Below are 88,362 nucleotides of genomic sequence, written 5' to 3'. Positions count from 1 at the left end.
ACGGCCCACGCCGCAGAGCAGGATCGGCCGGACGTGAAGGCCGCCCGGGAAGCGTGGTTCGAGAGCCAGCCCGATCTCGACCCGGACCGGCTGGTGTTCCTCGACGAGACGTGGACCGCCACCAACATGGCCCGCACCCGCGGGCGCTGTCCCCGCGGCCAGCGGCTGCGCTCCCCCGTCCCGCACGGTCATTGGAAGACCACGACCCTGGTGGCGGGCCTGCGCCTGTCCGGGATCGCCGCGCCGTTCGTGCTCGACGGGCCGATCAACCGCGACGCCTTCCAAGTCTACGTCGATCAGGTCCTGGTGCCCGAACTCGCACCCGGGGACATCGTGATCATGGACAATCTCGGCAGCCACAAAGGCCCGGCCGTGCGCGCGGCGATCGAGGCGGCGGGCGCGCGGCTCCTGTTCCTCCCGCCCTACTCGCCGGACTTCAATCCGATCGAGATGGCGTTCTCGAAGTTGAAGGCGGGGCTGCGCAAGGCCGCGGCGCGCACGCGCGAAGGGCTCTGGACCACAATCGGGCGGCTCGTCGATGCCGTTACGCCCGACGAGGCCGCAAACTTCTTCGTCGCGGCAGGATACGACCCCGATTAAACCGAAACCGCTCTAGCGCACCCATGATGGCCTGCTTCGGCCTGCCCCGACGGATATTCAACCGGCATTGGACCGGCCGAGGCGAATGGTGCTCCCCACCATGAGTTTTTGATTCATCGCAAGGCGCGAGGGCATCGCGCCGCCAACCTGCCATCCGTCCTGTGGAACCGGGGGGCGCACATGTCCAACACCGATGGGGATACGCGTTCGAAGCCGGGCCAAGCGGCGGCACCGGACAGAGGTGATGCCGCGCAATCGACTCCAGCCTCGACGCGCCCACCGACAGTCTTGCGAGACCCGCAATCGCGCAACGGTAAGACGGCAAGCGAACGTGCCCGCGCGTCAGGCGTGGATTGGACCTTGAGCCTCAGGCGCAGGCTGGACCGGTGCGGTGTCTCGGCCCCGGAGATCGACGCCCTCGCCGCGTCCGTATCCCGGGTCGCAACAATCGAGGCCGACCGGGAGATATTACGCGAGGACGACGTTACGGCTCAATGTCGGATTCTTCTGGATGGCTGGACTTGTAAGTACATCCCCCTTGAGACCTTCAGGCCGCAGATCCTGAGCCTACAAATCCCGGGCGACTTCCTTGACCTGCAGGGCCTTTTTCGACGGCGGATGGATCACGTGGTCGCTTCGCTCACGCCATGTCGCATCGGCGTCATCCCGCATGATGCCTTCAAACGCCTCATGGAGCGGCATCCGCGCATCGGCCGCATGGTGCAGCTCGAAGCAGTCGTCGAGTTGGCCACGGCCCGTCGCTGGCTCCTGAACGCCGGCCATCGCCAAGCGTACGAGGGGATGGCGCACCTGATCTGCGAGCTCTTCACGCGTGCGGCAGCCGCCGGCTTGGCCGAGGCGTCCCGATTCCCCATGCCGTTGACGCAGACGGAACTGGGCAGCGCCCTCGGACTGACGTCGGTCCATGCCAACCGTATCGTGAGAAGGCTTGCCTCGGCCAAGCTCGTGTCGTGGCGAGGCCGGTGGATCACCATAGAAGACTGGGATGGGTTGACGGAGCTCGCCGAGTTCGACCCCGCCTACCTCAAGCCGGAGCACGCGGCGCCCTGATCGAAGAGGTCGGGGTCCACCGGCGATGCGTCGGCGAGAGGCGCGCTCACAGCGGCTCGAGCGCATCGGTCACCGACAGGGCGATCTCGCGCTCCTCGTTCGCGGGCGCGATGCGAACCGAGACCGCCGAGCCGGACGCCTCGATCATCGCCTCGCCGCCGGCATTGGCTTCTTTGTCGAGGGCGACGCCAGCGAAGGACAGCCCGCGGCAGATGGCGGCGCGAACCTGCACGGCGTGCTCGCCGATGCCGCCCGTGAAGACCAGGGTGTCGACGCCGCCGAGGGTGGCGATGAGCGAGCCTGCCTCCCGCACGATCCGGTAGGTGAACAGATCCAGGGCCTCGCGCGCGGCCGAAGCGTCGCTCGCCTCCAAGACCCGCACATCGTCGCTTATGCCGGAGACGCCGAGGAGGCCCGACCGCTCGTTCAGGAGATCGGCCACCGCGTCGGCTGACAGGCCGCGCTCCCGGATCAGGTACAGAACGAGGCCCGGGTCGACCGCCCCGCTGCGGGTGCTCATCATCAGCCCGTCGAGCGTGGTGAAGCCCATCGTCGTGGCGACGCTTCGCCCGTCCCGGATCGCGCACAGGCTCGCCCCGTGCCCGAGATGGGCGGCCAGGATCCGCCCGTGCGGAAGCGTTCGGGCGAGATTGGCGTAGGACAGTCCGTGGAAGCCGAAGCGCACGAGCCCCTCGTCGATAAAGGCGCGCGGCAGCGGGTAGAGTTGGGCCAACCGGTCCTGCGTCCGATGGAAGGCGGTGTCGAAGCAGGCGACCTGCGGCAGATCCGGCCAGACCTCCCCGACCGCGCGGATGCAGGCGAGCGCCTGCGGCTGGTGCGCGGGCGCGAGCGGAATAAGCCCTTCAAGCGCCGCGAGGATCTCCGCGTCGAGCCGCACCGGCGCTGCGAGATGCAAGCCGCCATGGACGACGCGGTGTCCCACCGCGGTCGGTGCCGCGGGAAGTCGCACGAACAGCCAGCGGGCGACGGCGGCATGGTCGCCCGCCGGTGGGCGCTCACCCCCGACGGCGGCGCCGTCGACGGAGAAGTCTTGGATCATGCCCGATCTCTGCGACGTGCGCTCGCCACGCCGGCTCGTCGGCGCCCGGCCGGAAAAGGGCGCAGCGCAGGCTGGAGGAACCGGCGTTGAGCACGAGGATCATCGCCCGGCCTCAGGTCACGACCGTCCACCCGTCCACCGTCCCCGCCTGCCCAGGCTTGGCCGTGTCGGTCGGGCCGCACTGCATGATGTCGCCCTCGATCCGGCGGTCGTGATCCTCGGGGGCGTGCCGTTCCGGCCAGACCCAATCCCGCACCTCAGGCAGGTCGTCGCCGGTTCGGCGAACATGCTCGCGATGGGTGGCCAGCGCCTCGCGAAGCGCCTCCTCGGCGTGCTCGGCCCGGGCGCCCAGTCGCGGGACGGCCCGGATCGCGGCCTGGGCGAGATGATAGCGGTCGAGCCGGTTCAACACGCACATGTCGAAGGGCGTCGTGGTCGTGCCCTCCTCAATGAAGCCATGGACGTGGAAGTTGCCGTGGTTCGTCCGCTTGTAGGTCAGCCGGTGAATGAGCCACGGATAGCCGTGGTAGGCGAACACCACCGGCCGGTCGCGCGTGAACAGGCTGTCGAAGGTCGGGTCGTCGAGACCGTGCGGATGCGTCTCGGGCGCCGGCAGCGTCATCAGGTCGACCACGTTTACGACCCGGACCCTGAGTTCCGGGACGTGCCGGCGCAGCCAATCCACCGCGGCGAGCGTTTCCATCGTCGGCACGTCGCCCGCGCAGGCCATCACAACGTCGGGCTCCGTGTCTCCCTCGTTCGAGGCCCAGTCCCAAATGTCGATGCCGGCCGCGCAGTGCGTGACGGCTTCGTCCAGGGTCAGCCACTGCAGCGCCGGCTGCTTGCCGGCCACGACGACGTTGATGCGGTCATAGGTTCGCAGGCAGTGATCCGTGACGCACAGCAGGGTGTTCGCGTCCGGCGGCAGGTAGATCCGCGCCGTATCCCCGCGCTTGTTCGCCACGAAGTCGATGAAGCCCGGATCCTGGTGGCTGAAGCCGTTGTGGTCCTGCCGCCAGACGTGGGACGAGAGCAAGATGTTCAGGGATGGCACCGGTCGTCGCCAGGGCAGGTCGCGCGAGGACTTGAGCCACTTGGCGTGCTGGTTCACCATCGAATCGACGACGTGGGCGAAGGCCTCGTAGGTCGCGAACAGGCCGTGCCGGCCCGTGAGCAGGTAGCCTTCGAGCCAGCCCTCGCAGAGGTGCTCGCTCAGCACCTCCATGACCCGGCCGTCGCGCTGAAGGTGGTCGTCGCCCGGCAGTGTCGCCTCCTGCCAGACGCGCCCCGTCACGTCGAACACCGCGTCAAGCCGGTTCGAGGTGGTCTCATCGGGACCCATGATCCGGAAGTTGCGGGCGTGCTTGTTCAGGGACAGGACCTCCCGCAGGTAGCCGCCGAGCGTGCGGGTGGCCTCGGCTCGGGAGCGGCCAGGTCCCGGCACGGGGACGGCGAAGTCCATGATGTCCGGCAGCCGCAAGGGCGCGCTCTTATGCGCGTTGGCGTGCGGGTTGGCCGAGATGCGCCGCGGCCCCTTGGGCGCCAGGGTGGCGAGTTCCGGAACGAGCGAGCCGTCCTCGTCGAACAGCTCCTCCGGTCGGTAGGAGCGCATCCAGGCTTCGAGGATCGCGCGGTGCTCCGGGTTCTCCCGCGTGGCCGCGACGGGAACCTGATGCGAGCGCCAAGTTCCCTCGACCGGCTTGCCGTCAACGGCCTTCGGTCCCGTCCAACCCTTGGGGCTGCGCAGCACGATCATCGGCCAGCGCGGTCGCCGGGCCTCGCCGCAGCGCGCGGAGTGCCGGATCGCTGCGATCTCGTCGAGGACCGCGTCGAGCGCCGTCGCCATGGCTTGGTGCAAGCCGGCCGGCTCGTCGCCCTCGACGAAGGTCGGCTCGTAGCCGTACCCGACGAGGAGGCTGCGAAGCTCATCCGCGGGCATCCGGGCGAGGAGCGTCGGGTTGGCGATCTTATAGCCGTTGAGGTGCAGGATCGGCAGTACGGCTCCGTCGGTGGTCGGATTCAGGAACTTGTTGGAATGCCACGACGCGGCGAGCGGCCCCGTCTCCGCCTCGCCGTCGCCGACCACGCAGGCGACGATCAGGCCGGGGTTGTCCAGGGCAGCGCCGAACGCATGAGCCAGGGAATAGCCGAGCTCGCCGCCCTCGTGGATGGAGCCGGGCAGCTCCGGCGAGGCGTGGCTCGGTATGCCCCCGGGAAACGAGAACTGCCTGAACAGGCGCTCCATCCCCTCCGCGTCCCGCGCAACGTCGGGGTAGATCTCGCTGTAGGTGCCCTCCAGGTAGGCGTTGGCGACGAGCCCCGGCGCGCCGTGACCCGGCCCCCACACCGCGATCATGTCGAGGTCGCGCTGCCGGATGACCCGGTTCAGGTGGACGTAGATGAAGTTGAGGCCCGGTGTCGTGCCCCAGTGGCCGAGAAGCCTTGGCTTGACGTGCTCGGGCCTGAGCGGTTCGCGCAGGAGCGGGTTGGCCATGAGGTAGATCTGGCCGACCGACAGGTAGTTCGCAGCCCGCCAGTAGCTGTCGATCCGCCTGAGGCTGTCGGGCCCGAGCGGCCCCGGCACGAAGGCCAGGTCGTGACCGCCGTCCGCACGGCCGCCGTCGCGGCGTTCCTCGTGGGTCTTCGTCGGCTCGCGCCTCGCGTCCATGTCGGCCTCCCGGTTGCGGATCCCGGACGACCGTGCAGGCAGCCGAGGCTAGCGGCGTTGAGTTGGATCAAGGCGGCTCCCCGGAAGGCCGGCAGGATGCCTTCCGTCAGCAGGACGGGAGCGAACGATGGCCTTGGTGCTTCGAACCACCTTCATCACGACGGTACGCCGCGCGCGGGTGCCGGTCATGCTGGCACCGACGAACGACGCCGAACCCCGGGTCGTCACGGACGCGGCGCGCTACCGGTCCATCGGCAGCCTGCAGGCGCTGGCGCTCGCCATCGCGGCCTCGGTGGTGACGCCCGCGCTGCTTTGGCTGGCTCTCTGAAAGAAATCCCGGCGAATCGAGGAGACCCGCGATGGACGACATCACCGTACGCCGTCACGTGCTCGACGAATTGGAATACGCCCCCATGGTCGACGCGGCGCAGATCGGCGTCGCGGTCGACGACGGCGTCGTGACGCTGACCGGCCACGTCCGGAACTACGCCGAGAAGAGCATCGCCGAGCGCGTCACGCTTCGGGTGCGCGGCGTCCGGGCCGTGATCGAGCGGATCGAGGTGCGGTACCCGGAAAATCCGCGCGTCGGCGACGAGGCCCTGGCCGAGCGGTGCGCCCGGGTTCTGGAGTGGGACGTGCAGATCCCGGAGCGGTCGGTCTCGCTCAAGGTCGAGAAGGGCTGCGTCACGCTCGAAGGATGCGTGCCGCACTACCACCAGAAGGCGGCGGTCGATAAGGCGCTGCGGCGGCTCGCCGGCGTCATCGACATCGTCAACCTCATCGCGGTGAAGCCGCCTGTCCGACCCACCGAGGTCAAGGACAGGATCCTCGCCGCCCTGAGGCGCAGCGCCCGGGATCCCGACACCATCCGCGTCCACGTGGACGGGGACAAGGTGATCCTGGACGGATGCGTCGACGTCTGGAGCGAGCGCAAGCTCGCCGAGCGTGCCGCGTGGTCGGCGCCCGGCGTCCGCGCCGTCGAGGACCGCCTGACGCTCGCATGACGGGGAGTTGCCGATGCTGGCGATGGTCCTGCAGGAGATCGGCGGTCCCCTCGTGCCGGAGGAGAGGCCCGACCCACTTCCCGGCCCCGGCGAGGTCCGCATCCGGGTTGAGGCCTGCGTGGTCTGCCGGACCGACCTCCACGTCATCGACGGCGAGCTTCCGCAGGCCGTCTACCCCATCGTGCCCGGCCACGAGGTCGTCGGCATCGTCGAGGCCGTCGGCGAAGGCGTGACCGATCCGGCCCCGGGTCAACGCGTCGGGGTGCCCTGGCTCGGGCACGCCTGCGGCCACTGCCGCTACTGTAAAACCGACCGGGAGAACCTGTGCAATGCCCCCGGCTTCACCGGCTGCACCCGCGACGGCGGGTTCGCCACCCATCTCTTGGCCGAGGCCGCCTTCACCATCCCGCTCGACACGAGCCTGGACCCGGTCGCGACAGCGCCGCTCCTCTGCGCAGGGCTGATCGGTTGGCGCACGCTGCGGATGGCGGAGGACGCCGACACTGTGGGGCTCTACGGCTTCGGGGCGGCCGCGCACATCGTCGCCCAGGTCTGCCGGTGGCAGGGCCGCCGCGTGTTCGCGCTCACCCGACCCGGCGACTGGAAAGCCCAGGACTTCGCCCGCTCCCTTGGGGCTGAATGGGCGGGCGGGTCGGACGAGGCGCCGCCCGAGCCGCTGGACGCGGCCTTGATCTTCGCACCCGACGGCCGGCTGGTGCCGACCGCACTCGCGGAGTTGCGCAGGGGCGGATGCGTGGTCTGTGGCGGTATCCACATGAGCGACATCCCGCGCTTCCCCTACGAACTGCTCTGGGAGGAGCGGTCGGTGCGCTCGGTGGCGAACCTCACCCGCGCGGATGCGCGCGGCTTCTTCGAGGTCGTGCCGCGGGCCGGCATCGTCACCCGCACGCGCACGTTCCCGCTCGTCCAGGCCAACGCGGCGATCGCCGCCCACCGGTCCGGCGCCCTTCAGGGCGCCGCCGTTCTCGTGCCCTGAACCGGTCTCGTCCGCTGCATTTGGACTGCCCATCGAGTGCCCTTGCGATGGATCAAGGTCGTCCCCGCGAACCGGGGCCAGAGTACCTCCATCGCGCCGGCAGCCCGGCCAAGGGAGGTGGTCATGAAGATCTCCAACATCATGGTCTCGGTCGACCTCGGGCCCGCGGCGGCGGACCGAGTCCAATTGGCGGCCGGCCTCGCCCAACAGTTCGGGTCCAAGCTGACCGGCGTCGCCGCACGTCCGGTCCTCGGACCCATGCCGGTCGGCGACATGCTGGAGGTCGAGCGTGTCTGGGCCCTTGAGGAGCGCCTGACCGACGAGCAGCTCGCGGAGGCCAAGGCCCTTTTCGAGCGCGAGGCCGGGCAGGCGCCTAAGACGAGCTGGCGCTCCGCACCGACCGATCCGTTGGCTTTCCTCGGTGCGCAGGCGCGCACCGCCGACCTCGTGGTCGTCGGCCGGCAGGGACCTGCGGACGGTGATGCCGGTCCGATGGCGGTCTCCACCGGGGGGCTGCTGATGGAGGTGGGGCGTCCGGTGCTGGTGGTCCCGCCGGGCATCGAGCACCTCGCGGTCAAGCGGGTCGTGGTGGCTTGGAAGGATACGCCCGAGGCCCGTCGAGCCCTTCACGACGCTTTACCGTTCTTGAGACAGACCGAGCAGGTTTGCGTGGTGGCCGTGGGACCGGACGCGCAGCACGTGGGCGCCGAGGGCGCGGCCGAGTACCTGTCCGGGCACGGAATCAAGGCCACGACCCACCTGCTGCGCAAGCCGGAGATCGGCCCCGCCGACGAGATCCTTCGGTTCGCCGGTCGGGAGGACGCGGACCTCATCGTGATGGGCGCCTACGGGCATAGCCGGCTGCGCGAGTGGGCCTTCGGCGGCGCCACCCGCGAAGTCCTGCAATCGACCCCCGTCTGCTGCCTGATGAGCCACTGATGCCCTCGGCGACCACCATCCACGCGGGCGCTCTGGTGCTGCTGTCCATCCTTATCGGCACCGGCTCCGCCCAGGCCTGGGACCGGCAGGTCAAGCAGGGCGAGTCCCTCGCCAAGACCAACTGTGCCCGCTGCCACGCCGTCGGGCGTGTCGGGGCGAGCCTGCTGCGCGCCGCGCCTCCCTTCCGCGAACTGCACAAGCGCTACCCGGTCGAGGATCTCGGCGAGGCGCTCACGGAAGGCATCCGCACCGGTCATCCGAGCATGCCCGAGTTCCGGTTCGACCCTGACCAGGCGCAGGAGCTGATCGCCTACATGAAGTCGCTCGAACGCTGAGGAAGAGCCTCGATGTACCTCCGCTGTCTTCTCGTCCCCACAGCCCCAGGCATCGATGTCACCCACCGCCTGGACGCAGCCCTTCGCCTTGGGCGGCGCCTGCACGCGCACATTGGGGTCGCCTTCATGGCGCCGGACCCGGGTTATGTCATGGCCAGCATGGCCGGCATGGTCGGCATCGCCAGTTTGGCCAGCGTCATGCCGATGGACTGCGCGACCATCGAGGCCATCGACCGGGGCGTGCGCGAGGCCGCGGCCGAAGGCAAGGCGGCCCTGGAAGCCTGGTGCGGACGCGAGGGCGTTCCGCTGGTCGCCAAGACCGAGCGCCTGGACGCCACTTTCGCGACATGGACGGAGCTGTCGGGCGAGGTCGAGCCGCTCCTGACGCTGGCCGGGCGAGTGAACGACTTGATCATCGTCGACCGACCCGATCCGGCGCGCTCGTTCACCGGGAGGGCGCTCGACACGGCCCTGTTCTCGGTCGGACGACCGACGCTGATGGTTGGCGAGGTAGTCCCGTACGACCTCCTCGACCACGTCGTGATCGCCTGGAACGGCAGTCTCGAAGCGGCACGCCTGATCGGGCAAGCCATCACGCTGCTGCACGAGGCCGCCCACGTCACGGTCGTGCATGCGAGGACGGAACGCTTCGAGGAAACGCGGGCCGCGGACCTGTGCGCCTACCTGCGCTGGCACGGCATCGTGGCCGAGGCCGTCACCCTGCCGGTCGGGGATGGGATCTCGGTCGGCGCGGCCATCCTGGACGAGGCCGAGCGCCGGAACGCCTCCTTGCTGGCGATAGGTGCCTACACCCACAGCCGCGTGCGCGAGTTCCTGCTCGGTGGCGTCACCCGGCATGTGGTCGAGCACGCGCGCATCCCGGTACTCATGGCCCACTGACGTATCGCGCTTGCAGGACGGCCTTTCCGGGGTTGGCCCGTCGCCAGACCTCGGCGGCCCCGCTCTCAACGCCTCGGGTCGTGGCAGTGCATGCGAGGAGGCGCCGTGCCGCAATCCAGGCTGCAAGTCTGGTGGGGCTTGCAGAACCACTGCAGGGCCCCGCTTCTCAGGCAGGACCCTGCGCAATGCCGATGGGGCGCGTTTGCAGGCTCGACGAACGTCCCTTTCGCATCAGGCGGGCCGGCCGTCGGTCGCGCCTGAGTTGGCGACGCGCTTACCACGATCGCGGCGAGAACCAGGAGGGCTGCACATGACGTGGTGCTCCGCATGATGCCGGGCATCAATGGCTCATCAGGCAGCAGAGGGGGGCATAGGCCAGCAACTCCCGAGTGACGCCGCCGAACGCCCACTCGCGGAGGCGCCCGTGACCGTAGGCGCCCGCGACGATCAGGTCGGCCCCGTGCTCGGTGGCCGCTTCGACGAGTGCCTCGGAGGTCGAGGCACCCAGGGCATCGTGTCTGACGCGGATGGCTGAGACGCCGTGCGCCTGGAGGAGACGAAGGGTGTCCTGACCCTCGGAGCCGGCGCCATCGTCGACGGAGACGACGAGCACCTCGGACGCCCGCTTCAGGAACGGCAGCGCGTCCAGCACCGCGCGGCGCGCCTCGCGGGTGTTCTTCCAGCCGACCACGACGCGCTTGGCGTCGAGATGGTCGACGCCCGGCGGCACCACCAACACCGGGCGTCCAAGATGCATGACCGCGTCGGCCGGATCGACCGCTAACAGCGCGGGCCCGGGGTCCGTCCCTCGGCCGACCACCACGAGGTCGGCGGCCGCCGCTTGGGCGACCAGGAACGCCAGCGGGAAATCGAGGTTGGAGCGCCACTCGACGCGGCTGCGTCCGCCGGCGGCTTCCTCGAAGGCCTCGTGGGCCACCCGGAGGTCGTTCAGGACCGCCTCCTGGATCGAGGGGATGCCGAACGACCCTCCCGGCGTCGGGCCGGCCGGAGCCCAGCTATAATCCGGCATCTCCGCCGCGACGCCGGTCAAACGGGCGTGGAAGTCGTCGGCAAGGTGCGCGGCCAGGCGCACGCGGCTTCGCGCCCCGTCCGTCAGGTCCACGGCGACCATGATGCTCGCGTAGGTCATGGAACGTCTCCGGATCGGCAGGCGATGGAACGGGTGCGGGCGGCCCTTGCGGCCTCGCCCACTCCGATGGTTTCAGCCAAGCGTGAGGTGGTCCTCGACGGCGCGCACGCCCGGAGCCGACCACGCGGCGGTCTCGGCGAGACGTCGCTCGTGCCAAGCGTTGACCCTGCCCTCCAGGACGACCCTGGCGTCCTTGACCGTCACCTTGATGGCGTCGGCCTCCAGTTCGGCGTTCCGCTTGAGCGCCGCCAAGATCTTCGCGCGAACGTCGGGCGCGCTCGCCTTCGGCGCCACCTCGATGTTGTTGATGATGCCGGTCACGCCGGCGAGCCGCTTGATCGACCGGTAGGCCTCTTCCTTCTGGTACTGCCAGTCGACCTTTCCGGAGAGCGTCACCCAGCCGGTCTGGACCTTCACCTGCACGGCATCCTTGGGCACCGTCGCGGACCAATCGAGCATCTGCACCGCGCGTTGCGCCAGGTCCTCGTCGCGCGGCGGGGTCTCGCCGGCGAAGCGCACCGTGATCTTCTCGACGACGCCGCGGACGCCGCGCACCTTCTGCGCGGCCTTCTCTGCGGTCACACGTTCCGCATAGTTGGCGACGTGACCGGTGAGGGTGACGATGCCCTTCTCTACGGCGACACCGATGTGGGCGGCGTCGATGCTGGGGTCGAAGTCGAGCTCGTCGATGACGTTCTGGCGGATCAGCTTGTCGCCCATCGTAAGTCTCCTCGATGAGGTCCAGGTCGCGCCTGGCCGAGCCCGAGGCTATGCGCGGCAGGCGGTCGGACATTGATCCAGCGCAAGCTCTTGCCCGGCCGTGATACGACCCAGCATCGGGCATGCCCGGGGGCAGCCCGGGACGGCGCAGCCGGCGGTCACGGCAGAGACCATGTCCCGGGCATCGAATAACCGGCCGAGCAGCGGCACGTCCGCGAAGGCCTTCGGGACCCGGGCGTTCCCGGCAATCAGGGCGAAGGGGATGCCCCTCCGGCGCAGGGCGCAGGCCAGCGGGAAGCACGGCCCCTCGTTCAGGTCGACGCTGACCACGGCGAAGTCCGGACGTTTCGTGTCGAGGCTTCCGATGGCATCGCCGCCGGTTCCGTAGGGGCCGCTCACCGCACAGCCGGCGTCCGCGAGGGAGTCCTCCAGCCACATGCCCGGCAGCGCCTGCGGCTCGGCGACCAGCACGACCGGCCGCCCCTCCGTTCCGTTCTCCATCGCCCGATTCCCATTTCCGGTTGCGATGGGGCGAGGATGGATCGGTCGGATCCGTCCGCTTTGCGCTGGGTCAAAGCAGCGTGACCGTGCCGAACATGGCCAGGACAGCGAGCAGCATGCAGGCAGTCGCGATCCATCCGAGCAGCCGCAGCGGCCCACGCACCGCGAAGGCGCCCATGATGTCGGAGCGGGACGCGGCCAGCATCATCACGGCCATGACAGGCACCGCGATGATGCCGTTGACCACCGCGCTCCAGTAGAGCGCCCGGATCGGATCGACCGCGCCCAGGCTGATGACCATGCCCACCAGGGTGGCGAGCGCCACCGTCCCGTAGAAGGCGCGCGCCTCAAGGATGCGTCGGCCGAAGCCCACCGGCCAGCGCCGCGCCTCGCCGACGGCGTAGGCCGCCGAACCCGCAAGCACCGGAACCGCGAGAAGTCCGGTCCCCACGATGCCGAGCGCGAAGACCGTCGCGGACAACGGGCCGGCCAGCGGGCGGAGCGCCTCCGCGGCCTGGGCCGAGGTCTGAATGTCGATGATGCCGCGCGGGTGCAGCACGGCGGCGGTGGTGACCATGATGGCGAGCGCCACGAGGTTCGAGAAGGCCATGCCGACGAGCGTGTCGACCCCGATGCGGCGGAGCGCGGCGCCACCCTGCTCGGGTGCGTGCAGGAGGTCGCGCCGGCGCGGGAAGGCGTTCAGGTCCTCGGCTTCCTCCGCGGCCTGCCAGAAGAACAGGTATGGGCTGATCGTGGTCCCGAACAGGGCCACGAGAGTAGTCAGGCCGGTGCCGCTGAAGTCGACCCTTGGTACCGCCAGGGCCAAGCCGAGATCCCACCAAGAGACGTGGGCAAAGATCACCACGCCGAGATAGGCGAACAGGCTGAGCGTCAGCCATTTCAGGACGGCGACGTAGCGCGTGTACTGCAGGACGAGTTGCATGAAGGCGCAGACGGCGGCGAAGAGCACGACGTAGAGCCAGCGTGGCCCCGGGAGGAGCAGGTCGAGCGCGTCCGCCATCGCGCCGAGATCGGCCCCCAGATTCAGGACGTTGGCGGTGAGCAGGAGGAACACCACGGCCTGGAGCAGGCTGTCCGGGTAGTGCTCGCGCAGCACGCCGGCGATGCCATGGCCGGTGGTCCGCCCGATCCGGGCGGAGACCATCTGCACCGCCGCCATCAACGGCAGGGTGTAGATCATGGTCCAGCACAGGCCGTAGCCGAGCTGCGCCCCGGCCTGGCCGTAGGTGGCGATACCGCTGGGATCGTCGTCGGAGGCGCCGGTGATCAGGCCGGGCCCGAGCACCCGCAGTAGGCGCGGCTTCGAGGGACCGATGGCGGTGCTCGCCACCTCCGGATCATCGACCTCCCTGGCCGCGGCACGTGACGAGTTGCTCATGCCGCCGGCTTCACGCCGGCTTCTTCGCCCCGCAGGGCGCGCGCGACCCTCAGGGCCGCGTCCAGGTCGTTGCGATCCGTCCCGTAGCGCCGCCATAAACCGTCCAACCATTCCGGCCGTCCGGCCTCGGCGTCCGGGATCTCGGAGAACGAGACGTGGTACATGCCGTCGAGCGCCTCGATGCCGTAGCCGGTGACGGCCCATTGGCGGCCCTGCCAGTGCACGGGTTCGGTGAGTCCGTGGCTCATCCTTGCCTCCTCAGGCTGCCTGTCCATCGAGTTCCGCGACCTCGCAGATGTCGGCCCGCATGCGCCAATCGACGATGCCGGCGGTCTGGCAGAACAGCGCCTGGGCCGCGCAGGCGGCGGCAGCCTCCGAGTGGGCGGAGACGACGGTCTGCCGCTGGATGGCGGTGTGTTCGTGGCCGATGTCGTCCGGCACGACCTTGTGGAAGGTGACCAGGTACTTGTGCATGGCGCGCCTCGTATTGCGATATTGCGGAGACGGTGGGCGCCCGCGGGAGCGGCGGCCTTGATCCAGCGCAAGGCTCGACAAGCGATCAGGCCCCTGGTGCCGGCGGGAAGAGGCGTTCCCGACCCAGTTCGGGCCCGTTGTCGTGGCCTGTCCGCGCGGTTCGATGCGCGTGCGCCTTGCCGTGCAGTGGCCAGTATCGCTCCATCGCCAGGTAGGTGAACGACGCGGACCAGCCGATCAGGAGCAGGCCGTTGAGCGCCTCGACGCCGGCGAGCAGCCGGGTATGGGAGGTCGGGAAGTGGTCGCCGAAGCCGAGCGAGGTGTAGGCGACCACGGAGAAGTACAGGCAATCCTCGAAGGAGGTGACCGGCGCGCCCGCGAAGGCGCCGACGCCGAGGCGGAGCACGAGAAGCCAGTAGGCGCCGGCGTAGATCCAGACCGCGACGGTGTGACCGACGAAAGTCATCAGCACCACGGCGAGAATCCGGGCGCGGGGCGGGACCGGCAGCTCGGACAGGTGCTCCGAGGTCAGCCGCAATGTCTCGTAGAGCACCAGGATCGTGGTCGTGACGAGGACGACGCTGGCCGTCATGGCGAGGAGCATGCGCGGCCCCGGGTGAGCGTGGCGGCCCGAGCCTGCCTGATAAGGCGAGCGCGTCCTTGGCCTAGCGCTAGTGTGCAGGCGTTGAGGCGCCTTTGACCGAGATCAACGCCGTCCCTCACGGAACGGCATTTCCTCACCGGAGCGCCGCGAACCAGGCGCCGGGATCTCGGAGGTGACCATGGCCGACGTGCATGTTGCCGAGGAGCTCTGGTCAACGGGGATGCAGCCCGAAGGCATTCTGGAGCGGTGGTTCGTGGCGGACGGGGCGCTTGTGCGGGCCGGAGAGGCCGTGGCGACCGTGCGCATCGGCGAGGCCTTGCACGACATCGCCTCGCCGACCAGCGGCCGCCTCACGGTCCTGGCGCCCGTCAACGAGGTCATCGACCCCGGCTGCATTATCGCCGAGGTCCACGCGTGACATCCGGGAGGCAGACCATGTCTCAACTCGACGCGGCCACGTCATCACCGACTTGGCGGACGCAAGAGATCCTGATCGGCGGCCTTCAGCACGCCGCCGGCGTCACGCTGGTGCTGACGGCGTGGGTGCTGGTCTTCACCGATCATGCCCGCGCGGCCGGGTCCGCGCTCGTGCCGGGCTTGCTCATCGTCACGCTCTACGGCGCCAATCAGATCCGCTTCCGGGCGGTGCTCGAAAGGGCTGTGCTGATCGTCGGGGCCTGGACGCTCGTCGCGCCCTGGGCGCTCGGGTTCGTGGCGAACGACGGCGCGACCTGGGCGCACGTCGCGCTCGGTGGCGTGGCCATCGCGACCGCCGTTGCACTGCTCCGCACCGCGAGGCGGCCATGACGATTCAGCCGGCCGCCACCCGCGCGGCCGTTCTGGCCGCCCTCCTGGCGGCTTGCATCGGCGCTTCGGTCGCCGGTCCCGAGGAAGACCATCGCGTCCGTGGGCGGGCCATCGCCGCGCAGCTCTGCAGCGAGTGCCACGTCATCGGCCGCGCCTCGCAGCCCGGCGCGTTCGCTGGCCCGGCCTTTCTACGGGTCGCCAACATGCCGTCGACGACCGGTCCGGCGCTCGCGGTATTCCTGCAGAGCCATCACCAGCGGAAGCCGAGCCTGAGACTCGACCGGGACGAGATGGACGCGGTCATCGACTACATCCTCAGCCTCAAGGCCCGAACGGCCGCGACGCCTCCGGGCATCACCTCGGAGGATTGAGGGTGACGCTGCCGCATCCCGTGCTGCTGGCCGATATCGGCGGCACCTACGCCCGCTTCTCAATCCTTCCGGAGCCAGGAGGACGTCCAGGCCCGATCCGGAAGGTGCCGACGGCCGGCTTCCCCGGCCCGGTCGACGCCATTCGGGCCCATGTCGACCGACAGGACGCGGTCCGGCCGCGCTCGGCCTTCCTCGCCGTCGCGGGGCGGATTACCCCCGGCATCACGCGTCTGACCAACGCGCCGTGGCAATTCGACCCTGGCGGGATCGGCGAGGTGTTCGGCTTGGAAGCGGTGCGGCTGGTCAACGACTACGTGCCGCTCGCCGCCGCCGTCACCGTCCTCGACCCGGACGACCCGGCCGAATTGGCGCGGATCGGGCCGGCTGTCGAAGGGGTCGGGCCGCGGCTCGTCCTGGGGCCGGGCACGGGCCTGGGCGCGGCCGTCCTGATCCCGGCGGGCGACCGCTTCCTGATCCAGACGACCGAGGCCGGGCACATCGGGTTCGGCCCCTGCGAGCCCGACGACAAGATGCCCTGGTCGGCCCTGATGGCCGCCGAGGGCAGGCTCACGGCCGAGACCCTGCTGTCGGGTCCGGGTCTCGTCAGGCTGGTGCGGGCCCTCGCGGCGACGCGCGGTGCCGCCGTCGGCTGGAGCTCGCCGCCCGAGGTCCTCGAAGGCGCGAGGTCGGACCCGGTCGCTAGGGAAGCGGTCCATCAGTTCGCCCGCCTCCTCGGCAGGTTCGCGGGCGACATGGCGCTGGTGTTCTCGGCCACGGGCGGCGTCTTCCTCGCCGGCGGGATCGCGCCACGCATCGTCGACGTCCTGCGGGGCGAATCGTTCAGTCAGGCCTTCGAGGACAAGGCCCCGTTCCGCGAGGCGATGCTGGCGCTCCCGCGCGCCGTGATCCTGCATCCGGAGCCGGCCCTCGACGGTCTCGCGGCGCTCTTGGCCGACGAGGACCGCTTCCTGTTCCCGGCCCAGGACTGGCGGGCTTGAGCCAGGTCAAGGCCGGTCAGTCCATGCCCCCTCACGGTGACGGTAGGAGATTCGATCCGAGGAGACCACCATGTCCTATGCCAGCATCATGGTCGCGGCCGATGACGGGCGTCACGCGCCGGCGCGGGTGCGTCTCGCCGCGGAACTGGCGCATCGTCTCGGCGCGCGTCTCGTCGGCGCCGCCGCCTGCCTACCGGACTATCCTCGGGGCTATGGCGAGACCGCCGTGCCCATGGGCATGGTCATCGAGGAGATCCGCCAGGCAGCGTTGGGTCGGCTCGCGGGCGTCGAGCAGGTTTTTCGCCATGCCTCCTGCCTGAACGACCGCGTCGAGTGGCGCTCGGACCTTGGCTCATCGGCCTCGTTCCTCGAAAGCCAGTCGCGGGCGGCGGACCTCGTCGTGGTCGGGCGCTACGCGGATGACGAGGGTGTGACGGTCGGCATGGCCGTCGACGCCGGCGACGTCCTGATGCGGTTGGGGAAGCCAGTCCTGGTAGTCCCGGCCGGCGTCGAGCACCTGGAGGCCAGGCGCGTGCTCGTCGGCTGGAAGAACACCCCGCAAACGCGACGGGCCGTGTCTGACGCCCTGCCCATGCTCAGGCGTGCGGAGGCGGTGCAGGTGTTCCGCGTCTCGGACGGCGACGACCGGGCCGAGGTCGAGGACGTAGCCCGCTACTTGGCGCTGCACGACGTAAACGCGACCGCGCATCTGGCCAAGCCATCGGGCTGGACCGTCGCCGACGACGTCCGGAAGGCGACGCGCGATTTCGACGCCGACCTGATCGTGACAGGCGCCTACGGCTACAGCCGCCTGCGCGAGTGGTTCTTCGGCGGGGTCACGCGGGACCTGCTGGCGCAGGCGTCCGTCTGCTGCCTGCTGTCCCACTGATCGGGGGGCGTTTCGATGGCCAACCCAGGCAATCCTGACCGAGGCGAACCGGGCTTCTCGCCGCCTTCGCCCACGCGTTCCCCGGACCAGGGTCAAGACCCCCTACCCGACCCGGTCGGGGTGCCCATGCTCGGACAGGACGACATGCCGCCGATGAACGAGCCCCCGGGGCGGCCGGGAGGCATGCCGCCGAAGCTCGTACCTTCCGGCGCGAGGTGAGGGAGGCGCTTGGAGCTCCCAGCGAGACAATTTGCGTTGAAGTTGCCTTTGGGCGCCCCGGGGTGAAGGTAGTTTGAAGCTAAGAATGTCATGGCCGCAGGCTTCACCGATGTCCGCTTTGACTGTCTGCCGTCAGCGCTCGTGAGACAGATTGAGGCCGTTCACGAACGGAGGATGTCTGGTTCATCGTAGCCTCAGGAGCGAAGATGAAGCCGACATCCGGGCCGGCCCGGAAGCCGGCAGAGACCGTTCGGAGGCGAGCGTCTACCGCCTGCTCAAGGCTCACGACCTGATCACCAGCCCGGCCGACATCGTGATCAAAGCCGCCGACGAGTTCCGGGACAAGACCACCGCGTCCAATCAACTCCGGCAGACAGACTTCACCTATCTGAAGGTGATCGGCTGGGGCTGGTACGACCTCTCGACCGTGCTGGATGACTTCTCGCGCTTCATCGTGGCGTGGAAGCTGTGCGCGACGATGCAGGTCGGCGACGTCACCGCCACGCTCGACCTCGCGCTGGCGGCGGCCGGGCTCGATCATGTGCAGGTGGCGCATCGGCCGCGGCTGCTCTCCGACAATGGATCAAGCTACGTCGCGGGTGATCTGGCCGACTGGCTCGGCAGTCGGGGCATGACCCATATCCGCGGCGCGCCCCGCCATCCTCAAACGCAGGGCAAGATCGAGCGCTGGCACCAGACGCTCAAGAACCGCATCCTGCTCGAACACGCCTACCTGCCCGGCGAACTGGAGGCGCGGGTTGCCGCCTTCGTCGAGCATTACAACCACGCTCGGGCTCACGAGAGCCTGGGCAACCTCACTCCCGCCGACGTCTACTTCGGCCGCGGCGAGGCCATCCTGCGGGAGCGGGCGCGGATCAAGCGCCAGACCCTTATGGACCGCCGCTTGCGCCACCACGCGCAGGCTGCCTGACCTCTCAACCCAGGTGGACCAGAGCCTCCGGTCCTGAGCGTCCCAAATCGTCTCAAATCATCTGACGACGGACAAGCTCGGCAATCGAGCCCTCGGCGATCAGCCTCGCGTCGACGAGTTCATGCAGCCCTTCGTTGGACAGATGACGACGTCGACCTCGGCACCGTGGTCAAGCTGGTAGCGGATCGTCTTCGGGTCACGTCCTTGCGACGCGCCCGACCGGGTCTCGATCTTGATGCCTGTTTCCTGCTCGAAGCTCGGGATCGCCATGCGATAGGCGAGCTCGAAGTCTCCGAAGTTCAGAACGGTGATCGTCGGTCCGCTATCACGTGTCGATGTCATGGCTCGCGCGTCGTGAAGCGCGAGGCGGTACGGCCGCCATCTGCATCCTCCGTAGCGGTCAACGGATCAGCTCGCCACCCCGACCAGAACCGATGCGCAGCCGGTGCAGGGCCAGTCTCGATGACGGGGACACGCGGTCTGCGCGTCCCGGTTCGAGTCGCGAGCCGCGCGGCGCTCCGGCGGAAAGGCGACCCGGGCCGACGTTCGCGAGGCCGGCTACTCCGACAGTCGAGCGGACAGATTACGAGACCGCTCGCCGCCGCGCGCTCCGTCCGGACGAGTCTCGCGCCTGTGGCGTGCGCGAAGGCGCGGAAATCGACGTCCGGGAGGCCTGTGACCCACCGGCGGCGCCCGCGGCTCATCCGACTCCGCGTCTTGACATAAAACCATTTGGTTTTTCATAATACCGCATGGTTGACTTACCCGACGCGACGCTGGACGCCCTGTTCCACGCCCTCGCCGATCCGACGCGTCGGGCGATCGTGCGGATGCTGGCCGACAAACCGCTCAAGCTCGCCGAGCTCGCGCCGGCCTTTCCGATGTCGAGCGTCGCGGTCTCGAAGCACGTGAGGACCCTGGAGGCCGCCGGGCTCGTGACGCGGCAGGTGCGCGGGCGCTCGCATCTCTGCCGCCTCGAGCCGATGGCCCTGATGGAGGCTCACCGGTGGCTCCAGGCCTACGAAGTCTTCTGGACCGCGCGCCTCGATGCCCTGGAGGACCTGCTGGCGGAGATGAAGCGGGAGGCGGGACCGCCCTGAGCCCGCATCCCGCCCGCCGACGACCCGAAGACATGGGGAGGACCATCATGGCTCAGGACATCGCCGTCCCTCGTCCCTCCGCGCGCGCCGGACAGGCGCCCCGCGCGATCGCGCCGGGGCGCGTCCCGGAGGAGCGGACCCGCATCCGGCGGGTGATCCTGGCCTCATCCCTCGGTGCGGTGTTCGAGGCCTACGACCTCGTCCTGTTCGGGCCGATGGCCGCCATCATCGCCCGGCAGTTCTTCTCGGGCCTCGACGAGGCCTACGCCTATATCTTCACCCTGCTCTCCGCGGCCGTGACCTTCCTCGCCCGGCCCTTCGGCGGATTGATCTTCGGCCCCTTGGGGGACCGCGTCGGGCGAAAATACACCTTCCTCCTGACCATCGTGATCATGGGCGGCGCGACTGTGGCCATCGGCCTGCTGCCGACCTACGCGGCCATCGGCGTCGCCTCGCCGGCGCTGCTCGTGAGCCTGCGCATCGTGCAGGGCCTCGCCTTCGGGGGCGAGTTCGGCGGTGCCGTGACCTACATCGCCGAGCACGCCTCCGCGGACCGGCGCGGCTTGGCGACGAGCGCGGTGGGCATCACCATGGCCTGCGGCCTCGTTCTTGCGATCCTCGTCGTGATCGCCTGCGAATCCGTGCTGGGCAAGGCCGCCTTCGAGGCTTGGGGCTGGCGGATCCCCTTCCTGCTCTCGGCCGTGCTGATGCTGGTCTCGGTCTACATGCGGCTGAAACTGCAGGAATCCCCGGTCTTCCTGCGGATGCGCCGGGGCGGGGGCGGATCGCGCCGGCCGGTCCGCGAGGCCCTCGGGCGATGGGCGAACCTGCGGATCGTGCTCCTCGTCCTGTTCGGTCTCGTCGCCGGGCAATCGGTGGCCAGCGCGACGGGGTCCTACCCGATCTACCTGCTGATGCTGAACCTGAAGATCGATCCGTTCTTGCTGCACTACACGATCCTCGGCTCCAGCCTCGCCCTCGTCGCCTGCATGGTCGCGGCGGGCTGGCTCTCGGACCGGATCGGCCGCAAGCCGGTCATGCTCGCGGGCTTCCTCGGTGTGGCGCTGCTGGCATGGCCGGTCTACGCCGGCGTGACGCGCTTCGCCCATCCCGACCTCGCGGCGGCCGTCGCGGCCAAGCCCGTCGTGGTCGCCGCCGATCCGGCCGGGTGCAGCCGCCAGTTCGACCCGTTCGGCATCGCCCGGTTCGAGAGCCCCTGCGACCTCGCCCGGCGGGCGGTGGCCAAGCTCGGCATCCCCTATGCGACGCGCGATCTGCCGGTCGGCAGCCCGGTGCGGATCGAGATCGGCGAGGCGAGTCTCGCCTCCTTCGACGGGACCGGGCTCGACAAGGCGACGCTCGGGGCACGGACAGCCGAGTTCGGCAAGGCGCTGTCGACCGCCGTCGCGGCCGCGGGCTACCCGGCCAGGGCCGATCCGGCCAAGACGAACCTGCCGGCGCTGATCGCGCTCCTCAGCCTCCTCAACGTGTTCGTGGCCCTGGCCTCGGCCCCGCTCGCGGCCTGGATGATCGAGCTGTTTCCGACGCGCATCCGAACCACGGCGCTGTCCGTGCCCTACGCCGTCGGCGGCTGGTTCGGAGGCTTCCTGCCGGCCATCGCCTTCTCGGCCTTCACGGCGACGGGGAACATCTATGCCGGCCTCTGGTACGCGATGACCGTCCTCGCCGTCGCCTTCCTCGTCGCGGCGCTGTGCCTGCACGAGACGCGGGGCCGTGCCCTCGACGCCATCGCCTGACGGATCGCCCACGCCATGTCCGACACCGCGCCCGACACCGCGCCCGACACCGCGTCCGGCCCCCCGCGGATCGCCATCGCCCTGGTCCGGCAGCTCGATGCCGCCGCGGCCCTGGTGTTCGAGGCCTGCACCGACCCGCGCCGCCTCGCCCGCTGGCTCACGCCGGGGGCCGGCGAAGTCCGCGACGCGAGCTGCGACCTGCGGGTCGGCGGCCGCTTCAGCCTCGACGGCTGCAATCCGGACGGGCGCGCCTACGCGGTGTCCGGCGAGTACCTGGAGATCGTGCCGCCGCGGCGCCTCGCGATGACGTGGCACTTCGCCGGCGACGGACCACTCGCCGGACCGCCGTCGCGCGTCGAGATCGACCTGCGCCCCCTCGGGGTCGACGTGACCGAGCTGACGCTCTCTCATACGCGGCTCGACCGGCAGGACACCGCCGACCGGTACAGGGCGGCCTGGGCGATCTGCCTCGAACGCCTGCGCTGGAGCACCGCGCCGAAACCCGATGCGGCCGTGTTCGCGCCGCCTCTGGGCGCGATCAGCTACCTCTACGGTCCCCGTCACCGGGTCTTCCAAGAGGCGTTCGAGACGGGTGACCTCGCGAACCGGCTGCGAAGCCTGTCGGTCACGAGCGAACTCACCGCGACCCAGCAGGCCTTCATCGCGCGGCAGGATCTGGTCTTCATCACCTCCGTCGACCATCGGGGATTTCCGACCTGTTCTTACAAAGGCGGTGCGCGGGGCTTCGTGCGCGTGGCGGGCCCGCGCGTCATCGAGCTGCCGAGCTACGACGGCAACGGCATGTACCTCACGGCCGGGAATCTCGCGGCCAACCCGAAGCTCGGCCTGCTGTTCATCGACTTCGAGACGCCGCACCGCCTGCGCCTCCACGGCACGGCGCGGATCGCCCGCGACGCGAGGGACCTGGAACGTCATCCTGGCGCCGAGCTGGTGCTCAAGATCGATATCGCCGAGGTGTTCGTGAACTGCCCGCGCTACATCCACCGGTACCGTCGGGAGGCTACGTCAGGCTTCGTGCCGGGGCGGGCACGAGCGGGCGAGCTCCCGGCCTGGAAGAGGATCGATCTGTTCGCGGATGTCCTGCCCGACCGAGATCGGCGAACGATCGACCCGCGCGGCACCGGGACAATGACCCTGGCCGATTACCGCCTGCTGTTGGAGCGTGGGGAAACCTGACCCTGCACGGCCGCGGCTGGCTGTCAGGCCGGAACGTCTCGACCGTCTGCGACGGGTCGCCAACCCATCCTCTCGATCGGTCCCGTCCGGAGCCCGCTCATCAGCCCTGACCCATCGATCCGCAGGATGCGCGATCTGCTGGATCAGCCTCCGACAAGGCGTGAGGCGCCCACGGCCTTACCAAGTTTCCGGTTCGCGCCCTCGTCACTGGCGGCGCTCCGAGAGAGAGCCACCGCCGGTCACGCCACGACCCGGGTCTCAACTGCACGGCAGCGGCGACGGGCGAAAGATCCGAGCCTCACCACGCCTGCTCGAGGACGGAGCGTCCGTGATCCTGCTCGCGCCGGGATGGCTCCTGATCGTTCCGACGATCATCGATGCTGACGATCACGGTCCCCCGGCCATCTTTGCCAATCCAGAGCTTCCCCGAGGGGCCTCGGAAGCCCGCATAACCGTTCGCACAAGAGACGGTCCCTGCGCTCTCAGTACACAGCTGGGCTACGGCAGCCGGTCCCGCCGCGAACAGCGCGGGGGCGAAGGCGACGGCGGACCCCGCAGAGAGCAACACGGAGACGAGGCCAATGGCGGATGTGACGCGCATTGCCGCAGATTATGCAGCCTGTGGTTGAGTCTCAAGACAACTACGCAACCTGACCCCGGAGCTTCCCAGGACATCGAACGGCTTGGTAAATATCGGTCGGCTGTCGAGTCGATCGAGGGACCGGCACCCGGCGGCCGCGATCGCTGTACCACGCCGGATTTCCCGAGACAGTTTGGTTCAGGTTGCGAGCCGCGACACGGCTCCGTGCGGCCTGGACGTCGGCCCGATCGAGCCGGGCAGATGGCGACCGCGGCCATCCCCGAGATTACGGAAGATGGGGGCGCCTGCGGAACGAAGTCGTCCGCTCTGATGCCCCTGCAGCTCGGAAACGGAACGGCAGAGATTCACCCGTCGGAGACGCTCGCGCAGGCGGTCTGCGGCGGCCGATGCTGGCGGAAGCCGTGATCGGCTCGGAAGGCCGGCTGCCGGAAGAGAGGACGGACGCCTCGCGATCCAGCCCAGCCATTCCGGCCTGTTCAGCGGCATCCCCGAACCGGACATTCGGATGCAAGCAGCCGTGTCACCGTCTCATTTGCCCAGTCCGGCGCACGACGAGAAATGCGGACTTGATCGCGGTGGAGACGGATCGTCGCCGGGCACACACGATCGGGCAGACAATTCGTCGCGAACTTCAAATGTTACAATTCAGACCGATCGTTGAATGGGTAATTGTCATGGCAGGCCACTGCGAATGATCAGACCTCTATCACTCCGCACTAGAATCGGCGATTGCATCGATCAAGACGGATCGCTGTCGATGAACCACCCGGAGAAAGACGGCATCGTCCTCTAAGGCTCGCGCCAGCACGATCGCACCCTGTATCCCCGAAACCGCCTCCTCAGCGAGTTGCGAGGCTTGCGGTTCGTGAACGCCGCCGGCTCTCAGGCACCGGGCCAGAGCCGATATCCAGCGCGCGAAGTAGCTCCTTATCCGCTCCGCGAAAACGGCTCCGGAGGCATTCAGGCCAATGCAGCCGACGAGACAGACTCTCCTGCCGGATCGGAAGTATTCCGTCACATCCTCGATCATGGACGTGACGGCCGCTGTCGGATCGCGCGCATGCTCCAACGTCGAGAAGATGACCTTCTCGAACCAAGCGTCTATGTCGGCGAGAACCGCCTCCATCATCTCTTCCTTCCCGCCGGGAAAGAAGTTGTAGAGGCTGCCCTTGCCGAGGCCGGTCGCCTTCGACAGCACCGACAGGCTCGCGCCCTCGAACCCGTGCTCGCGGAACGCTTCCGCGAGTGCCGGCACGGCACCGGCCCGTTCGGTGAGGACGCGCTTCGTGCTCAAAGGCCCAGGTCACTCAGCGAGGGGTGATCGTCGGGTCTGCGCCCGAGCGGCCACCGGAACTTCCGTTCCGCCTCGGTGATCGGCATCTCGTTGATGCTGGCATGACGGTGCGCCATCAATCCGTCTTCGGCGAACTCCCAGTTCTCATTGCCGTAGGCGCGGAACCAGTGCCCGCCGTCGTCGCGATACTCGTAGGCATAGCGCACCGCGATACGGTTGCCGGTGAAGGCCCACAACTGCTTGATCAGTCTGTATTCGTGCTCCTTGTTCCACTTCCGAGTTAGGAAAGCTTGCGCCTCTTCGCGATTGGTCGCGAACTCGACGCGGTTCCGCCAGCGCGTGTCGGGCGTATAGGCCTGCGCGACCTTGGCCGCATCGCGCGTGTTCCAGCCATCCTCGGCAAGACGCACCTTCTGGATCGCGGATTCCTCGGTGAACGGGGGAAGCGGGGGTCGGGACATTGGGATCACCTCTCAGAACCATGTTGTACCGTTCGGTACAACATGGGCGCCGATAGATCAAGTGCCCTGAGAGCCCTCCGGCTCTCGGTCGGGAAATCTGCAAGCGGCGAAGGGCATCTTTTCCGGAGTGCCGTTCCCGAAGCGGACCCGCGGAAGCCCACCCGACCCTGTCGGTCACCTGCGGCTGCGCGGCTCGCGTCAGCGGAGGGATGTCCCGCCGCGCCCCTGGCAAGGACGAGCACCCTCAAGGCACCGGGATGCCGCGCCGGACGGGACCGGCCTCCGGCTGGCCGGCCGCCGCGGAACCGAAGACCCGCGCGATGAGGACGTAGAAGAGCGGCGTGACGAAGACGGCGAGCACCGTCGCGGTGACCATGCCGCCGAGAACGCCCGTGCCGATGGCCCGCTGGCTGTTCATGCTGGCCCCCGTCGCGACGGCGAGCGGCACGACGCCGAGGATGAAGGCGAACGAGGTCATGACGATGGGCCGGAAGCGCAGCTCGCACGCCTCCAGCGCCGCCTCCCGGACGGGCACGCCCCTGGCCACGAAGTCCTTGGCCACCTCGATGATCAGGATGGCGTTCTTCGCGGTCAGGCCGATCACCGTGATCAGGCCGACCTTGAAGTAGACGTCGTTCGGCATGTCCCGCATCAGCATCGCGAAGACCGCGCCGACCACGCCGGTCGGCACCACGAGCAGCACGGCGAGCGGGATCGACCAGCTCTCGTAGAGCGCGGCGAGGCAGAGGAAGACGCAGAACAGCGCCAGCGCCAGCAGATAGACCGCCTGGGAGCCCGACAGCTTCTCCTGCAGCGATTGCCCGGTCCAGGCGAAGTCGAAGCCCGGCGGCAACTGCCCCGCCAGCCGCTCCATCTCGGCCATGGCGTCGCCGCTGGCGTAGCCGGGGGCGGCGCTGCCGGAGATCTTGATGCTCGGGTAGCCGTTGAAGCCCACGACCTGCGACGGTCCCATCGTCCATTGCACCCGGGCGAAGGACTGGAACGGCACCATCTGCCCCTTGGCGTTGCGGACGTTGAGGTCGAGCAGATCCTCCGCCTTCATGCGCCGGGCCGCCTCGGCCTGGACGATCACCCGCTGCATCCGCGCGTGGTTCGGGAAGTCGTTGACGTAGGCCGAGCCCAGGCTCGTGGAGAGGGCGTCGTTGATGTCGGCGAAGGTGACACCCAGCGCGCTGGCCTTCTGCCGGTCGAGGACGAGCTCGATCTGCGGCGCGGTCGGCAGTCCCTCGACGTAGACGCCCTGCAGGATCGGGCTCTGGGACGCCGCCTTGACGAGATGGTCGCGCGCGGCCGCCAGCGCCGCGTGGCCCTGCTGCGCCTTGTCCTGGAGGCGGAAGGCGAAGCCGCTCGAATTGCCGAGCGAGTCGATGGCCGGCGGCGAGAGCGACATGGCGATGGCGTCGGGCAGGCCGCCGAGGGCGGCGTTGGCGCGGGTCGTGATGGCGTCGGCGCTGTCCTGCGGCCCGCGCTCGCCCCAGGGCTTCAGCCCGACGAAGTTGATGGCCGCGTTCTGCCCCTGGCCCGAGAAGCCGAACCCGAGGAGCAGCGTCTGGCTGTCGATGCCGGGCTCCTTGGCGAAGTGCTCCTCGATGCGCTTGGCCACGTCGAGCGTGCGGCCGGTGGCGGATTCCGGCGGGGTCTGCGCGTCGACGATGACGTAGCCCTGGTCCTCGATGGGCAGGAAGCTCGACGGCATGCGCCAGTAGCCCCAGCCGAGCGCGGCCACGAGGAGGCCGTACACCAGGAGCGCCCGAACGGGCCGGCGCAGCAGGCCCGCCACGCCGGACCGGTAGGCCCGCGTGCCGGCGTGGAAGCGGCGGTTGAACCAGCCGAAGAAGCCGCCCTTGGCATGATGGTGGCCCTTCTCGACCGGCTTCAGCAGCGTGGCGCAGAGCGCGGGCGTCAGCGAGAGGGCCAGGAAGGCCGAGAAGGCGATCGAGGTCGCCATGCTGACGGCGAACTGCCGGTAGATCACCCCGACCGAGCCGGGGAAGAAGGCGAGCGGCACGAACACCGCGACCAGCACCGAGGTGATGCCGACGATGGCGCCGGTGATCTGGCCCATCGCCTTGGCGGTGGCCTCCCTCGGCGGGAGCCCCTCCTCGCCCATGATGCGCTCGACGTTCTCGACCACCACGATGGCGTCGTCGACGAGGATGCCGATGGCCAGCACCATGCCGAACATGGTCAGCACGTTGATCGAGAAGCCGGCGAGCAGCAGCGCGCCGCAGGTGCCGAGCAGCGCCACCGGCACCACGATGGTCGGGATGAGGGTGTAGCGGACGTTCTGCAGGAACAGGAACATCACCGCGAAGACGAGGGCCATCGCCTCGGCGAGCGTCATCAGCACCTTCCGGATCGACACCTCGACGAAGGGCGTGGTGTCGTAGGGCACCGTCACCCGGATGTTGGCGGGCAGCGTGCGCTGGAGCTGGGCGAGCTTCGCCTTGACGCCGCCGGCGGCCGCGAGCGCGTTCGCGCCCGGGGCGAGCTGGATGCCAATGCCGGCGGCCGGGCGCCCGTCGAGGCGGGTCTGCATCGTGTAGGACTGGCCGCCGAGCTCGACCTCGGCCACGTCGCGCAGGCGCACGAGCGACCCGTCCGGGTTGGCGCGCAGCACGATCTCGGCGAACTCGGCGGGCGTGGTCAGCTGCCCCTTCACCAGCACGTTCGCGGCGATGCGCTGGCCCTCGGCCGCGGGCTGCGCGCCGACGGTCCCTGACGCGACCTGCGCGTTCTGCGCACCCACCGCGGCCGTGACGTCGCCCGGCGTCATCCCGAACCCGACGAGCTTGACCGGGTCGATCCAGATGCGCAGCGCCTTCTCGGACGAGAACAGGGTGGCCCGGCCGACGCCCGGCACCCGCCGCAACTCGCCGAGGAGACGGCGGGCGGCGATGTCGCCGAGGTCGGTCTCGCTCAAGGAGCCGTCCTTCGAGGAGACGGTGACGAACTGCAGGAAGCTGGTGCTGGCCTCCTCGACGATGACGCCCTGCTGCGTGACCGCCCGGGGCAGGCGCGCCTCGATGCGCTTGATCCGGTTCTGCACCGCCACCGTCGCCTTCGACGGGTCCGAGCCCGGCGCGAAGGACGCCATGATCTGCGCCATGCCGGACGTGTCGCTGGTGCTCTCGAAGTACATCAGCCCGGGGATGCCGTTCAGCTCCTCCTCGATGATGCGCGTGACCCCGTCGTAGAGCCGCTCGGGCGGAGAACCGGGATAGGTCGCGCTCACCTGGATCGTGACGGGCGCCACGTCCGGGTATTGCGACACCGGCAGGAACGCGAGGGAGATCGCCCCCACCAGCACGATGAAGATGGAGATCGCCCAGGCGAAGATCGGGCGCGCGATGAAGAAGCGGGTCATGGTGCGGTCCCGGCGCGGTCAGGGCTTCGCGGAGGCGGAGGACGTCCGGGGGCCCTGCCAGGGCGCCGGGTTCACCGCCATGCCGGGCTGTATCCGCTGGAAACCCTCGACCACGACGGTCTCGCCGGCCTTGAGCCCGTCCTCGACGATCCAGCCCGCATCCGTCAGCGCCCCCGCCCGCACGGGGCGCAGCGCTGCAATCCTGTCCTCCCCGACCACGAAGACCTGCGCGACGCCGGCGCTCGACCGCTGGATGGCCTGGGCCGGGACGACGACCGCGCCCGGCACCGTCCCCTGCGCGAGGCGGATTCGGACATAGGTGCCCGGCAGCAGGACGACCTTCGGGTTCGGGAACGTGGCCCTGAGCGACACCTGCCCGGTGCCGGGGTCGACGCTCACATCCGTGAACAGCAGACGCCCGGCATCGGCGTGGAGCGCGCCGTCGGGCAGGACGAGGCGGACCGCCGTCTCCTCCTTACCCGTGGCCCGCTCCGCCAGCCGCCCCGGATCGGCCGCGGGGGCATTGAAATCGGCGAAGATCGGATCGACCTGCTGGATCAGCGCGAGCTTGGTCGCCTCGCCCTGGCCCACGAGGGCGCCCTCCGTGACGAGGGCCCGGCCGATGCGGCCGGCGATGGGCGCGCGCACGGTCGCGTAGTCGAGGTCGATCCGGGCGCGGGCGAGCTGCGCCTTCGCGCTCGCGACGTCGGCCTCGGCTTGGCGCAGGGCGGCGATCGTGAGGTCGTGCTGGGCGGTGCTGGCTGCCTGACGCTCCAGAAGGGTCTCGGTGCGCTCGGATTGCTTCAGCGCCTGCACCCGCGTGGCCTCGGCCCGGTCGAGGGCCGCGGACTTGGCATCGACCTCGGCCCGGTAGACGGCGGGGTCGATGCGGAAGAGGACATCGCCCTTCCGGACGAGGCTGCCTTCCTCGAAAGCGCGCTCCTGGATGATGCCGGCGACCTGGGCCCGGACCTCGGCGACCCGCGTGGAGGTGAGGCGACCCGGCAGGTCGAGGGTTCGGGGCACCGTCCCGGGCTCGGCCCGAGCGGTCGAGACGTCGGGCGGCGAACCCGCCGATCCGGGACCGCCCGGTGCCTGACCGTCCGCCCCGGGCTTGCAGCCCTGCAGGGCGAGCGCCGCGACGAGGCCGAGGGCGGCGAGGGTCGGCGACCGCCGGGCCGGTGCGTGTGAAGGCATGGAGATCCGTCCTGGAATCGTGGCCGTCAGGCCGCCTTGCGCACGAGGCGCGCGTAGGCGCCTCCGCGGGCGAGCAGGGCTTCGTGCGTGCCGCATTCGACCACGCGCCCCCGATCGAGCACGACGATCTGGTCGGCCCGGCGGACGGTCGAGAGGCGGTGGGCGACGGTGATGGTCGTGCGGGGCTTGCCTGGACGGGCAAGGGCCTCGACCATCGCCCGCTCCGTCGCCGTGTCGAGGGCGCTCGTCGCCTCGTCGAGCAGCAGCACGCGCGGGTCGCGCAGGATGGTCCGGGCCAGTGAGAGGCGCTGCCGCTCGCCGCCCGAGAAGCGGTGCCCGCGCTCGCCCACCAGCGTGTCGTACCCGTCCGGCAGGGCGGCGACCATGTCGTGCAACTGGGCCGTCCGGGCCGCCGCGACCATCTCCGCGACCGTCGCATCCGGCCGGGCGAAGAGCAGGTTCTCGGCCACGCTGGCATGGAGGAGGAACGGGTCCTGCGTCACGACCCCGAGCACCTCGGAGAGGGAGGCGAGACTCAGGTCGCGCACGTCGACGCCGTCGTAGAGCACGGCGCCGCCATCGACGTCGTAGAGCCGGGCCAGGAGATGGCCGAGGGTGGACTTGCCCGAGCCGGTCGCGCCGACGATGGCGGTGTGCGACCCGGCGGGGATATCGAGCGTGACGCCGGCGATCGTCGCGGGGCCGGCTCGGTCGTAGGAGAACGTCACGCCGTTGAGGCGCACGTGGCCGGCGACCTCGGCGGGGTCGAGGGTGACGGGGTCGGGCCGCTCGGTGATGCCGACCGGCTTGTCGAGGTACTCGAAGATGCGCGCGAACAGGGCCCGCGTCTTCCGGGCCTCGACGCCCGTGCGCAGGACCTCCTCGAGCGGGAACAGCATCTGCTCCTGCAGCGCGATCATCGCGACGAGAGTGCCGATGGTCATGGTCGTCCCGGCGCCCGCCATCCAGCCGCCGAGGAACAGGGTCAGGGCCGGCAGGGCTTGCAGCACGAGGTCGATGACCGACCACTGCCACTGCCCGGCCGTGTGGGACCGGACCTCCAGGTTCGCCACCGCGCGCGAGGCCCGCGCGAAGCGCTCCGCGAGATGGGGGACGCGGCCCATCGTGCGGGCGAGGACGATGCCGGAGACCGAGAGGGATTCCTGCACCGCGGACGTCATCTCGGCGATGCGTTCCTGCTGCGCGTAGGTTGTCTCCTCGCGCAACCGGCCGACGCGGACACTGATCCAGGTCGCCGGCGGCAGGACCAGGAACGAGAACAGGGCGAGCCGCCATTCCAGCAGCAGCATGGCCGCGGCGGTCATCACCACCGCGCTGGCGTTGCGCGTGGCCTCACCCGCCGTGTGGGTGACCAGCGCCTGGAGGGCGCCGATGTCGCTCGCGATGCGGGACTGGATGTCGCCGGAGCGGGTCGCCGTGAAGAACCCGAGCGGAAGCGACTGCAGATGCGCGTACACGCGGACCCGGAGGTCGTGCATGAGGGCCTGCCCGACCTTCGCGGTGACGAGGGCCTGCAGCACGCCGATGCCCGCCCCGAGCGCGGCGAGGCCGACCATGCCGGCGGCGAGCCGGCCGAGCAGTCCGAGGTCGGCGCGCGGCAGCGCGACGTCGACGATCTCGCGGAGAAGGAACGGGGCGGCGAGCCCCGCGGCGGAGGCGAGCGCGATCAGCCCGATGACGAGCGCGATCCGGCCCGCGTAGGGGCGGAACAGGGTCAGGATCCGGGCGACGGAGACGTGCCGCGCGGCCAGGTCGCCGTATTCCGCGGCATCGCCCGGCCCGTCCGCGCCGCGGGCGGGGGCGAACCCATCCATCGAGGTCGATCCCATGGCTCAGTCCCGGTCGCCGCCCGGGTGCGCGGACGGTTCAGCCAATGTCATCGCGACGAGGCGGTCGCGGAGCGCGTCGAGGGCGGGGACCGGGTCGCTCGGCTTCTCGCGCACGAGGTAGGCGAGCCACGCGCCGTCGGCGGCGAGCCGGACGAACTCGAGGTCGGCACTCCCGTCGGTGTCGCGGTGGCGGTGCAGGCGTTCCGCGAACCAGGCCGACACCATGCGGCGCAGGGGCGGCTCGGCGAGGATCGAGATGTGGAGAGCGGCCCACTGGCTGCCCTCGGTCATCATCGGGTCGTGCAGCGTGATGTCGACGTAGGCGCGGGTGTACCGGCCGTACGGCCGGGGATCCTTCGCCATCGCCGCGTCGATCTCCGCGTCGAGCTGCGCGATCAGGTCGGCGACGACGCCCTCGACCAGGGCCTGCTTGCTCGGGAAGTGGTGGAACAGGGCCCCTTTGGTCACCCCGGCGGCGTGGCAGACCGCCTGCACGGTGACGGCGGACAGGCCCTGTTCCAGGGCGAGCTTGGCTGCGCAATCGAGCAGCGCGCGCCGGACGAGCTCGGGCCGCTTCTTGCGATGATAGGCGGTCGCCATGGCCCCTTCCCAGGAGTGACGGGAATCGTCCCCGCCTCGAAGATACCTACCGTGCGGTATCTTTCAAGTGCCGTGATCGGATGACGTGTCCGAGACGCCGGCGCGCAGGTGCGCAGCTCCCCGCCGGCTTCGGCTTACCGGAGGGCGTCGGCCTGTTCCGACCGGGCACGAGAGCAGGCCGGTGCAGATCCGAGCCGGCAACCACGGCGAAGGCGACCCGGGTCGGGCGGCCGGACAAGGCCGAACGCACCGGACCGTCGTCCCGCGCAGCGACTACGGCGCGCGGAAGCTCGCCCGCGCGACCAGTCCCGATCCGCCTGCGCGGGAACCGAGCGTGACCGCCCCGCCGATCCGGTCCGCGAGGGCTCGGACGATCGCGAGCCCGAGGCCGCTGCCGTCAGGACCGTCTCGCGTCGCGACACGGTAGAATCGCTCGAAGACCTTCTCGCGCACCTCCGGCGGTATGCCCGGGCCCTCGTCCTCGACGTCCAGGCAGGCGCCCGTCTCCGTGCGCCGGACACGGACGACGGTGGTGCCTTCGGGACGGTTGTAGCGGATCGCGTTGTCCACGAGATTGGTGAGGATCTCGCCGACGATGAACGGATCGCCCACGACCGGCACCGCGCCGTCGGGGCGATCGAGGACGATCTCGCCCCCGCGCGCGAGGGCGTGGGGCACCTGCTCCGTGACCACGCGGGCCGCGATGTCGTTCAGGTCGGTGATCGCCGCGGCGGCGTCCGTGGCGGCCGCGCCCGCATCGGCGCGGGCGAGCGCGATCAGTTGCGCGAGGAGGCGTTCCAGGCGCCGCGCGGCTCCGTCGATATCGTCGATCGCCGCGGCGTGGGCCGGTTCCCCGGGCGTGATCCTGCGGAGCAGTTCCACGTGCATCCTGAGCACGGCGAGCGGCGTCCGCAGCTGGTGCGAGGCATCCGACGTGAAGGTGCGCTCCCCCGCGATCGCCTGCTCCAGGCGCTCGAGCAGCGTGTTGAGGGCGAGCACCGGGGCCAGCGCCTCGCGGGGCACCCCGGCCACGTCGAGCGGCTGCAGGTTGATCGCCCCCGGGACCGCCCGCCGGTCGATCGCGTCGCTCAGCCGGGTCAGCGGCCTCAGGCTGCTGTCGATGCTGTACCACGACAGGGCCCCGATCAGGCCCATCAGCCCCAGCTCGGCCAGCGCGAGCCCGGCGAGCAGGCGTCGCTCCAGGCCCTGGCGAGCCTCGCGCGTCTCGGCGACCTGCACGAGGACCGGGTCCGGCTTCCCGTAGACCCGCCGGGCCTGGGCGGCGATCCGCACGGCCGCCCCGCGGACGATGCCGTCGCGATGGGTCGTCACCCCGAGCGGGAGCGTATCGACGTCCAGGCCCGGGAGGTCGCGATAGCCGGTCACCAGCGCCCCGCCGTAGGTGACGCTGTAGTAGATCCGGTCCTGCGCCTGGCTCTCCAGCATCCCGAGGGCGACGCGGGGCAGGTCGACCGACACCTCGCCGTCCTCCACGGTCAGCCGCTCGGCGATCGCCAGGACGGACCCGTCGAGCAGGCGGTCGTGCGTCGTCTCCACGACGTTCCGGATCACGAGCGCGCCGGCGAAGCCGAGCAGCAGCGCGAGCGCCAGGGCCGGGAGCAGCATGCGGACGAGCAGGCGCCGCCGGATCGAGGGCGCGCGCGGCCGGGTCACACCGGCATCAGCAGGTAGCCGAGGCCGCGGATCGTGCGGATCTCGGGCCCGTCCGGCTGCAGCTTCTTCCGCAGGCGGGCGACGTAGAGTTCGAGGGCGTTCGGCGCGACCGCCTCGTCGAAGCCGAAGATCTCGGCGCTGAGCCGTTCCTTCGGGACGGGTTTCCCGGCGCGCGTCATCAGGATGGTCAGGACGGCGAGTTCCCGGCGTCGCAGCGCGACGGGCGCCCCGCCGAGGGTCACGGTACCCGCGGCCCGGTCGAGCTCCAGCGCGCCGCAGCGCAGGACCGGGTTCGGCACGGCCTGCCCGCGGCGGACGAGCGCCCGCACCCGCGCCTCGAACTCGGCGAGGTCGAACGGCTTGAGCAGGTAATCGTCCGCCCCGAGATCGAGCCCACGGACGCGGTCGCTGATGGCGTCGCGCGCGGTCAGGATCATGACCGGAACGGTCGAGCCGGCCGCCCGGACGGCCTTGAGGACCTCGAAGCCCGGCAGGCCCGGCAGGCCGAGGTCCAGGACGATGAGGCTGTAGGGTTCGCTCAGCGCGAGCTGCACCGCGTCCGCTCCGTCCGCCTCGTGGTCGACGGCGTATCCGCCGTGCCGGAGGGCGGCGACGAGGCCGCGCGCCAGGGCGGCATCGTCCTCGACGACCAGAACGCGCATGCTCCTCCCGTCATCGATCGTGTTGGCCGAAGCGGTCCTCCGAGTCTAGCATTCCCGCCCGGTCTCTGCACGGCGAAGCTGCGGGGACTCCCGCGGCTCTCGAAGGGCAGACCCTGGTGCGCGCTCCCGCTGTCGTCGGCCTCGTCCTGCTGCTGATGGCCGGTCCGGGCCCGGCCTCAGCACAGGTCGAACCATCTCCGGCGGCCGAGGGGACCGGGTCCGCCGCGGCCCGCGGCGAGACCGTCGTGGTCGTGCGGGCGACGACCGACGAGGCCGAGGTCGCCGACCTCCTCGCGGGCTTCCGCGAGGCCCATCCCGGCGTGGCGGTCTCCTACACCAAGATGAATTCCGCGACCCTGTACGACGGCTTCGTGGAGGAGGCCGCGGCCGGCGCGGTCGAGGCGGACATCGTGTGGAGTTCCGCCATGGATCGCCAGATCAAGCTGGTGAACGACGGCTACGCCGCCCACTACGCGTCCCCCGAGGCGGCCTCCCTGCCGGCCTGGGCCGTGTGGCGCAACGAGGCGTTCGGCGTCACGGCCGAGCCGATCGCCATCGCCTACAACAGGACGCTCCTCCCGCCGGAGCAGATTCCCCAGACCCGCGCCGACCTGATCCGAGCCCTGACGGACCACCCCGAGACGTGGCAGGGGAAGGTCGCCGCCTACGATCCGGAGCGGAGCGGCGTCGGCTCGCTGATCCTCGCGCAGGACGCGGACGTGACGCCCCGGACGTGGGACCTCGTCTCCGCCCTCGGGCAGGCCGGCGTGAAGCTCTACACCCGGACGGAGACCATGCTCGACCGCATCGCCGCGGGCGAGGCCGTCCTCGCCTACGGCGTGTTCGGCGCCTACGCCCTCGAACGGGCCCGGCACGATCCGGCGATCGGCCTCGTGCTGCCCACGGACTACACGCTCCTCGTCTCGCGGATCGCCTTCATCGCGAAGGACGCGCCGCATCCCGCCGCAGCCCGCATGTTCCTCGACTACATGCTCTCCCGCGAGGGGCAGGCGCGGCTCGCCGCCCGGTCGCTCACGCCGGCCCGGACGGATGCCCGCCGGGCCGACGACCCGGTCGCGTCCGCCCCGGCCCTGCGGCCGGTCCCGGTCGGGCCGGAGCTGCTGGCCAACCTCGACCAGATCCGGCACGCCCGCATGCTGCGGCGCTGGCGGCGCGCCGTGGAAGGCCGCTGAGACCGGGTCCCGCGACAGCTTCGTGACAGGTTGACCGGCGTATAGCGGCGTCAAGCGCTGCGAAGTCGGCGCGAATACATGGGAGGATTGGTTTGCGGCTGCAGCCCGATCGCCAAGAGCGATCGTCAGCCGTTCAGAACCGACGCTTCCCTCGTGCGGTTGCGACCGCTCCGGCGCCTGAGGGAGACAGCAATGATACAGGCCCATCCGTCGAGTTCCAAAGTCGCCACGGTCCTGCGCGTGACCAGCGGCAACTTCCTGGAGATGTTCGACTTCTTCCTGTTCGGCTTCTACGCCACCTACATCTCCAAGACCTTCTTCCCGGTCGGCAACGAGTTCGCCTCGCTGATGCTGACCTTCGTGACGTTCGGCGCCGGCTTCCTGATGCGGCCCCTCGGCGCGATCTTCCTCGGCGCCTACGTGGACAGCATCGGCCGCCGGAAGGGGCTGATCGTCACGCTCGGCATCATGGCGGCCGGCACGATCCTGATCGCCTTCGTCCCCGGCTACGGCACGATCGGCCTGTTCGCGCCCTTCCTGGTCCTCGTCGGGCGCCTGCTGCAGGGCTTCTCGGCCGGCGTCGAGCTCGGCGGCGTCTCCGTCTACCTGTCGGAGATGGCCACCCCCGGCAACAAGGGCTTCTACGTGTCCTGGCAGTCCGGCAGCCAGCAGGTCGCGGTCATGTTCGCCGCCGTGATCGGCTACATCCTCAACCACGCCCTCTCGCTCGCCGACATGAACGACTGGGGCTGGCGGATCCCGTTCTTCATCGGCTGCGCGATCGTGCCGTTCCTGTTCTACATCCGGCGGTCGCTGGAGGAGACGGAGGAGTTCCTGAAGCGCAAGCACCGCCCCTCCATGAAGGAGGTGTTCGGCTCGCTCGCCAGCAACTGGCAGATCGTGCTGCTCGGCATGCTGCTCGTCGGCATGACCACGATCTCGTTCTACACGATCACCGTCTACACCCCGACCTTCGGCAAGGCCGTGCTCAAGCTGTCCGACACCGACAGCCTTCTCGTGACCTTCTGCACCGCCCTGTCGAACCTGTTCTGGCTGCCGGTCATGGGAGCCCTGTCCGACCGGATCGGGCGCAAGCCGCTCCTGCTCGTCTTCTCGGCGCTGACCCTGCTCACCGCCTACCCGGTGCTGGGCTGGCTCGTGGCAAGCCCGAGCTTCGGGAACATGCTGATCGCCCTCCTGTGGCTGTCCTTCCTGTACGGCAGCTACAACGGCGCGATGGTGGTCGCGCTGACCGAGGTGATCCCGGCGAGCGTGCGCACGGCCGGCTTCTCCCTCGCCTACTCGCTGGCGACGGCGCTCCTCGGCGGCTTCACGCCCCTCGTCTCAACGTGGCTCATCGAGGCCACGGGCAACCGCGCGGCCCCCGGGCTGTGGATGGCCTTCGGCGGGGCGTGCGGCCTCGTCGCCACGCTCTTGATCTACCGCCGGGCGACCCAACCGGTCGCTCTGGGAGCCCCCGCGTGACCGGCTCGCCGGGAGCACCCTGCCTCGGAGACTCCGCGCGCGTCGCGTCGTAGGGGTCACGACAGAGGGGCGGCCGGGACCGGATCGTCGGCCGCCGCCCGCCCCTCCCCTGACTGACCGCCGCGCCGACCGCCCGACACGGGTCCCGTCGCGCGACCTCAGAGATCCAACGTCTTGCGGGCGAAGCTCTCGATGTAGTCGACGAGCCTGTCCGACGCGGCGCCGGCAGCCTCGACGTCGCGACGCGCGACCGCCTCGCAGACGTCCGCGTGGAGGTTGGCGGTCAGCGGCAGATCGGCCGCCTGCTTGTAGTGCTGGTACCAGAACCGCCGCGACAGTCCCGCCATGCTCTCCAGCGAGCGCACGGCGAACTCGTTGCGCGAGGCCGTCGCGATCAGCTCGTTGAACTGCCGGTCGAGGCGCATGAACGCCAGATCGTCCGACGCCGCGGCCGCGTCGCGCATGTCCTGCGCGAGCCCCGCGAAGACCTCGCGCTCCTCGCGGGTGGATCGCTCCGCGGCGAGGCGGGCGATCAGGCGCTCCAAGACGCGCCGCGTCTCCAGGAGCCGCAGCTGCGAGCGCACGTTGATGTCCGACACCAGGATGCCGCGCCGCGGCATGACCACGACGAGCCCGTCGCGCGCGAGGCGCTGAAGGGCTTCCCGGATCGGGGTCCGCCCGATTCCGAGCCGTTGGACCAGGTTCTGCTCGCCGAGCACGAGGCCGGGCGGGAGCACCAGGGTCGTGATCATCTCTTCCAGCTGCTGGTACGCCCGGTCGGTCAGCGTCAGGTCGGGCAGATCGTCGTTGCCGCCCGCGGCATGGGGTGCCTCCTGGGCGGCCTCCTGGGACACCTCCTGGGACGCCCCTTTCACGGCCTTCCGCGCCCGCTTGCGGCCCGGCTCGGCGGCGCGGACGGACGTCGTCTTCCCGGTCACGAAGTTCATAGACGACACCCCCGCCACGGCCGGGCCCGCACACCACGCCGCCATCAGCGTGCATGGGGCGGGCCCGCGCACCGCGCAAGGGCATACGTCTGATATATCTTGCGCATCTTAGTAATATCCTGCATGACGACTCGCCGCATATAACTGTGAGGGAGGTTGAGCCATGGCAGGGCCTGTTGCGATTTCCGCCGGCGACGTGCTGCCGGATCGGACGACCGCGGACGCCACCGCCCGCGCCGCGGTCGGGTCGGGCGCGCTGATCGCGGCGCGACTCGAGCGGCTGCCGATGACCGCCTTCCAGCGCAACATCTTCCTCATCATCGCCACGGCGTGGTTCTTCGATTCGATCGATCTCGGCTCGCTCACCTTCCTCCTCGGGTCGATCAAGACCGAGTTCGGCCTGACGACCGCCCAGGCGGGACTGCTCTCGAGCATGAGCTTCATCGGCATGTTCGCGGGCGCGGCCCTGTCGGGCATGCTCGCCGACCGGTTCGGGCGGAAGGTGGTCTTCCAGATCAGCATGGTGTTCTGGGGGCTCGGCAGCCTCTGGTGCGCCTACGCCCCGGACGCGACGATGCTGGGCTACGCCCGCCTGCTGCTCGGCTTCGGCATGGGCATGGAGTTCCCGGTGGCGCTCGCCATCGTCTCGGAGTTCCTGCCGACCGCCAAGCGCGGCCGCTACCTCGCCATCATGGAAGGGTTCTGGCCGCTCGGCTTCATCGCGGCCGGCTGCCTCAGCTACGTGCTGCTCAGCTATTTCGACTGGCGCGCCGTCTTCCTCGCGCAGGCCGTGCCGGCGCTGTTCCTGTTCGTGATCCGCTTCCTCGTGCCGGAATCGCCCCGCTGGCTCGCCGACCGCGGCCGGCACGCGGAGGCGGACCGGGTGATGGCGCAGATCGAGCGGCAGGTCGCCCTGCGCCTCGACGGGCGTCCGCTTCCGGAGCCGACCGTCCTGCCCGAGCCGGCGCGGGGCGAGCGGCGCTTCTCGTTCCTCGAACTCTGGAGCCCCGGCTACGCCAGCCGGACGGTGATGATCTGGCTGACGTGGTTCTTCGCCCTGCTGGGCTTCTACGGCCTCACCACCTGGCTCGGCGCGCTCCTGCAGGAGGCCGGCTACAGCGTCGCCAAGTCGGTCACCTACACGATCCTGATCTCGCTCGCGGGCGTGCCGGGCTTCATCGCCTCGGCGATCCTCGTCGAGCGCTGGGGCCGCAAACCCACCGCGGTCCTGATGCTCTTGGGCAGCGCCGTCGCCGCCTACCTGTACGGTCACTCGCCATCGTTCGGATGGCTCATCGCCTACGGGCTGATGATGCAGTTCTTCCTGTTCGGCATGTGGTCGGTGCTCTACGCCTACACGCCCGAACTCTACCCGACGCGGGCGCGCGCCACCGGGGCCGGCTGCGCCTCGGCCATCGGCCGCGTCGGCTCGCTCATCGGGCCCTTCGCGATCGGCCTGATCCTGCCGGTGCTCGGCCACGGCGGCGTCTTCGCCCTGGGCGCCGGCTCGTTCGTCATCGCCGCCGCGAGCGTCGGGTTCCTCGGCATCGAGACCAAGGGCAAGTCCCTGGAAGCCATCTCGCACTGACCGGACCGGCCCCGACCGGACGGTGGCGGCGTCGCCGCCGCTCGGTCAGGTTGACAACTGATATATCAACGGTATCTCTATAACGACAGATCCCGGTGGGGGCGCGTCGTCACCCCCATCCCAGCGAGGAGGCGCATCATGGAACTCGCCAACACCCGCATGAGCGAGCGGCAGCGGAACTACCGCGCCAATTACCGCCAGCGCGTGGCCGGCTGGTACAACGGCTTCCTGCACATCGCGATCATCTACACGATCGGCCTGACGGCCCTGTACATCTACGTCTCGAACATCCACGCGCCGAGCTGGATCGAGCTCGCGACGGTCCCGGTCGTGTTCCTGTTCTGCAATTTCTTCGAGTGGTGGCTCCACCGCTACGTGATGCACCGGCCGCAGAGCAATCCGATCGGGCGGGCCGTCTACAATCGGCACACGCTGCAGCATCACCAGTTCTTCACCGACCACGAGATGCGCTTCGCCGACCACCGGGACTACCGGGTGACGTTCTTCCCGCCCTACGCGCTGGCGACGTTCACGCTGATGTCGATCCCCGGCGCCATCGTGCTCGGCAACATCTTCACGCCTAATGTCGGGTGGCTGTTCATCACCACGACGACCAGCATCTACATGATCTACGAGTTCATGCACTTCTGCTGCCACGTCGAGGAGAACTGGTTCGTCCGCACCATGCCGTTCATCAACACGAACCGGCGGCATCACACGGCCCATCACGACCAATCGATCATGATGGAGCGGAACATGAACCTGACCTTCCCGATCATGGACTGGCTGTTCGGCACCTCGGACCTGAACCGCGGTCTCATCGGGACGCTCTTCAACGGCTACGACACGCGCCACGTGAAGACCGACATGCGCAAGACCGCGCGCACGCCCGGTGCCCCCGAGCCCCGGGCCATGCAGGCCGCCGAGTGACCCGCCGCGCAACCCGCCGCCTAGACTGACGAGCAGCCCGGAACGCCGCCATGGACATGATCGAACCGAACGTCGCCGCGCTCGCGTGGTTCGCCCTCTTCGCCGGGGTCGCCTGCACCGGCTTCTACGTGCTGGCCGGGATGTTCCCGCTGGAGACCCGGCCCGACCTGAGGGCGCGCCCCCTCGGCCTCGCGCTGATCGCGGCCAACGTCCTCCTGCTCGCGGCGCTGACCGGCGGGATGCTCGCCTACGGGGCCGCCGAGCTCCGCTGGTCGAGCCTCGTGATCGTGGGCGGCTTCGCCATCCTGTTCGCGCCCGGCCTGTTCAACGTCTGGCCCCAGCGCTGGCGCGACGGCGTCGCGGGCCTGGCGATCGTGCTCGCCGCCCTCTGCGGTACCCTCGGCCTGCTGCAGCAGGTCGGCGCCGTCTTCGTCCTCTGACCCGCACGCGCGATCCGGGAGGGATCCCATGCCGTTTCCGATCAAGTTCGGCCTGTCGGTCGCCGTCGCGCTCGCGGCGCTCGCCGGCTGGTTCTACATGGGCCATCTCGGCCAGACCGGGCCGCGCTGGGCCGTGGCCTTCCTCGGCCCGTTCATGGTGGTCAGCCTCTGGATCTTCCCCGAGGTGATGCGCAACCGCTCCGACGGCCGCACCCCGCGCCACCGGATCCGGGAGGCGCGGTGATGGACAAGGTCTATGCCGGGGACCGGACGATCGACGGGATCGTCGTCACGGTGAACGGGGCGCCGCTGCCGGATCGGGCCGAGGCCAAGTGCTACTCCCGGAACGGCTTCGAGTGGAGCTACGAGGGTCCCGAGCCCTCGCAGCTCGCCTACGCGATCCTGGTGGATCATCTCGGCGACGCGGCGGAGGCGGAGCGCCTGCAATTGCGCTTCATGCGCGGCGTCGTGGCCAACTTCCAGAACGAGTGGGAGATGACGACGGCCGACGTCGCCCGCGTCCTGGAGCGCCTGGATTCGGGCGGCGCGGCGCGGTCCGGCTGAGACTTGCAGCGCCCTCCGCCGCGGCGCGTCGGGACCGCGGCGGCGTTCCGTAGCGGCCCTGCCTGTGCCATGCTCCCGCGTCCGGAACCCCGGAGTCAGAGCGCAACCGGGCTGCCCAGCCCCGGGCTGGGGGCCTGTCGGAGCGAGGCCAGCATGTCCGACGACCGCTACCACCGGAAGGCGCTCGGCGACCGCCCGCTCCGTCCCGAGACGCTGATGCTCGGCTACGGCTACGACCCGGCCCTGTCCGAGGGCGCGGTGAAGCCGCCGGTCTTCCTGACATCGACCTTCGTGTTCACCTCGGCCGAGCACGGCAAAGCCTTCTTCGACTACGTCTCGGGACGGCGCGAACCGCCGGTCGGCGAGGCGGCGGGGCTGGTCTACTCGCGCTTCAATCACCCGAACAGCGAGATCGTCGAGGACCGGCTGGCCGTCTTCGAGGAGGCCGAGGCCGCGCTGGTCTTCTCCTCCGGCATGTCGGCGATCGCCACCACGATCCTGGCCTTCGCGCGGCCCGGCGACGCGATCCTGCACTCGCAACCCCTGTACGGCGGCACCGAGACCCTGATCGCCAAGACCCTGGCCGGGTTCGGCATCGCGCCGTTCGGGTTCTCCGACGGCACCGATCCGGCGAGCGTGCGCGCCGCGGCCGACCGCGCGGCGGGCGCGGGACGCGTCAGCGTCGTCATGGTCGAGACCCCCTCGAACCCGCTCAACACCCTCGTCGACCTGGGCCTCGTCCGGGCGGTCGCCGGGGAGATCGGCGCCCGGCAGGGCGGCGAGGCGCCGGTCGTCGTCTGCGACAACACCCTACTCGGGCCCCTCTTCCAGCACCCGCTGCGCGAAGGCGCCGACATCTCGGTCTACTCCCTGACGAAGTATGTCGGCGGCCACTCGGACCTGATCGCCGGCGCCGCCCTCGGCTCGGCGGCGCGGATGAAGCCGGTACGGCTTCTGCGCTCGGCGATCGGGACCGGTCTCGACCCGCATTCCTGCTGGATGCTCGGGCGCTCGCTCGAGACCCTGTCGCTGCGGATGAGCGCCGCCAACCGCAACGGCGAGATCGTCGGCCGGATGCTGGCGGCGCACCCGAAGGTGGCGCGGCTCCACCATCTCGCGCATCTCGAGCCGGGATCGCGGCAGGCGCAGGTCTACGCCAAGCAGTGCGCGGCGCCCGGCTCGACGTTCTCGTTCGACATCGTCGGCGGCGAGGCCGAGGCGTTCCGGGTTCTCAACGGCCTCCAGCTGTTCAAGCTCGCCGTCAGCCTGGGCGGAACCGAGTCGCTCGCCAGCCACCCGGCCTCCACGACCCATTCCGGCGTGCCGAAGGCGGTGCGCAACCGGCTCGGGATCACGGACGCGACCATCCGGGTGTCGATCGGGATCGAGCACCCGGACGATCTGGTCGCCGACCTCGCGGCCGCTCTGTCCGTCCTGGGCTAGGGACGCGCCCAACGGCGGCCGGGCGCGGTGCGCACGCCGCCGAGGCAGCTCGGTCGCATCGCCCGGCAACGCGTGTCCGGCAACCGGAGACCGCGCGTTAACGACGCCCCGCATTTCGAACAGTCGCTGCACGACATTGCGGGGACGGGACAGAATTGCGGCCGCGCGGAACTGGTCAGCGCAGGCCTTCCTTCCTAGTGTCTGGCCGCGAAACGCGACGGGACGATCGACGGACCCATGAATTTGGCAACCGGCACCCAGTTCGACACGCGGAGCGGCGCTCCGGGCACGCGCGTGGCCGCCGTAACCTTCGACTCGCGGGTGAAAGGTCTCACCTGGCTGGCGCTGAAGGGCTTTCTGCTCTCGATCGTGACCTTCGGCATCTACAGATTCTGGTACGTCACCAATTTGCGCCGCTTCTTCTGGGAGCGCACCGCGCTCGACGGCTCGCCCGCCGAGTATACCGGCACGGGCAAGGAACTGTTCCTCGGCTTCCTCGTCGCGCTCGCGATCCTCGTGCCGATCTACGTCGCGCTGTTCGCGCTCTCGCTCGTCGCGCCCGCGCTCGCCCCGTTCTCGGTGGTGATCTCCTTCGTGTTCCTGTTCCTGCTGGGACAATTCGCGATCTACCGCGGGCGCCGCTACCGCGCGATGCGGACGCTCTGGCGCGGCATCCGCCTCGGGCAGGACGGCTCGGGCCTCGCCTACGCGGCCCGCGCGGGCGGCTGGTGGCTGCTCACGCTCGTCACCTTCGGCCTGGCCTTCCCGTTCATGCGGGCGAGCCTGGAACGCTACCGCATCGACCACACCCTGGTCGGGACCAGCCGGATGCACTCGACGGCGCGGGGACGCAGCGTGCTCGGTCCCTGGCTCCTGCTGTACGGGGTCGGGCTGGGGCCGCTGATCGGGCTCGGGATCGCCCTCCTGGTCGCGGCGGATTTCTCGCTGCCCACGGACCTCCTGGTACCGAAGCCCGGCGGCAAGGCCGGCCAGACGATCCTCAACCCCGCCTACGCGGCCTCGAAGATCGGCATTCTCCTCCAGGCGATGGGCTTCGTGGCCGCCATCTGCGTGCCCGCGGCGCTGCTCCTGCTCCCGTACTACCGCGCCCGCGAGACGCGGGCGTTCATGGGCGCCGCCAGCCTCGGTCACGCCCGCCTCGCCTCGAGCCTGAAGGCGCGGCAGTTCTACTGGCCGTACATCGTCTACATGCTGTCGCTCCTGGGCTTCCTCGTCGTGCTGGGCCTCGTCGCGGCTCTGCTGATCTTCGCCGCACGGGCGGCGGGCGATCTCAGCATGCTCCACTGGCTCGTCGTCCTCATCTACCTGGTCGGCGCGCCGCTGTTCGCGGTGCTCTACGTGCGCGTGGTGCAGGCCCGCCTGTGGGCGGCGGTCGCGACGAGCACGAGCGTGACGGATCCCGAAGCCCTGGATGCCGTCCTCGCCTCGTCCCGCGGTGCCGGCAGCGGTCTGCAGGAGGGCCTCGCCGACGCGCTCGACGTCGGAGGCGCGCTCCAGATCGGCTTCTGACGCTTGACCCGCGCTTCCCAGGCGGTCGACGCGACGCCGATCGAGGTCGAGGGCCGCTACTTCGACGGCGTCAGCGCGCGGGCACATCCCGTCGCGCTGCGCCTCGACGACCGCTTCCGCGTCTCCGGGCCCGGAGTCGCCCAGGACTGGAACCTGCTCGACCTGCGCGCCGCCGTGTCCGTGCCGCCGCTGATGCGGATCGGTCCGGCCGGCGAGCCGGTCCGCGTGGAGTTCTCGGACGCGACGCTCGCCGCCGCGCTCGCGGCGCGCTGCCCGGACCTCCATCGCCGGGAGCGCTCGGGCGGCACGGTGCGGCTCGTGCTCTGGTCTCTCGCGGCCGGTCTCTCGGTCCTGCTCGTGGCGGTCTTCGGCGTCCCGCAGATCGCCGGGCTGCTGGCCCCGCTGGTGCCGGACGCGGCCGAGTCGCGGCTCGGGGCGGTAGCGGAACCGCAGGTCCTGCGCTTCCTCGGCGACCCGCCGGCCTGCGCGGAGCCGGCCGGCCGCGCGGCGCTCGACACGCTGGTGGCCCGCCTCGTCGCGGCCGGTCGGGCCGAGGGCTCGCTGCCACCCGAGGTGGCCGTGAGCGTGCGGCGGCACGGCACGGCCAACGCCTTCGCCCTGCCGGGCGCCCGCGTGATCGTGCTCTCGAGCCTCATCGCGCGGGCGCGCTCGGCCGACGAGGCCGCGGCGGTCCTGGCGCACGAGTTCGGCCACGTCCGCCGACGCGATCCGACCCGCTCCCTCATCCGGGCGTCGGGCACCTCGTTCCTGTTGAGCCTCGTCCTGGGGGACCTGACCGGCTCGACCATCATCATCGCGCTGGGCGACGCGGTGCTCTCGGCCGGCTACAGCCGCGACGCCGAGCGGGCGGCGGACGCCTACGCGGTCGACCTCATGACCCGCGCGGGCGGCAACGGCGCGGCGCTCGCCGACATCCTCGAGCGCATCGCCAAGGACAAGCACGACGGGAAGAGCGACGTGCTGGACCTGCTGCGCAGCCATCCCTTCACGCGCGAGCGCGCCGCCGCGATCCGCGCCCAGGCGGGCTCTGGGGCGGCCGATCGCCAGATCCTGTCCGGCGCCGCCTGGACGGCACTCAGGGGCATCTGCGGGCCCGAGACGAAGACGACCGAGCCGTAGGTCCGGATCACCGGGCGGTCGCTGTCCGCGGGCAGCCGCGGCGGACGGCCCGGCTCCGGTCTCCGAGCCGGTCGGTGTCGCCGCGGCCGGCGGCCTGACTGAGATTCTGAGCAACTAATTGCTGTCGGATCGCCCGCCCCTCGGCTTCTGTGACGCCGGCACAGAGGAGGAGCGGATGGCACACCACGCGACCGGGGTTCCGAACCCGCCCCCCTTCGATCCCGAGGCGATCCCGGAGGCCGCCACCCTCGCGCGCGGCGGGACCGGCCTCCGGTTGCAATGGCGCGACGGGCTGACCGCGACGCTGTCGGCGGAGCGGCTGCGGCTGCGCTGCCGCTGCGCGTGGTGCACCCGTGACCGGGTCGAGCGACGCTTTCCTCAGGCCGCCGCCGACATCGCCGTCGCGCGGGTCGAACCGATGGGCGGCTACGCCGTCCACATCGCGTTCTCCGACGGCCACGCCCGCGGGATCTTCCCCTGGTCCTACCTGCGCGCCCTCGTCGCCGAGGCCGTCGACGACCCGCCCGACGCCGCGCAGGCCGCCTGACCGCGCGATCCGATCCTCCGGCGATCCCACACGCCCCGCCCCTGACCTGACGCGAGATCCTGCCATGAACGCGTTCGAATCCGCGACGAAGACCGAGATTATCGAGACCGACATCCTGGTGATCGGCGGCGGCACCGGCGGCCCGATGGCCGCGATCAAGGCCAAGGAAGCCGATCCGAAGCTCCGGGTCGTCCTGATGGAGAAGGCCAACGTCAAGCGCTCGGGCGCGATCAGCATGGGCATGGACGGGCTGAACAACGCCGTCGTGCCGGGCTACGCCACCCCCGAGCAGTACGTGAAGGAGATCACCGTCGCCAACGACGGCATCGTCAATCAGAAGGCGGTGATGGCCTACGCGCAGGGGTCGTTCCCGATGATCCAGTACCTCGACAAGCTCGGGGTCAAATTCGAGAAGGACGGCTCGGGCGAGTACAACATGCGCAAGGTCCACCACATGGGGACCTACGTGCTGCCGATGCCGGAAGGGCACAACGTCAAGAAGGTCCTCTACCGGCAGCTCCGCCGCCTCCAGGTCGGCGTGACGAACCGGTACATGGCGACGCGCCTGCTGAAGGGCGCGGACGGGCGCATCGCCGGAGCGATCGGCGTCAACACCCGCACCTCCGAGTTCCTGGTGGTGAAGGCCAAGGCGGTGATCCTGGCCTGCGGGGCCGCCGGCCGCCTCGGCCTGCCGGCCTCCGGGTACCTGTTCGGGACCTACGAGAACGCGGCGAATTGCGGCGACGGCTACGCGATGGCCTACCACGCGGGCGCGCAGCTCGCGAACCTCGAGTGCTACCAGATCAACCCGCTGATCAAGGACTATAACGGCCCGTCCTGCGCCTACGTCACCGGCCCGTTCGGCGGATACACGGCCAACAATCGCGGCGAACGCTTCATCGAGTGCGATTACTGGTCCGGACAGATGATGCTCGAGTTCTGGCGCGAGCTGCAGGGCGGCAACGGCCCGGTCTTCCTCAAGATGGACCATCTGCGCGAGGAGACGATCTCCGAGATCGAGACGATCCTGCACTCGAACGAGCGCCCCTCCCGCGGACGTTTCCACGAGCGGCGCGGCACCAATTACCGCCAGCGTCCCGTGGAAATGCACATCTCCGAGATCGGCTTCTGCTCGGGCCACTCGGCCTCGGGCGTCTTCGTCGACGAGTTCGCGCGCACGACGGTCCCCGGCCTCTACGCGGTCGGCGACATGGCGAGCGTGCCGCACAACTACATGCTGGGCGCTTTCGTGAACGGCGGCATCGCCGGGGCCGACGCCGCCGCCTACTGCACGGCCAACGCCCTCGCCGACCATGACCCGGCGGACATCGCCGTCGAGCGCGAACGGGTCCTGGCGCCGACCCGGCGCGTCGACGGGCTCACCCCGCACGAGATGGAGTTCAAGACCCGCCGCTTGGTGAACGACTATCTCGAGCCGCCGAAGGTCACGGCGAAGATGGAGCTCGGCCAGCGCCGCTTCGCCGAGATCCGCGAGGACCTCGACCTGCTCTGCGCCCGCGACCCGCACGAGCTGCACCGGGCCCTCGAGATGCAGACGATCCTCGACTGCGCCGACATGGCGGCGGCGGCCTCGCTCTACCGCACCGAGAGCCGTTGGGGCTTCTACCACCTGCGCGTCGACTATCCCGAGACGAACGACGCCGAGTGGGCCTGCCACACGGTCCTGTTCAAGGACGGCCAGGGCCGGATGGCCCACGCGAAGCGCGCCGTCGACCCGTTCATCGTGCCGGTCGCCGCCGAGGAGATGGGCGCCTACCACCAGCTCCGCATCAAGACGCCGGCCGCCGCCGAGTAATCCCGCCCCGTACCGGAGATCGATCCATGCCGATCATCAATCAGGCCAGCAGCGCCGCGGTCGTCATCGACGACGCCAAGTGCATCGCCGAGAAGGGCTGCCGCGTCTGCGTCGACGTCTGCCCGCTCGACATCCTCGCGATCGATGAGACCCGGCAGAAGGCCTACATGAAGTACGACGAGTGCTGGTACTGCATGCCCTGCGAGGTCGACTGCCCGACGAACGCGGTCAAGGTCAATATTCCCTACCTGCTGCGCTGAGGCCGACCATGAGCCCCGTGTTCGATTCCTTCGACGACGATCTCGACGACGTGGCCGAGCGCTGCGCGAGTGCCGACGCCGGCGTCCGGCGCGTCGCGATGATGGAGCTCGCCGAGGCCGTCGGCCCCGCGGCGAAGGTCCTGCTCCTCAAGGGCCTCGGCGATCCGGACGCGGCCGTCCGCGCCGCGGCGGCCAAGGCGCTGGACGAGCACGACGGCGCGGACGTCGTCGAGGGCCTCGTGCGGTCCCTGGAGGACGACGACGAGGCCGTGCGCCGCACCGCCGCCGATACCCTGGCCGAGAAGAAGGAGCCGGCCTGCGGGCCGCTCCTGATCGAGCGCGCCGCGCACACCGACCCGTTCGTGCAGGCCTCCGCCCTGCGGGCCCTGCGCGAGCTCGTCCTGCCGGACGCCCTGTCGGCCGCGCTGAAGGCGCTCCAGAGCCCGTCCCCGGAGGTGCGCCGCGAAGGTCTCGGCGTCATCGGCTACCTCAAGGCCGAGGAGGCGCTGCCGGCGCTGATCGCCACCGCGGGCGATCCCGACCCGACGGTCCGGCGCGCCACGATGGCGGCGCTGGTCTTCCTGCGCCCCGCCGGTCCGGGCATCGGCACGCTGATCGCCGGCCTGTCCGACGAGCACTGGCAGGTTCGCGAGGAGGCGGCCGTCTCCTGCGCCAAGATCCGGCTGCCCGAGGCGACGGCGCCCCTGATCGCCGTGATGGACGATCCCGTCTGGCAGGTCCGCACCAAGGCGGCCAATGCCCTGGGCCGGATCGGGGCGCCGGCGGCCGTCGAGATCCTGGGACGGGCGCTGACCTCGGAGGTCAGCAACCTGCGCAAGGAGGCGGCCGCGGCCCTCGGCGAGATCGCCGACCCGCGGGGCCTCTCGGCCCTCGAGGCGGCCGCCAACGATCCCGATCCCGACGTGCGCAAGCTCATCCAGTGGGCGATCGGACGCTGTCAGGGACGCCCCTGATCGATCCGGCCGTCTCGGCCTCGTCGCGGCGCCGCATCCTCCGGGTGCGGCGCCGCTTCACGTCCGCTCGGCTCCGCGATATCCAGACGCTGCCGGTGCCGGCGGCCAGTTTAGAGCTGGTACAGGGTTTGCTGCGCCGCGGCAGGTAGGATGCTGGAGGCGGCAATGCAGACCACGGCGCCGATACGCCCGTCTCAGGCCCCGGCAGGGCTCCAGACCCAGGCGAGCGCCCTCCTGCTGTCCGAGGCCGCGCCCAAGGCCGGAACCGGGCAGCGCCCTCTCCTCGACGGGCTGACCGAGCGCGAGGTCGCCCTCGTGCTGGAGAAGGGCCGGCGCCGCGTGCTCTACCGCGGCGCGACCCTGTTCACCCAGGAGACGCCCAACGACGGGATCTGGATCGTCGAGAGCGGCCGCATCCGGGTCTTCTACGCCGCGCCGTCCGGTCGCGAGATCACGCTGGCCTACTGGTACCCCGGCAACTTCGTCGGCGGTCCCGACGTGTTCGGCGCCGGCCTCCACAAATGGTCGGGCATGGCGGCGAGCAATTCCAGCGTGCTGCACCTGCCGGCCAAGGCGCTCCGGCAGCTCGTGACGCAGATCCCGGCCCTCGCGATCGGGGTCATCGACGGCCTGACCTTCAAGGGCCGCTGCTACTCAACCCTGGCCCAGATGCTCGGGACCCGCTCGATCACCGAGCGCCTCGCCCACCTGCTCCTGCACCTGTGCGACCTCTACGGCGTCGCGGAGGAGGACGGGACGGTGATCGCGGCGACCTTCACGCACGCCGACCTCGCCCACATGGTCGGCGCCACACGGCAATGGGTGACGATCAGCCTGAAGCGGCTCTCGGAGCAGGGCGTCCTCGTCACGCGGCGCACGCAGATCGTCGTGCTGCGTCCCGACATCCTCGCGGCGATGCGCGGCGGCGAGGAATGCGCCTAAAACGCGAGCGTCCCGCACAAAACCGCAGCACATCCGGAGCCGCTCGACTTTTTTGCGCAACTAATCGACCCGCAGGCGTCCTCGGCATTTGATCGGACGCGCCGCAGCGCCCGATCATGCCGTCGATGTCTTCGCGACATCGGGCCGAAATGTTGGAGCGGGCGATGACTGGACGATTTCCCGGGCTCAGATCGGTCTCCGCTCTCGCGCTCCTCGCGCTGGCGGGCGCCGGGATCGGGGCACCGGCCCGCGCCGAGACCCTCACCGTCGGCATCGGCACGCAGGACACGACGACCAACACCGCGACGGTCGGCGTGGTGATCCGCCAGCTCAAGCTGCTGGAGAAGTACCTGCCCAAGACCGGCAAGTACGCCGGCACGACCATCCAGCTCGACTGGCAGAACTTCACGTCCGGGCCGCCGGTCACGAACGGCATGATGGCCGGGAAGCTGCAGTTCGGCGCGATGGGCGATTACCCGCTCGTCGTCAACGGCGCGACGTTCCAGAACAATCCCGAGAGCCAATCGCGGCTGATCGCGGTCGCCGCCTACAATCTCCACGGATCCGGCAACGGGATCGTGGTCAACAAGGCTTCCGAATACTTCTCCTTCGAGGATCTGAAAGGCAAGGTCGTCAGCGTGCCCTTCGGGTCGGCGGCCCACGGGATGGTCCTGAAGGCGCTGCAGGACAAGGGCTACCCGGCCACCTATTTCCGCCTGGTCAGCCAGAGCCCGGAGGTCGGCTCGACCAATCTCCAGGAGCGGAAGATCGACGCGCACGCGGATTTCGTCCCCTTCGCCGAGCTTCTGCCGTTCCGCGGCTTCGCGCGCAAAGTGTTCGATGGCGTCGAGACCAACCTCCCGACCTGGCACGGCGTGGTCGTGCGCTCCGACTTCGCCGACCGCTACCCCGAGATCGTCGAGGCCTACCTGAAGGCCGTCCTCGACGCCGACGCCTGGGTCAAGGCCGATCCGAAGCGCGCCGCCGAGCAGATCGCGGCCTGGACCGGCACCGACAAGGAGGTGGTCTACATCTTCCTCGGGCCCGGCGGGATCATGACCGTCGATCCCACGATCAAGCCGCAGCTGGTCGAGGCCGCCCGCGAGGACGTCAAGGTCCTGCAGCGGCTCGACCGGATCAAGACGTTCGACGTCGGTCCGTGGGTCGACGACGGGCCGCTGCGCAAGGTCTTCGCCGAGCGCGGCCTGGACTACGCGCAGCAGCGCGCGAGCACCGCCAATTACGAGGTGCGCGGCGAGGACACGTACTGCAAGAGGCCCGTCACCGAGCCGCGCAAGGCCGGCGAGATCTGGGTGAAGGACGGGGCGATCCAGCCCTACGCGAGCGCGGCCTGCACGCTCGGCGCGCTGAACGAGATGAAGTCCAAGGGGCAGGCCGTCGACGTCGCCTACGTCTTCGACACGGCCCGCGGCATCAAGCTGTTCGCCCGGGAGGCCTTCTACGTCGTCGACGGCAGGGGCGGCATCGCGCCGTTCCTGCTGAAGCAGGACGCCGAGGCCGCGGCGCGGGGCGGCGGCACGGTGATGCCCTACGACGAGGCCCTGAAGGCCGCTGTGACGGGAGGCTAGAACCGCATGGAAGCTGTCGCTCTCCGGCCCGCCGCCGAGTCGCGCCCGCCGCGGGCGGCGCCCCTCCCGCCGCCGGCCGCGTCCGCCAGCCCCGCGACCGGCCGCGTCCGCCGCTGGCTGCGGCTGCATCACGGCGCGTTCCGGGCCGCGCTGATCGGGCTCGCCTCCCTGATCCTGTTCGTCGCGCTCTGGCAGTATCTGACCGCGAACCGCGTGACCCTCTACGTGCGGTTCCTGAACATCCCGACGCCGATGGACGTCGTGGACCGCGCGGCGATCGCCCTGCGCAGCCCGAACTTCGGCGACCACGTGCTCATCTCCTGCCGCCGGATCCTCTTCGGTTTTCTCCTGGCCGGCGGCGTCGCCGTGCCGCTCGGGCTCCTCATGGGGCGCTACCGCCTCCTGCGGGAGATCGCCTTCCCGATCTGCGAGGTGCTGCGGCCGATCCCGGCGATCGCCTGGGTGCCGATGGCGATCATGCTCTGGCCGACCAACGAGGGCTCGATCGTCTTCATCACCTTCCTGGGCTCGTTCTTCCCGATCCTGATCAACACCCTCCAGGGCATGGTCCAGGTCGACCCGGTCCTGGTGCGGGCCGCACGCTGCCTCGGCGCCCGCGAGGCGGCGGTGTTCCGCGAAGTCTACCTGCCGGCCTCGCTGCCGCAGATCTTCACCGGGCTGACGGTCGGCATGGGCGTGGCCTGGGTCTCGCTGATCGCCGCCGAGATGATCTCCGGCCAGTTCGGCATCGGCTACTTCACCTGGGAAGCCTACTCGCTGGTCCAGTACCCGGACATCGCCCTCGGCATGATCACGATCGGGCTGCTCGGCCTCGGCTCCAGCTTCGCGATCCGTCTCGTGGGCCGCCTCGTCATGCCCTGGGCCGCGGCCCGCTAGGCCTCGGCCGGCCGCCCGGCGCGGCCCTCGCCGGACCGGTCCTCCACGCGCGTCACCAATCGGGAGCTTGCCATGGCCGAATCGAGCCGAGGCCTGATCGAGGTCAGCGACTTCTGCCTGCGCTACGAGACGATGGAGGGGTCCGTCGAGGCCGTCTCGAACGCCTCGCTCACCGTCCATCCCGGCGAGTTCGTGTCGATCATCGGGCCCTCGGGCTGCGGGAAGTCGACGCTGCTCAACGCGCTGGCCGGCTTCCTCAAGCCGTCGTCCGGGCGGGTCACCGTCGACGGCGAGGTGATCGCGGGACCGAGCGCGGATCGCGGCATGATCTTCCAGCAATACTCCCTGTTTCCCTGGAAGACGGTGCGCGAGAACGTCGAGTTCGGCCTGAAGATGAAGGGCGTCCGGCGCAGCGAGCGCGAGCGTCAGGCGCGGACGCTGCTCGGCCTCGCCGGCCTCACGGCGTTCGAGAACCACTATCCGGACCGATTGTCCGGCGGGATGAAGCAGCGTGTCGGCATCGTGCGCGCGCTCGCCACCGGCCCGCGCATCCTGCTGCTCGACGAGCCGTTCGGCGCCCTGGACGCGCAGACGCGGCTGATCATGCAGCAGATCCTCACCAACATGTGGCAGCGCCTGAAGATCTCGGTGCTGTTCGTGACCCACGACATCGACGAGGCGATCTTCCTCTCCGACCGCGTCTACGTGATGACCGCCCGCCCCGGGAGCATCAAGGCCGAAATCGTGGTGCCCCTGCCCCGCCCGCGCCAGCCGGCCCTGACCCTGTCGTCCGAGTTCCTGGGCCTGCGCCGGGGGCTGATGTCGCTGATCCGCGAGGAGAGCCTCCGCGCGATGGGCGGCGAGGTCAGCGCCGAGGCGATGAAGGGGCTGGCGATCGATCTCGAGGGCCAGGATCTCCCCGCGCTGCTCTGACCCCTGCGCCGAGGTGCGAAGTCATGACCTATGTCGTCACCGAGAACTGCATCCGCTGCAAGTACACCGACTGCGTCGAGGTCTGCCCGGTCGACTGCTTCTACGTCGGCGAGACCATGCTGGTGATCAAACCGGACGAGTGCATCGATTGCGGCGTCTGCGAGCCCGAATGCCCGGCCGATGCCATCAGGGCCGACACCGAACCGGAGATGGCGGCCTGGAAGACCTTCAACGCCAAGTACGCCGATCTCTGGCCCAACATCACCGAGAGGACCGAGCCGGCCGACGACGCCGCGGCGTGGGACGGCCGCGGCGGCAAGCTGCTCGACCTGTTCGGGACTGCCGACCCGGCGTCCGCTTGAGCGAGGACTGATCCGTCGATGAGCAAGTTCTACGAGGAGCGCGTTCTGTCGGTCCACCACTGGACCGACAACCTGTTCTCGTTCCGCACGACGCGGGATCCGGCGTTCCGGTTCCGCAACGGCGAGTTCACCATGATCGGCCTGGAGGTCGAGGGCCGGCCGCTGCTGCGCGCCTACTCGGTGGTCTCGGCCAACTACGAGGAGGAGCTGGAGTTCTTCTCGATCAAGGTCCAGGACGGCCCGCTGACCTCGAAGCTGCAGCACCTGAAGGTCGGCGACCCGATCATCGTCGGCAAGAAGCCCACCGGCACGCTGGTGCTCGACAACCTGCTGCCGGGCCGCAACCTGTACCTGCTGGGCACCGGCACCGGGCTGGCGCCGTTCCTGTCGATCATCAAGGATCCCGAGGCCTACGACCGGTTCGAGAAGGTCGTGCTGGTCCACGGCTGCCGGCAGGTGCAGGAACTCGCCTACGGCGAGACCATCACCGAGACGCTGCCGCGCCACGAGTTCCTGGGCGAGATGATCTCGAACCAGCTGGTCTACTACCCGACCGTGACCCGCGAGCCGTTCCGCAACCGCGGCCGGATCACCGACCTGATGGTCTCGGGCAAGCTGTTCGAGGATATCGGCCTGCCGCCGATGGCGATCGAGAACGACCGCTTCATGCTCTGCGGCAGCCCCGACATGATCCGCGACACCCGCGAGCTCCTGACGTCGCGCGGCTACGAGGAGGGCAACCACGGCGAGGCCGCCCACTACGTCATCGAGAAGGCCTTCGTCGAGAAATAGCGCACCCGCGCAGGCCGTTCGGCCTCAGCCCGGTGCGGTCCGGAATTCAGGCCGCGCGGACCCAGACCGCGGTGTCGTGGAAGGCGGCGCCGTCGTTGGGCGCGGCCGGCGCGGACCCGATCAGCGCGTTGATCCCGCTGCCCCCGCCGATGAAGGCCGTGCTCGGCCACAGGCTCTCGACCACGACGACGCCCGGCTGCTGCCCGTCGGCGAGCCGCGCGTGCAGCCGGACCCGGCCGCGGGCGTTGCCGACCTCGACGGCGTCCCCCGTGCCGATCCCGAGCCGGTCGCCGTCCGCGGGGTGGATCAGGCAGGTTGGCCGCCCCTCGCGGCGGAGCGACTCGGGCACGTTGGTGAAGGTCGCGTTGAGGAACTGGCGGGCCGGCGGGGCGATCATGCGGAACGGGTGCTCCGCGTCGGCGGGCTCGGCCTCCGGCCAGTGATCCGGCAGGGACGGCATCCCGGCCGCGCGCGGGCCCAGTGACGCCCAGTCGGGCGCGAAGCGGAAGCGCCCGTCGGGATGGCCGAACCCGTTCAGGAAGTGGCTCTCGGCAAAGTCCGGCTGCGCGTCGATCCAGCCCTCCGCCTCCAGCCTGTCGAGGCCGCCCCAGCCGGAGCGTGCCAGGGTCGCGTCGGCGAGGTCCCGGGCGCTCAGGCGGAAGCCCGCGTGGTCCGCGCCGAGCCGGGCGGCGAGCGCCGAGAGGAGCGCGTGATTCGACCGGCACGCGCCCGGCGGCTCCAGGATCGCGGGGCCGGCCTGGATGTGGCTGTGGCCGCCGGCCCCGTAGATGTCGTCGTGCTCCAGGAAGGTGGTGGCCGGCAGCACGAGGTCGGCGAGCGCGGCCGTCTCGGTCAGGAACTGCTCGTGCACGGCCACGAACACGTCCGGCCGCGCGAGCCCGGCGCGCACCCGAGCGCTGTCGGGCGCGGAGACCGCGGGATTGGCCGACTGGATCAGCATGGCGCGGACCGGGGGGCCGCCCTGCAGGGCGTCGGGATCGTCGGCGAGCACGGCGCCGATCCGGCTCATGTCGAGCTCGCGCACGCCCGGCGCCCGGGCGTCGAGACCCTCCGTCAGGGTCTTGTCCCAGTTGAAGATCGCGGCGTGCTGCCAGAGGGCGCCGCCGCCCGGGTGCTGCCACGCGCCGGTGACGGTCGGCAGGCAGGTCACCGCGTGCAGGTTCACCGCGCCGTTGCGGCTCCGGGTGAAGCCGAAACCGCAGCGGATGTAGCTGCGCGGCGTGTTGCCGTAGAGGGCCGCGAAGGCCTCGATCGCGGCGGGCTCCAGGCCGGTGATCGCCGCCGCCCATTCGGGCGTGCGCGACGCCAGATGCGCCTCCAGCGCGGCCGTATCCTGCGCGTGCGCGGCGAGATAGGCCCGGTCCGCGTGGCCGTCGCGGAACAGGACGTGGAGCACCGCGCAGGCCAGCGCCCCGTCGGTCCCGGGCCGGGGCGCGAGGTGGAGGTCGGCCGCCGCCGCGGTCCCGGTGCGGTACGGATCGATCACCACCAGCTTGGCGCCGCGCGTCTTGCGGGCGCGGCTGATGTGGGTCATCGCGTTGACCTGCGTGCTGACCGGGTTGCCGCCCCAGACCACGATCAGGTCGGCCAGCGCCATCTCGCGGGGATCCGGCCCGGCGATCCGGCCGACCCCGGCGCTCCAGCCCGCGATCGCCACCGCCGTGCAGATGGTGCGCTTGCGCCGCGAGTAGCCCATCACGTGGGTCAGCCGGTGGATGCCGTCGCGCTGGACGAGGCCCATGGTCCCGCCCGAGTTGTACGGCCAGACCGCCTCCGGCCCCCAACGGTCCGCCGTCTCGGAGAAGGCCGCGGCCAGCCGGTCGAGCGCCGCGTCCCAGGAGATCCGGCGCCACGCCCCGCCGCCCTTCGGCCCGACGCGCTCCATGGGGTGCAGGATCCGGTCCGGGTGGTGGACGCGCTCGCCGTAGCGGCTGACCTTCGCGCAGATCACCCCGGCCGTGTAGGGGTTGTCGCCGCCCCGGACCGAGACGACGCGCCCGTCCGCGACTTCCACGTCGAGGCTGCAGGCGGAGGGGCAATCGTGCGGGCAGACGGTCCGGACCAAGCGACGAACTCCCGTGGCGCCAGCATGGGGAAGCAAGGACCGTGCGGTTCTGGGCCTTCCGCCGGGGGACCGCAAGGCGTGTTGCCGCCGGTCGCTCGGCGCAGGGCGCCCGACATCACCGACAGAGCACCGATCCCCTGGACCGCATCGGCCACGGGCGTCGCCGCGGAGGCGACCTCGCCGCCCTCCCCCGCGCAGGGTCCGCGCGCGCCCGCGGACCGCGCGCTCAGCTCACCGCGTCGAGGGACGTCTGCGCGATGCGGAACGCGAGCTGCTTGAGGGCGACCGCGCACGCGTTGGTGACGTGGAGGCGGGCCAGCTGCTCGGCCTTCGCGGCGTCCCGGGCCCGGAAGGCCGCGACGAGGGCGTCGATCTCGGCGAGGCTGTGCGGCAGCCGCTCGGGATGCATCAGGGACGTCGCACGCAGCAGGTTGATCCGCGAGTAGAAGCCGCGAAGGGTCTCGCGGACCAGATCGTTCCCGCAATGGCTGAGCATCACGTCGTACAGGACGCCCTTGGCGCGCAGGACGCGGTCCGTGTCGCCGCTGCCGGCGGCCTCGCGCAGCTCACCGGCAGCGCGTCCGAACTCGGCGATCGCCGCGTCCGTGGCCTGGGTGGCGAATTCGTGCGCCGCGTAGCCTTCCAGCACGGCCCGCAGCGCGTAGAGCTGACGCGCCTCCTCCACCGAGATCGAGGCCACGACCGGGCCGCGATGCGGCACCGTGTGGACGAGCTTCTCGGCCTCGAGCCGGCGCAGGGCCTCGCGCACGGAGGCGCGGCTGACGCCGAGCCCCTCGCACAACTCGCGCTCGATCAGCCGCTCGCCGGGGGCGTAGACGCCGGACGTGATCGCCTCGCGGACGGCGTCCTCGACCTTTTGCCGGAGCGTGTCCGGCTGGATGGCCCTGATCTTGTTCATCGCTGGGGATTCGGGGATCGCTGGCGAGCCGAAGCGGTGGCATGGCGCAGCCTCGGGTGGCAAGGCGTGCCCCGGCGCGCGTCGGTCAGCCCCGGCCCCGCGCGGCCAATTCGTCGCGCAGGATCGGCGCGGCCAGTTCCGCGCCGTGCATGCCGATCAGGCTGACGATCTCGAGGACTTCCATCAGCTCCTCCTTGGTCGCCCCGTAACCGAGGGCGTTCTTCATGTGCATCTTCAGGCCCGGCACGTAGAGGTGCGTCGCCGCCGCGTCGAAGGCGCAGTAGACGAACTCCTTCATCTTCGGCGTGAGCACGCCGTGGCGCCAGGGCCAGGCCGAGAAGTCGAGGTAGCCCTCGAACAGGTCGGGATCGAGTTCGAGGAGACCGTCCCAGAACGCGTGCCAGTAGCCCCGGTCGCGGGTGAAATCGGATTTCAGCTGCTCCTGCCGCGGCGTCAGCGGCGCGGGGCCGCTCCGCTGACCGGCCTCCTCCAGCACCTCCAGCAGCAGCGGCACGCCGATGTTGCAGGCGTGGATGCCGAGGGTCGCCGTGAGCGCGAGCACCTCCGTGATCTCCTCGGCCGTCGCGCCCGCATCGAGGGCGTTGCGGATCTGGCGGCGCGTCCCGGGCGCGTAGAGGTGGGTCGCGGCCGTCGCGGCCGAGAGCGCGATCAGGGCGCGGTCCTTGGCGCCGAGATGGTTCTTGCGCACGGGGACCATCGCCAGCCGGGCCCAGGCGTCGAGGAAGCCCGGGGCCAGCTCGGCGAGGGCCGCCTGCTCCGCGTCCCAGTAACCGAGCTCGCCCTGCACGGTGTGCCGGAGGCTCTCCGGGCTCGGCGCGGGCCCGGTCATGCCGTGGCTCCGGCGTAGTCGGCCTCGACCACCTCGTCCTGCCAGTCGGTCTTGCCGAGCGAGATCGCCGTGTGGAGCAGGTAGCTGTCGGCGGCCGCGCCGTGCCAGTGCCGCTCGTCCGCGGGGATCCAGACGGTGTCGCCCGCCCGGATCGGCTGCGCCTGCTGGCCCGCGACGCAGATCCAGCCCTTGCCGGCGGTGACCTGCAGGATCTGGCCCTGCGCGTGCGCGTGCCAGAAGGTCCGCGCGCCGGGCGTGAAGAAGACGTTGTTGATCATCACGCCGCCCGTCGACGGCATCACCGGGTCGGCCCAGACCTGCCCGGTGAAGGTCGGCCCGCGGCTCTCGGACTTCGCGCTGTTCTCGCGGCCGTGGAAGATCTGCATCGTATCCTCTCAGTTCTCGTGTCGGTTGCCGTGGAGCCGGACGCCGCCGGAGACGTCGCCGATGGCGTCGACGACGCGGTTGGAGATGACGTCGCCGTAGCCGAGCGCCGTGGCGAGGCCGAAGCTCGCCATCGGGCCGGACGCGTTGAGGGAGGCGACGCCGAGCTCGTGCAGGAGATCGGTGTAGAGCACGACGTCCTTGGTCATCAGCTTGCCGGTCAGGCCGCCTTCCAAGTAGTCGCCGTCGACGATCTTCGGGAAACGGTTCAGCGTCGCGAAGTTGACGCCGCTGGAGGCGTTCAGCACCTCCAGGAGCCGGTGCAGGTCGAGCCCGGCCTTCCGGCCCGCGACCATGACCTCCGCGGTGGCGGCGAGGCTGACCGCGTTCAGGAAGTTGTTGAGCAGCTTGGTCGTGTGGCCGGCCCCCGATCCGCCCATCACGACGACCTTCTGGGCGATCGGCGCGAACACCCAGTCCAGCCGGTCGATGACGGCGGGATCGCCGCCGACCATCAAGGTCAGCGTGCCTTTCTCGGCCGCGGCGGCGCCTCCGGAGATGCCCGCGTCGACGTAGGCGACGCCGCGCTCGGCCAGCGCCGCGGCGATGCGGCGCGTCGAGCTGGCCGAGGCCGTGCTCAGGTCGACGACGATCTGCCCGTACCGGCAGCCCGCGAGGACCCCGCCCGCGCCGAGCACGACGCGCTCGACCACCTTGCTGTCGGGCAGGGACATCAGGACCACGTCCGTCTCACCGACGACCGCGGCGATCGAGGCCGCGTCCGTCGCGCCCCAGCGCGCGGCGGCCTCCCGGTCGGTGTCGAAGCCGACCACATCGATCCCCGCGCCGGTCAGGCGGCGCGTCATGCGGCCGCCCATGTTGCCGAGCCCGATGAAGCCGATCCGGTTCCCGTTCATGCTGCGTCCTCCGCGCGGCGGCCGGCTCAGTGGCCGGTGCCGAAATCGACGTCCTTGGTCTCCGGGCCGATGAGAGCGCCCACGGTGCCGATCAGGCCGCCGACGATCAGCAGGACCACGGGCGTCAGCGCGAGCGGCATCAGCGCGCTCAGCCAGTCCATGTAGAAGGCGTAGAAGGACGGGATCACCACCGAGAGGCTGAAGCCGATGCCGAAGCCGGTGGCGCGGACATCCGTGGCGAAGCGCTCGTTGATGTAGGTGACGATGACGCCCCAGGGCGAGGTCACGATCACCGCCAGGAGGCTGACCAGCAGCACGCGGGTGCCGAACGCCATCTCGGGCGTGACGGTCAGCGTGTAGAGGATGTACGCGCCCACCGTCGCGATCAGCGGGCCGACGATCACGAAGAACCGCCGGCGGCCGATGACCTGCCCCAGCAGGCCGGAGCCGATGTAGCTGAAGAACAGGATCGTGTAGCAGATCATCAGCGTCGCGGTCAGCGCGAAGCCGTTGAGGTGCAGGGTCTTCACCAGCAAACCGGTCGGCATGTAGATCGTGATGATGTTCTGCGTCGTCCAGAAGCCGGTCATCAGCAGCAGGACCTGCAGGAGGTCGCGCCCGCCCTTCCCGGAGAACAGGCCCGCCATGGGCGATGCCTCGGCCTGTTCGGCCCCGGCGGCGGCCTCCTTCTTCCAGACCTCCGATTCCGAAACCTTGTGGACGTAGTAGAGGGCGAGCAGGCCGGCGAGCGCCGCGCCGACGATGAAGGGGATGCGCCAGCCCCAGACCGTGTAGGGCGACCCGGGCCCGTCGAGCGGGAACAGGTAGAACATCAGCATCGTGATCAGGTTGATGCTGACGTAGGCGGCCGGGAAGCCCGCGATGATCAGGCCGCCGACGAAGCCGCGCTTGTCCTTCTTGGAATACTCGATGGCGAGCGGCATCGCCCCGGTGTAGCCGCCGCCGAGGAAGATGCCGTCGAGGAAGCGCAGCAGCACCAGCAGGATGTACGAGGCGAGGCCGAGCGTCTCGTAGCCGGGCAGCAGGCCGATCAGCAGCGTGATCACCCCGAAGCCCGCCACCGAGTAGATCGAGGCGGCCCGGCGCCCGACCTTGTCGGCGATCAGGCCGAAGATGAGGGCGCCGATCGGGCGGCCGAGAAGCGTGGTGATGAAGACCAGCGAGGCCAGCACCGTCTCCATCTGGGGAGACAGGTTCTTCGGCTGGAACATGAACATCACCGGCGCCAGCGCGACCACCGGCAGGTAGATGTCGAACATGTCGATGTATTCGGAGAAGAACGCGCCGCGAATGGCGCTCTTCCGCTTCTCCTCGATCGACTGTGACGCGGCCGGGCGCGCGCCCGCCGTGTCCGTTGCCAAGGCTGCCGACGTGACCGACATGGCGTCTCCCTCCCTGTTCGTCTGCCGCGCGAGTTTTCTGACTGCGTCGGACCTGGGCGCGGGTGCGGGCTCAGCGCCCGCTGGCGTGCTCCCTGTCCCAATCGGCGATCGCCGCGGAGGCGGTCCGGAAGGCCGCCAGGGCGGCCGGGGCGCCGCAATAGACGAGCGCCTGCATCAGCACCGCCTGGATCTCGTCCCGGGTCACGCCGTTGTTGAGCGCGCCTTTGACGTGGACGCCGAGCTCGTGGTGCTGGTTCATCGCGGTCAGCATCGCGATGTTGAGCATGCTGCGGGTCTTGAACGGCAGCGTCTCGTCGCCCCAGACCGCGCCCCAGCAGTACTCGGTCACGAGCCGCTGGACCGGACGGTTGAACGCGTCGGCATTGGCCCAGGACTTCTCGACATGGGCGGCGCCGAGGACGGTCTTGCGGTTCTCGAAACCCTGGCCGAACAGCTCGCTCTCGTCGGACATCTGGTTCTCCTGGTCGGGGCCGACGCGCGCGGGCGCCGGCCGCATCGCGCGGGACGGATCAGTCGAGGCCGAAGCCGATCATCGCCTTGGTCTCGAGGTATTCCTGGAGACCGGCCTCGCCCCATTCCCGGCCGTTGCCGGACTGGCGGTAGCCGCCGAACGGCGCGTGGACGTCCGGGGGCGGGTAGTTGATGTGGACCTGCCCGCCGATGAGCCGCCGCGCCACGGCGCGCGCCCGGTCGCGGTCCCGTCCCTGCACGTAGGCGGCGAGCCCGTAGCGCGAGCCGTTGGCGATCGCGATCGCGTCGTCCTCGCTGTCGTAGGCGAGGATCGACAGGACCGGGCCGAAGATCTCCTCCCGCGCGATGGTCATGTCGGGGGTCACGTCGGCGAAGATTGTCGGGCGGACGTAGAAGCCGCGGTCGAGGTGGTCCGGCCGCTCCGGGCCGCCGGCGACGAGCCGCGCGCCCTCCGCGATGCCGGTACGGATCAGCCCGACGACGCGCTCGTACTGGGTGCGGTTGACCACCGGGCCGAGATCCGTCTCGGGGTCGGCAGTCGGGCCGAGCCGGAAGCCCGCCGCCGCCTCGGCCGCGATGGCGGCCGCCTCGTCCATCCGGGCCCGGGGCACGAGCATCCGCGTCGGGATCGAGCAGGACTGGCCCGAGTTCGTGCAGCAGGCCGCGACGCCGCGCCGGACCGCCTGATCGAAGTCGACGTCCTCCAGCAGGATGTTGGCGGACTTGCCGCCGAGTTCCTGCGCGACGCGCTTGATCGTCGGGGCCGCTGCCCGGGCGATCTCGATCCCGGCGCGGGTCGACCCGGTGAACGAGACCATGTCGATCCCCGGATGCGCGGCGATCGCGGCGCCGACACCGGGGCCGTCCCCGTTCACGAGGTTGAACACGCCCGGCGGCACGCCCGCGTCGTGCAGGACCTGCGCGAACAGCATCGCGCTGACGGCCGAGTACTCGCTGGGCTTCAGCACCATCGTGCAGCCGGCCGCGAGCGCCGGGGCGATCTTCACGACGATCTGGTTGATCGGCCAGTTCCAGGGGGTGATCAGGCCGCAGACGCCGATCGGCTCGCGCCGGATCCGGGTGGTGCCGCGATCCTCCTCGAACGCGAAGCGCTCCATCACCGCGATGAGCGCGTTGAGGTGCGCCGGGCCCCGCGCCGCCTGCCCCTTGCGCGCGAAGCCGATGGGCGAGCCCATCTCCTGCCGGATCGTCTCCGCGAAGATCTCGAACCGCTCCTCGAAGAGCGCGAGGATCCGGCGGAGGAGCGCGACGCGTTCGGCGGGCGCCGTCTCCGAGAAGGCCGGGAAGGCGGCGCGGGCCGCGCGCACGGCCCGGTCGACATCCGCGGCATCGCCGAGCGCGAGGGTGCCGAACGCCGCCTCGGTGGCGGGGTCGATCAGCGGGAACGGCCGGGCCGAAACCGGCTCGACCCAGGCGCCGTCGATGTAGAAGCGGCTGAGATCCGGGAGCGCCATCGTCTCAGGCTCCTTCGGCCAGCAGGCGGTACATCTCGGTGTGGTCGGCCGCGGGCCCGACCTCGCCGGCGATGGCGTGCCAGGTCTCGATGCAGTGCCGGCCGAAGCCGAGCGGGTAATCGACCGATCGGGCCAAGTCCCCGGCGATGCCGAGATCCTTGTCCATCAGCTTCAGCGAGAAGCCCGAGGCGAAGCTGCCGCTGAGCATGAACTGCTTGACCTTGTTCTCGGAGGTGTTGCTGCGCCCGGACGAGGCGTTGAGCACGTCGGTCATGGCCTCCGGCGCGATGCCGAAGCGCTGCGCCACGTGCAGCGCCTCGACGGTGGCGAGCAGGCCCGCGGCGGAGACGAAGTTGTTCAGCGCCTTGGCGGCGTGGCCCGATCCCGCCGGGCCGATATGCAGGACCGAGCTGCCCATCGCCTCCAGCACGGGCCGCCAGCGGGCGAGGAGATCCGCCGCGCCGCCGACGAGGATCGCGAGCGTTCCGTCTACCGCCCGCCGCACGCCGCCCGAGACCGGCGCGTCGAGATAGCCGAGCCCCTTCCCGGCGAGCGTCTCGCCGAGCGCGCGGGACCGCACCGGCTCCGACGAGCTCATGTCGATCACGGTGGCGCCGGCCGGGAGCGCGTCGGCCCACCCCTCGTCGAGCAGCACCGCCTCGACGATGGCCGAGTTCGGCAGCATCGTGATCAGCAGGTCGAGTTCGGACGCGTTCTCCCGCGTGAGCGTCGCCGCGCCGAGGTCCCGGGCGAGCGCGTCGGTCCGGCCTGCGTCCGCATCGAGCAGGCGGAGCGCGTGCCCCGCTCGGGCCAGGCACCGGCTCATGGGATCGCCCATCATGCCGAGGCCGATGACGCCGATGGTTCTCTGTTCCATGCCGTGAATATCCCTCTGAGCGACGGCCGGACTTGCCCGGCGCCGCGTGTCCCCGTCAGCGCAGGGCGGAGAAGTCCGTGGGGGCGAGGAAGGTGTTCTCGATCCGGGCGACGATCGGCCGGTCCTTCTCGGTCTCGGCGCGGGCGGCGATCCAGTCCGGATCGGCCTGGAAGGCGTTCCAGCGCGCCTCGCGCTGGGCCATGTCCTCCCACTTGAGCAGGTAGGTGAGCGCGTGGTTGTCGGGACCGACGAGCGTGGTCCAGAAGCCGACCTGCTCGATGCCGTATTTCTGGAAGAAGCCGAGCGTGGTGGAGCGGAACCGCTCCAGCAGGGCCGGCAATCGGGTCGGGGCGCAGTAGTAAACGCGCATCTCGACGATCATGGAATCCTCCGGTCAGTAGGTCGGTGAAGCGGTCGGAGGCAGGTCGACGCGCGCGATCCAGCCGGCGACATCCGCGGACGCCGGCGGGTAGATCGCGAGAACCTGCGGATCGTGGCCCGGGACGATGTGATCCTCGGACTCGGCCAGATGCCGGACCGTCCGGTAGCCCTCGAACATGTCGCCGACATTGTAGACGATGGGATAGGCGAGCCGGCGACCGATATTGGCGTAGAAGTGCGCGGCGTCGGAGGCCAGTACGACCCAGCCGCGCGCGGTCCGGACTCGGACGATCTGCAGGCCGTCCGAATGGCCGCCGACCCGGTGGAGGGTGATCCCCGGATACAGCGTGTCGGTCGTCTCGCGGAAGCGGACGCGGTCCTCGAACAGGCGGTCCACCATCGCCTTCACGTCCTCGGCGGCGAAGGGGTGGCGGACCTCCGGATGGCACATGCACCGGCCGGTGCAGAACGCCATCTCGCGTTCCTGGACGTGGAAGCGGGCCGTCGGGAACAGGTCGTGGTTGCCGGCGTGGTCGTAATGCAGGTGGGTCAGGACGACGTCCTCAACCCGCAGCGGGTCGACACCGATCCGCGCCAGGCCCTCCTCGACCGGCCGCACGATGCTGCGGCCCCGCTTCGTCGCCATCGCGCGGTCGAAGCCGGTATCGACGACGATCGTCCTGCCACCGCCGACGACGACCCAGACGAAGTAATCGATCGGCATCGGGCCGTCGTGGATGTCCCCGCCGATGAAGTTCTCGCGGGCCATACGGTGATGATGCGCGTACTTGATCGCGTAGATCTCGTAGATCTCTGCGTCCATGCGGGCGTTTCCTTCGGGCGGCCGGTTGACCCGGCTCATCCTCGCGGATGCCTCTCATCCGCGGGCCGAATGGAGCACATCGTCCGACAATCTGTCAATCTGGCAAAGATACAGGCCGGACGACGCCGATCCTCGACCTTGCAGAGTGGATCCGTGATCGGCTCCCGGTCCGATCAGGCCTGCACGCTGGGGCGGCGCATCGCGAAGCCGAACACCCAGACGGACAGGCCGAGATTGATCGCCGCCACGGCCAGCATCACCTCCAAGAGCGGCACGAGGCCGAACCATTCCGCGACGTAGCCGCAGGCCAGGGGCGTGATCGCCTGGCCGAGGAGCGGGAGGCGGGCGAGCCGGCCCATCGCCGCCGCGTACTGGCCCTGCCCGTAGAGCGCCAGCGGCAGCGTGCCCCGCACGACGGTGCGCATGCCGTTGCCGGCGCCGTAGAGCACCATCGCGAGCCACGCCAGGGACGGGATCGTCGCTAGCAGCAGGAGCCCCAGCCCGACGCTGGCGCTCGACAGGAGCAGGGACAAGGCCGGGTGGGCGCGGCGGCCGAGGGCCAGTTCGACGACGCGCACGCCGACCTGGGCGGGACCGATCAGGCCGGTCAGGGCCACCGCGGCGGTCGCGCCGACGCCCAGCGTCTGCAGCAGGTTGAGCAGTTGCACCGAAGTGGCGGTCATGATCATCGCCGCCATCGTGAAGGTGACGGCGAGCAGGCGCTCCGCCGGCAGGCGCGCCGCTTCGGTCGAGCCGGTCGGCTCGTAGGGCCGGGGCGCCGCGGCGAGCTCGACCGCGCCCCGGCTCCGGGCCGGCAGCGCCCAGGCGAAGAGTGGGACCACGAGGGCGACGGACAGGATCGCGTAGGTGAGGCAGGCCCCGCGCCAGCCGACATGATCGACCAGGAACCGCGTGGCGGGCCAGCAGAGCGAGACCGCGAAGCCCGACGAGATCGCGATCTGGGTCATCGCCCCGCGCGCGGCGGCGCCGTAGGCTTGGCCGATTGCCGCGAAGAGCGGGTCGTAGAGCGCGGCCGACATGCCGAGGCCGGCGACCATCCAGGCGAGCAGGAAGACCGGGAGGGACTGCGCGACCGCCATCAGCACGAGGCCCGCCGCGATGATCGTGGCGCCGGCTACGAGGACCGGCCGCCCGCCGTGACGCCGGATCATGCGGCCGACGAACGGCGCGGGCAGGCCCGACACGAAGATCGCGAGCGAGAGCGCGCCCACCACCATCGCCTGCGGCCAGCCAGTCTCGGCGACGATCGGGTCCGAGACGACGGCGGTGAGGAAGAACGTGCCGCCCCACAGGACGATCTGCGTGACGCCGAGGGCGACGTTGCCGGCGATGGTCGGACGCGGCAGCGTATCGGGCGGCTCGGAGCCGCGCGCGGTTGGGGCGCCGGGCACGATGATGATGTCTCCACGTGGTCGTCTTCGAGGCTGCAGGGCCTCGAGCCTCACTAGCGCGCTACCGGGCCGATCAGCCCCGCAATCCTCGATCTGCAGCCGTGCGCGGGGTTCGGAGGTGACGGCGGGGTCGACGGCGACCGGCCTCAGGGCCGCGACGGATCCTCCGGCAGGAACCGCGCCACCGCGTCGTGGATCGTCGCGGCGATGTCCGCTTCCCGACGCTCGAACTCGTCGAGCAGGCCGGACACGGCGACCGCCAGCGGGCGGCCCTTGCTTTCGATGCGCCGGGGCAGCGGGACCGCGATCGAGCCGGCGCCCGGCGTGACGAGCCCGCGGGAGAGGAAGTGCCCGTCCCGCCGCAGCCGCGCCAGGTTGGTCAGGACGGCCGCGACCGCGATCGGCGGCTGCTCGGCCGGCGCCTCCGCGTTCGTGCGGCGGACCAGCGGACCGATCTCGGCCTCCGGGCTGTCGGCGAGGAGCGCGGTGCCGGTCGCCGACCAGACGACGAGGCGGCGCGTCCCGGGCGGAACGTGGAAACGCATGGCGGTGCGCGCCTGCAGGACGTGGACGTACTGCGAGAAGATCGCGTTGCGCGCGGCGAGGATCACCGTCCCGCCCGTGCGCTCCGACAGGTGCTCGAGCATGCGCACGAGGCTGCCGTCGCGCACCGGTCCCTTGTCGAGCCACGCGCCGAGGAGCGCCACCCGGGGCGACGGCAGGAAGCTGCGGCTCGCCGGGTCGTAGTCGAGATAGCCGAGCCGGACGAGGCTCTTCAGGAGCACCGACGTCGAGGATTGCGGGACGCTCAGCCGCTCGGCGATCTCGGAGACCCTGGCTTCCCGCTGGATCTCGTCGAACAGCTCCAGGATCTGAAGCACCCGTCCGGCGGACTTCACCAGGGCCACATCCGAACCGGCGGGATCGGCCCCCACCGTTAGGTCGGTGGACGCGGTGCCCCGCGGAGCGATGCGCTCAACCATGACGCGACGCGCGAAACGACAATCCCGGAGGCCGCACAGCTCGAAACGGCCCTGGTCGCCCACGCGCGGATCCGTGGTGATCGCGGCGCATCGCAGGCACGTTCCCTCCTCCGCCGCGCCAACAGCCCGCGCCGCTCGCCGGCACTATAGATCCGGCATGCCCGGCGTCTCCCATCATATATGTGATATTCCTCAGCATATGGGCGATGGCGGTTGATGCCGGGTGCGCGCTCTGCCCTACTCGTGTGCGGTGTCGGACTCGTCTGACTGACCGGCACCGGGAGACCGCGCGGCAAGCGCGGCCCTGCTCGGGAGGAATGCCGATGTCGCTCCGCCACGCGGCCGTCGCCGCGCGCCTCCTCGCCGCCGCGCTGATGCTCCCGGCCCTCGGCGGGGCGGCGCGGGCCGAGACGGCCTCTGTCCGCATCGGCCTGCAATACGGCCTCGTCTACCTGCCGGTGATGATCGCGCAGAGCGAGGGGCTGTTCGACAAACGCGCCAAGGCGGCGGGGCTCGACGGATTGTCGGTCACGCTGACCCGCTTCAGCGGCTCGACGGCGATGAACGACGCGCTGCTCTCCGACAGCGTCGAGCTTGGCACCCTCGGCTCAGCCGGTGCCCTGATCGCCTGGGACAAGACCCGCGGGAGCCAGCAGATCAAGAGCCTCACCGCCCTGAGCTCGGTCGTCTACACGCTGTTCACCGGCAAGCCCGGCGTGACCGCACTGAAGGACTTCACCTTCGGCGACAAGATCGCGGTCCCGGCCTTCAACTCGCCTCAGGCGATCCTGCTGCGGGTCGCGGCGGCCCAGCAGCTCGGCGGATCGGCCAAGGCCGACGCGCTGATGGTAAGCCTGCCCCATCCGGACGCCACCGCGGCGATGCGCGCCGGACAGGGCATCGCCGGCTACTTCGCGACGCCGCCCTTCACCCAGGTGCTGCAGGCGGATCCGAAGATCCGGACGGTCATGACCTCGACCGGCCTGATCGGCAGCGGCGACATCACCGCCGCGACCCTGAACGCGAAGCAGGGGTTTGTCGACGCGAACCCGAAGGTCGCGCAGGCGATCCGCGCCGGGATGGAGGATGCGGTGGCGCTGATCCGCAGCGACCCCAAGCGCGCGGCGTCGATCTATCTCGCCTCGGAGCAGGTTCAGATCGACCGCGCGCAAGTTGAGGCGATCCTGACCGACGGTTCCATCGTCTACGACGTGGCCCCGAAGGGAATGGTCGCCCTCGCCAAGGCGATGGCGACGCAGGGCTTCCTGCGGAAGGTGCCGGGCGACTGGCAGGAGATCTTCTTCCCCGGCCTCGAGGGCCGCGACGGCAGCTGAGCGCCGCGGATTCGGCGCCGCCAGCCCGTCCCGCCGCTCAGGGAGCCCCGATGCACAGTTTCCGCTTCAGCGCCGAGCCGCTCCCGCCCGAGGCCGAGGCCGCCCGCGCGTCCGTCCGCGCCTTCCTCGACGCGGAACGGGCGGCCGGGCATTTCGTCCCGCACCGGACCTCGTGGACGACCTTCGACGCCGCCTTCAGCCGGCGGGCGGGGGCCGCGGGCCTCATCGGCCTGACAATGCCGGAGGCCTATGGCGGCCACGGCCGCTCCGGCCTCGTCCGCTTCGTCGTCACCGAGGAGATGCTGGCGGCCGGCGCCCCCTGCGGCGCGCACTGGATCGCCGACCGCCAGTCGGGCCCGCAGATCCTGCGGCACGGCACCGAGGCGGCCAAGCGGGCGATCCTGCCGCGGATCTGCCGGGGCGAGTGCGCCTTCGGCATTGGCATGAGCGAGCCGAATTCCGGCTCGGACCTCGCCGCCGTCCGGACCCGCGCGGTCCGCGACGGCGACGATTGGGTGATCAACGGCTCCAAGATCTGGACGACGAACGCCCATCAGGTCGACTACCTGCTAGCCCTGGTCCGGACCGGCGAGCCGGGGCCGGACCGGCACGGCGGGCTGACCCAGCTCATCGTCGACATGGCGGCCCCCGGGGTGACGGTGCGGCCGATCCTCGACCTATCGGGCCATCACGAGTTCAACGAGGTGTTCTTCACCGATCACCGCGTCCCCGACGCGATGCGGGTCGGCGCCGAGGGCGCGGGCTGGGGTCTCGTCACCGAGGAGCTCGCCTTCGAGCGCTCGGGCCCCGACCGCTTCCTGTCGGATTACCGGCTGCTCGTCGAACTCGTCGACCGGATCGGGCCGGAGCCGGACCGGTTCCAGGCGGTCGAGACCGGGCGAATGGTGGCGCAGCTCACAGCGCTCCTCGGGATGTCGGCCTCGGTTGCGCGCCTCCTCGACCAGGGCGTCGTGCCGGGCGTCGAGGCGGCGCTCGTCAAGGATGTCGGCAACAGCTTCGAGCGCGCGGTGCCGGAGATCGCCCGGCGGCTGGTGCCGGTCGAGCCGAGCCTCACCGCGCAGGGCGACGCCTTCCGCGAGGCTCTGGGCGGCGTGACCCTGCGGGCACCGTCCTTCACGCTGCGCGGCGGCACCCGCGAGGTCCTGCGCGGCGTCATCGCCCGGGGGCTGGGGCTGCGATGAGCCGGATGGAGCACGCCGAGGCCGGCGACGCGGTCGACGGGATCGTCCTCGATCAGGTCGAGCGGCTGCTCGCCCAGCACCTCACGCCGGCGCTGCTGGCGGCCTGCGACGGGGCCGCGGGCGCGGCCGCAAGGGCGGCAAATCTCTGGCCGGCGGATCTCTGGACGGCGCTCGCCGCGAGCGGCCTGCCGCTGGCGCTGGTGCCCGAGGCGGAGGGCGGGATCGGTCTCGCCGCCACGACCGCGGCCCGGCTGATCCGGCGTTGCGGCCGGGCCGCCCTCCCCCTGCCCCTGCCGGAGACCGTCGCGGGCGCGGCGCTTTGGGCTGCCGCGGGGGGACAGGTGGCCGAAGATGCCCTGTCGCTGGTCCCGGGCGGTGGCCCCGTGCGGATCGCGCCCCACGCGGAGGGGTTCGCCCTGGACGGACGGGTCGCGCAGGTGCCCTGGGGCGGTTCGGTCGCGGCCCTGCTCCTCGACGCCGTCGACGCGGCCGGCGTCCCGCACCTCGTGCGGATCGCCGCCCCCGAGACGATCCGTGACACGCACCACAATCTCGCGGGCGAGCCGCGCGACACGCTCGATCTGACCGGCCACACCGTCCTGGCCGAGGATGTCCGCGCCGCGCCGGGCTGGGCGACCGGCGCGGGCGTGCCCTCCGTCGAGGCCGTCGGCGCCTGGGTCCGGGCGCAGCAGATGGTGGGCGCCCTGGAGACCTGCCTCGGCTCGGCCCTCGATCACGCGCAGGAGCGGCAGCAGTTCGGCCGGCCGCTCGCCAAGTTCCAGGCGATCCAGCACATGCTGGCCGAGGCGGCGGGCGAGGTCGCGGCGGCGAGCGCGGCCGCCGACCTCGCTTCCGCCTGCTGGGGCGATCCGCGCTTCGTCCTCGCCACCGCCATCGCGAAGGCGCGCTGCGGCGAGGCGGCGGGCCACGTCGCGGCGATCGGCCACCAGATCCACGGGGCCATGGGCTTCACCCAGGAGCACCCGCTCCACCGCGCGACGCGGCGGCTCTGGTCCTGGCGCGACGAGTTCGGATCCGACGCCCTCTGGCAGGAGCGGATCGGGCGCGCGGTCTGCGCGGGCGGCGGCGCGGCCCTCTGGCCGATGCTGGTCCGCCTGCGCGGCGGCGCCGGGTGACAGGGGAGACAGGCGTGCCGGATCACTCCGCCGAAACTCACTCCACCGAGACGAACACGGCCGGCCCGCTCGCGGGCGTGCGGGTGGTCGACCTGACCAGCGTGATCATGGGGCCCTCGGCGACGCATATCCTGGCCGATCTCGGCGCCGACGTAATCAAGATCGAGACGCCGGAGGGCGATTCCTTCCGGCATTACCGGCCGGCCCGGGGCCCCGGGATGGGCGGCAACTTCCTGCACCTCAACCGCAACAAGCGCAGCGTCCGCCTCGACCTGAAGCGGCCGGCGGCGCGGGCCGCCCTCGACCGGCTGATCGCCACGGCCGACGTCTTCGTCCACTCCATGCGGCCCGACGCGATCCTGCGACTGGGCTACGGCTACGAGCGGGTGCGCGCGCTCAAGGCCGACATCGTCTTCTGCGGAGCCTACGGGTTCGGGGCCGACGGCCCCTACGCCCACAAGGCGGCCTACGACGACCTGATCCAGGCGGGCTCCGGCCTCGCGGCCCTGCAGACAACCGTCACCGGCCAGCCCGGGTACCTGCCCACGGTGCTGTGCGACAAGATCGCCGGGCAGGCCATCGCCTGCGCGATCCTCGCCGCCCTCTACGAGCGCCGGGCCGGCGGCGGTGGGCAGGCGGTCGAGGTGCCGATGTTCGAGACCATGGTGGAGTTCAACTTCGTCGAGCACATGGTCGGCTACGCCTTCGAGCCGCCGCTCGGTCCGCCGGGCTTCAACCGGGTCCTGAGCCCGCGGCGCAAGCCCTACCGGACCCGGGACGGCCACGCCTGTATCCTGCCCTACTCGGACCGGAACTGGCGCGACTTCTTCATCCACACCGGCCGGCTCGAGTTCGTGGACGATCCCCGCTTCGCGCCGCTCGCCGTGCGGGTGGAGAACATCGAGATCCTCTACGCGCTGGTCGAGGAGGAGGCGGCGCGCCAGACCACCGCCGAATGGGTGGCGTTCTGCGACTCGGTGAGCATCCCGTGCATGCCGGTCCTCGGCCTGGAGGACCTGCCGGAGGACGCGCACCTGAAGGCGGTGGGCTTCTTCGGCAGCGCCGAGCATCCGAGCGAGGGGCGCTACCGCACCATGCGCCGGCCGGTCTCGTTCAGCGGCAGCCGCTTCGCGATCCGCCGCCACGCCCCCCGGCACGGCGAGCACACCGCCGAGGTCCTGGCCGAGGCCGGGCTCGACCCGGCGGAGATCGCCGCCCTGATCGACGCGCCGGACAGTTCCGATGCTGCGCCACTGGAGGCCGCCCGATGAATGCTGAAGCCGAGACACAGGACGCCGGCGAGGACCTGCTGTTCTCCGTCGCCAACGGGGTGGCGACCATCACGCTGAACCGGCCCGAGCGGAAGAACGCCTTCACCTTCCCGATGATCGAGGCCTGGACGGAGGCCCTGCAGCGCTGCCGCACCGACGCGGCGATCCGCGTCGTGGTGGTGACCGGCGCGGGCTCGGCCTTCTGCAGCGGCGGCGACATCGTCGAGATGGGCGAGCGCCTCGACCAGCCGCCGGCACGACGCAAGGAGGAGCTTTACGGGCGGATCCAGCGCATCCCGCTGACGCTGGAGGATCTCGACAAGCCGGTGATCGCCGCCCTGAACGGCGTGGCCACCGGTGCCGGCCTCGACCTCGCCCTGATGTGCGACCTGCGCTTCGCCGCCAGGAGCGCCCGCTTCGCCGAGACCTACGTGCGGGTCGGCCTCGTCCCCGGCGCGGGCGGCGCCCATTTCCTGCCCCGCCTTGTCGGGACCGCGAAGGCGCTGGAGCTGTTCTTCACCGGCGATTTCGTCGATGCCGACGAGGCCCTGCGGATCGGCCTCGTCAATGGCGTCCACGCCGACGCGGACCTGATGCCGGCCGTGGCGGCGCTGGCGCGGAAAATCGCCAAGGCGCCGCCGCTGACGCTGAGCCTGATCAAGCGCGCGGTCTACCAGGGCATGCGCAACGACCTGCGCACCAACCTCGACCTGATCTCCTCCCACTACGCCGTCGTCACCGCGACGCCCGAGCATCGGGAGGCCGTGCAGGCTTTCATCGGGGGGCGCGACAGGACCTGACGCGTCGGGGCCCGGTCCCATTGCCGCCCGCATCAAGACCGAAACGTTTGTGCGGGCGACATCTTCCCCCCGGCGTCGCACTTTCGCGCTTGTCGCCACCGCGCTCACCTGCAAGTCTATCCAAAATTCAATCCGCGCAACGACGCGGGCTCAGGTCTGGGAGGACGCGATGACGGCTCGGATACTCGGTGCGCTCGTGTGTGCGCTCGCCTTCGTCACGCCGGCCGCGGCGCAGAGCCCCATCGTCATCAAGTTCAGCCACGTCACCACCACCGACACGCCCAAGGGCCAGGGCGCCGAGCGGTTCAAGCAGCTCGCCGAGGAGCGCACCAAGGGCGCGGTCAAGGTCGAGATCTACCCCAACAGCACGCTCTACAAGGACAAGGAGGAGGTGGAGATGCTCCAGCTCGGCGCCGTGCAGATGCTGGCGCCGTCCACGAGCAAGTTCGGGCCCCTCGGCGTGAAGGAGTTCGAGGCCTTCGACCTGCCCTACATCTTCCCCAATGAGCAGGTGCTGCGGCGCGTCCAGGACGGGCCGATCGGCCAGGGCCTGTTCAAGAAGCTCGAGACCAAGGGGATCAAGGGCCTCGGCTACTGGGACAACGGCTTCAAGATCCTCACCGGCAACAAGCCGATGCACGCCCCCGAGGACGTGAAGGGCCTGAAGTTCCGGATCCAGTCCTCGAAGGTTCTGGAGGCGCAGTTCAAGCAGCTCGGGGCGCTGCCGCAGGTGCTCGCCTTCTCCGAACTCTACCAGGCGCTGCAGACCGGCGTGGTCGACGGCCAGGAGAACCCGCCGTCGAACGTGACGACCCAGAAGCTCAACGAGGTGCAGAAGCACGCCACGCTGACCTACCACGGCTACATCGGCTACGCGGTCATCGTGAACAAGGGCTTCTGGGACGGGCTGCCGGCCGACATCCGCACCACGCTCGAGGGCGCCATCAAGGACGCGACCGCCTACGAGCACGAGATCGCCGACAAGCAGAATGAGAAGGCGCTCGCCGACATCCGCGCCACCGGCAAGACCGAGGTCTACACTCCGACCGATGCCGAGAACGCCGCGTGGCGCAAGGCCCTGGCGCCGGTCCAGCGCGAGATGGCCTCCCGCGTCGGCAAGGATCTGGTCGCGGCGCTGAACAAGGAAGCCGAGGCGGCGCCGAACAACTGATCCCGCCGCAGCAGCGCCCGGACCGACCATGTTGCTGAAACTGCTCGATCGGCTCGAAGAGGTGCTGATCGGAACCCTGATGGCGGCCGCGACCGTCATCACCTTCGCCACGGTGGTGCACCGGTTCCTCTCCGGCATCCCGGCGCTGCAGGACTACACCGACCGGATCGACTTCGGCTGGTCGCAGGAACTGTGCATCTACATGTTCATCTGGGTGGCGAAGTTCGGCGCGGCCTACGGCGTGCGCACCGGCATCCACGTCGGCGTCGACGTGCTGGTCAACCGCCTGCCGCCGGGCGCGCGCCGGGTGATGGTCCTGGTCAGCCTCGCGGCGGGCGCGCTGTTCACCGGAATCGTCGGCACGCTCGGCACGAACTTCGTCTGGCGCATCGGCCACACCGACCAGACGACGCCCGACATGGAGATCCCGGTCTGGATCGTCTACCTTGCGATCCCGCTCGGCTCCTACCTGATGTGCTTCCGCTTCCTGCAGGTCGCGTGGAGCTACTGGAAGACCGGGCATCTGCCCGCCCGCGATCACGCCCATGTCGACGGCGTCCCGACCGTCGAGGGTGTCGACCCGATCCAGCTCGGCCGCGAGGGAGGCCCCGCATGAGCGGCCTGATCATCTTCGGGCTGCTCATCGCCCTCATGCTCACCGGCATGCCGATCTCGATCGCGCTCGGCCTGACGGTGCTGACCTTCCTGTTCACCCTCACGCAGGTGCCGATCGAGAGCGTCGCGCTCAAGCTGTTCACCGGGATCGAGAACTTCTCGATCATGGCGATCCCGTTCTTCATCCTCGCCGGCAACTTCCTGGCCCATGGCGGCGTGGCGCGGCGGATGATCGCCTTCACGACCTCCCTCGTCGGGCACTGGCCGGGCGGCCTCGGCCTCGCCGGCGTGGTCGCCTGCGCGCTGTTCGCCGCCGTGTCAGGGTCGAGCGTGGCGACCGTGGTGGCGATCGGCTCGATCATCCTGCCCGCCATGGTGGCGGAGGGCTACCCACGGCGCTTCGGCGCCGGGGTGATCACCACCTCGGGAGCGCTCGGCATCCTCGTGCCGCCCTCGATCATCCTCGTGCTCTACGGGGTGTCGACGAATTCCTCGATCGGCAACCTGTTCCTCGCCGGGGTGATGCCCGGCATCGTCCTGTCGGCGATGCTGGCGAGCGTCACCTTCGTCATCGCCAAGCGCCGCGGCTATCCGCGCATGCCGAAGGCGTCCTGGGCCGAGCGCCTGCGCGCCTTCCGCGAGAGCGCCTGGGGCCTGTTCCTCGTGGTGATGGTGATCGGCGGCATCTACGCCGGCATCTTCACCCCGACCGAGGCGGCCGCGACGGCGGCCGTCTACGCCTTCGTCATCGCGGTGTTCGTCTACCGGGACCTGAAGCTGTCGGACGTGCCCCGCGTGCTTCTCGCGTCCGCCAACATGAGCGCGATGCTGCTCTACATCATCACCAACGCGGTGCTGTTCTCGTTCCTGATGACGTCGGAGAACATCCCGCAGACGATGGCGGCGTGGCTGATCGCCATGAACTTCAGCCCGCTGGTCTTCCTGCTCGTCGTCAACATCATCCTGCTGATCGCCGGCAACGTGATGGAGCCGTCCTCGATCCTGCTGATCATGGCGCCGATCCTGTTCCCGATCGCGGTCAAGCTCGGGATCGACCCGATCCATTTTGGGATCATCATGGCGGTCAACATGGAGGTCGGCCTGTGCCACCCGCCGGTCGGGCTCAACCTCTACGTGGCGAGCGGGATCGCCCATATGGGCATCTCCGAGCTGACCGTCGCGGTGCTGCCCTGGCTGCTGACGATGCTGGCCTTCCTGGTCTTGGTGACCTACTGGCCCGCCCTGTCCCTGTGGCTCCCGCGGGCGCTCGGGGCGATGTGACGGCCTGACGACCGGCGGAAGGATCCGATCGTCACGCTCGGCGCCGGGACGGCCGCTCCGGGCGCCCGTCCCGATCGCACCGGCACGGGCCGGCAGGAAGCCTGAGCATCCCTGCCGTGCCCGGAAACCGCCGCTCAGGCAGGCTGCGCGACCGCGGTGCTGCTGTGCCGCAGGGTCAGCGACAGGCAGACGATGGCGAGGACGCAGGCCGCCAGCAGGAGAATGAAGCAGCCGTTCCAGCCGTAATGGTCGGTCGTGTAGCCGACCAGCGCGCTCGCCGCGACGGAGCCGCCGAGATACCCGAACAGGCCCGTGAAGCCCGCCGCCGTCCCGGCCGCCTTCTTCGGCACGAGCTCGAGGGCCTGAAGGCCGATCAGCATCACCGGCCCGTAGATCAGGAAGCCGATGCAGATCAGGGCCGCGAGGTCGACGCCCGGATTGCCCTCGGGATTGAGCCAGTAGACCAGCGTCGCCGCCATGACGCCGAACATGAACACCACGCCCGTCGCGCCCCGGTTGCCGCGGAACAGCTTGTCGGACAGCCAGCCGCAGAGAAGGGTACCGGGAATGCCGGCCCACTCGTAGAGGAAGTAGGCCCAGGAGGTCTTGTCGACCGAGAAGTGCTTGGCCTCCTTCAGGTAGGTCGGCGCCCAGTCCAGCACGCCGTAGCGGAGCAGGTAGACGAAGACGTTGGCGAAGGCGATGTACCAGAGCATCCGGTTCTTCAGCACGTGCTCGACGAAGATCTCGCGCGTGGAGAACTCGCGCTCGTGGTTCGCGTCGTAGCCGTCCGGATAATCGTCCTTCCAGGCCTCCACGGAGGGCAGCCCGCAGGATTGCGGCGTGTCGCGCATGGTGATGAAGGCGAAGACCGCGACGCCGAGCGCCACGGCGGCGGGCACGTAGAACGCCGCGTGCCAGTCGTTGAACCAGGCCAAGCCGAGCAGGAAGAGCGGGCCGATCAGGCCACCGCCGACATTGTGCGCCACGTTCCAGACCGAGACGACGCCGCCGCGCTCCTTCTGGGACCACCAGTGCACCATCGTGCGGCCGCTCGGGGGCCAGCCCATGCCCTGGAACCAGCCGTTGAGGAACAGCAGCACGAACATGATGCCGACGCTGGATGTCGCCCACGGCACGAAGCCGAACAGGAACATCACCAGCGCCGAGAGCACGAGGCCGATCGGCAGGAAGTAGCGCGGGTTGGAGCGGTCCGAGACCATGCCCATCAGGAACTTGGACAGGCCGTACGCGATGGCGACGGCGGAGAGCGCGGTGCCGAGCTCACCGCGGCTGTAGCCCTGCTCGACGAGGTAGGGCATGGCCAGCGAGAAGTTCTTGCGCAGCAGGTAATAGCCCGCATAGCCGAGAAAGATGCCCGCGAAGATCTGCCAGCGCAGCTTGCGGTAGGTCGGATCGACGCGATCCGTCTGAATGGGTGGCCGGTGGGCCGCGGGAGCGAGAAAGCCGATCATGGCGCGCCTTGGTGCTTGAGACCGCGGATGAACCCGGGCTCATCCCGGGCGCATCTCGGATTGGACGGGGTGCTGAGGTGCAGCGCTCAGCGTCGCGCCGTATCGGCGCGCCGACGCGCGATCCGCGCGTCCGGTCTCGACCTGTGGCGATGGTGGACGGCATGGTCCGGTCGCGGCATCGTTTCCTCCTGTGATGCGGCGCCTCTCCGGCTCGGCCGGGTCGCCGTCTCTCGGTCTCGCTGCGTCCTTGCCGGTCTCAGACGGCGGCGGCCATCGCACCGTCGGTGCGGCCGGTCATGGCCGCGATCCGCGCTCGGAGCGCCTCGACCTCGTCGGGCGAGAAGGCGAGACCGAGCTTCGACCGGCGCCAGAGAACGTCCTCGGCGGTGCGGGCCCATTCCCGGTCCATCATCCAGCGCAGCTCGCCCTCGTGGAGGCCGTGTCCCAGATCGGGTCCCAGATTCGAGGCGATGCGCAGCGCGTCCGTCCCGTAGGCGGCCACCATGCGCTGGGCCGTGGCGGCGCCGAGCCGGGGCGCGGTGCGGGCGAGGCGCGCCTCGAGCTCGGCCACCCCGTCCACCGGGAAATCGCCGCCCGGCAGCGCGGCGCCTCCGGTCCACGAGCGGCCGCGCGCCCCGAGGCGCTGACCGATCTCCTTCAGGGCATCCTCGGCCAGCTTGCGGTAGGTGGTGATCTTGCCGCCGAAGATGTTCAGCACCGCCGCCTCGCCGGCCGCGCCGTCCGTCTTCAGCACGTAGTCGCGCGTCGCCTCCTGCGCCGCGGAGGCGTGATCGTCGTAGAGGGGGCGCACCCCCGAGAAGGTCCAGACGATGTCGTCCCTGCGAAGCGGCGTCGCGAAGTACTCGCTGGCTGCGCTCAGGAGATACTTGATTTCCTCCTCGGTGATCGCCGCGTCGGCGGGATCGCCGGAGAAGTCACGGTCCGTCGTGCCGACGAGCGTCGTGTCGTTCGCGTAGGGGATCGCGAAGATGATGCGTCCGTCCGCGTTCTGGAAGATGAAGGCCCGGTCGTGGTCGTAGAGCTTGCGCATCACGATGTGCGAGCCCTGCACGAGGCGCACGTGCTTGGCCTCGCTCCGGCCGAGCGGACCCTGGATCACCCGGTCGACCCAGGGGCCGGCTGCGTTGACGAGGAAGCGCGCGGCGATCTCCTCCTCGCGGCCGGTCCGAAGCTCGCGCCGAACGATGCGCCAGAGATCGCCCTCGCGCCGGACCGAAACGACGCGGGTCCCCACCGCGATCTCGGCGCCCCGCGCCTCGGCGTCGCGCGCGTTGAGCACCACTAGGCGCGTGTCGTCGACGCGCGCGTCAGAGTACTCGAAGCCGCGCCGGAAATCGGATTTGAGCGGGGCGCCGATGGGGCCGGAGAGGTCCACGGGGCGCGTGCCGGGCAGGCGCTTGCGGCCGCCGAGATGGTCGTAGAGGAACAGGCCGATCCGCAGCAGCCAGGCCGGACGCAGGCCCGCGTGGAGCGGCAGGACGAAGCGCAGCGGGCGCACGATGTGGGGCGCGATCCCCCAGAGCACCTCGCGCTCGGCCAGCGCCTCCCGCACGAGGCGGAACTCGTAGTGCTCCAGATAGCGCAGGCCGCCGTGGATCAGCTTGGTCGACCATGACGAGGTGCCGCTGCCGAGATCGTTCTGCTCGGTCAGCGACACCGAGTATCCCCGGCCGGCCGCGTCCCGCGCGATGCCGCAGCCGTTGATCCCCCCGCCGATGACGGCCACGTCGAACGTCCGCATGATCCTCCCCCTCTCGTGCCGCGGCGTCGGACGCGCGGCTGCGAAAGCAGAGGAATTGAATACGAAACCAAAGGAAAGTCAATCGAAACCAATACGCTCAGCGACCGGTTTCGACGAGCCGCACTCCGGACGCGCGGCACAGGTCGCGCAGCGTATCGCTGGGGCAGCGATCGGTCACGAAGGTGCCGACTTGGCTGAGCTGGGCGAGCCGGACCGGCGCGCTGCGCTCGAACTTGGTGGAATCGGCGACCAGCACGACGTGGCGGGCGTTGGCGATGATCGCCTGCGCGACCCGGACCTCGCGATAGTCGAAGTCGAGGAGGGCCCCGTCCTCGTCGATCGCCGAGGCCCCGATCACCGCGAAATCGACCTTGAACTGGCGGATGAAATCCACCGCCGCCTCCCCGACGATCCCCCCGTCCGAGCGGCGGATCAGGCCACCCGCCACGATGCACTCGATCTCCGGGCTGGGCCGCAGGGCGAGCGCGACGTTGAGGTTGTTGGTGATCACCATGAGGCCGGAATGGCTCAGCAGCGCCCGGGCGACGGCCTCGGTGGTGGTGCCGATATTGATGAACAGCGAGGAGCGGTCCGGGATCAGGTCGGCGGCCGCGCGCGCGATCGCCGCCTTCTCGGGCGCCGCGATCGCGTTGCGTGCCTCGTAGTCGAGGTTCTCGGCGCCCGCGCCGAGCACCGCCCCGCCGTGGATGCGCGAGAGGAGGCGCGCGTCGCACAGGTCGTTCAGGTCCTTCCGGATGGTCTGCACGCTGACCGCGAACCGGCCGGACAGGGCATCGACCGAGACGCGCCCCTCGGTCCGGGCGACGTCCATGATCGCGTTCTGACGCTCCGAGAGCATGCCTTCAGACCTCCGCGCGGCGAAAACGAAACCGGTTTCGGTGCGAACGCGCGAACGATGCCGAAAAGCGAAGGCGCGCTCTGAACCGGCCTTCACGCCTAGCGGATTCACCTCCGGGAGGAAACGTCCGGACCCCGCGGCCCGGCCCGGCGGATGTTGACGATGCGCGCCCGCGCGTCGACAAGCGCCGCGATGGAACGGTTTCGGTATTCGCATCGATGACGCGCGCGGCCGTCCCGCAGAACTGGTCTCCGGTCGGAGGCGGGGATCTCGGCGACCTGATCCGCGGTCATGACTGGGCGGCGACGCCGCTCGGGGCCATCGCCTCCTGGCCCGCGCCCGTCCGGACCATCGTCCAGACCCTGCTGCTCTCGCCGGTCCCGACGGTGGCGATCTGGGGAATCGACGGGATCCTGGTCTACAACCGGGGCTACGCGGAGGTCTGCGGCCCGCGCCATCCGGAGGCCCTCGGCGGGCGTCTCCTGGAACTCTGGCCGGAAGCCCGCGCCTTCAACGCGCACGTGATCGCCAGCGGCCTGGCCGGTCGTCCGCTCAGCTTCCGCGCCCAGGAACTGGAGCTCTGGCGACACGGGCGTCCGGAGACGGTCTGGATGGACCTCGACTACACGCCCATCCTAGACGACGACGGGACGCCGATCGGCACGCTCGCCACGGTGCGCGACATCACCGAGCGCGTCCTCAGCGAGCGTCGGATCGCCGAGAACGAGAGCCGCCTCGGCTTCCTCGACCAGCTGGGCCAGGCAACCGCGAACGCCCGCGACGCCGGCACGATCCTGGAGATCACCACGCGCTGCGTCGACGCACACCTGAACCTGTCGAATTGCGCCTACGCCGACATGGATCCGGACGGCGACGGCTTCACCATCCGCGGCAACTGGCACGTGCCGACGGCGCCCTCGATCCTCGGGCACTACAGCCTCGCCGATTTCGGCGCCCTGGCCGTCCAGGAACTCAATGCCGGCCGGCCGCTCATCATCAACGACAACGCCGCCGAGCTCGCCCCGCACGAGGCCGAGGCCTTCCGGGCGATCGGGATCGCGGCCACCATTTGCATGCCGCTGGTGAAGGACGGACGGCTCGCCGCCCTGATGGCCGTCCACCACGCGCGGCCTCACCGCTGGTCGCGCGCCGAGCTCGCGCTCATCCGCGAAGCGACCGAGCGCTGCTGGGCGCATATCGAGCGTGTCGGCGCGGAGGCGAGCCTGCGGCTCAGCGAGGCGCGGCTCCGCGCCCTGGTCCACGCGACCTCCGACGTGGTCTACCGCATGAGCCCGGACTGGCAGGAGATGCGCCAGCTCCACGGCCGCGGCTTCCTGTCCGACATGGCGGAGCCGAGCGTGCGCTGGCTCGACCGCTACGTCGATCCGGCCGACAGGTCCGAGGTCATGGCCGCCGTCAACGACGCGGTCAGCCGCAAGGGCCTGTTCGAACTCGAGCACCGGGTCCGGCGCGCCGACGGCGGCGTCGGCTGGACGCTGTCGCGCGCGGTGCCGCTGATCGATCGGCACGGGACCGTCACCGAGTGGTTCGGGATGGCCAGCGACGTCACGTTCCGCCACGAGGCCGACGCGCGGCTCAGGGAGAGCGAGGCCCGCTTCCGCGCCATGGCGGACGACGCGCCGGTGATGACCTGGATCACCGACGAGACCGGGGCGTGCATCTACCTCAACCGGCGCTGGTACGAGTTCACCGGGCAGGCGGAGGCCGAGGCGCTCGGCCTCGGCTGGCTGGACGCGATCCATCCCGACGACCGCGCCCACTCCGAGCAGGTGTTCCTGGCGGCGAACGCCGACCGAGCGTCGTTCCGCCTCGAATACCGCCTCCGGGACGGGGACGGCCGGTACCGCTGGGCGCTCGACGCCGCGTCGCCGCGGTTCGCCTCCGACGGCGCGTTCCTCGGCTATTTCGGCTCGGTCATCGACATCGACGAGCGCCGCGAGGCCGAGGCGCGGCTGCGCACGCTGACCGACGTCGTGCCGGCCTTCGTCTGGTTCGCCTCGCCGGACGGCCGGCTGCATTACCTGAACGACCGCTGGTGCGCGTATACCGGCCTCGACACGCAGGCGTCGCTGCCCGATGGCTGGATCGAGGCGGTGCATCCGGACGATCGCGCGCGGACGGCGGCGGTCTGGGCGGACGCGCGCGAGCGCGGTGTCACATACGAGATCGAGGTGCGCTATCGGCGGCACGACGGCGCGTATCGCTGGTACATGGCCCGGGCCGAACCGCTGCGCGATCCCGGAGGGACCATCACCGCCTGGTTCGGGACATCGACCGACATCCACGACCGCAAGCTGGCGGAAGACCGCCTGCGCGAGTTGAACGAGACCCTGGAGAGCCGTGTCGCCGAGCGCACCGGAGAGCTGCTCAAGACCGAGGAGGCGCTGCGCCAGTCGCAGAAGATGGAGGCCGTGGGCCAGCTCACCGGCGGCGTGGCGCACGACTTCAACAACCTGCTGACCATCATCCGCTCGTCCGTCGACTTCCTGCGCCGGCCCGAGCTGCCCGAGGCGCGCAAGGCCCGCTACCTCGACGCGGTGTCCGACACGGTCGATCGCGCCGCCAAGCTGACCGGCCAGCTTCTCGCCTTCGCCCGCCGCCAGACCCTGGACCCGCAGGTCTTCGACCTCGGCGACCGGTTGCGGGCCGTGGCCGAGCTGCTCGACACGGTGACGGGCGCGCGGATCCGGGTCGTCACCGCGATCCCGGAAGTCTCCTGCGCCGTGCGCGCCGACCTGAGCCAGTTCGAGACGGCGCTGGTGAACATCGCCGTCAACGCGCGCGACGCGATGGACGGCGAGGGCACCCTCACGCTGCGATTGACCTGCACCTGCCCTCTGCCGGCGATCCGCGGGCACGCGGCGAGCGCGCGGCCGTTCGCGGCGATCGCGCTCACCGATTCCGGCTCCGGCATCGCCCCGAACGTGCTGGACCGGATCTTCGAGCCGTTCTTCACCACCAAGGAGGTCGGCAAGGGGACGGGCCTGGGCCTGAGCCAGGTATTCGGCTTCGCGAAGCAGTCCGGCGGCGATGTCGCGGTCGAGAGCGTGCTCGGCGCGGGGACGACCTTCACGCTCTACCTGCCCGAAGTCGCGGCCGAGTCCGCGCCGTACGCCGCCGTAGCCCCCGCGGAGCCGGCCTCCCCCATCGGTTCCGGCCAGCGCGTTCTGGTGGTGGAGGACAACGTCGAGGTCGGCACCTTCGCCACGCAGATTCTGGAAGATCTCGGTTACGAGACCACCTGGGCGGCGAATGCCGAGGAAGCCTTGGACCGGCTCGGACCCGAGGGAACGGAGTTCGACGTCGTGTTCTCGGACGTAGTGATGCCGGGGATGGGCGGGCTGGCCCTCGCGCAGGAACTCAGGCGCCGGATGCCGCGGCTTCCGGTGCTCCTGGCCTCAGGCTACAGCCACGTCCTCGCGCAGGACGGCGCGCACGGATTCTCGGTCCTATACAAACCCTACTCGGCCGAGCAGCTCGGACGCCTGCTTCGGCAAGTCACCGCGCGGAAGCGGGGCGCGACGGCGACGCCGTGAGCCGCTGCGGCGCGCACGCGCGCCCCCCGGCTGTTTGCTGATGCAACCGGCGGTGTAAGACGGGCGCCGACGACCCGGACGGATGACGGTGCCGTCCCCCCCGCGCGCGACTGACATGACGACGGATGAACACCCATACGCGCCCGCCACCGGCGACGGCGGCCCCTTCGACGCCGACGGCCTGCGGCTGACGCTGGACGAGGCCGGCATCTGCGGCTGGGCCCTCGACATCCCGACCGGGCGCGTCACGATCCTCCCGTCCTGCATCCGCCTGTTCGGCGTGCCGCCGGACCGTCTCACCACCCTGGACGAGATCCAAGCGCGCGTTCACCCGGACGACCGCGCCGCCCGGGCGGCGGCGATCGGGCGCGCGCTGACGGACGGCGGAAGCTACGAGATCGACTTCCGCGCCGTGCATCCCGATGGACGCGTTCACTGGTTGCGCTCGCGCGGGCGCGTGCAGGTCGATGCCGGCGGCCGGCCGTGCCGGCACCGGGGCGTGGTCTTCAGCATCCACGCGCAGAAGCAGGCCGACGAGGAGTTGCGGGCGCGCGAGGCACACCTGCGCTCGATCCTCGACACGGTGCCCGATGCGATGATCGTCATCGACGAGCAGGCGCAGATCAAGTCGTTCAGCGCGGCCGCCGTGCGCCAGTTCGGCTACGGCTCGGACGAGATGGTCGGGCGGAACGTCAGCGTGCTGATGCCGGAGCCGTACCGCAGCCAGCACGACGCCTACATGGCCCGCTACCTCCGGACGGGCGAGCGCCGGATCATCGGCATCGGCCGCGTCGTGGTCGGCCAGCGCAAGGACGGCTCCACCTTCCCCATGGAGCTGTCGGTCGGGGAGATGCGCTCGGGCGGCGAGCGCTACTTCACCGGCTTCATCCGCGACCTCACCGAGCGGAACGAGACCGAGACGCGCCTGCAGGAGCTGCAGTCCGAGCTGGTGCACATGTCGCGCTTCACCGCCCTAGGCGAGATGGCCTCGACCCTGGCCCACGAGATCAACCAGCCCCTGACGGCGATCGCGAGCTACCTGAAGGGCTGCCGCCGCCTCCTCGGGCGCATGGAGGGTCCCGAGGTGCCCCTGCTCGCCGACGCGGTGAACCAGGCGGCCGACCAAGCCCTGAGAGCCGGGCAGGTGATCCGGCACCTGCGGGATTTCGTGTCGCGCGGCGAGAGCGAGCGCCACATCGAGGGATTGCCGAAGCTGATCGAGGAAGCGAGCGCCCTGGCCCTCGTCGGCGCCAAGGAGAAGGGCGTGCGCGTCCGCTTCGATCTCGACCCGGACGCGCCCCTCGTGATGGCGGTCCGGATCCAGGTGCAGCAGGTCCTGCTCAACCTCATCCGCAACGCGATCGAGGCCATGCAGGACGTCGCCCGGCGCGACCTGACCGTCGCCACGCGGGCGCTGCCCGCCGAGGGCCTGGTCGAGGTGCGCGTGTCGGATACCGGGACCGGCATCGCGCCCGAGATCGCCGAGCAGCTCTTCCAGCCCTTCGTGACGACGAAGGCGAACGGCATGGGCGTCGGCCTGTCGATCTGCCGGACGATCGTCGAGGCCCACGGCGGCAAGATCCAGGCCGGACCCGGTCCGGACGGCGGGACGACCTTCCGCTTCACCCTGCGCACCTTCGACCGCGAGGAGATGGCTCATGTCGAGTGACGCGCCCGTGCACATCGTGGACGACGATCTCGCGGTGCGTCAGGCGCTGGCCTTCCTGCTGGCGACCGACGGGCTGACCGTCCGCGTCCACGATTCCGCGACCGCCTTCCTGGCGGCGGAGCCCGAGCGCGTCGGCTGCGTCGTCACCGACGTGCGCATGCCCGGCATCGACGGCGTCGAGCTCCTGCACCGCCTCCGTCAGCGGGGCAGCCTGCCGCCGGTCATCGTCATGACGGGCCACGCGGACGTCGCCCTCGCGGTCGCGGCCATGAAGGCCGGCGCGGTCGACTTCATCGAGAAGCCGTTCGACGACGAGGTGCTCCTCGCCAGCATCCGCTCGGCCCTGGCGCGCTCGGACCGGACGGCCAAGCGCGCGTCCGAGCGCGACGCGGTGCGGGCGCGCCTGGCCGAACTGACCGAGCGCGAGCGGCAGGTGCTGGAGGGACTGATCGCCGGCAAGGCCAACAAGGTGATCGGCCTCGATCTCGGCATCAGCCCGCGGACGGTGGAGATCTACCGGGCGAACGTCATGTCCAAGCTCCAGGCCGGCAGCCTTTCCGAACTCGTCCGCATGGCCCTGATCGCGGGGCAGACGGACGGCGACTGAGCGCGGGAGCGGTCCCGCGGGCGGCCGGTCTCTCGGGCGCCCCGGGCGCAGCATCCGGGGGCGGTGGTCCGAGCCGGAATCCGCGTCGACGCCGTCTAGGTCGTGGCCAGCATTCCTTCCCCGAGGAAGGAGCCGGGCCCCGGCACGCCGGGCAGAGCGAAGAAATAGCCGCCGCCGATCGGGCGGATGTACTCTTCGAGCCCCTCGCCGGACAGACGGTTCTGCACGGTGACGAATCCGGCGGCGAGGTCGGCCTGGTAGCAGACGAACAGCAGGCCCATGTCGAGCTGGCCGGCGGCGGTCAGCCCGCGGGAATAGTTGTAGCTGCGGCGCAGGATCAAACTGCCCTCGGTGCCCGGCAGGCGCGGATTGGCGAGACGGATATGGGCCGCCAGCGAGATCGCCTCGCCGTCCGGGTCGGCGGCGTAGTCGGGGACGTCGCGCTCGTGTCCCTGCCGAAGCGGCGCGCCGCTGCCCTTGTGCCGCCCGATGATGGCCTCCTGCTCGCCGAGCGGCGTGCGGTCCCAGCGCTCGACGAGGGTGCGGATGATCCGCACGACCTGGTAGCTTCCGCCCGTCGTCCAGGCCGGCTCGTCCTGCCCCGCTCCGACCCAGACGTAACGGTCCATCATCCGGAGGTCCCGCACGTCGAGGTTGGCGGTGCCGTCCTTGAAGCCGAGCATGTTGCGCACGGTGTCGGCCCCCATGGTCTTCACAACGTGGGGCGGGAGGAAGCCCTCCATCTTCCAGCGCGGTGTGAGGAGGCCGGGCGTCGCCTTGATGACGTCGCGCAGGGCGTGGATGTTGGTCTCGGCGGTGTTCGAGCAGAACTGGATCAGCAGGTCGCCGTGGCACTGCGCCGGGTCGAGCGCGTCGTTGGGGAAGCGCTCCATCGGCCCGAGATGGCGCGGGCGAGCGCGACCCAGGCCGAACCGGTAATCGAACAGGCTCGCGCCGACCGAGACGGTGGCGGTGAGATTGTCCGGGAGGATGGTCGGCCCGAGGATGCCGGAATTGCGCGGCGGGAGCTGCGGGTGAAGATCGGGCACGGCACCGCCGCGCGTCAGGAAGGCGAGGCGCTCGGTGAGCATCCGGAACAGGTGGGGCAGCTCGCCGCGCCGCTCGGCCAGCACGTCGAAGGCGACGTACAGGGCGGCGGCCGGCTGCGGGGTGACGATCCCGGCCTGGTGGGGGCCGTAGAAGGGCTGGGCGACGAGCGTCCCTTCCGTGGCGATGGTCGGCGTGGCGTCCTCGGCCCGGGCCGGGCCGACGAGCGCGGCGGCGCCGAGGCCGCCGAGAAACCGGCGGCGGGTGGGAACCGGTGACGGGAAACGCATCATCGCTCGGCAAGGTCTGTGTGTGTTGCCCCCTGTAGCCTCGAACAAAGGCCACAGGGCGGCACCTCGACAATGATATCAGTCTAGACCCAACCGGCCACGCAGCGTCGACAGATCTTCAGCCAGAAGGGTGATGGGCCCCTTCAGGGCGTTGCGGTCGCGGGCGGTCAGGTTGTCGTAGCTCTGGAAGCCGCCGTCCGGACTGCGGTAGCGCGCGAGCAGGTCCTCGACCCGCTTGTAGCTGCGCTCGACCCGGGCGACGAAGTCCCGGTCCGTCAGCAGCGGCCGCAGGAGCGTGAACACCACCTTCGAGCCCTCGATATTGGCCTGGAAGTCCCACAGGTCGGTGCGGCTGTAGCGCTCCTCCTCGCCGCTGATCTTGGTGGCGGCGATCCCCTCGATCAGGGCCGAGGCCGCCCCGACCGCCCGGGCGGGCGGGATGGCGAGCGCCGCGAGTCGGTCGCGCAGGGTCACGGTCTCGGCGGTGAGCCGCT

At 70.4% G+C, this 88,362-nt stretch carries 83 protein-coding genes and 2 pseudogenes (1 of these 85 cut by a window edge); 48 read left to right on the top strand and 37 right to left on the bottom strand.

The window, feature by feature from the left end:
* Together ACX9MN_RS31555 and ACX9MN_RS31550 are read left to right on the top strand one after the other, a co-directional pair.
* A partial coding sequence (locus ACX9MN_RS31555) for an IS630 family transposase (RefSeq protein WP_489726339.1) occupies positions 1-600 on the top strand: 600 nt, incomplete at its 5' end.
* Between the two features lie 360 nt (positions 601-960).
* Positions 961-1,671 carry a Crp/Fnr family transcriptional regulator gene (locus ACX9MN_RS31550; RefSeq protein ID WP_489726338.1) on the top strand — a complete coding sequence of 237 codons (711 nt, stop codon included), beginning with the start codon at positions 961-963 and terminating at the stop codon, positions 1,669-1,671.
* A 46-nt stretch (positions 1,672-1,717) separates the two neighbouring features.
* Here ACX9MN_RS31550 and ACX9MN_RS31545 read toward each other — a convergent pair.
* Positions 1,718-2,834, bottom strand: a pseudogene (locus tag ACX9MN_RS31545) (acetate/propionate family kinase).
* A 9-nt stretch (positions 2,835-2,843) separates the two neighbouring features.
* Positions 2,844-5,399: a phosphoketolase family protein gene (locus tag ACX9MN_RS31540; RefSeq protein ID WP_489726337.1), complete on the bottom strand. Its 2,556-nt coding sequence runs from the start codon at positions 5,397-5,399 to the stop codon at positions 2,844-2,846.
* A gap of 127 nt (positions 5,400-5,526) precedes the next feature.
* Here ACX9MN_RS31540 and ACX9MN_RS31535 point away from each other — a divergent pair, with 127 nt between their 5' ends.
* The 6 genes from ACX9MN_RS31535 (at position 5,527) to ACX9MN_RS31510 (ending at position 9,574) form a co-directional block, all read left to right on the top strand.
* The gene (locus ACX9MN_RS31535; protein WP_091981017.1) at positions 5,527-5,727 is read left to right on the top strand and encodes a hypothetical protein; all 201 of its coding nucleotides are present in this window, start codon (positions 5,527-5,529) and stop codon (positions 5,725-5,727) included.
* Between the two features lie 31 nt (positions 5,728-5,758).
* On the top strand, positions 5,759-6,403 hold the full coding sequence (locus ACX9MN_RS31530) for a BON domain-containing protein (RefSeq protein WP_482960208.1): 645 nt from the start codon (positions 5,759-5,761) through the stop codon (positions 6,401-6,403).
* A 13-nt stretch (positions 6,404-6,416) separates the two neighbouring features.
* Complete coding sequence (locus tag ACX9MN_RS31525; RefSeq protein WP_489726336.1) at positions 6,417-7,400, top strand: zinc-dependent alcohol dehydrogenase family protein; 984 nt, start codon at positions 6,417-6,419, stop codon at positions 7,398-7,400.
* A gap of 123 nt (positions 7,401-7,523) precedes the next feature.
* Complete coding sequence (locus ACX9MN_RS31520; protein ID WP_132368304.1) at positions 7,524-8,339, top strand: universal stress protein; 816 nt, start codon at positions 7,524-7,526, stop codon at positions 8,337-8,339.
* A complete protein-coding gene (locus ACX9MN_RS31515; RefSeq protein WP_489726335.1) occupies positions 8,339-8,674 on the top strand; it encodes a c-type cytochrome in 336 nt (111 codons plus the stop codon). The genes ACX9MN_RS31520 and ACX9MN_RS31515 overlap by 1 nt, the downstream gene beginning before the upstream one ends.
* Before the next feature lie 12 nt (positions 8,675-8,686).
* On the top strand, positions 8,687-9,574 hold the full coding sequence (locus ACX9MN_RS31510) for a universal stress protein (protein WP_489726334.1): 888 nt from the start codon (positions 8,687-8,689) through the stop codon (positions 9,572-9,574).
* A 340-nt stretch (positions 9,575-9,914) separates the two neighbouring features.
* On the opposite strand, the gene ACX9MN_RS31505 is transcribed toward ACX9MN_RS31510, so the two are convergent.
* From ACX9MN_RS31505 to ACX9MN_RS31475, 7 genes are all read right to left on the bottom strand, one after another.
* Entirely contained in the window at positions 9,915-10,724 is an 810-nt protein-coding gene (locus tag ACX9MN_RS31505) for a universal stress protein (RefSeq protein WP_489726333.1), read from the bottom strand.
* A 72-nt stretch (positions 10,725-10,796) separates the two neighbouring features.
* Positions 10,797-11,444 carry a BON domain-containing protein gene (locus tag ACX9MN_RS31500; protein ID WP_091682899.1) on the bottom strand — a complete coding sequence of 216 codons (648 nt, stop codon included), beginning with the start codon at positions 11,442-11,444 and terminating at the stop codon, positions 10,797-10,799.
* A gap of 48 nt (positions 11,445-11,492) precedes the next feature.
* Complete coding sequence (locus ACX9MN_RS31495) at positions 11,493-11,945, bottom strand: response regulator (RefSeq protein ID WP_091927965.1); 453 nt, start codon at positions 11,943-11,945, stop codon at positions 11,493-11,495.
* Positions 11,946-12,015: 70 nt separating this feature from the next.
* A complete protein-coding gene (locus ACX9MN_RS31490) occupies positions 12,016-13,344 on the bottom strand; it encodes an NRAMP family divalent metal transporter (protein ID WP_489726332.1) in 1,329 nt (442 codons plus the stop codon).
* Positions 13,341-13,592: a hypothetical protein gene (locus ACX9MN_RS31485; RefSeq protein WP_489726331.1), complete on the bottom strand. Its 252-nt coding sequence runs from the start codon at positions 13,590-13,592 to the stop codon at positions 13,341-13,343. The genes ACX9MN_RS31490 and ACX9MN_RS31485 overlap by 4 nt, the downstream gene beginning before the upstream one ends.
* Before the next feature lie 10 nt (positions 13,593-13,602).
* Complete coding sequence (locus ACX9MN_RS31480; protein ID WP_489726330.1) at positions 13,603-13,818, bottom strand: hypothetical protein; 216 nt, start codon at positions 13,816-13,818, stop codon at positions 13,603-13,605.
* Positions 13,819-13,903: 85 nt separating this feature from the next.
* Complete coding sequence (locus ACX9MN_RS31475; protein WP_489726329.1) at positions 13,904-14,422, bottom strand: potassium channel family protein; 519 nt, start codon at positions 14,420-14,422, stop codon at positions 13,904-13,906.
* A gap of 178 nt (positions 14,423-14,600) precedes the next feature.
* Here ACX9MN_RS31475 and ACX9MN_RS31470 point away from each other — a divergent pair, with 178 nt between their 5' ends.
* From ACX9MN_RS31470 to ACX9MN_RS31445, 6 genes and pseudogenes are all read left to right on the top strand, one after another.
* Positions 14,601-14,840 carry a biotin/lipoyl-containing protein gene (locus tag ACX9MN_RS31470; protein WP_091682970.1) on the top strand — a complete coding sequence of 80 codons (240 nt, stop codon included), beginning with the start codon at positions 14,601-14,603 and terminating at the stop codon, positions 14,838-14,840.
* A 17-nt stretch (positions 14,841-14,857) separates the two neighbouring features.
* On the top strand, positions 14,858-15,229 hold the full coding sequence (locus tag ACX9MN_RS31465; RefSeq protein ID WP_091682968.1) for an SPW repeat protein: 372 nt from the start codon (positions 14,858-14,860) through the stop codon (positions 15,227-15,229).
* Positions 15,226-15,600 (top strand): c-type cytochrome, encoded by a 375-nt coding sequence (locus ACX9MN_RS31460; RefSeq protein ID WP_489726328.1) that lies wholly within the window; start codon positions 15,226-15,228, stop codon positions 15,598-15,600. Before ACX9MN_RS31465 ends, ACX9MN_RS31460 begins: the two co-directional genes overlap by 4 nt.
* 2 nt (positions 15,601-15,602) lie before the next feature.
* On the top strand, positions 15,603-16,598 hold the full coding sequence (locus ACX9MN_RS31455) for a glucokinase (protein WP_489726327.1): 996 nt from the start codon (positions 15,603-15,605) through the stop codon (positions 16,596-16,598).
* 70 nt (positions 16,599-16,668) lie between these two features.
* Positions 16,669-17,487, top strand: coding sequence for a universal stress protein (locus ACX9MN_RS31450; protein ID WP_489726326.1), 819 nt, complete (start codon positions 16,669-16,671; stop codon positions 17,485-17,487).
* 469 nt (positions 17,488-17,956) lie between these two features.
* A pseudogene (locus ACX9MN_RS31445) lies at positions 17,957-18,637 on the top strand (transposase); the annotation flags it as partial.
* 99 nt (positions 18,638-18,736) lie between these two features.
* On the opposite strand, the gene ACX9MN_RS31440 reads toward ACX9MN_RS31445, so the two are convergent.
* Positions 18,737-18,979, bottom strand: coding sequence for a hypothetical protein (locus tag ACX9MN_RS31440; protein WP_489726325.1), 243 nt, complete (start codon positions 18,977-18,979; stop codon positions 18,737-18,739).
* 410 nt (positions 18,980-19,389) lie between these two features.
* Between ACX9MN_RS31440 and ACX9MN_RS31435 the strand changes: the two genes are divergently transcribed.
* The 3 genes from ACX9MN_RS31435 to ACX9MN_RS31425 are packed head-to-tail and all read left to right on the top strand — an operon-like array spanning position 19,390 to position 22,691.
* Positions 19,390-19,737 (top strand): ArsR/SmtB family transcription factor, encoded by a 348-nt coding sequence (locus ACX9MN_RS31435; RefSeq protein ID WP_482960219.1) that lies wholly within the window; start codon positions 19,390-19,392, stop codon positions 19,735-19,737.
* Between the two features lie 47 nt (positions 19,738-19,784).
* Positions 19,785-21,494 carry an MFS transporter gene (locus ACX9MN_RS31430; protein ID WP_489726324.1) on the top strand — a complete coding sequence of 570 codons (1,710 nt, stop codon included), beginning with the start codon at positions 19,785-19,787 and terminating at the stop codon, positions 21,492-21,494.
* Between the two features lie 15 nt (positions 21,495-21,509).
* The gene (locus ACX9MN_RS31425) at positions 21,510-22,691 is read left to right on the top strand and encodes an SRPBCC domain-containing protein (RefSeq protein ID WP_489726323.1); all 1,182 of its coding nucleotides are present in this window, start codon (positions 21,510-21,512) and stop codon (positions 22,689-22,691) included.
* 1,307 nt (positions 22,692-23,998) lie between these two features.
* On the opposite strand, the gene ACX9MN_RS31420 is transcribed toward ACX9MN_RS31425, so the two are convergent.
* The 8 genes from ACX9MN_RS31420 to ACX9MN_RS31385 all read right to left on the bottom strand — a co-directional run bounded on the left by ACX9MN_RS31420 (position 23,999) and on the right by ACX9MN_RS31385 (position 34,418).
* Complete coding sequence (locus ACX9MN_RS31420) at positions 23,999-24,586, bottom strand: TetR/AcrR family transcriptional regulator (RefSeq protein ID WP_489726322.1); 588 nt, start codon at positions 24,584-24,586, stop codon at positions 23,999-24,001.
* A complete protein-coding gene (locus tag ACX9MN_RS31415; protein ID WP_020095776.1) occupies positions 24,583-25,047 on the bottom strand; it encodes a nuclear transport factor 2 family protein in 465 nt (154 codons plus the stop codon). Before ACX9MN_RS31415 ends, ACX9MN_RS31420 begins: the two co-directional genes overlap by 4 nt.
* A 244-nt stretch (positions 25,048-25,291) precedes the next feature.
* The gene (locus tag ACX9MN_RS31410; RefSeq protein WP_489726321.1) at positions 25,292-28,435 is read right to left on the bottom strand and encodes a multidrug efflux RND transporter permease subunit; all 3,144 of its coding nucleotides are present in this window, start codon (positions 28,433-28,435) and stop codon (positions 25,292-25,294) included.
* 18 nt (positions 28,436-28,453) lie between these two features.
* Positions 28,454-29,632 (bottom strand): efflux RND transporter periplasmic adaptor subunit, encoded by a 1,179-nt coding sequence (locus tag ACX9MN_RS31405; RefSeq protein WP_489726320.1) that lies wholly within the window; start codon positions 29,630-29,632, stop codon positions 28,454-28,456.
* 26 nt (positions 29,633-29,658) lie between these two features.
* Entirely contained in the window at positions 29,659-31,482 is a 1,824-nt protein-coding gene (locus tag ACX9MN_RS31400; protein WP_489726319.1) for an ABC transporter ATP-binding protein, read from the bottom strand.
* Positions 31,483-31,485: 3 nt separating this feature from the next.
* Positions 31,486-32,082 carry a TetR/AcrR family transcriptional regulator gene (locus ACX9MN_RS31395; RefSeq protein WP_020095780.1) on the bottom strand — a complete coding sequence of 199 codons (597 nt, stop codon included), beginning with the start codon at positions 32,080-32,082 and terminating at the stop codon, positions 31,486-31,488.
* Between the two features lie 273 nt (positions 32,083-32,355).
* Positions 32,356-33,756: a sensor histidine kinase N-terminal domain-containing protein gene (locus ACX9MN_RS31390; protein ID WP_489726318.1), complete on the bottom strand. Its 1,401-nt coding sequence runs from the start codon at positions 33,754-33,756 to the stop codon at positions 32,356-32,358.
* Complete coding sequence (locus ACX9MN_RS31385) at positions 33,753-34,418, bottom strand: response regulator (RefSeq protein ID WP_020095782.1); 666 nt, start codon at positions 34,416-34,418, stop codon at positions 33,753-33,755. Before ACX9MN_RS31385 ends, ACX9MN_RS31390 begins: the two co-directional genes overlap by 4 nt.
* A 116-nt stretch (positions 34,419-34,534) precedes the next feature.
* On the opposite strand from ACX9MN_RS31385, the gene ACX9MN_RS31380 reads away from it, so the two are divergent.
* Together ACX9MN_RS31380 and ACX9MN_RS31375 are read left to right on the top strand one after the other, a co-directional pair.
* On the top strand, positions 34,535-35,611 hold the full coding sequence (locus tag ACX9MN_RS31380) for an ABC transporter substrate-binding protein (RefSeq protein WP_489726317.1): 1,077 nt from the start codon (positions 34,535-34,537) through the stop codon (positions 35,609-35,611).
* A gap of 192 nt (positions 35,612-35,803) precedes the next feature.
* Positions 35,804-37,096 (top strand): MFS transporter, encoded by a 1,293-nt coding sequence (locus ACX9MN_RS31375; protein ID WP_489726316.1) that lies wholly within the window; start codon positions 35,804-35,806, stop codon positions 37,094-37,096.
* A gap of 158 nt (positions 37,097-37,254) precedes the next feature.
* On the opposite strand, the gene ACX9MN_RS31370 is transcribed toward ACX9MN_RS31375, so the two are convergent.
* Positions 37,255-38,043, bottom strand: a complete 789-nt coding sequence (locus ACX9MN_RS31370) for a GntR family transcriptional regulator (protein ID WP_091927999.1) — start codon at positions 38,041-38,043, stop codon at positions 37,255-37,257.
* Between the two features lie 163 nt (positions 38,044-38,206).
* On the opposite strand from ACX9MN_RS31370, the gene ACX9MN_RS31365 reads away from it, so the two are divergent.
* The 18 genes from ACX9MN_RS31365 to ACX9MN_RS31280 all read left to right on the top strand — a co-directional run bounded on the left by ACX9MN_RS31365 (position 38,207) and on the right by ACX9MN_RS31280 (position 54,790).
* The gene (locus ACX9MN_RS31365) at positions 38,207-39,631 is read left to right on the top strand and encodes an MFS transporter (protein WP_489726315.1); all 1,425 of its coding nucleotides are present in this window, start codon (positions 38,207-38,209) and stop codon (positions 39,629-39,631) included.
* Between the two features lie 138 nt (positions 39,632-39,769).
* Positions 39,770-40,561, top strand: a complete 792-nt coding sequence (locus ACX9MN_RS31360) for a sterol desaturase family protein (RefSeq protein ID WP_489726314.1) — start codon at positions 39,770-39,772, stop codon at positions 40,559-40,561.
* A gap of 50 nt (positions 40,562-40,611) precedes the next feature.
* Positions 40,612-41,001: a hypothetical protein gene (locus tag ACX9MN_RS31355; RefSeq protein ID WP_100253679.1), complete on the top strand. Its 390-nt coding sequence runs from the start codon at positions 40,612-40,614 to the stop codon at positions 40,999-41,001.
* A gap of 28 nt (positions 41,002-41,029) precedes the next feature.
* A complete protein-coding gene (locus tag ACX9MN_RS31350; protein ID WP_020095789.1) occupies positions 41,030-41,245 on the top strand; it encodes a hypothetical protein in 216 nt (71 codons plus the stop codon).
* Positions 41,245-41,565 carry a DUF6166 domain-containing protein gene (locus ACX9MN_RS31345; protein ID WP_091927949.1) on the top strand — a complete coding sequence of 107 codons (321 nt, stop codon included), beginning with the start codon at positions 41,245-41,247 and terminating at the stop codon, positions 41,563-41,565. The genes ACX9MN_RS31350 and ACX9MN_RS31345 overlap by 1 nt, the downstream gene beginning before the upstream one ends.
* 153 nt (positions 41,566-41,718) lie before the next feature.
* A complete protein-coding gene (locus ACX9MN_RS31340) occupies positions 41,719-43,008 on the top strand; it encodes a cystathionine gamma-synthase family protein (RefSeq protein ID WP_489726313.1) in 1,290 nt (429 codons plus the stop codon).
* 237 nt (positions 43,009-43,245) lie between these two features.
* On the top strand, positions 43,246-44,538 hold the full coding sequence (locus tag ACX9MN_RS31335; protein ID WP_489726312.1) for a YjgN family protein: 1,293 nt from the start codon (positions 43,246-43,248) through the stop codon (positions 44,536-44,538).
* Positions 44,539-44,541: 3 nt separating this feature from the next.
* Positions 44,542-45,678, top strand: coding sequence for a M48 family metallopeptidase (locus tag ACX9MN_RS31330; RefSeq protein ID WP_489726311.1), 1,137 nt, complete (start codon positions 44,542-44,544; stop codon positions 45,676-45,678).
* A gap of 175 nt (positions 45,679-45,853) precedes the next feature.
* Positions 45,854-46,225, top strand: a complete 372-nt coding sequence (locus ACX9MN_RS31325) for a DUF971 domain-containing protein (protein ID WP_042673375.1) — start codon at positions 45,854-45,856, stop codon at positions 46,223-46,225.
* A gap of 64 nt (positions 46,226-46,289) precedes the next feature.
* Positions 46,290-48,041, top strand: coding sequence for a fumarate reductase/succinate dehydrogenase flavoprotein subunit (locus tag ACX9MN_RS31320; RefSeq protein ID WP_020095795.1), 1,752 nt, complete (start codon positions 46,290-46,292; stop codon positions 48,039-48,041).
* 26 nt (positions 48,042-48,067) lie between these two features.
* A complete protein-coding gene (locus ACX9MN_RS31315; protein WP_020095796.1) occupies positions 48,068-48,301 on the top strand; it encodes a 4Fe-4S dicluster domain-containing protein in 234 nt (77 codons plus the stop codon).
* 8 nt (positions 48,302-48,309) lie between these two features.
* Positions 48,310-49,275, top strand: a complete 966-nt coding sequence (locus tag ACX9MN_RS31310; RefSeq protein WP_489726310.1) for a HEAT repeat domain-containing protein — start codon at positions 48,310-48,312, stop codon at positions 49,273-49,275.
* A gap of 165 nt (positions 49,276-49,440) precedes the next feature.
* Positions 49,441-50,217, top strand: coding sequence for a Crp/Fnr family transcriptional regulator (locus ACX9MN_RS31305; protein ID WP_091682861.1), 777 nt, complete (start codon positions 49,441-49,443; stop codon positions 50,215-50,217).
* Between the two features lie 164 nt (positions 50,218-50,381).
* Positions 50,382-51,806: an ABC transporter substrate-binding protein gene (locus ACX9MN_RS31300; protein WP_489726309.1), complete on the top strand. Its 1,425-nt coding sequence runs from the start codon at positions 50,382-50,384 to the stop codon at positions 51,804-51,806.
* 6 nt (positions 51,807-51,812) lie between these two features.
* Positions 51,813-52,703 (top strand): ABC transporter permease, encoded by an 891-nt coding sequence (locus tag ACX9MN_RS31295; RefSeq protein ID WP_489726308.1) that lies wholly within the window; start codon positions 51,813-51,815, stop codon positions 52,701-52,703.
* 72 nt (positions 52,704-52,775) lie between these two features.
* The gene (locus tag ACX9MN_RS31290; RefSeq protein ID WP_489726307.1) at positions 52,776-53,636 is read left to right on the top strand and encodes an ABC transporter ATP-binding protein; all 861 of its coding nucleotides are present in this window, start codon (positions 52,776-52,778) and stop codon (positions 53,634-53,636) included.
* A 23-nt stretch (positions 53,637-53,659) separates the two neighbouring features.
* Positions 53,660-53,998, top strand: coding sequence for a ferredoxin FdxA (fdxA, locus tag ACX9MN_RS31285; RefSeq protein ID WP_091682855.1), 339 nt, complete (start codon positions 53,660-53,662; stop codon positions 53,996-53,998).
* An 18-nt stretch (positions 53,999-54,016) separates the two neighbouring features.
* Positions 54,017-54,790 carry a ferredoxin--NADP reductase gene (locus ACX9MN_RS31280; RefSeq protein ID WP_042670077.1) on the top strand — a complete coding sequence of 258 codons (774 nt, stop codon included), beginning with the start codon at positions 54,017-54,019 and terminating at the stop codon, positions 54,788-54,790.
* 46 nt (positions 54,791-54,836) lie between these two features.
* Here ACX9MN_RS31280 and ACX9MN_RS31275 read toward each other — a convergent pair whose 3' ends face one another.
* The 13 genes from ACX9MN_RS31275 to ACX9MN_RS31215 all read right to left on the bottom strand — a co-directional run bounded on the left by ACX9MN_RS31275 (position 54,837) and on the right by ACX9MN_RS31215 (position 67,708).
* On the bottom strand, positions 54,837-56,876 hold the full coding sequence (locus ACX9MN_RS31275) for a molybdopterin-containing oxidoreductase family protein (RefSeq protein WP_489726306.1): 2,040 nt from the start codon (positions 56,874-56,876) through the stop codon (positions 54,837-54,839).
* Positions 56,877-57,102: 226 nt separating this feature from the next.
* Positions 57,103-57,795: a GntR family transcriptional regulator gene (locus tag ACX9MN_RS31270; protein WP_489726305.1), complete on the bottom strand. Its 693-nt coding sequence runs from the start codon at positions 57,793-57,795 to the stop codon at positions 57,103-57,105.
* An 85-nt stretch (positions 57,796-57,880) separates the two neighbouring features.
* The gene (locus tag ACX9MN_RS31265; RefSeq protein ID WP_020093167.1) at positions 57,881-58,645 is read right to left on the bottom strand and encodes a carboxymuconolactone decarboxylase family protein; all 765 of its coding nucleotides are present in this window, start codon (positions 58,643-58,645) and stop codon (positions 57,881-57,883) included.
* Positions 58,642-59,031 carry a cupin domain-containing protein gene (locus ACX9MN_RS31260; protein ID WP_020093166.1) on the bottom strand — a complete coding sequence of 130 codons (390 nt, stop codon included), beginning with the start codon at positions 59,029-59,031 and terminating at the stop codon, positions 58,642-58,644. Before ACX9MN_RS31260 ends, ACX9MN_RS31265 begins: the two co-directional genes overlap by 4 nt.
* Positions 59,032-59,040: 9 nt before the next feature.
* Positions 59,041-59,976 (bottom strand): NAD(P)-dependent oxidoreductase, encoded by a 936-nt coding sequence (locus tag ACX9MN_RS31255; protein WP_489726377.1) that lies wholly within the window; start codon positions 59,974-59,976, stop codon positions 59,041-59,043.
* Positions 59,973-61,349 (bottom strand): MFS transporter, encoded by a 1,377-nt coding sequence (locus ACX9MN_RS31250; RefSeq protein WP_489726304.1) that lies wholly within the window; start codon positions 61,347-61,349, stop codon positions 59,973-59,975. Before ACX9MN_RS31250 ends, ACX9MN_RS31255 begins: the two co-directional genes overlap by 4 nt.
* Positions 61,350-61,419: 70 nt before the next feature.
* The gene (locus tag ACX9MN_RS31245) at positions 61,420-61,821 is read right to left on the bottom strand and encodes a carboxymuconolactone decarboxylase family protein (protein WP_091928057.1); all 402 of its coding nucleotides are present in this window, start codon (positions 61,819-61,821) and stop codon (positions 61,420-61,422) included.
* A gap of 58 nt (positions 61,822-61,879) precedes the next feature.
* Positions 61,880-63,316: an aldehyde dehydrogenase family protein gene (locus ACX9MN_RS31240; protein WP_489726303.1), complete on the bottom strand. Its 1,437-nt coding sequence runs from the start codon at positions 63,314-63,316 to the stop codon at positions 61,880-61,882.
* 4 nt (positions 63,317-63,320) lie between these two features.
* The gene (locus tag ACX9MN_RS31235; protein ID WP_489726302.1) at positions 63,321-64,193 is read right to left on the bottom strand and encodes an NAD(P)-dependent oxidoreductase; all 873 of its coding nucleotides are present in this window, start codon (positions 64,191-64,193) and stop codon (positions 63,321-63,323) included.
* Positions 64,194-64,248: 55 nt separating this feature from the next.
* On the bottom strand, positions 64,249-64,575 hold the full coding sequence (locus ACX9MN_RS31230; RefSeq protein ID WP_020093160.1) for an NIPSNAP family protein: 327 nt from the start codon (positions 64,573-64,575) through the stop codon (positions 64,249-64,251).
* Between the two features lie 12 nt (positions 64,576-64,587).
* On the bottom strand, positions 64,588-65,397 hold the full coding sequence (locus ACX9MN_RS31225; protein ID WP_020093159.1) for an N-acyl homoserine lactonase family protein: 810 nt from the start codon (positions 65,395-65,397) through the stop codon (positions 64,588-64,590).
* A gap of 173 nt (positions 65,398-65,570) precedes the next feature.
* Positions 65,571-66,809, bottom strand: coding sequence for an MFS transporter (locus tag ACX9MN_RS31220; protein WP_489726301.1), 1,239 nt, complete (start codon positions 66,807-66,809; stop codon positions 65,571-65,573).
* Between the two features lie 146 nt (positions 66,810-66,955).
* The gene (locus ACX9MN_RS31215; protein ID WP_489726300.1) at positions 66,956-67,708 is read right to left on the bottom strand and encodes an IclR family transcriptional regulator; all 753 of its coding nucleotides are present in this window, start codon (positions 67,706-67,708) and stop codon (positions 66,956-66,958) included.
* A gap of 407 nt (positions 67,709-68,115) precedes the next feature.
* Between ACX9MN_RS31215 and ACX9MN_RS31210 the strand changes: the two genes are divergently transcribed.
* From ACX9MN_RS31210 to ACX9MN_RS31175, 8 genes are all read left to right on the top strand, one after another.
* Complete coding sequence (locus ACX9MN_RS31210) at positions 68,116-69,126, top strand: ABC transporter substrate-binding protein (RefSeq protein WP_244526951.1); 1,011 nt, start codon at positions 68,116-68,118, stop codon at positions 69,124-69,126.
* Positions 69,127-69,176: 50 nt separating this feature from the next.
* Positions 69,177-70,328, top strand: a complete 1,152-nt coding sequence (locus ACX9MN_RS31205) for an acyl-CoA dehydrogenase family protein (RefSeq protein WP_331298790.1) — start codon at positions 69,177-69,179, stop codon at positions 70,326-70,328.
* Positions 70,329-70,333: 5 nt separating this feature from the next.
* Complete coding sequence (locus ACX9MN_RS31200; RefSeq protein WP_489726299.1) at positions 70,334-71,464, top strand: acyl-CoA dehydrogenase family protein; 1,131 nt, start codon at positions 70,334-70,336, stop codon at positions 71,462-71,464.
* Between the two features lie 14 nt (positions 71,465-71,478).
* Positions 71,479-72,735, top strand: coding sequence for a CaiB/BaiF CoA transferase family protein (locus tag ACX9MN_RS31195; RefSeq protein WP_489726298.1), 1,257 nt, complete (start codon positions 71,479-71,481; stop codon positions 72,733-72,735).
* Complete coding sequence (locus tag ACX9MN_RS31190; RefSeq protein WP_489726297.1) at positions 72,732-73,535, top strand: enoyl-CoA hydratase/isomerase family protein; 804 nt, start codon at positions 72,732-72,734, stop codon at positions 73,533-73,535. The genes ACX9MN_RS31195 and ACX9MN_RS31190 overlap by 4 nt, the downstream gene beginning before the upstream one ends.
* A gap of 169 nt (positions 73,536-73,704) precedes the next feature.
* Positions 73,705-74,706 (top strand): TRAP transporter substrate-binding protein, encoded by a 1,002-nt coding sequence (locus ACX9MN_RS31185; protein WP_331298785.1) that lies wholly within the window; start codon positions 73,705-73,707, stop codon positions 74,704-74,706.
* A gap of 28 nt (positions 74,707-74,734) precedes the next feature.
* The gene (locus ACX9MN_RS31180; RefSeq protein ID WP_020093150.1) at positions 74,735-75,322 is read left to right on the top strand and encodes a TRAP transporter small permease; all 588 of its coding nucleotides are present in this window, start codon (positions 74,735-74,737) and stop codon (positions 75,320-75,322) included.
* Positions 75,319-76,602: a TRAP transporter large permease gene (locus ACX9MN_RS31175; protein WP_056533341.1), complete on the top strand. Its 1,284-nt coding sequence runs from the start codon at positions 75,319-75,321 to the stop codon at positions 76,600-76,602. Before ACX9MN_RS31180 ends, ACX9MN_RS31175 begins: the two co-directional genes overlap by 4 nt.
* Positions 76,603-76,736: 134 nt before the next feature.
* Here ACX9MN_RS31175 and glpT read toward each other — a convergent pair whose 3' ends face one another.
* From glpT to ACX9MN_RS31160, 3 genes are all read right to left on the bottom strand, one after another.
* Positions 76,737-78,077 (bottom strand): glycerol-3-phosphate transporter, encoded by a 1,341-nt coding sequence (gene glpT / locus ACX9MN_RS31170; RefSeq protein ID WP_020093148.1) that lies wholly within the window; start codon positions 78,075-78,077, stop codon positions 76,737-76,739.
* Between the two features lie 256 nt (positions 78,078-78,333).
* The gene (glpD, locus tag ACX9MN_RS31165) at positions 78,334-79,839 is read right to left on the bottom strand and encodes a glycerol-3-phosphate dehydrogenase (RefSeq protein WP_489726296.1); all 1,506 of its coding nucleotides are present in this window, start codon (positions 79,837-79,839) and stop codon (positions 78,334-78,336) included.
* Between the two features lie 97 nt (positions 79,840-79,936).
* Positions 79,937-80,698, bottom strand: a complete 762-nt coding sequence (locus ACX9MN_RS31160; protein ID WP_020093146.1) for a DeoR/GlpR family DNA-binding transcription regulator — start codon at positions 80,696-80,698, stop codon at positions 79,937-79,939.
* Between the two features lie 218 nt (positions 80,699-80,916).
* On the opposite strand from ACX9MN_RS31160, the gene ACX9MN_RS31155 reads away from it, so the two are divergent.
* From ACX9MN_RS31155 to fixJ, 3 genes are all read left to right on the top strand, one after another.
* The gene (locus ACX9MN_RS31155; protein WP_489726295.1) at positions 80,917-84,255 is read left to right on the top strand and encodes a PAS domain S-box protein; all 3,339 of its coding nucleotides are present in this window, start codon (positions 80,917-80,919) and stop codon (positions 84,253-84,255) included.
* A gap of 115 nt (positions 84,256-84,370) precedes the next feature.
* Positions 84,371-85,924, top strand: coding sequence for a PAS domain S-box protein (locus ACX9MN_RS31150; protein ID WP_489726294.1), 1,554 nt, complete (start codon positions 84,371-84,373; stop codon positions 85,922-85,924).
* On the top strand, positions 85,914-86,531 hold the full coding sequence (gene fixJ / locus ACX9MN_RS31145; protein WP_091978125.1) for a response regulator FixJ: 618 nt from the start codon (positions 85,914-85,916) through the stop codon (positions 86,529-86,531). Before ACX9MN_RS31150 ends, fixJ begins: the two co-directional genes overlap by 11 nt.
* 95 nt (positions 86,532-86,626) lie before the next feature.
* On the opposite strand, the gene efeB is transcribed toward fixJ, so the two are convergent.
* Both efeB and efeO read right to left on the bottom strand, forming a co-directional pair.
* Entirely contained in the window at positions 86,627-87,868 is a 1,242-nt protein-coding gene (efeB, locus tag ACX9MN_RS31140) for an iron uptake transporter deferrochelatase/peroxidase subunit (RefSeq protein ID WP_489726376.1), read from the bottom strand.
* A 78-nt stretch (positions 87,869-87,946) separates the two neighbouring features.
* A protein-coding gene (gene efeO, locus ACX9MN_RS31135) for an iron uptake system protein EfeO (RefSeq protein ID WP_020093141.1) crosses the window boundary here: on the bottom strand, positions 87,947-88,362 show its 3' end. Its footprint extends 472 nt past the window's final position; the window shows 416 of its 888 coding nt (coding positions 473-888); its start codon lies off the right edge, out of view; the stop codon is at positions 87,947-87,949.

It is taken from the genome of Methylobacterium sp. 1A (assembly GCF_058072805.1).
This window is presented reverse-complemented; position numbering and strand designations above follow the sequence as displayed.

Bases quoted from the DNA above. Each gene is read 5' to 3' on its own strand.
- ACX9MN_RS31350 (WP_020095789.1), top strand. From the start codon at position 41,030: ATGCCGTTTCCGATCAAGTTCGGCCTGTCGGTCGCCGTCGCGCTCGCG.
- ACX9MN_RS31335 (WP_489726312.1), top strand. From the start codon at position 43,246: ATGAATTTGGCAACCGGCACCCAGTTCGACACGCGGAGCGGCGCTCCG.
- ACX9MN_RS31525 (WP_489726336.1), top strand. From the start codon at position 6,417: ATGCTGGCGATGGTCCTGCAGGAGATCGGCGGTCCCCTCGTGCCGGAG.
- ACX9MN_RS31500 (WP_091682899.1), bottom strand. From the start codon at position 11,444: ATGGGCGACAAGCTGATCCGCCAGAACGTCATCGACGAGCTCGACTTC.
- ACX9MN_RS31375 (WP_489726316.1), top strand. From the start codon at position 35,804: ATGATACAGGCCCATCCGTCGAGTTCCAAAGTCGCCACGGTCCTGCGC.
- ACX9MN_RS31385 (WP_020095782.1), bottom strand. From the start codon at position 34,418: ATGCGCGTTCTGGTCGTCGAGGACGATGCCGCCCTGGCGCGCGGCCTC.
- ACX9MN_RS31435 (WP_482960219.1), top strand. From the start codon at position 19,390: ATGGTTGACTTACCCGACGCGACGCTGGACGCCCTGTTCCACGCCCTC.
- ACX9MN_RS31210 (WP_244526951.1), top strand. From the start codon at position 68,116: ATGTCGCTCCGCCACGCGGCCGTCGCCGCGCGCCTCCTCGCCGCCGCG.
- ACX9MN_RS31365 (WP_489726315.1), top strand. From the start codon at position 38,207: ATGGCAGGGCCTGTTGCGATTTCCGCCGGCGACGTGCTGCCGGATCGG.
- ACX9MN_RS31440 (WP_489726325.1), bottom strand. From the start codon at position 18,979: ATGACATCGACACGTGATAGCGGACCGACGATCACCGTTCTGAACTTC.
- ACX9MN_RS31520 (WP_132368304.1), top strand. From the start codon at position 7,524: ATGAAGATCTCCAACATCATGGTCTCGGTCGACCTCGGGCCCGCGGCG.
- ACX9MN_RS31250 (WP_489726304.1), bottom strand. From the start codon at position 61,349: ATGTCGGTCACGTCGGCAGCCTTGGCAACGGACACGGCGGGCGCGCGC.
- ACX9MN_RS31180 (WP_020093150.1), top strand. From the start codon at position 74,735: ATGTTGCTGAAACTGCTCGATCGGCTCGAAGAGGTGCTGATCGGAACC.
- ACX9MN_RS31490 (WP_489726332.1), bottom strand. From the start codon at position 13,344: ATGAGCAACTCGTCACGTGCCGCGGCCAGGGAGGTCGATGATCCGGAG.
- ACX9MN_RS31235 (WP_489726302.1), bottom strand. From the start codon at position 64,193: ATGGAACAGAGAACCATCGGCGTCATCGGCCTCGGCATGATGGGCGAT.
- ACX9MN_RS31355 (WP_100253679.1), top strand. From the start codon at position 40,612: ATGGACATGATCGAACCGAACGTCGCCGCGCTCGCGTGGTTCGCCCTC.
- ACX9MN_RS31410 (WP_489726321.1), bottom strand. From the start codon at position 28,435: ATGACCCGCTTCTTCATCGCGCGCCCGATCTTCGCCTGGGCGATCTCC.
- ACX9MN_RS31225 (WP_020093159.1), bottom strand. From the start codon at position 65,397: ATGGACGCAGAGATCTACGAGATCTACGCGATCAAGTACGCGCATCAT.
- ACX9MN_RS31470 (WP_091682970.1), top strand. From the start codon at position 14,601: ATGGCCGACGTGCATGTTGCCGAGGAGCTCTGGTCAACGGGGATGCAG.
- ACX9MN_RS31155 (WP_489726295.1), top strand. From the start codon at position 80,917: ATGACGCGCGCGGCCGTCCCGCAGAACTGGTCTCCGGTCGGAGGCGGG.
- ACX9MN_RS31415 (WP_020095776.1), bottom strand. From the start codon at position 25,047: ATGTCCCGACCCCCGCTTCCCCCGTTCACCGAGGAATCCGCGATCCAG.
- ACX9MN_RS31510 (WP_489726334.1), top strand. From the start codon at position 8,687: ATGTACCTCCGCTGTCTTCTCGTCCCCACAGCCCCAGGCATCGATGTC.
- ACX9MN_RS31320 (WP_020095795.1), top strand. From the start codon at position 46,290: ATGAACGCGTTCGAATCCGCGACGAAGACCGAGATTATCGAGACCGAC.
- ACX9MN_RS31315 (WP_020095796.1), top strand. From the start codon at position 48,068: ATGCCGATCATCAATCAGGCCAGCAGCGCCGCGGTCGTCATCGACGAC.
- ACX9MN_RS31405 (WP_489726320.1), bottom strand. From the start codon at position 29,632: ATGCCTTCACACGCACCGGCCCGGCGGTCGCCGACCCTCGCCGCCCTC.
- ACX9MN_RS31540 (WP_489726337.1), bottom strand. From the start codon at position 5,399: ATGGACGCGAGGCGCGAGCCGACGAAGACCCACGAGGAACGCCGCGAC.
- ACX9MN_RS31425 (WP_489726323.1), top strand. From the start codon at position 21,510: ATGTCCGACACCGCGCCCGACACCGCGCCCGACACCGCGTCCGGCCCC.
- ACX9MN_RS31270 (WP_489726305.1), bottom strand. From the start codon at position 57,795: ATGAACAAGATCAGGGCCATCCAGCCGGACACGCTCCGGCAAAAGGTC.
- ACX9MN_RS31150 (WP_489726294.1), top strand. From the start codon at position 84,371: ATGACGACGGATGAACACCCATACGCGCCCGCCACCGGCGACGGCGGC.
- ACX9MN_RS31400 (WP_489726319.1), bottom strand. From the start codon at position 31,482: ATGGGATCGACCTCGATGGATGGGTTCGCCCCCGCCCGCGGCGCGGAC.
- efeB (WP_489726376.1), bottom strand. From the start codon at position 87,868: ATGCGTTTCCCGTCACCGGTTCCCACCCGCCGCCGGTTTCTCGGCGGC.
- ACX9MN_RS31505 (WP_489726333.1), bottom strand. From the start codon at position 10,724: ATGACCTACGCGAGCATCATGGTCGCCGTGGACCTGACGGACGGGGCG.
- ACX9MN_RS31265 (WP_020093167.1), bottom strand. From the start codon at position 58,645: ATGACCGGGCCCGCGCCGAGCCCGGAGAGCCTCCGGCACACCGTGCAG.
- ACX9MN_RS31535 (WP_091981017.1), top strand. From the start codon at position 5,527: ATGGCCTTGGTGCTTCGAACCACCTTCATCACGACGGTACGCCGCGCG.
- ACX9MN_RS31240 (WP_489726303.1), bottom strand. From the start codon at position 63,316: ATGGCGCTCCCGGATCTCAGCCGCTTCTACATCGACGGCGCCTGGGTC.
- ACX9MN_RS31190 (WP_489726297.1), top strand. From the start codon at position 72,732: ATGAATGCTGAAGCCGAGACACAGGACGCCGGCGAGGACCTGCTGTTC.
- ACX9MN_RS31450 (WP_489726326.1), top strand. From the start codon at position 16,669: ATGTCCTATGCCAGCATCATGGTCGCGGCCGATGACGGGCGTCACGCG.
- ACX9MN_RS31465 (WP_091682968.1), top strand. From the start codon at position 14,858: ATGTCTCAACTCGACGCGGCCACGTCATCACCGACTTGGCGGACGCAA.
- ACX9MN_RS31245 (WP_091928057.1), bottom strand. From the start codon at position 61,821: ATGTCCGACGAGAGCGAGCTGTTCGGCCAGGGTTTCGAGAACCGCAAG.
- ACX9MN_RS31480 (WP_489726330.1), bottom strand. From the start codon at position 13,818: ATGCACAAGTACCTGGTCACCTTCCACAAGGTCGTGCCGGACGACATC.
- ACX9MN_RS31515 (WP_489726335.1), top strand. From the start codon at position 8,339: ATGCCCTCGGCGACCACCATCCACGCGGGCGCTCTGGTGCTGCTGTCC.
- ACX9MN_RS31160 (WP_020093146.1), bottom strand. From the start codon at position 80,698: ATGCTCTCGGAGCGTCAGAACGCGATCATGGACGTCGCCCGGACCGAG.
- glpT (WP_020093148.1), bottom strand. From the start codon at position 78,077: ATGATCGGCTTTCTCGCTCCCGCGGCCCACCGGCCACCCATTCAGACG.
- ACX9MN_RS31430 (WP_489726324.1), top strand. From the start codon at position 19,785: ATGGCTCAGGACATCGCCGTCCCTCGTCCCTCCGCGCGCGCCGGACAG.
- ACX9MN_RS31345 (WP_091927949.1), top strand. From the start codon at position 41,245: ATGGACAAGGTCTATGCCGGGGACCGGACGATCGACGGGATCGTCGTC.
- fixJ (WP_091978125.1), top strand. From the start codon at position 85,914: ATGTCGAGTGACGCGCCCGTGCACATCGTGGACGACGATCTCGCGGTG.
- ACX9MN_RS31325 (WP_042673375.1), top strand. From the start codon at position 45,854: ATGGCACACCACGCGACCGGGGTTCCGAACCCGCCCCCCTTCGATCCC.
- ACX9MN_RS31395 (WP_020095780.1), bottom strand. From the start codon at position 32,082: ATGGCGACCGCCTATCATCGCAAGAAGCGGCCCGAGCTCGTCCGGCGC.
- ACX9MN_RS31290 (WP_489726307.1), top strand. From the start codon at position 52,776: ATGGCCGAATCGAGCCGAGGCCTGATCGAGGTCAGCGACTTCTGCCTG.
- ACX9MN_RS31310 (WP_489726310.1), top strand. From the start codon at position 48,310: ATGAGCCCCGTGTTCGATTCCTTCGACGACGATCTCGACGACGTGGCC.
- ACX9MN_RS31185 (WP_331298785.1), top strand. From the start codon at position 73,705: ATGACGGCTCGGATACTCGGTGCGCTCGTGTGTGCGCTCGCCTTCGTC.
- ACX9MN_RS31260 (WP_020093166.1), bottom strand. From the start codon at position 59,031: ATGCAGATCTTCCACGGCCGCGAGAACAGCGCGAAGTCCGAGAGCCGC.
- ACX9MN_RS31460 (WP_489726328.1), top strand. From the start codon at position 15,226: ATGACGATTCAGCCGGCCGCCACCCGCGCGGCCGTTCTGGCCGCCCTC.
- ACX9MN_RS31280 (WP_042670077.1), top strand. From the start codon at position 54,017: ATGAGCAAGTTCTACGAGGAGCGCGTTCTGTCGGTCCACCACTGGACC.
- ACX9MN_RS31340 (WP_489726313.1), top strand. From the start codon at position 41,719: ATGTCCGACGACCGCTACCACCGGAAGGCGCTCGGCGACCGCCCGCTC.
- ACX9MN_RS31360 (WP_489726314.1), top strand. From the start codon at position 39,770: ATGGAACTCGCCAACACCCGCATGAGCGAGCGGCAGCGGAACTACCGC.
- ACX9MN_RS31475 (WP_489726329.1), bottom strand. From the start codon at position 14,422: ATGCTCCTCGCCATGACGGCCAGCGTCGTCCTCGTCACGACCACGATC.
- ACX9MN_RS31175 (WP_056533341.1), top strand. From the start codon at position 75,319: ATGAGCGGCCTGATCATCTTCGGGCTGCTCATCGCCCTCATGCTCACC.
- fdxA (WP_091682855.1), top strand. From the start codon at position 53,660: ATGACCTATGTCGTCACCGAGAACTGCATCCGCTGCAAGTACACCGAC.
- glpD (WP_489726296.1), bottom strand. From the start codon at position 79,839: ATGCGGACGTTCGACGTGGCCGTCATCGGCGGGGGGATCAACGGCTGC.
- ACX9MN_RS31205 (WP_331298790.1), top strand. From the start codon at position 69,177: ATGCACAGTTTCCGCTTCAGCGCCGAGCCGCTCCCGCCCGAGGCCGAG.
- ACX9MN_RS31200 (WP_489726299.1), top strand. From the start codon at position 70,334: ATGGAGCACGCCGAGGCCGGCGACGCGGTCGACGGGATCGTCCTCGAT.
- ACX9MN_RS31370 (WP_091927999.1), bottom strand. From the start codon at position 38,043: ATGAACTTCGTGACCGGGAAGACGACGTCCGTCCGCGCCGCCGAGCCG.
- ACX9MN_RS31495 (WP_091927965.1), bottom strand. From the start codon at position 11,945: ATGGAGAACGGAACGGAGGGGCGGCCGGTCGTGCTGGTCGCCGAGCCG.
- ACX9MN_RS31230 (WP_020093160.1), bottom strand. From the start codon at position 64,575: ATGATCGTCGAGATGCGCGTTTACTACTGCGCCCCGACCCGATTGCCG.
- ACX9MN_RS31300 (WP_489726309.1), top strand. From the start codon at position 50,382: ATGACTGGACGATTTCCCGGGCTCAGATCGGTCTCCGCTCTCGCGCTC.
- ACX9MN_RS31295 (WP_489726308.1), top strand. From the start codon at position 51,813: ATGGAAGCTGTCGCTCTCCGGCCCGCCGCCGAGTCGCGCCCGCCGCGG.
- ACX9MN_RS31485 (WP_489726331.1), bottom strand. From the start codon at position 13,592: ATGAGCCACGGACTCACCGAACCCGTGCACTGGCAGGGCCGCCAATGG.
- ACX9MN_RS31305 (WP_091682861.1), top strand. From the start codon at position 49,441: ATGCAGACCACGGCGCCGATACGCCCGTCTCAGGCCCCGGCAGGGCTC.
- ACX9MN_RS31530 (WP_482960208.1), top strand. From the start codon at position 5,759: ATGGACGACATCACCGTACGCCGTCACGTGCTCGACGAATTGGAATAC.